At 38.3% G+C, this 115,343-nt stretch carries 94 protein-coding genes and 1 tRNA gene (2 of these 95 running past the window's edge); 39 read left to right on the top strand and 56 right to left on the bottom strand.

What is annotated here, in order from left to right:
• Window positions 1-315, top strand: the final stretch of a protein-coding gene (locus WAA15_RS01485) for a head GIN domain-containing protein (protein WP_337040595.1). Its footprint begins 402 nt before the window's first position; 315 of the gene's 717 nt are visible here — the last part of the coding sequence; its start codon lies beyond the left edge, outside the window; the stop codon is at window positions 313-315.
• Here the strand turns inward: WAA15_RS01485 and WAA15_RS01480 are convergent.
• Window positions 312-956: a hypothetical protein gene (locus tag WAA15_RS01480; RefSeq protein ID WP_337040594.1), complete on the bottom strand. Its 645-nt coding sequence runs from the start codon at window positions 954-956 to the stop codon at window positions 312-314. The genes WAA15_RS01485 and WAA15_RS01480 overlap by 4 nt on opposite strands.
• Before the next feature lie 95 nt (window positions 957-1,051).
• Here WAA15_RS01480 and WAA15_RS01475 point away from each other — a divergent pair, with 95 nt between their 5' ends.
• Window positions 1,052-3,406, top strand: coding sequence for a TonB-dependent receptor (locus WAA15_RS01475; protein ID WP_337040593.1), 2,355 nt, complete (start codon window positions 1,052-1,054; stop codon window positions 3,404-3,406).
• A gap of 109 nt (window positions 3,407-3,515) precedes the next feature.
• On the opposite strand, the gene WAA15_RS01470 is transcribed toward WAA15_RS01475, so the two are convergent.
• The 3 genes from WAA15_RS01470 to WAA15_RS01460 are packed head-to-tail and all read right to left on the bottom strand — an operon-like array spanning window position 3,516 to window position 6,463.
• Window positions 3,516-4,397, bottom strand: coding sequence for a phosphatase domain-containing protein (locus tag WAA15_RS01470; RefSeq protein WP_337040591.1), 882 nt, complete (start codon window positions 4,395-4,397; stop codon window positions 3,516-3,518).
• A gap of 9 nt (window positions 4,398-4,406) precedes the next feature.
• On the bottom strand, window positions 4,407-5,447 hold the full coding sequence (locus WAA15_RS01465; RefSeq protein ID WP_337040589.1) for a DNA polymerase beta superfamily protein: 1,041 nt from the start codon (window positions 5,445-5,447) through the stop codon (window positions 4,407-4,409).
• Window positions 5,444-6,463 (bottom strand): T4 RnlA family RNA ligase, encoded by a 1,020-nt coding sequence (locus tag WAA15_RS01460; protein WP_337040587.1) that lies wholly within the window; start codon window positions 6,461-6,463, stop codon window positions 5,444-5,446. Before WAA15_RS01460 ends, WAA15_RS01465 begins: the two co-directional genes overlap by 4 nt.
• Before the next feature lie 78 nt (window positions 6,464-6,541).
• On the opposite strand from WAA15_RS01460, the gene WAA15_RS01455 reads away from it, so the two are divergent.
• Complete coding sequence (locus tag WAA15_RS01455; protein ID WP_337040586.1) at window positions 6,542-7,633, top strand: helix-turn-helix transcriptional regulator; 1,092 nt, start codon at window positions 6,542-6,544, stop codon at window positions 7,631-7,633.
• Here the strand turns inward: WAA15_RS01455 and WAA15_RS01450 are convergent.
• Entirely contained in the window at window positions 7,565-8,692 is a 1,128-nt protein-coding gene (locus WAA15_RS01450; RefSeq protein WP_337040585.1) for a hypothetical protein, read from the bottom strand. The genes WAA15_RS01455 and WAA15_RS01450 overlap by 69 nt on opposite strands.
• Before the next feature lie 63 nt (window positions 8,693-8,755).
• Entirely contained in the window at window positions 8,756-10,135 is a 1,380-nt protein-coding gene (gene radA / locus WAA15_RS01445) for a DNA repair protein RadA (protein WP_337040584.1), read from the bottom strand.
• Window positions 10,136-10,375: 240 nt separating this feature from the next.
• Here radA and WAA15_RS01440 point away from each other — a divergent pair, with 240 nt between their 5' ends.
• Window positions 10,376-10,993, top strand: coding sequence for a porin family protein (locus WAA15_RS01440; protein WP_337040583.1), 618 nt, complete (start codon window positions 10,376-10,378; stop codon window positions 10,991-10,993).
• A 72-nt stretch (window positions 10,994-11,065) separates the two neighbouring features.
• Here the strand turns inward: WAA15_RS01440 and WAA15_RS01435 are convergent, their stop codons facing one another.
• On the bottom strand, window positions 11,066-11,746 hold the full coding sequence (locus tag WAA15_RS01435; protein ID WP_337040582.1) for an NAD-dependent epimerase/dehydratase family protein: 681 nt from the start codon (window positions 11,744-11,746) through the stop codon (window positions 11,066-11,068).
• Between the two features lie 218 nt (window positions 11,747-11,964).
• On the opposite strand from WAA15_RS01435, the gene WAA15_RS01430 reads away from it, so the two are divergent.
• Entirely contained in the window at window positions 11,965-12,435 is a 471-nt protein-coding gene (locus WAA15_RS01430; RefSeq protein ID WP_101728498.1) for an Lrp/AsnC family transcriptional regulator, read from the top strand.
• 73 nt (window positions 12,436-12,508) lie between these two features.
• Here WAA15_RS01430 and WAA15_RS01425 read toward each other — a convergent pair whose 3' ends face one another.
• Both WAA15_RS01425 and WAA15_RS01420 read right to left on the bottom strand, forming a co-directional pair.
• Complete coding sequence (locus WAA15_RS01425) at window positions 12,509-14,851, bottom strand: purple acid phosphatase family protein (protein ID WP_337040580.1); 2,343 nt, start codon at window positions 14,849-14,851, stop codon at window positions 12,509-12,511.
• Between the two features lie 61 nt (window positions 14,852-14,912).
• A complete protein-coding gene (locus WAA15_RS01420; protein ID WP_337040579.1) occupies window positions 14,913-16,127 on the bottom strand; it encodes a tetratricopeptide repeat protein in 1,215 nt (404 codons plus the stop codon).
• 140 nt (window positions 16,128-16,267) lie between these two features.
• Here WAA15_RS01420 and hpt point away from each other — a divergent pair, with 140 nt between their 5' ends.
• The gene (gene hpt, locus WAA15_RS01415; RefSeq protein WP_337040578.1) at window positions 16,268-16,804 is read left to right on the top strand and encodes a hypoxanthine phosphoribosyltransferase; all 537 of its coding nucleotides are present in this window, start codon (window positions 16,268-16,270) and stop codon (window positions 16,802-16,804) included.
• 34 nt (window positions 16,805-16,838) lie between these two features.
• Here the strand turns inward: hpt and WAA15_RS01410 are convergent, their stop codons facing one another.
• The 4 genes from WAA15_RS01410 to WAA15_RS01395 all read right to left on the bottom strand — a co-directional run bounded on the left by WAA15_RS01410 (window position 16,839) and on the right by WAA15_RS01395 (window position 22,748).
• Complete coding sequence (locus WAA15_RS01410) at window positions 16,839-17,231, bottom strand: c-type cytochrome (protein ID WP_337040576.1); 393 nt, start codon at window positions 17,229-17,231, stop codon at window positions 16,839-16,841.
• 69 nt (window positions 17,232-17,300) lie between these two features.
• Window positions 17,301-18,593, bottom strand: a complete 1,293-nt coding sequence (locus WAA15_RS01405; protein ID WP_337040575.1) for a PQQ-dependent sugar dehydrogenase — start codon at window positions 18,591-18,593, stop codon at window positions 17,301-17,303.
• Window positions 18,594-18,738: 145 nt separating this feature from the next.
• Window positions 18,739-20,634, bottom strand: a complete 1,896-nt coding sequence (locus tag WAA15_RS01400) for a DUF3857 domain-containing transglutaminase family protein (protein WP_337040574.1) — start codon at window positions 20,632-20,634, stop codon at window positions 18,739-18,741.
• Window positions 20,635-20,756: 122 nt separating this feature from the next.
• Window positions 20,757-22,748, bottom strand: coding sequence for a DUF3857 domain-containing protein (locus WAA15_RS01395; protein WP_337040573.1), 1,992 nt, complete (start codon window positions 22,746-22,748; stop codon window positions 20,757-20,759).
• A gap of 260 nt (window positions 22,749-23,008) precedes the next feature.
• Between WAA15_RS01395 and WAA15_RS01390 the strand changes: the two genes are divergently transcribed.
• The 5 genes from WAA15_RS01390 to WAA15_RS01370 all read left to right on the top strand — a co-directional run bounded on the left by WAA15_RS01390 (window position 23,009) and on the right by WAA15_RS01370 (window position 32,059).
• Window positions 23,009-24,379, top strand: coding sequence for a cytochrome ubiquinol oxidase subunit I (locus WAA15_RS01390; protein WP_337040572.1), 1,371 nt, complete (start codon window positions 23,009-23,011; stop codon window positions 24,377-24,379).
• On the top strand, window positions 24,379-25,413 hold the full coding sequence (cydB, locus tag WAA15_RS01385; RefSeq protein ID WP_337040571.1) for a cytochrome d ubiquinol oxidase subunit II: 1,035 nt from the start codon (window positions 24,379-24,381) through the stop codon (window positions 25,411-25,413). The genes WAA15_RS01390 and cydB overlap by 1 nt, the downstream gene beginning before the upstream one ends.
• 24 nt (window positions 25,414-25,437) lie before the next feature.
• Window positions 25,438-25,902 carry a hypothetical protein gene (locus WAA15_RS01380; RefSeq protein ID WP_337040570.1) on the top strand — a complete coding sequence of 155 codons (465 nt, stop codon included), beginning with the start codon at window positions 25,438-25,440 and terminating at the stop codon, window positions 25,900-25,902.
• 200 nt (window positions 25,903-26,102) lie between these two features.
• On the top strand, window positions 26,103-27,899 hold the full coding sequence (locus WAA15_RS01375) for an asparagine synthetase B family protein (RefSeq protein WP_337040569.1): 1,797 nt from the start codon (window positions 26,103-26,105) through the stop codon (window positions 27,897-27,899).
• 146 nt (window positions 27,900-28,045) lie between these two features.
• On the top strand, window positions 28,046-32,059 hold the full coding sequence (locus WAA15_RS01370) for a hybrid sensor histidine kinase/response regulator transcription factor (protein ID WP_337040568.1): 4,014 nt from the start codon (window positions 28,046-28,048) through the stop codon (window positions 32,057-32,059).
• A gap of 32 nt (window positions 32,060-32,091) precedes the next feature.
• On the opposite strand, the gene WAA15_RS01365 is transcribed toward WAA15_RS01370, so the two are convergent.
• Together WAA15_RS01365 and WAA15_RS01360 are read right to left on the bottom strand one after the other, a co-directional pair.
• A tRNA-Arg gene (locus tag WAA15_RS01365) sits at window positions 32,092-32,163 on the bottom strand.
• Window positions 32,164-32,264: 101 nt separating this feature from the next.
• Complete coding sequence (locus WAA15_RS01360) at window positions 32,265-34,619, bottom strand: glycoside hydrolase family 20 protein (RefSeq protein WP_337040567.1); 2,355 nt, start codon at window positions 34,617-34,619, stop codon at window positions 32,265-32,267.
• Between the two features lie 361 nt (window positions 34,620-34,980).
• On the opposite strand from WAA15_RS01360, the gene WAA15_RS01355 reads away from it, so the two are divergent.
• Window positions 34,981-37,269: an ATP-dependent helicase gene (locus WAA15_RS01355; RefSeq protein ID WP_337040566.1), complete on the top strand. Its 2,289-nt coding sequence runs from the start codon at window positions 34,981-34,983 to the stop codon at window positions 37,267-37,269.
• Window positions 37,270-37,541: 272 nt separating this feature from the next.
• Here WAA15_RS01355 and sufD read toward each other — a convergent pair whose 3' ends face one another.
• From sufD to WAA15_RS01320, 7 genes are all read right to left on the bottom strand, one after another.
• Window positions 37,542-38,870 carry a Fe-S cluster assembly protein SufD gene (gene sufD, locus WAA15_RS01350; RefSeq protein ID WP_337040565.1) on the bottom strand — a complete coding sequence of 443 codons (1,329 nt, stop codon included), beginning with the start codon at window positions 38,868-38,870 and terminating at the stop codon, window positions 37,542-37,544.
• 1 nt (window position 38,871) lies between these two features.
• A complete protein-coding gene (locus WAA15_RS01345) occupies window positions 38,872-39,252 on the bottom strand; it encodes a RidA family protein (protein WP_337040563.1) in 381 nt (126 codons plus the stop codon).
• Between the two features lie 15 nt (window positions 39,253-39,267).
• Window positions 39,268-40,032, bottom strand: a complete 765-nt coding sequence (gene sufC / locus WAA15_RS01340) for a Fe-S cluster assembly ATPase SufC (protein WP_337040562.1) — start codon at window positions 40,030-40,032, stop codon at window positions 39,268-39,270.
• A 209-nt stretch (window positions 40,033-40,241) separates the two neighbouring features.
• Window positions 40,242-41,288 carry an adenylate/guanylate cyclase domain-containing protein gene (locus WAA15_RS01335; RefSeq protein ID WP_337040560.1) on the bottom strand — a complete coding sequence of 349 codons (1,047 nt, stop codon included), beginning with the start codon at window positions 41,286-41,288 and terminating at the stop codon, window positions 40,242-40,244.
• Entirely contained in the window at window positions 41,285-41,659 is a 375-nt protein-coding gene (locus WAA15_RS01330) for a response regulator (RefSeq protein ID WP_337040559.1), read from the bottom strand. Before WAA15_RS01330 ends, WAA15_RS01335 begins: the two co-directional genes overlap by 4 nt.
• A 30-nt stretch (window positions 41,660-41,689) precedes the next feature.
• A complete protein-coding gene (locus WAA15_RS01325; protein ID WP_337040557.1) occupies window positions 41,690-43,840 on the bottom strand; it encodes an ATP-binding protein in 2,151 nt (716 codons plus the stop codon).
• A 31-nt stretch (window positions 43,841-43,871) separates the two neighbouring features.
• Complete coding sequence (locus WAA15_RS01320; protein WP_337040556.1) at window positions 43,872-45,338, bottom strand: ATP-binding protein; 1,467 nt, start codon at window positions 45,336-45,338, stop codon at window positions 43,872-43,874.
• A gap of 336 nt (window positions 45,339-45,674) precedes the next feature.
• Between WAA15_RS01320 and WAA15_RS01315 the strand changes: the two genes are divergently transcribed.
• On the top strand, window positions 45,675-46,259 hold the full coding sequence (locus WAA15_RS01315) for an HD domain-containing protein (RefSeq protein WP_337040555.1): 585 nt from the start codon (window positions 45,675-45,677) through the stop codon (window positions 46,257-46,259).
• On the opposite strand, the gene WAA15_RS01310 is transcribed toward WAA15_RS01315, so the two are convergent.
• Window positions 46,260-49,445 (bottom strand): cyclic nucleotide-binding domain-containing protein, encoded by a 3,186-nt coding sequence (locus WAA15_RS01310; RefSeq protein ID WP_337040554.1) that lies wholly within the window; start codon window positions 49,443-49,445, stop codon window positions 46,260-46,262.
• 414 nt (window positions 49,446-49,859) lie between these two features.
• Here WAA15_RS01310 and WAA15_RS01305 point away from each other — a divergent pair, with 414 nt between their 5' ends.
• Entirely contained in the window at window positions 49,860-51,296 is a 1,437-nt protein-coding gene (locus WAA15_RS01305) for an arginine deiminase family protein (RefSeq protein ID WP_337040553.1), read from the top strand.
• A gap of 68 nt (window positions 51,297-51,364) precedes the next feature.
• A complete protein-coding gene (locus WAA15_RS01300; RefSeq protein ID WP_337040552.1) occupies window positions 51,365-52,309 on the top strand; it encodes a glycoside hydrolase family 43 protein in 945 nt (314 codons plus the stop codon).
• Between the two features lie 8 nt (window positions 52,310-52,317).
• Here the strand turns inward: WAA15_RS01300 and WAA15_RS01295 are convergent, their stop codons facing one another.
• From WAA15_RS01295 to WAA15_RS01260, 8 genes are all read right to left on the bottom strand, one after another.
• The gene (locus tag WAA15_RS01295) at window positions 52,318-53,355 is read right to left on the bottom strand and encodes a cobalamin-independent methionine synthase II family protein (protein WP_337040551.1); all 1,038 of its coding nucleotides are present in this window, start codon (window positions 53,353-53,355) and stop codon (window positions 52,318-52,320) included.
• A 66-nt stretch (window positions 53,356-53,421) separates the two neighbouring features.
• Entirely contained in the window at window positions 53,422-53,865 is a 444-nt protein-coding gene (locus tag WAA15_RS01290; RefSeq protein ID WP_337040549.1) for a DinB family protein, read from the bottom strand.
• Window positions 53,866-53,893: 28 nt separating this feature from the next.
• On the bottom strand, window positions 53,894-54,304 hold the full coding sequence (locus WAA15_RS01285) for a GNAT family N-acetyltransferase (RefSeq protein WP_337040548.1): 411 nt from the start codon (window positions 54,302-54,304) through the stop codon (window positions 53,894-53,896).
• A 5-nt stretch (window positions 54,305-54,309) separates the two neighbouring features.
• On the bottom strand, window positions 54,310-55,059 hold the full coding sequence (locus tag WAA15_RS01280) for a 3-keto-disaccharide hydrolase (RefSeq protein WP_337040547.1): 750 nt from the start codon (window positions 55,057-55,059) through the stop codon (window positions 54,310-54,312).
• Between the two features lie 19 nt (window positions 55,060-55,078).
• A complete protein-coding gene (locus WAA15_RS01275) occupies window positions 55,079-55,897 on the bottom strand; it encodes an SIS domain-containing protein (protein WP_337040546.1) in 819 nt (272 codons plus the stop codon).
• Window positions 55,898-55,924: 27 nt separating this feature from the next.
• Window positions 55,925-56,812: an ROK family protein gene (locus tag WAA15_RS01270; RefSeq protein WP_337040545.1), complete on the bottom strand. Its 888-nt coding sequence runs from the start codon at window positions 56,810-56,812 to the stop codon at window positions 55,925-55,927.
• Between the two features lie 63 nt (window positions 56,813-56,875).
• Window positions 56,876-57,655: an SDR family NAD(P)-dependent oxidoreductase gene (locus WAA15_RS01265; protein WP_337040544.1), complete on the bottom strand. Its 780-nt coding sequence runs from the start codon at window positions 57,653-57,655 to the stop codon at window positions 56,876-56,878.
• Window positions 57,656-57,841: 186 nt separating this feature from the next.
• Window positions 57,842-58,675, bottom strand: coding sequence for a M48 family metallopeptidase (locus tag WAA15_RS01260; protein WP_337040543.1), 834 nt, complete (start codon window positions 58,673-58,675; stop codon window positions 57,842-57,844).
• Between the two features lie 226 nt (window positions 58,676-58,901).
• On the opposite strand from WAA15_RS01260, the gene WAA15_RS01255 reads away from it, so the two are divergent.
• The 11 genes from WAA15_RS01255 (at window position 58,902) to ctlX (ending at window position 69,484) form a co-directional block, all read left to right on the top strand.
• Window positions 58,902-59,528, top strand: coding sequence for a fumarylacetoacetate hydrolase family protein (locus tag WAA15_RS01255; RefSeq protein WP_337040542.1), 627 nt, complete (start codon window positions 58,902-58,904; stop codon window positions 59,526-59,528).
• Between the two features lie 240 nt (window positions 59,529-59,768).
• The gene (locus tag WAA15_RS01250) at window positions 59,769-61,835 is read left to right on the top strand and encodes a M23 family metallopeptidase (protein WP_337040541.1); all 2,067 of its coding nucleotides are present in this window, start codon (window positions 59,769-59,771) and stop codon (window positions 61,833-61,835) included.
• Window positions 61,774-62,223: a thioredoxin-dependent thiol peroxidase gene (bcp, locus tag WAA15_RS01245; protein WP_337040540.1), complete on the top strand. Its 450-nt coding sequence runs from the start codon at window positions 61,774-61,776 to the stop codon at window positions 62,221-62,223. Before WAA15_RS01250 ends, bcp begins: the two co-directional genes overlap by 62 nt.
• A gap of 11 nt (window positions 62,224-62,234) precedes the next feature.
• Entirely contained in the window at window positions 62,235-63,056 is an 822-nt protein-coding gene (locus WAA15_RS01240) for a DUF1295 domain-containing protein (protein ID WP_337040539.1), read from the top strand.
• A gap of 177 nt (window positions 63,057-63,233) precedes the next feature.
• Complete coding sequence (locus WAA15_RS01235) at window positions 63,234-64,106, top strand: transketolase (RefSeq protein ID WP_337040537.1); 873 nt, start codon at window positions 63,234-63,236, stop codon at window positions 64,104-64,106.
• 55 nt (window positions 64,107-64,161) lie between these two features.
• Complete coding sequence (locus tag WAA15_RS01230; RefSeq protein WP_337040536.1) at window positions 64,162-65,118, top strand: transketolase family protein; 957 nt, start codon at window positions 64,162-64,164, stop codon at window positions 65,116-65,118.
• A gap of 193 nt (window positions 65,119-65,311) precedes the next feature.
• Window positions 65,312-65,866: an RNA polymerase sigma factor gene (locus WAA15_RS01225; RefSeq protein ID WP_337041305.1), complete on the top strand. Its 555-nt coding sequence runs from the start codon at window positions 65,312-65,314 to the stop codon at window positions 65,864-65,866.
• 91 nt (window positions 65,867-65,957) lie between these two features.
• A complete protein-coding gene (locus WAA15_RS01220) occupies window positions 65,958-66,689 on the top strand; it encodes a hypothetical protein (RefSeq protein WP_337040534.1) in 732 nt (243 codons plus the stop codon).
• A 35-nt stretch (window positions 66,690-66,724) separates the two neighbouring features.
• Entirely contained in the window at window positions 66,725-67,141 is a 417-nt protein-coding gene (locus tag WAA15_RS01215) for a hypothetical protein (RefSeq protein WP_337040533.1), read from the top strand.
• A gap of 136 nt (window positions 67,142-67,277) precedes the next feature.
• The gene (locus WAA15_RS01210; protein ID WP_337040532.1) at window positions 67,278-68,516 is read left to right on the top strand and encodes a pyridoxal phosphate-dependent aminotransferase; all 1,239 of its coding nucleotides are present in this window, start codon (window positions 67,278-67,280) and stop codon (window positions 68,514-68,516) included.
• 35 nt (window positions 68,517-68,551) lie between these two features.
• Window positions 68,552-69,484: a citrulline utilization hydrolase CtlX gene (gene ctlX / locus WAA15_RS01205; protein WP_337040531.1), complete on the top strand. Its 933-nt coding sequence runs from the start codon at window positions 68,552-68,554 to the stop codon at window positions 69,482-69,484.
• Window positions 69,485-69,558: 74 nt separating this feature from the next.
• On the opposite strand, the gene WAA15_RS01200 is transcribed toward ctlX, so the two are convergent.
• The 5 genes from WAA15_RS01200 to WAA15_RS01180 form a co-directional block, all read right to left on the bottom strand.
• Window positions 69,559-70,401, bottom strand: coding sequence for an endonuclease/exonuclease/phosphatase family protein (locus tag WAA15_RS01200; protein WP_337040530.1), 843 nt, complete (start codon window positions 70,399-70,401; stop codon window positions 69,559-69,561).
• Window positions 70,402-70,589: 188 nt separating this feature from the next.
• Window positions 70,590-71,444 carry a DUF4249 family protein gene (locus tag WAA15_RS01195; protein ID WP_337040529.1) on the bottom strand — a complete coding sequence of 285 codons (855 nt, stop codon included), beginning with the start codon at window positions 71,442-71,444 and terminating at the stop codon, window positions 70,590-70,592.
• Window positions 71,445-71,458: 14 nt separating this feature from the next.
• The gene (locus WAA15_RS01190; protein WP_337040528.1) at window positions 71,459-74,212 is read right to left on the bottom strand and encodes a TonB-dependent receptor domain-containing protein; all 2,754 of its coding nucleotides are present in this window, start codon (window positions 74,210-74,212) and stop codon (window positions 71,459-71,461) included.
• A 117-nt stretch (window positions 74,213-74,329) separates the two neighbouring features.
• Entirely contained in the window at window positions 74,330-75,067 is a 738-nt protein-coding gene (locus tag WAA15_RS01185) for a LytR/AlgR family response regulator transcription factor (protein WP_337040527.1), read from the bottom strand.
• Entirely contained in the window at window positions 75,045-76,073 is a 1,029-nt protein-coding gene (locus WAA15_RS01180; RefSeq protein WP_337040526.1) for a sensor histidine kinase, read from the bottom strand. The genes WAA15_RS01185 and WAA15_RS01180 overlap by 23 nt, the downstream gene beginning before the upstream one ends.
• A gap of 330 nt (window positions 76,074-76,403) precedes the next feature.
• Between WAA15_RS01180 and WAA15_RS01175 the strand changes: the two genes are divergently transcribed.
• The 4 genes from WAA15_RS01175 to WAA15_RS01160 all read left to right on the top strand — a co-directional run bounded on the left by WAA15_RS01175 (window position 76,404) and on the right by WAA15_RS01160 (window position 80,374).
• The gene (locus WAA15_RS01175; RefSeq protein WP_337040525.1) at window positions 76,404-77,060 is read left to right on the top strand and encodes a DUF2490 domain-containing protein; all 657 of its coding nucleotides are present in this window, start codon (window positions 76,404-76,406) and stop codon (window positions 77,058-77,060) included.
• Between the two features lie 338 nt (window positions 77,061-77,398).
• A complete protein-coding gene (locus WAA15_RS01170; protein WP_337040524.1) occupies window positions 77,399-78,379 on the top strand; it encodes a GSCFA domain-containing protein in 981 nt (326 codons plus the stop codon).
• 94 nt (window positions 78,380-78,473) lie between these two features.
• Window positions 78,474-79,208, top strand: a complete 735-nt coding sequence (locus tag WAA15_RS01165; RefSeq protein ID WP_337040523.1) for a YqjF family protein — start codon at window positions 78,474-78,476, stop codon at window positions 79,206-79,208.
• A gap of 62 nt (window positions 79,209-79,270) precedes the next feature.
• Complete coding sequence (locus WAA15_RS01160) at window positions 79,271-80,374, top strand: Mrp/NBP35 family ATP-binding protein (protein WP_337040521.1); 1,104 nt, start codon at window positions 79,271-79,273, stop codon at window positions 80,372-80,374.
• A 38-nt stretch (window positions 80,375-80,412) separates the two neighbouring features.
• Here WAA15_RS01160 and WAA15_RS01155 read toward each other — a convergent pair whose 3' ends face one another.
• The 6 genes from WAA15_RS01155 to WAA15_RS01130 all read right to left on the bottom strand — a co-directional run bounded on the left by WAA15_RS01155 (window position 80,413) and on the right by WAA15_RS01130 (window position 86,518).
• Window positions 80,413-80,739, bottom strand: coding sequence for an FtsB family cell division protein (locus WAA15_RS01155; RefSeq protein WP_337040520.1), 327 nt, complete (start codon window positions 80,737-80,739; stop codon window positions 80,413-80,415).
• Between the two features lie 172 nt (window positions 80,740-80,911).
• The gene (gene eno, locus WAA15_RS01150; RefSeq protein ID WP_337040519.1) at window positions 80,912-82,189 is read right to left on the bottom strand and encodes a phosphopyruvate hydratase; all 1,278 of its coding nucleotides are present in this window, start codon (window positions 82,187-82,189) and stop codon (window positions 80,912-80,914) included.
• A 99-nt stretch (window positions 82,190-82,288) separates the two neighbouring features.
• A complete protein-coding gene (locus WAA15_RS01145) occupies window positions 82,289-83,173 on the bottom strand; it encodes a YicC/YloC family endoribonuclease (protein WP_337040518.1) in 885 nt (294 codons plus the stop codon).
• Window positions 83,174-83,389: 216 nt separating this feature from the next.
• On the bottom strand, window positions 83,390-84,757 hold the full coding sequence (locus WAA15_RS01140; RefSeq protein WP_337040517.1) for a TlpA family protein disulfide reductase: 1,368 nt from the start codon (window positions 84,755-84,757) through the stop codon (window positions 83,390-83,392).
• A 34-nt stretch (window positions 84,758-84,791) separates the two neighbouring features.
• Window positions 84,792-85,892 carry a hypothetical protein gene (locus WAA15_RS01135; protein WP_337040516.1) on the bottom strand — a complete coding sequence of 367 codons (1,101 nt, stop codon included), beginning with the start codon at window positions 85,890-85,892 and terminating at the stop codon, window positions 84,792-84,794.
• Window positions 85,889-86,518 (bottom strand): ABC transporter ATP-binding protein, encoded by a 630-nt coding sequence (locus WAA15_RS01130; protein WP_337040515.1) that lies wholly within the window; start codon window positions 86,516-86,518, stop codon window positions 85,889-85,891. Before WAA15_RS01130 ends, WAA15_RS01135 begins: the two co-directional genes overlap by 4 nt.
• A 405-nt stretch (window positions 86,519-86,923) precedes the next feature.
• On the opposite strand from WAA15_RS01130, the gene WAA15_RS01125 reads away from it, so the two are divergent.
• The 4 genes from WAA15_RS01125 (at window position 86,924) to WAA15_RS01110 (ending at window position 92,968) form a co-directional block, all read left to right on the top strand.
• The gene (locus WAA15_RS01125; RefSeq protein WP_337040514.1) at window positions 86,924-87,334 is read left to right on the top strand and encodes a hypothetical protein; all 411 of its coding nucleotides are present in this window, start codon (window positions 86,924-86,926) and stop codon (window positions 87,332-87,334) included.
• Between the two features lie 286 nt (window positions 87,335-87,620).
• Complete coding sequence (locus tag WAA15_RS01120; protein WP_337040513.1) at window positions 87,621-89,900, top strand: TonB-dependent receptor; 2,280 nt, start codon at window positions 87,621-87,623, stop codon at window positions 89,898-89,900.
• A gap of 45 nt (window positions 89,901-89,945) precedes the next feature.
• Complete coding sequence (locus WAA15_RS01115; protein ID WP_337040512.1) at window positions 89,946-91,319, top strand: HmuY family protein; 1,374 nt, start codon at window positions 89,946-89,948, stop codon at window positions 91,317-91,319.
• A gap of 281 nt (window positions 91,320-91,600) precedes the next feature.
• Window positions 91,601-92,968 carry a Gfo/Idh/MocA family protein gene (locus WAA15_RS01110; RefSeq protein WP_337040511.1) on the top strand — a complete coding sequence of 456 codons (1,368 nt, stop codon included), beginning with the start codon at window positions 91,601-91,603 and terminating at the stop codon, window positions 92,966-92,968.
• 52 nt (window positions 92,969-93,020) lie between these two features.
• Here the strand turns inward: WAA15_RS01110 and WAA15_RS01105 are convergent, their stop codons facing one another.
• The 3 genes from WAA15_RS01105 to WAA15_RS01095 form a co-directional block, all read right to left on the bottom strand.
• A complete protein-coding gene (locus WAA15_RS01105) occupies window positions 93,021-94,808 on the bottom strand; it encodes an ABC transporter ATP-binding protein (RefSeq protein ID WP_337040510.1) in 1,788 nt (595 codons plus the stop codon).
• Between the two features lie 65 nt (window positions 94,809-94,873).
• The gene (locus WAA15_RS01100) at window positions 94,874-96,025 is read right to left on the bottom strand and encodes a DoxX family protein (protein ID WP_337040508.1); all 1,152 of its coding nucleotides are present in this window, start codon (window positions 96,023-96,025) and stop codon (window positions 94,874-94,876) included.
• Window positions 96,026-96,028: 3 nt separating this feature from the next.
• Window positions 96,029-96,601, bottom strand: coding sequence for a thioredoxin family protein (locus WAA15_RS01095; RefSeq protein WP_337040506.1), 573 nt, complete (start codon window positions 96,599-96,601; stop codon window positions 96,029-96,031).
• A gap of 160 nt (window positions 96,602-96,761) precedes the next feature.
• Here WAA15_RS01095 and WAA15_RS01090 point away from each other — a divergent pair, with 160 nt between their 5' ends.
• Window positions 96,762-97,013 carry a hypothetical protein gene (locus tag WAA15_RS01090; RefSeq protein ID WP_337040505.1) on the top strand — a complete coding sequence of 84 codons (252 nt, stop codon included), beginning with the start codon at window positions 96,762-96,764 and terminating at the stop codon, window positions 97,011-97,013.
• Here WAA15_RS01090 and WAA15_RS01085 read toward each other — a convergent pair.
• The 7 genes from WAA15_RS01085 to miaB form a co-directional block, all read right to left on the bottom strand.
• Window positions 97,010-98,932, bottom strand: a complete 1,923-nt coding sequence (locus WAA15_RS01085) for an acetoacetate--CoA ligase (protein ID WP_337040504.1) — start codon at window positions 98,930-98,932, stop codon at window positions 97,010-97,012. The genes WAA15_RS01090 and WAA15_RS01085 overlap by 4 nt on opposite strands.
• Window positions 98,933-99,002: 70 nt before the next feature.
• Complete coding sequence (locus WAA15_RS01080) at window positions 99,003-99,791, bottom strand: DUF3108 domain-containing protein (protein ID WP_337040503.1); 789 nt, start codon at window positions 99,789-99,791, stop codon at window positions 99,003-99,005.
• A gap of 47 nt (window positions 99,792-99,838) precedes the next feature.
• Window positions 99,839-100,900, bottom strand: a complete 1,062-nt coding sequence (locus WAA15_RS01075) for an aminopeptidase (RefSeq protein ID WP_337040502.1) — start codon at window positions 100,898-100,900, stop codon at window positions 99,839-99,841.
• 89 nt (window positions 100,901-100,989) lie between these two features.
• A complete protein-coding gene (carB, locus tag WAA15_RS01070) occupies window positions 100,990-103,833 on the bottom strand; it encodes a carbamoyl-phosphate synthase large subunit (RefSeq protein WP_337040501.1) in 2,844 nt (947 codons plus the stop codon).
• 173 nt (window positions 103,834-104,006) lie between these two features.
• Window positions 104,007-104,576: an LptE family protein gene (locus tag WAA15_RS01065; protein ID WP_337040500.1), complete on the bottom strand. Its 570-nt coding sequence runs from the start codon at window positions 104,574-104,576 to the stop codon at window positions 104,007-104,009.
• Entirely contained in the window at window positions 104,569-105,879 is a 1,311-nt protein-coding gene (locus WAA15_RS01060; protein ID WP_337040499.1) for a sigma-54 interaction domain-containing protein, read from the bottom strand. The genes WAA15_RS01065 and WAA15_RS01060 overlap by 8 nt, the downstream gene beginning before the upstream one ends.
• 5 nt (window positions 105,880-105,884) lie before the next feature.
• Entirely contained in the window at window positions 105,885-107,327 is a 1,443-nt protein-coding gene (gene miaB, locus WAA15_RS01055; RefSeq protein ID WP_337040498.1) for a tRNA (N6-isopentenyl adenosine(37)-C2)-methylthiotransferase MiaB, read from the bottom strand.
• Window positions 107,328-107,553: 226 nt separating this feature from the next.
• Between miaB and WAA15_RS01050 the strand changes: the two genes are divergently transcribed.
• On the top strand, window positions 107,554-108,870 hold the full coding sequence (locus WAA15_RS01050; RefSeq protein WP_337040497.1) for a gluconate:H+ symporter: 1,317 nt from the start codon (window positions 107,554-107,556) through the stop codon (window positions 108,868-108,870).
• A 5-nt stretch (window positions 108,871-108,875) separates the two neighbouring features.
• On the opposite strand, the gene tamL is transcribed toward WAA15_RS01050, so the two are convergent.
• The gene (gene tamL / locus WAA15_RS01045) at window positions 108,876-111,386 is read right to left on the bottom strand and encodes a translocation and assembly module lipoprotein TamL (RefSeq protein WP_337040496.1); all 2,511 of its coding nucleotides are present in this window, start codon (window positions 111,384-111,386) and stop codon (window positions 108,876-108,878) included.
• Window positions 111,387-111,400: 14 nt separating this feature from the next.
• Here tamL and WAA15_RS01040 point away from each other — a divergent pair, with 14 nt between their 5' ends.
• Both WAA15_RS01040 and WAA15_RS01035 read left to right on the top strand, forming a co-directional pair.
• A complete protein-coding gene (locus WAA15_RS01040; RefSeq protein ID WP_337040495.1) occupies window positions 111,401-112,150 on the top strand; it encodes a TrmH family RNA methyltransferase in 750 nt (249 codons plus the stop codon).
• A 7-nt stretch (window positions 112,151-112,157) separates the two neighbouring features.
• Window positions 112,158-112,730 carry a pentapeptide repeat-containing protein gene (locus WAA15_RS01035; protein WP_337040494.1) on the top strand — a complete coding sequence of 191 codons (573 nt, stop codon included), beginning with the start codon at window positions 112,158-112,160 and terminating at the stop codon, window positions 112,728-112,730.
• 3 nt (window positions 112,731-112,733) lie between these two features.
• On the opposite strand, the gene WAA15_RS01030 is transcribed toward WAA15_RS01035, so the two are convergent.
• Window positions 112,734-113,246, bottom strand: a complete 513-nt coding sequence (locus WAA15_RS01030; RefSeq protein WP_337040493.1) for a GNAT family N-acetyltransferase — start codon at window positions 113,244-113,246, stop codon at window positions 112,734-112,736.
• Window positions 113,247-113,330: 84 nt separating this feature from the next.
• Between WAA15_RS01030 and WAA15_RS01025 the strand changes: the two genes are divergently transcribed.
• Window positions 113,331-114,308: a bifunctional helix-turn-helix transcriptional regulator/GNAT family N-acetyltransferase gene (locus WAA15_RS01025; RefSeq protein ID WP_337040492.1), complete on the top strand. Its 978-nt coding sequence runs from the start codon at window positions 113,331-113,333 to the stop codon at window positions 114,306-114,308.
• Window positions 114,309-114,353: 45 nt separating this feature from the next.
• On the opposite strand, the gene WAA15_RS01020 is transcribed toward WAA15_RS01025, so the two are convergent.
• Together WAA15_RS01020 and clpB are read right to left on the bottom strand one after the other, a co-directional pair.
• Window positions 114,354-114,737, bottom strand: coding sequence for a hypothetical protein (locus WAA15_RS01020; RefSeq protein WP_337040491.1), 384 nt, complete (start codon window positions 114,735-114,737; stop codon window positions 114,354-114,356).
• Between the two features lie 279 nt (window positions 114,738-115,016).
• Window positions 115,017-115,343: the final stretch of an ATP-dependent chaperone ClpB gene (gene clpB, locus WAA15_RS01015; RefSeq protein WP_337040490.1), read on the bottom strand. It continues 2,292 nt past the right edge of the window; 327 of the gene's 2,619 nt are visible here — the last part of the coding sequence; its start codon lies beyond the right edge, outside the window; the stop codon is at window positions 115,017-115,019.

Below are 115,343 nucleotides of genomic sequence, written 5' to 3'. Positions count from 1 at the left end.
CTTTCAGGGGCATCAAGAGCAACCTTGTTTACAAAAGCTCAGGTGTATAAAGTTGACCTTTCGGGAGCTTCGGAGCTAAGCATACAGGGCAGTGGGCAAGAAATAATAGCCGATTTATCAGGTGCTTCGGTACTGAACGCCTTTGATGCACCTGTTAAAAAAGCCACATTTGAGATTTCGGGAGCCAGCACAGGGCGTGTAAATGTTCTTGAAAAACTAAGTGTTAGAGCCAGTGGTGCAAGTAAAGTGGAATACCGCGGCAATCCAGAAGTAAAAGCTAGCACTTCTGGCAGTAGCAAAGTTGAAAAAGATTAATTAGGGTTATAAAAATGCAGAAAACTAATGAGCCTTTCAAAGTTTAGTAGTTCTTCGTCATTGGCATTTTTCAGCAAAAAATTTCGGTAGATGTTAGTAATTGTCGTAAAACTGTTATTATCAGTTAGTTTTGCGGCAATTACTCCTTTAAAACATCGGTGTATCTGATTATAAAGGTAACGACAAGGCTTAGCGGGCATATCGTTCAATAAGTCGTCTATTTTATGGAGCGATGCGGCCTCTTCCAAGAAATTAAATCCCCATTGTTTAAAAAACTGTCTGATTTCTTCTAATGTTATATGCAGGCTTTCATCATCTGTAATTCTGAAACGAAAATATTTAAGGTTCTGAAATTTACCAAAGCTAATTACTAATGTATTGGCAGAAGAACGATTACCCCGTACATTAAATGTATGCAGAAATTGCTGCGCCAGTTGCTCAATAAACTCGTCACGTATTCCGAAATTTACTTCAATCCAGTATTCTTTTTGTGCTTCTGTTATAGAAAAAATTACATTCTGAAATCCGTTTTGTGTAGCTTTGCGAAACTGTTTTTGTTCAATAAGCAAACCAAAGCTATATTCTTTGAAAAAAGCCTCTAGCTGCTGAAAGAACTTTACTTCAAAGTTGCTTAAAATCATGGTTGCAATTTTAATTTTTACTTATAAACTTTTGTTATTCAAAAATGTTTCACAATTGTGAAACAAACCTTAGGCCACTGAATTAAATCCTTTTCATGAAAGAAATGTACAAAAAATTTACCTTTTTAATACTAATATTTTTTTTCTGTGTAAGCCTTTATGCACAAAATACGCAGACTATTCGTGGCAGAGTAGTCGATAATGATAATGAAAAACCACTAACAGGCGTAAACCTCGTTTTAAAAAACACTAGCTTTGGCACCCAAACCGACGAAAGCGGTAATTTTCGTCTTGAAAAAATACCAGTGGGCCGCTACCAATTACAAGTTAGTTCGATAGGCTACGAAACACAAACTATTTCAGAAATTCTTGTTGAATCGGGTAAGGAGGTAGTTCTCGAACTACGGTTGCGCGAAACAACAAGGCAACTAGGTGAAGCTATTGTAAAAGCTCCGTCCAATAACCTGACGGGAGCTATCACTAGTATCCATTCAATAACTACCGAACAAATTTTCCGGTATCCGGGTACTTATCTCGACCCCGCCCGCTTAGCTTCGGCTTATGCTGGTATAGCTAATTCAAACGATCAGGCAAATGGCATGGTAATTCGTGGTAATTCTCCTAATAGTATGCAATGGCGCCTTGAAGGGGTTGAAATCGTTAATCCAAACCATTTGAGCAATGCAGGAACTTTCAGCGACCGCCCTACTCAAAACTCGGGTGGTGTTAATATTCTATCAGCACAGTTATTGGGCAACATGAACTTCCTGACGGGTGCTTTTCCGGCAGAATATGGCAATGCGCTGTCGGGTGTGATGGATATGCGTTTAAGAAAAGGCAATAACCAACAACACGAGTTTACGGCACAGGCTGGCTTAATTGGCTTAGACCTTGCTGCCGAAGGGCCATTGAATAACAGCAAAAAAAATGGTAGTTATCTGGTTAACTATCGTTATTCTTTTACAGGCCTATTAGGTCTTTTAGGTGTTACTTTTGGCGGTGAAGATATTACTTTTCAGGATTTTTCGTTCAATGTTTCTTTACCGACCAAGAAATCAGGCTCTTTTACAGTATTTGGTATGGCTGGCACAAGTAGCAATATTTTTGCTGGTGCGCGTGACACCACACAATGGGAAGTGCAGAAAGACGGATTCGATATTAATTATAAAAACAAAATGGGTGCCTTAGGAGCTACTCATACCATGAATATTGGAAGTAAAGTATTATGGAGAACTGTATTAGTAGGCTCAGGACTAGAAAGTGAACGTATGGGATATGTTTTAAGTAAAAGTAATTTTCAGCCTTATCTGGTGCAGTCTGATAGTCTTACAAAAAGCAGGATATCGCTTACCAGTTCTTTAAGCTATAAAATAAATGCCCGTAATCTGCTAAAAATAGGTGCTTTTATTACACACCAGTACGATAAAGTTTACTCTCTTTCAAACGATAAATCGGCTCGCGGTGAAGGGCGTGGCATAATTACCCAACCTTACATTAACTGGCAATTTAAACCAATCCCGAAATTAACAACCAATATTGGTCTTCATTATTTAAACTATACAGTTAATAAGTCGCAGTCACTCGAGCCACGGCTTTCAGTCGGATATCAGTTAACTGAAAACCAGACACTGGGTTTTGCTTACGGGCTACATAGCCAGATGCAATTGCCACAGGTTTATTTTGCTTACAGTAGCCTCACACAGAATACACCAAATGCTTTACTAAAATTTACCAAAGCACATCATTATGTTTTAAGCCATCAGTATTTTTTCAAAAAAGGCTCATATCTGAAAACGGAGCTTTATTATCAGAAAATATTCAATGTACCTGTTATTACGGCTTCGCCTTTAGTAACCCAACGGATTGACCCTGGTTTCTCGACATTAAATATGGTCGAAGATTTTATTGATGAGGCCCTTCAAAACAAAGGTACAGGCCAAAATTATGGTATTGAACTTACGTATCAGCAATACCTGACCAATGGTTTTTATGCGTTGGTAAATGGCACTTATTATAATTCTACTTATGTTGGTGGCGATGGCATTAAAAGAAATACCCGTTATAATGGCAAGCATATTTTTAACCTGACTATGGGTAAAGAATGGACACGGAGCAAAGGCCGAATGTTAGGAACAAGCATAAGATTAATATGGTTAGGAGGATTCTATGAAACCCCGATCGATGAAAAGGCATCCCAAGCGAGCGGACACGCAGTTTACAAAGTTACCGAGGCTTTTACTGTTAAACAACCTGATTATTTCAGACCGGATTTCCGTATTTATCTGAAAAAATCTAAACAAAAGTATTCTCGTACATTAGCTCTTGATATTCAGAACATAGCCAATTATCAAAATACAGCTTATAGCTATTATGATATTTTACAGAAAAAAATAGTAAAACAATATCAATTAGGCTTAATTCCTATTTTAAGTTATCGATGGGAGTTTTGATGAATTGATAGATAGTAGCCTTTTGGGCAAGTAGCTATTTAGTACAAATCTGTTTTGAAGGCTATTGTACGCCTAAAACATTAGAAGTAAGGTATTTATAACCTTACTTCTAAAAGTCTCCATAGTTTACTTGCAAACAAGGTAAGCCTAAATCGAGCCGCCATAAATCCACTACCTGATTTCGGTCGTCTAAAATAAACTTTACATAGTATTTATCTTTAATATGTGTTTCATAGATTTCTTTTTTCACGATTGAGTCTTTACGCATATCTCCCGTGGCTCGCATAAATAAGGCATCGTACGAAATGTTATTATATGAAAGCCAGTTCATGGTTTGCTTTCTAGCTTTTTCTTCCCTACCTGAAACAAAAATAATTTTTGTTCCTGCTTTTTGGTATAGCTGAACAATATCTGCCACGGGTTTATTGAGCAAATCTGTTTCGCATCGTTCGGAATCGTAGGGGTTTCTGGCATGTAAAATTGCCAGTGTACCGTCTAAATCGCATAATATTGCGGCAGGCAATTGTTCGTCCTGCGCCTGATAATTTGGTCCTCGACCATTTTTTAATATATGTTGTCTATACATTTTCATGATTACTTCTCTCCCTACCTTTTTCTCTCTTTTTTTATCTCGCTCCAACGACTCTTCAAGTGAGGTTTGCATTTCTTTTATCTCAATTTTCACCTCTTCACCAGTATCTTTTCTATACTGAGTCACTATTTGACTGATACGGTCTAGGGGGCGGTCTGACAAATTGGTATCATCAATCACTACGTGTTTACCTGCCTTTAAAGCCTCAATGAGCATTATATCGCGTACTTGCTCAACAAATTTTTCGTTACTTACCGAATGCTCCGAATTATCTAACATCGCACGGAGTTCATCTTTATTTAATCGCTTCCACATCCCCTTATTCTCATCTAATAATTTTCGGGCATAAGTCGACTTCCCACTTGCTGGAAGCCCTCTCAATATTAAAACTGTTTTCATTTTTATATTTTAATCAATATCTTTTAAATTTCTTCTTACTTTCAATAATAGGTCATTAATAAAATTGGTATCTACATCTTTGGGTAAATGGCTGTTCTCGAATAGCTGATTCAGGTTATCAATTTCGTTTTCTGCTTTGGCTATAAATTCATTCAAATCAATTTCGCCATGCCTGATTTTCAGTAATTCTTCAGCATTGGGTCTTCTGACATGAATGGTGTTTTGCGTAGCTATTTCAATTGCCATATCTAATAGCCGGCGGCAATGAAGCAGGTTTTTACCATCAATTTTTTGCTGATGGTTCTGAATATCTACATACCGTTGTACATTTCTATTGTTGAGCCATGTTTCGTATTGAATATAATCTTTACAATGTGATGAATACCCCTCTTTATTAAAACACATAATACTTAAAGGCTTCTCTCCTTTAGGAACCGAACTTAGTTTTACATCATTTCCTTTGTTTGATACAATACCCTTGTAATCTAATGTGTCGTTTGGGTCATAGTACAGAGCATAGCAATTTTTGAAATGATTCAGTGCTACTAAACCACACTTATCGGCGTCTAGCTTATTCATTACCAGAAAATGGTTTAAAGGGATGGTTTTACCTGCATCATACACATAACAAAAATCAAAAGGTGTTTTTCTTGAAATTTTATCTTGCTCCCAGTTCATTTTCTTATCCAGACCTTTGGCTTTTTGTATTTGCGCAATGGCATACCCACCAAATGAATCCAGGCATTTCTGGGTTAAAAATCTATCACGGTTTTCAAGTATAATATCAAAAGCCGGATGTTTTTCAATAATACATTCTTGTGGCATATACAGTAACTCTAACATAGTTGGATTAGCCGACTGCAAGAGTTGCAAAAACCTACGAACCTCATAATAACATTCGTCTTTCGACACCTCAATTTGTTCTTTGTAGTTAAAACCAACCAATTCTTCTACCGACTGCGCATAAACACCTTTGTAATCAATATCTGACTTAGCTGTATTGGTTCCGTATGCCCGACTACCTACAATTGCTTTATATAAAACTTTCATGATTCTATTCTGTTTGCAAATGGTTTTTCAAATTTGGGTTTAATCATTTTCCATATAATCTGCTGATAAGGCTTATTTTCCATCATTTTAAATAAAACTGCCGGATGAGTACAACTCTGGTAATATATAGCCGCTTCTTTTCTGGTCTCGAAAATTTTGAACTCGTTTCTTGCCTGATTTTCAACTTTTTCAAAGTTAAACAAGAGTTGTTGCTGAGTTTTTTTTACCCAATCATAAAACTCATCGGGTACTTTTTCTAATAGTGGTAGTAAGTCTTGCCCCTGTTGCATGGCATCCCAGATGTCAATATTAGATATTTTCGTAACAATCTGATGTATACGGTGATATTCATTGAACTTAACTTTCAGACGAAACCCATTTTTGAATTTAATAACAAAACCTTCTTTATTATGCTCTTCTTGTTGTTTTAGCAAAGCCAATTCATGAATACCATCATAATGCTTGGCGGTTTCAAAACCAATGTTACCGAGTGGCACGTCTTTTCCTGTTAGGGTATCTATTACAGCCAGCAAGATTAAGGCATTTTTATTTCCATAATCAACTACAATTCTGTTTTCAGGATAAATAATTTCAAATAAATAGGTTTTGGTTTTATCCAGCTTAGGTATCAGGCTAGCGTATTCTGTATGCAAAAGTCTGGTTCCTACTTTGGCTTGCTCGCTATTAAACGAGCCTCTGGTTGCCAGATAAGGTATATCATTAATCCAGTACAAAATACCCAACGAGCCATCCATTTTCTCGTACACTTCAAATGGCTCTTGTGGAATTAACTCTGGAGAGAGTTCTTCCCAATTAAAAAATTTCTTAAACGGACGGGCTACAATTTCGTTATGAGCATTCATGATTAAACCACGACAAGCAAGTGTCCAGTCGTTCCAGAGTTTTTCATACTGGGCTTTAGGCGTATAATTGTAAATATACAAGTCAACCTCATGATGTTTCTGTACATTGATATAATCATTTGCTATAAGTTCTTGTAATTCCTGCGTGTTCATAAAGTTTTTAATTATGATGCAAAATAAAACCCTTACTACGCAGTATATTTGCGTAGATAAAAATATTTAAAAAAAATTATGCCTGCTAATCGTAATGCACTCGTACGCTATAAAACCATAGATGCCTGCCTTAGAAACAGGTTCAGGAAATGGACTCTGGAAGACCTCATTGAAAAGGTTTCAGAAACTTTGTATGAGTATGAAGGAATTGACAAGGGAATAAGTGCCAGAACCATACAGGCTGATATTCAGATGATGAGAAGCGATAAACTCGGATACTTTGCTCCGATTATTGTAGTAGATAAAAAATATTATACCTACGAAGACCCCACATACAGCATTACGAAGCTACCCATTTCGAGAACCGACTTAAGCAAGCTCAACGAAGCGGTAGAGTTATTAAAACAATTCAAGGGGTTTTCTCATTTTAATCAACTTAACGAAGTAGTACAGAAACTGGAAGACCACGTTTATTCAACCGTGAGCAAAAAACAACCGGTTATTTATTTTGAAAAAAATGAAAATCTGCGAGGTTTAGCATATCTTGATATTCTTTATAACGCTATTATTCACCAGAAAACCGTTGAAATTACTTATCAGTCGTTCAAGGCAAAGCAGCCTAATAGTTTTTATTTTCATGTATGGTGGTTAAAAGAATTTAAAAACAGATGGTTTGCCGTAGGTATACGTGGTAATAAGCATATTCTTTACCATTTGGCTCTGGACAGGATTCAGGAATTAAAAGTAATTGATGAAATACCATACAACATTAATAAAGCATTTAATTCTGAAACCTATTACAACGATGTGATTGGTGTAACGGTAGCGCAAAATCAGGCTCCTGAAAAAATTATTTTATTTGCTATGAAAGACGCAGCCCCGTATGTCGAAACCAAGCCACTGCATCACTCACAAGAAATACTCGAACGAACCAATGGAGGTATCATAATTAGCCTTTGCGTACAGGTTAATTTTGAGTTAATTAAAGAAATATTGAGTTTTGGCAATAGAATGCTGGTGGTTTCGCCTCAGCATTTAAAGGAGAAAATAGCATATTCTGCCCAAAGAAGTGCGCATAACTACGAAAACCTTACGACTCTGCTACCGGAAAGCCAGCGCATTTTTTTGACGCAGGAACTGCCTGATTCTCCAAGAGAGAGCATTAGATAAATCGTTGGTGATACTATTAAACTGTGTCCAATATGAAGGGGGAATTAATTCACTTCCTGAACTAATAACACCCGTAGGTAAGGCCCTTGAATCGCCCGATACCGATGCCCATTCGTTTACCCATAGGTCATCATCGTAAAAACTATCTTTTATGCTGACTTCATCTCGCTGAAAATCTCTTATTTCGAACCATAGTCTACCCTCAGCTTTTAATGATTTTTTGCATCGGGTTACTTTGGCAGATACTTTTTCATAAACGGGTACTACTTTTACACTATCAACTTTTTTTTCACCTACTTTTATATCTACCGAAAAAGACTCGTCCGAATAATCCGATTGTAACATACCCGTAGAAAGGTAATCATAACCAAAAGTGATTACATAGTCGGGTTGTAAACGTGCCTCAACGGCCTCTTTAGGGTTATAGAACAGGTAAAAGGGTTTTGTTTCAGTGTACTTGGGCAAACGCCTGAACAAATCTCTTTCAATGTCTTTCACATAGTCTTTTTCACGTTTATAATTTCCTTCTATCACAATCCTGATGGTTCCCTGCTCTAAGGCTTCATTAATTAAAGTATCAATACCTGCTTGTGATGGAGAAAGTTTTTTTGCCTGCATAAAGTTATGATAAGCACGCTGTGCTTCTGGTTTGGTTTCATAAGCAAGTAAACCAAGCCCAGTTTCTATTCTTTCATCTGTTGCATATCTGACAGCCAGACTTTGCTCGGTTTCATAAAAAACAGGGGTGATTTTTCCTGAACACGCTACACAATCGTTGAGTCTGTAAGCCATTTCGTTCAGAATCTTGTATTTATCCTGTATTTTTTCCCATCGGAACGGTTGGTCAGATGCTTGAAGACTTTCAATTTCCAGTAAAATTTTATCTTTTTGCTCGCGATATGCCTGCTGTAACCTTTCTGAAAACTTTATATTTGATGGTTTACGGCTAACTTTTTTGGCATAAGTATAAACATCTTTATGACTATTAGAGTGCCAGTTCCGAGGAGAACAGGCACTAAAAATCAATAAACCTACGCAAATGGCAACTAGTAGTCTCATAAAAGTTTGTGTTTGCAAGAATGGTTGACACTCAGGGTTTTAGAAATCTGAAACCACAAAGCATTAACCGAATAATTCACTGAAAACTTCTTCTAACTTACTGGCAGCAAAAATCTGAATTTTATATTGGTCCAGATTCAACCCTTTAAGGTTATATTTAGAGATAAATATTTTTTTAAATCCTAGTTTCTCAGCCTCAGAAATACGGCTCTCAATTCTGTTTACAGCCCTCACTTCTCCACCAAGCCCTACCTCAGCCGCAAAACAATAAAGGTGCGGAATACTTATGTCTTCATAAGACGAAACAATCGATGTACAAACGGCCAAGTCAATGGCGGGGTCTTCTACTTTTAAACCTCCGGCAACATTCAGAAAAACATCTTGTGTGCCTAGTCTGAAACCACCGCGTTTTTCTAATACCGCTAGTAACATTTGTGTCCGACGGCTATCGAAGCCATTACTCGTACGTTGTGGAGTTCCGTAAGTAGCCGGACTTACCAACGATTGAATTTCAATTAATAAAGGACGGTTGCCTTCTAGCATACCTGCAATAGTGATGCCGCTCAAATCTTCTTCCCGCTGCGAAATCAGTATTTCAGAGGGGTTACTGACCTGTCTCAGCCCAGTACTTTGCATTTCATAAATACCTAATTCGGCCGTACTACCAAAGCGATTTTTAGTAGTACGCAAAATGCGGTATGTCATGTGGCGGTCACCTTCAAATTGCAATACAGTATCAACCATGTGTTCAAGCACCTTAGGCCCTGCTAATGAACCATCTTTCGTAATATGCCCAATCATGATAACCGGAATATCCGACTCTTTCGAGAATTTCATTAACTCGGCAGTACATTCTTTTACCTGCGATACGCTCCCCGCGCCTGACTCAATTAAAGGAGAAACCAATGTCTGAATAGAGTCAATGATAACAATGTCTGGCTCAATGAGTTCTATCTGCCTGAAAATATTATCTGTTGCTGTTTCATTTAGAATAAAACATCTTTCATTGATAAAGCTCATACGTTCGGCACGCATTTTAATCTGTTGCTCGCTTTCTTCTCCCGATACGTACAACACTGTATAGTCTTTCAGGCTAAGGGCAATTTGCAACATTAGTGTCGATTTCCCTATGCCTGGCTCACCACCTATTAGCACTAAAGAGCCCGGTACAATGCCACTGCCTAATACCCTGTTTAGTTCGTTATCGTCAGTAATGATGCGGTATCTCTCATGTTTTGAAATTTCGGTGAGGGTTTTAGGCTTATTGGCTGTCTTTGGTGTACCCGACGAGGTGAATTTCCAGTTTCCTTTTTCAGGTTCATCTTTACTGATAACCTCCTCAATTAAGGTATTCCATTCGCCACAAGACGGGCAACGACCCAACCATTTAGGTGAATTATAGCCACAATTCTGACAGAAATAGGCTGTTTTAACTTTTGCCATTTAACAGTTTTTTAGGTTTTATTAGTTGATGCAGATTTTAGCTCAGACTTTATTCTAACTCTAAAATTAAGAATAAATCTATAACATTCATTCATTGAAATCTGTTAATCTAATGTTAAAGAATACGAATTGGGGGATTTCTTACGTTAGTCTGAAAAACAGGCAGAAACATAACATTCTCTATGATTAAAGGTTTATTTTTCAAATCGTTACTAATCATTTTATTTAACAAAAATTATCATGAAAAAAATCACAATTCTTTCCCTTTTCACCTTGTTATGTTGTTTTTCTTCCTCTTTTGCACAGTCAGGACTTGGTATTAAAGGAGGGCTTAACTTCAATACCGTTTACACCGATGCCGGTACGCTAAGCAATAATATCAAGCAAAGTCTTGACACACAAACAGGCTATGTGTTTGGTGTTTTCGGGCGCATTGGAAACAAAGTTTATTTACAACCGGAAGTTCTCTTTGCTCAAAAAGGTGGCACTATTGAATTACAGAATGTGGGGAAAGTAAAGTATACATATAGCAACCTCGATATGCCAGTACTACTTGGCGTAAAGGTGCTTAAATTCATCAGGATAATGGGTGGCCCTGTGGCTACATTCAAATTGGATGAAGATAAAAAACTAGGTGAGTCAATAAAGGCGTATACCTCTGGTAGCTTTGACGATGCCATGAAAAAAGCCACTTTTGGTTACCAGTTTGGTATTGGTATTAAAATACTAGGATTTGACCTAGATTTAAGAAAAGAAGGAAGTTTATCTGATATTTCAGTACTTAATTTACAGAATAATGCCCAGTTCAGCCAAAAAGCTAGCGGCTGGCAAATTACTTTGGGTCTGAAAATCATCTAAGATATTACAGAAATGTAACTGTTGGTTAATTAAAGAAAGTCTCTTCGCTTGAAGAGGCTTTTCTTTTTCATATCATCTGTACGCCAACGTACGAATATCACTTACTTCAAGTATCTGTTTCTCATAGCCTTTTGTTACGCTGTTAATCATAGCCAAGCCTATTTCTTTGAGTTTGATAACCGCATTAGGGGCAAAAAACTTAACAATAGGAAAAAGCCATGAGAAATATTTGTAGTATGGTAATACATTTTTCAGTCCTTTGGTTGCCTCAATAGCACCCGGACGAAAATTATATACCTGTTTAAACGGCAATTTCATTAAATCGTTCTCTGTTTTTCCTTTTACCCTTGCCCACATCATTCTACCCGACTCTGTACTGTCAGTGCTAGCGCCTGATACATAACAAAAAGTCATGTCAGAATTATTTTTAGCTAATGTTTGCGCTACATGGAGCGTTAGCGTATATGTTTTTTCGTAGTACTCTTTTTCTTTCATTCCGACAGAAGATACTCCCAGACAAAAGAAACAGGCATTATACCCTTTTAACTGGTTTTCGATAGGCGAAAAATCCAGAAAATTTGCATGAATAATTTCCTTTAATTTAGGATGCCTCACACCGCACGGCTTTCTGTTAATAACCAGTACTTCCTGAACATCATCATGTAGCAGGCATTCATGTAGCACGCCCTCTCCTACCATTCCAGTTGCCCCAGTTACAATAACTTTCACCTTTGAAGATAATTGTTTGCTCATTTTATTTTATAATAATTGTATGGTAAACACATAAAGGCCGAATTACATTCCCTGAATATAAATCTTTTATCTGAAGTTAACCCATTTTCTGATTTTTTGTATTTTACTAAAAAAAAATTTTCTTTTTTAGTAAATTTCCGGTATTTTATTAGGGTTTTACAAGGAAAAACAATAACTTTGCACCAAATAAAATTTTGCACTTCAAATACCTATAAGCAATGAGTATTAATAAACTCGATCCAATCGACCACAAACTTCTGGAGATTCTCCAGAGTAATGGCAAGATTACCAACGCACAGCTTTCAAAAGAAATTGGCTTATCTCCAGCACCTACACTCGAACGAGTAAAAAAATTAGAATCCTCAGGTATTATTAAAAGTTATCATGCCCAGATTGACAGAGAAAAAGTCGGATTAGGTGTGATGACTTTCGTACAGGTTTCGTTATCAGGACATAGAAAGTCTATTACCGACGCTTTCGTAGAGAAGATTTTACGCGTTCCAGAAATTATTGAGTGCCATCATGTAACAGGTTCATGCGATTTCTTATTGAAAGTGATTGCTAAAGATATAAACTCGTATCAGAAATTAATCATGGAAACCATTAATGAAATTGAAGAGGTAGCCAATACACAAACTATGGTGATTCTTTCAAGTTTCAAAGACAGTCAGGTATTACCAGTTCCTTGATAGAGCGTATTATCCAAAACAAAAGAGGCCGTTTTCTGCGAAAGAATCGGCCTCTTTTGTTTGATAGCATCTGTTACAATTTGGTAATTTTCTTATTTACTTTAAATGAAGGGGTTTTCAGGGTTAAAATATAATTACCTGCCGGCAAGTTTTCTAATGAAACACCCTCCCTATACTCAATTATTACATTCTTACTGATGAGTTTTTTTCCACTCAAGTCTGACAGATGTATCTGCGTTTTTATGGGTTGGGTAGTCTTATTTTCAATTAATAGATCACCATAAGTCGGGTTCGGAAATATAGCAAATACCTGATTATTTTCGTTCTCAACCGAAAGCGGGGCCAGTACTGAAACCTGCGCTTTGTTTCCTATTGCCCCCACACCACAAATGTTGCTTACTTTCTCAAGTGTGTAAATGGCTGCTTCATTAGGGCGGATTTTTACGTTGATATTACTGGCTTGGGTCGTACTTTCAGGCAGTTGGCTTAATTTGTAGGTATATGGCGGAGTACCTGTAAATTGAATATTCAGATTGATAAGGGTATCGAAAGGTAAGGTTGTTTCGCCTATAAAAGTTGCGGTAGCAGGTTTACGCACACGAAAAATACCTGTCGGACGCTCATCAAAATAATCAGCGTTTGGCCTTACCCTGAAACGGTATTGGTTTCCCTCTGGCAAGTTATCAGGCAGTTTAATCTGCATAGGGCTTTGTGTATACTGCCCTAACAACAGTGGTTTTTCAAATGAGCCGTTAGCATCCGACATTTCTAATTGATAAACCCATTTATTGATACTTGTATGCTGTAATGCAAAGGATATTTTTAGCGAACCACCTGCACAAATGGCCGAGGTATCTTGCAAAATTGTTGTAATAATCGGCTGAGGAGAAACCGAAATATGAAATTCATCTTTAAGAAAACCTAAAGAATCCTTCACCGTAATTGTTTCGTTTTTTAAAGGGCGTATTTCAATAAAATCTTTCTGACTCCTAACACCATTTGACCATACATGGCTACCCCGCCACGATGACGTAAGTTTCAACGTTGAGCCATAGTCTGCCTGAACCTCTTCCTTTTTGTTTACATCCTTAAAAATCGTAAAATGGTCGCGTTCAATACCATCTGCACAAATCCATCTGGCATCCAGACGGTTACCGTTAACGGTCATGAGCAATGACCCACCAATAGATATATTAGAGTAAATAGAACTCGGATGCACATCATGAGTACCGTTCCAGTCAAGCCTACCTGCCGAACCTACTACACAATAGATAGTTCCTTCTTTTTTATTAATAAAGGGGCCGGCTCCTGGTTCGGCATCATAACGCCCGCTTACCTGTTGCACTACATGGATATTTTTGTCGAAAGACATCGAGTATCCTGTATGGTTTTTCATCAGGTATGACCGCTCGTAAATATGGCTATGCCCTGTTAATACGAGGTCAACTTTATATTGGTCAAAAAGTGGCACAAGCCCCTCTCTGATATATTGTAATTCAGGTTCAGCGTCTGAGTCGTGTGAGCGTTTAGTATATGGTGGATGATGAAACATAACTATGGTCCACATAGTCTTATTAGCTTCCAAATCCTTCTTGAGCCATTGGTATTGTTTACTCTGAGGCTCATAAACCCTGTATTTACCCTCATCAAACCCATCTGAGTCAAGTGCTATTACGTGCACATTACCGTAATCGAAAGAATAATAAGCCTTTTCGCCAGAGGGTACTCCTCCCATTTCACCTTTGGTGGGTACACTGATTATATCGTAATATGGAATTTTTTTATCAACCCTACCCGTAGGGCTGGCAAAGTATTCATGATTACCCGGAACAGGAAAAAATGTAGTATTCCCGAAGATATTCTGGCCGTAAAAGTCAAATACCTGTTTCTGATATTCTTTATCTGTTCCACAGCAATAGGCGTTATCTCCTAACCATAGCCATAAATCATTGAAAGTTGGCTTGTTTTTCAAGTAACTGTCACGGATTCCTTTTTGGGTTTGCATATAAACCGTGGTCGATTCGTCTCCGAAATCGCCCATGGCCCATATATTAATCGGGCGAGTGCTTCCTTTGGGCGGAGCCGTAACAAAATAGAAATCTTTACCCGAGGCCAGTGTTGTTGTAGTTGTACCGACTGAATAAAAATATCGCGTATCAGCTTGTAGATTACTTAGCTGAACAATATGGTCATTCACTTCATTAACATCAGCATGAATGATAGCCTGCGTAGAATCACTCTGATAATACTTTACAAGGCTCACAGTAGGGATATCAGTGCGCCACCTGATAATTACGCCGCTATTACTAAGTTGTTGTAAATATGGCCCCCTGATGATAGTCTGCGCCTGTAAACAATGATTACCAATTGTAATACAAAAGAAAACTAACAGAAAGAATTGTATGGCTTTTCTCAATGCAATTAATTTTTCATCAAAAATAAGCCATAACAATTAAATATCTTTTACTATTAAGTCATTATTTCTTTTTATTGGCCTTAATTAACTTTTTAATATCGTCGGTTTGTTTTTTAGCTTCTTTATAAACATCTGCCTTTTTTTCGGCGTTATCAATCACTTCAGCAAAGTATTGTAAAGCCTTTGTATAGTCTTTTTCAGAGGCAGCAATTTTACCTAATGCCATATTTGCCCCCAGAGAATAGCCAGAATCCTGTGCTTTATTTTGAGAAGCAAATTCAATGGTTTTTTGGTAATATTCTTTGGCTTTGGCATAGTCTCTCTTATAATTCATATTAATATAGCCCAGAATATAAGCGGCATACCGACCCGATGTACTCTCATAACCAACTTTACCCGAACTGATGTTATTTAGTAGTTCAATAGCTAGGGCTTCGGCTTCGTCAGCTCTGCCCAAAACAAAAGCCGTGCGCGCTGCATAGCGATGAAAGAACGAATTGTTAGGATACATACTGTGCATTTGCTGCGCCAGATAATAGGCTTTCTGATGCTGGTTTTCCATGGCATAAATCTGAACCAGAAAATACTTTGCTTCCATACGCGTGTAAAAGGCATTTTGCGAAACGTATTCCAATTGTTTAATACCTTCATCTTTAACTCCTTTCCTAAAGAAAACCAGCATTGGTTTTAAAGAAGGATAATTTTCTGGAATCCATTTTGAATAGTAGTTATATAACCCATCCCCGATGGCTAATTCAGGGCTAAAGTCACCAAAACCTCTGCATTTTTCCAGATATTTCATGGCCTGTTTGCTTGCCCACGCAGCTTTTAGCCAATTTTCCCGCTCTGAATGCAAACGTCCTTTTACTGCATAGGCCGCAGCCATGAAAAAGGCAGCTTCTTTATCCTCACTATCTTCGTCGAGCATATCATCGGCTAAGTCAATGGCTCTGTCCATATTACTGAAGCAAGCATCATCGTATTGCTTATTTTTGCTATCTGGTAATATTTTCCACCATTCGTTCAAACCAATCAGAAAATAACCAATCGGATGCTCAGGGTATTTAACAATCAACCATTTGAAGTCTCTTTCAGCGGCATCAAAGTTAAAATTATACATGTTATTAATGGCCTGCGTTGCTTCTATCTGTATAGCACGGTTAGCCAGTAATACCTCATGATGCTTCTTTTTGGTACTACCCCCAAACCACGAGAACTGCGCTTCACAAAGCTGAGTTATCAGCAATAAAAATATTACACTATATTTTGCTTTCATTTTTATCAATTTTACACATTAACGAAGTTGTAAAAAATAAAATTGCAAAACTTAAAATTTTCTTAAAATTATTTTTCTGAGGCAAAATTACTAAATTGCAGGCAATACTAATAATTCCTTATCACGGACTCATAATCAAAATGAAACAAATCAAAGATAAGCATTTTATCCCTTTTATTGAAGCTGATAAACTCCAAGCACGTATCAGAAACCTCGCCCAAGAGATAAACAAAGATTATGCAGGAAAAAATCCCTTATTGATTGGTGTCTTGAATGGTTCTTTTATGTTTATTGGTGATTTGTTTAAATCAATCGAAATTGATTGTGAGGTTACGTTTATCAGGGTTTCTTCTTATCAGCATACAGAATCGACAGGAGAAGTTAAACAGATAATAGGATTAAAAGAAGATATAAAAAACAGACATGTAATAATTGTAGAGGATATTGTGGACACAGGCATGACCATGCAGGAAGTACTTGGCCAACTGGCTTCAAATAAGCCTGCTTCTATTAAAATACTAACGCTTCTTTATAAACCGGAAGCACTGAAAGTTCCGTTAAAAGTAGATTACATAGGATTTTCAATAGAAACTAAATTTGTGGTTGGTTATGGCCTCGATTATGATGGAATGGGGCGGAATCTGGACGCTATTTATGTACTTGATGAAAAAAGTTGATTTCGGAATACTTCCCGAAATCAACTAGAAAACCCTAAGGTTTCTTTTTTCTCAATACTTTTACTTCTTCTTCTTTTACAGGTTCGGCACTATTACCAAAGTTTGTTCGGATATAGGTTAGCACATCAGCCACCTGTTTGTCGGAAAGAAAATCATGTGAAGCCATTACCCTATTATAACTTTCGCCATTTACTTCTATTTCTTCGTTTAATCCTTCAAGAATTACTCTTATCAGGCGGGTTTTCTCACCTCCTACCCAATCGGATTTCCTCAAAGGTGGATTCAGATTTGGCACTCCTGTTCCATCTTCCTGATGGCAAGCCAGACAGTATTGATTATAAATAGCTTTTCCGTCGGCTTCTTTTTTTACCTGAGCCGAGGCAAAATAACTGATAGAAATAAACAAAATCAGGATTCCTTTTTTCATTGTTTTATTGCAAAAAACAAAACCTTACAAGCCTACACCAGACCTGCAAGGTTTTGCCAGATAAAAATATTATTTATTATATATTACACGCCATACCTTACCTTTTACAGAATCGGTAATATACAACGACCCGTCAGGACCTTCTGCTAGGCCCATTGGCCGAGCTTTAGCATCACCAGGGCTTTTAATTTCAGGTCCACCTGCAAAGCCTTCTGCAAAAACTTCATAAGGCCCAGAAGGCAAACCGTTTTTAAATGGCACAAAAGCCACAAAATAACCTGCCTGATTTAATGGCGCACGGTTCCAAGAGCCATGGAAACAAATAAATGCCCCGTTTTTATATTTAGCCGGAAACTGGTTTCCATGATAAAACAGTAAGTCGTTAGGAGCCCAATGCCCCGGAAATGCCATTATTGGCTTTTTAGCTTTTGTGTAAAGTTTTTTGCCGTCGCCACCATACTCTGGGCATAACAATTTTTGTTTTTTCTCTGGGTCATAGTAACTATATGGCCATCCGAAATCATCGTTTTTCTTTATCTGGAAAAACTCCTCGGCTGGTAATTCTGCGCCTTTTTCGGCCGAGTAAATCTCAGGATAATGTTGGTACAACATATCTCGGCCATGCTGCAAAGCATAAAGATTTTTTGAGGCAGGGTCATAATCAAGGGCTACTGCATTGCGGATACCTGTGGCAAAACGTACGCCATCTTCTTGCTTCTGATTAAGTTTATCGGCGTTAAACTGCCATATTCCACCATTTTTTTCTAATAAAGGGCAAGGGGTCATACCCGGTGAGCCTTTCTGACGGTCTTTTTCCTGACATACGTTAGAAGGCGCACCAATAGTGACATAAATATGGCCGCTTTCATCAAATGTAAATGGTTTTGCTTCATGCTGGCGCAAATCGGGCAATCCGGTTATTACTGTTTCGGGCTTGGTTTTGTCAATTACATCTCCGTTCGCATCTAGTTTGTAACGAAAAACTTCTGAATTTGATGAAGCATATAAATACCCGTTATGAATATCTATGCCGGTGCCACCGTATGCACCAAAAGCCTCAACAACGTCGGCTTTCCCGTCTCCGTTTGTATCTTTTAAAACAGTAATACCTTTGTCATTTTTAGCATTACTATTTTTAATATAGATTGTTCCGTTAGGTAATACTTTAATATGGCGGGCTTTCCCTGTTTCTTCTGCCACAACCACAGCACCAAAGCCTTTGGCTAGCTGTATGCCTCCGTTGTCGGCATCAGGGGTTATATTATCGGCTTTAGGGGCATCAATAGAAGGTTTGTTGTAAAAGGCACTCGACAATGCAATTATGCCGAATGATAGGCTCAGTGGTAAAAGTATTTTTTTCATTTTTATACAACTTCCTGCGTTTCATGCGGCCTCAGGCATTTCAGGAAGGCTATTTAGGGGTTAGTCATGTCGTGAGGCAAGCAATAGACATGATGATGGTATATAATTGAACGGCTAATTTATAACAAGCAAAAATGAAAATTTGTTACGGTTTTGCGATTAAAACCATCTGATTTTTATCGGCCTTTGCAATTTTTTTTCTGAAGTCTACCCATTCATTATATACACTAGCCGGATATTGCCCCTTAAACATGGTCAGGTCTCGTGTATAAGTAACTATGTCTCCTTTTGCCTGCATACTTGCTTTGTATTTACCGAATCTGGTTTCTATTGTAACAGGTTCGGGCAGAAACTCGGCAACATACCCCGAAGGAATTTTAAATGAAATACTGTCAATATCCTGATACCAGAACTCGAGCCATAAATCGTTTTTCCGTTTGGCAGATGGCTTGGATACGTTTCGCTGTTGGCTCAGAATATTAGGTGCAACAAATAACCTCGAGCCACTTCTGTTAGCTAGGTTTCTTAGTAATAAGTTCAGGTTTTCTTCCACCACAGGTATTTGCTGCTTTTTCTCGTTTAAAGAAAAGCTAATAATCTCGGCACCCGACAAAGCCAGATTTTTGTAAAGCCATTTTTTCTGGTCTTCGGCTCCCAGTGTATTTATTACGTCTGCATAAACATCTTGCTGCAAACCCGAATACTGGGTATTAATCAGTGCGGTTGCATCACCATTTGCCTGAATATTTATGGTTCCTTTACGCAAAAGCAAGTTATCATCAATTTTATAAGCAGGAGTTCTAGCTAATTTACCGCCATTCTCTGTTACTACTACAACGTTTCTATCATCAGTAAAACCACCTAAGTATCCAAAAGGAATATTTTGATTGGTACATTCGAGCCAGATAGTATCTTTAGGTGTAGGCACGCACAAAATTACGTGGTTAAACTGAAAAGAGGGAAAGTCTTCAAACAAGGCAGGATTATTATTACCGGCCCTTACCAGCGTAGCATAAGATGTAATGCCTATTTCTTTGAGCATACTCTTTGTAAAGTTAGTTAATGCCTTACAATCTCCATACCCTTTGGTGGCTACTTCGCTGGCTTTCATTGATTGCCAGCCGCCTATACCTAACTGTATACTTACATAACGGGTATTTGCCTGCATGTATTCATATACTTTTCTTACTTTTGCCCGAATATCTTTTTCGTCTTTTACCAGTTCTCTGACTTTTGCCGCAAATTCAGTTGGCAATTTATCTCTGTTTGTATTTAGTTCCGCATAGAACTTGCCAATATCGCTCCATTGTTCCAGATGCCCCGAATAGCCTTCCACTTTGAAATCTTTAGGTCCGGTGTATACCATTGGCATAAAGTTATCTTCATGGGGGCTATCTGATTCTTTCTCTATTGCTTCAATATTATTAACATTCCAGCTATATACGGAGCGGTCGTCTTCCTGATTTATGACAACTTTTACAGGCATATTCTGTTCTTTGTATCTGAAGGTCATCCCCTTAGGTAAAGATACCCTGAACGAGGCTTTTTCGACCGAAACATTGTCGGAGTTATCCAGAATTGCTCTCCAATTCGGGTAAAACATCATATTAGTATTGGTATACTGATACGAATAACTGATAGTATACGGATATTTATTATGGCTTAGTTCGGCAACTTTCACAAAACTACCATCGATTTCGTTTTGCCCTGTTGAGGTACTAAAACTTTCAATGTCTGCTTTCTTAAGTTTTCTTATCTGTTTCCCCGATTCGTCGTATATATAGGCTTCAATATTATTTACTTTTGAAAACTTGCTATACCATAGCATCAGTTGCGCATGAGAGCTTCCTTTTTCGTCCAGAATTGTAATGGTTCCTTTAGTTTTAGTGACAGCCTCATCAATTCCTTTTACATAAAACTCTGTTTCATGATTCCGAACAACTGCGTAGGCATTTTCTTTTAATCTGGCAGGAATCGTATTTGCGCTAAAGTCTTGAGCTACTGCCTGAATGCTTATTAATAAGGCAAATAAATATTTCATTTTAAAACCGTTTTCCTTTAATACACAATTACATCCATATATATCTGCTAGCAAAAGCGGTTCGTTAAACGACTACAAGCCCCTTCTACCTCTACGATACTATGAGTTTGAAGCAATAAAAATCAATTTTTCTTCAGCACAATCTGCTCATTTTGTTTGGATATCATCTTAACAAAAAGCTCGCGTAAATAAGAGTAGTCTTCAGCAGAAAATATAGTGCGTGCAAACGATAACTGACTCATTACCTCAATGACACCATTTTCAGATTTAATCATGTACTGATACTTCCCTTTACTATCAGGCATAAATACATTGATGAATAATGGCATACTTTCGACTGAATAACCTTTCGGAATAGTTATTTTACTTATAACAGTTTCCTGAATGGTATACCCGAAATCGACTGGGTATTTACGTTCATCTTGTTTAAAGGGATTTGTCTGTTGGGTTTTCCAAAAAAGCGGTTTAATAAAAATTCTATCACCAATCACTGAATAAGCTTCATTAACAGTTGTCTCACATTCAATATTTACATCTTTATTTTCAGTTACTTTGTATTTAAACTCAGGATTCTCGAAAAGTGTGTACTTCTCTTTTAGCTTATTCAGGTATTTTTCCTCACCTTCTTTGCTTATTTCTAGTTTTTTTTCTGTGCCTGCATATCCGTAATATAATTCACTAAAGTTTCCTTTTAATTTCTGGTCTTCTTCTATCGAAAACGTTAATAAACTCATAGACATACTCTTTTGTGAGGGTATCAGCGAAACCCATCGTGGATTTTTGCCTATGAGCCATCCCATCTGGTTCAGACACCTTTTAGGCAGCATATTCATTTTCACGAACTTATCGGTTGCATCTAACAAAAAATCTTTGCCGTTAACCTTTAGTTGCGCTATTGTATAATTAAATCTGTCAATAAGAGCTATATCAGGCAATACTTTTCCATGAGCTCTTGTACTTAACACAACAGGATTGGCATCAAAGCCTAACTCCTGTAAAACAGCTACCAGCATTAAATTGATTTCGGCCGAATTTCCTGATTTTTTTTCATACACCTGATCTAGTTTCTGGGTGGCATACAGCCTGTTTTCACCATTCCATTGAATATTATTCCTAATATGTTCATACGCATCACTAATAAGTGTGAGGGTATCTTTATTAGTTGCATTGGTTTTAATTTCAGCACTAATTTTTCTGGCTGTTTTGCCGAATTTTTTCAAAGCTCCTCCAAAATCGTTGTAATCAAGAAGTGTTTTTGTTAAATCATTGTAGGTAATTGAATAGTTACGCTCACCTCCTGTGGGAAAAAAAGTTCTTGCCAATTCAAAATCTATCGAACTGCGGTAATCGTTTACAGTGGTCATAAATTCATCTTCTTTGATAGATGGCAGGTCTTTCATTGCAAAATGGTATGAAAGGTATGGGTCTTTTACGGTTTCACCTCTTTCATTTACCCGTGGAAAAAAAACAGCAGTTCCTTGTTTAATATCTTTAATAGCAAAAGCATTGTAACCAAAATAAGTAATCTTAAAATCGAAATACCCCGGAATAAGCGTCTTTATGCCACTCCATACGACCGGAATATCCTGTTGGAAGTTCCAAGTGCGCAAAGAATACCATAGGGGTGATATAATTTTATAAGTCAGGTCAATAACTGAACCTTCCTTTACCTGTGGAAATATAATTTTGGTTTCTCTGTAATTAGTTGATGATTTTTCATTGAAAATAGAGGCTTTTGTAAGTTCCGTCATGGTCACAGTATTCCCGTCCATATTATACGTATACCCCTGAATATCCCTTACAAACTCCTGACGTTCTGGCGAACTATCCGAGTAATATGGAATAATAACTGTGGCTCTTTCAAGTGCCGATTTTTTCAGAATTTTGATACGTTTATGAAAAGTATAAACCAGATGCAGGTCGTTTTCAAAAGAAAAAGAGTAATCACCAGAATCATACAAGACAACAGCTTCAGCGGTTGAGTCTTTATCATAAACTTTCATCTGAACGTCTGCCAAATTGTATGTACCAAATTTAACTTCAGGCTCTTTAATCTGAGAAAAAACAAGACGCGAAGAGATAATCAACAGGAATAAAATTGCAGTTTTTTTCATAAATTTTTGTGAATGTTTAGTCATTAGCAATGCACAAATATCATAGAAATTATTTATCGACGCAAAATAAATACGTAATCATTTTTACATTAAAGCCTATAAGCAAGATAATTTTGGTATAAAAACCCGCTACAACTACCATTTATATTTTTAGTCTATGTGCAGGCATTTAACAGGCTTTAATCTTTTAAAAATAAAATAGATTTTTCTTGGTTGGTATTCATCTGGCATAGAACTTCGTTGCAGCTAACACATGATTTATGAATACTGAATTACTCTCGCGCATACAGTTTGCATTCACTGTGGCTTTTCATTATATATATCCTCCTTTGAGTATTGGGCTTGGCGTAGTAATGGTTATTATGGAAGGGCTTTATTTGCGTACAGGCAAGCCTGTTTATGAGCAAATGACAAGATTCTGGATAAAAATATTTGCCCTGATTTTTGGTATTGGAGTAGCAACCGGTATTGTAATGGAATTTGAATTTGGCACTAACTGGGCTGTTTATTCACGTTATGTAGGCGATATTTTTGGGAGTGCTCTGGCAGCCGAGGGCATCTTTGCCTTTGCACTGGAGTCTGGCTTTTTAGGAATTCTTATTTTTGGCTGGAATCGCGTAAGTCCACGGGTGCATTTTCTGGCTACGCTTATGGTAGCTTTAGGGTCTATGTTTTCGGCTATCTGGATAGTAGTAGCCAACTCTTGGCAACAAACCCCAGCAGGTTTCAGAATTGAGGGTGAAGGTATGAAAGCACGTGCAGTTATTACCGACTTCTGGGAAATGGTGTTTAATCCTTCAAGTATCGACAGGCTTTCTCATGTAATTATAGGGGCTTTTCTGGCTGGTTCTTTTCTGGTAATGAGTGTGCACGCGTATTATATTTTAAAAGGTCGACACCTCGATATTGCCCGTTCTGGTTTTAAAATAGCATTGGTAGTAGCTACAATAGCTTCATTAACTCAATTATTCACAGGGCATCGGTCGGCCGATGGGGTGGCTAAAAACCAGCCAGCCAAATTAGCTGCTTTTGAAGGCCATTACGACTCACTGGCAGTAGCTGATATGTACTTGCTCGGATGGGTTGATACCCAAAAACAGAAGGTTACAGGCATTAGCATTCCGGCCGGGCTTACCTTCCTGATTCATCAGGATTTTACAACCCCCGTAACAGGGCTAAATGCTTTCAAGAAGGAAGACCGCCCCTCGGCAGTTAACTTTGTATTTCAGACCTACCACCTTATGGTAGCTATTGGTATGACTTTGATTGGTCTTACGCTATTAGCTTCTTTTCTGTGGTGGCGGGGAAAACTATTCGAGCAACGTTGGTTGCTGCATATATTTATGTGGGCGGTGCTATTACCACAAATAGCCAACCAGTTAGGCTGGTATTCGGCCGAAGTAGGCCGACAGCCGTGGGTAGTATACAATTTACTCAGAACCTCAGAGGGGCTTTCGCAGTCACTCAAAGCCGAACAAGTATTATTCTCACTCATTCTGTTCACATTGGTGTATGCACTGTTGTTTGTGTTATTTCTTTACCTGCTTAACAAAAAAATAAAACATGGCCCTGACATACCTGACGACCTTATTCCTGAATATTCAAAACGTGATAACCCAATCTTGAAATAATGGAAACAATACTCGGACTTAACTTGGCAACATGGTGGTTTCTGGTCATTGGTGGCGTTTTTAGTGGCTACGCTATTCTGGATGGCTTCGATTTGGGGGCCGGAGCCTTACACTTGTTTTTAAATAAAGAAGAAAGCCGCCGTAAAGCCCTAAACGCCATTGGACCCGTATGGGATGGCAACGAAGTATGGCTGGTTATTGGCGGAGGAGCCTTATTTGCTGGCTTCCCGGTGGTATATGCTACTATATTTTCGGCCTTTTATGAGCCATTTATGATATTTCTGGTAATGCTCATTTTCAGAGCGATTTCCATTGAGTTCCGCTCAAAAGAACCCATGCAATGGTGGCGAAAAACTTGGGATTTTAGTTATAGCTTCTCTAGTATTATTCTGGCATTATCGCTTGGCCTTATTTTAGGAAACATCATTCAAGGTTTACCGCTCGACAAAGACTATGTATATAAAGGAACGCTCACCGATTTTTTTAATCCTTATGCCTTACTGGTTGCTTTTACAACACTAGCTTTATTTATGATGCACGGAGCCATCTATCTGGTAATGAAAACCGAAAACAGGTTATATGCTAAGCTGACTATCCTTGTTAAAAACACAACTATTTTTTTTGTACTAATGTTTGCTATTACTTCGATAGTGACTTTACTGTATATACCCCACATGGTTAAACGTTATCAGGAAGTACCCTATATGTTTGCTTTCCCGATAATGGCTATACTAGCAGTTGCTAATATTACCCGTCAGATTTCAAAAAGAAAATACCGTTATGCTTTTATTTCATCGGCTACTGTTACAGCCATATTAATGGTGCTGGTAGCTGTGGGGCTGTTCCCGAATATTATCTTATCGAGCATTGACCCTTCATACAGTATCACTGTACACAATGGTTCATCAACTGATAAATCGTTGAAAATAATGCTTCTTTTTGCTGCCATTGGTGTACCCATCGTAGCTGTTTATACTTCTTTTGTGTTCTGGACTTTCAGGGGGAAAGTAAAACTGGACGAAACAAGCTATTAGTTGAACTTATTAATAAATTAGCCTATGCAGAATATGCTTACAACATTAGTTGGTACTTGGTTTATTTGTTACACCAACTTTCCGATGTGGTTAAAGGGAGATAAAAGTAATCCGACATTTAATTATACTGAGGTTATTCTTAAAGGCGAAAAAGTTTTACTCGATGAAGTAAAGTATTATAAAAATAATAAGCAAAGAACCATTACAGGCTATGATTACCAGCACAAACAGGATATTCTTAAGTTCACGTGGCGGGGCAAAGGAATTTTAAGCCTACTTAAAAGCCAATGGAAGGTGGCCTTACTGGCTCCTGACAGACAATGGGCTGTAATAAGTTTTTCAAAAACACTTTTTACACCTGAAGGGGTTGATATTATCAGCCGTACACCAGAACTTTCTGAGAAAGATATGGCAGAAATCAGGAAACAAATGGAAAAAGACTCCGAGTTGAGAAAATTTCTCCCTAGCCTTACTCCAATAAAACAATGAGTATTTTTAGCCAACTTCTATACTGCTTACTGGTGGCAAAAATGGCAACATATTCTTTATATTTTGTTCTTTTCTCTTCTTAAGCTTGAAATCAAGGTATAGATTGTTTAATTTTCGGAACCTTATCTGAGAGTTAATAAAAGATAGCTTGCTTTTCGATTCTGGGATAAACTGTAATATTTTTTTACCTCTATGTTTCAATGAAAGGATTTGTAGGTGCATTTCAGTTAAATAATAACGGATTTTCGATTAATAATTTGAATTTCTCTGGTTTACTCAACAAAGGTGCTTTCTTTACTAATGATTGTTTTGCTTTGTTCAACGTTGATAAACAAGCTTCTGTTTATACTTCAATATCGGCAACAATTAAATATGCAGGCTGGGTAAGGCTGGATAATATTACCGAAATTACTACAAAACTAGCTTTAAACCCTGAAACTCCTACGGATGAAATTGTTATTGAGGCTTATCTCAAGTGGGGAAAAAACTGTGTTACACATTTTATTGGTGACTTTAGCTTTGTAATTTTTGATGAAACTGCAAAGAAACTTTTTTTAGCAAAAGACCAGATTGGTATCAGGCCCCTGTTTTATATAGAATATAAAGGAATCCTTATTTTTTCTACTCATATTCCTTTAATTAAAGATATTCTTCCCGAACAGCCTGTTATAAGTGAATTGTATGTTTCTTATGAATTAAGAAATTTAATTCCACCCATTGAAAGTACTTTTTTTAGTGATATTTATCGGCTGGAACCTGCACATTATATTATTGTATCGGCAGATGGACACCTAGAAAAGGAATGCTATTGGACTTTAGCACCTATTGAGCTTCCCGAATTCACTGATGATGAAGACTACTATGAGCTTATCAGGCAAACACTGAAAGAAGCTATTAGCTGCCGTGCGAAACATAAACAACAAATTGGCTGCCAGTTAAGCGGAGGGCTTGATTCTTCAGCTATTACTGTTCTTTTATCAAGATTACTCCCGAAACAGCAGCTACATACTTACTCTTTTATTCTGGATGATGAAACCAGACCATATTCTAATAATGGCTTAGATGAAAGAAGAACTCAGGAAGAAATTATCCGTTATGCAGGCCTGATTCCTGAAAACCATCATTTTATTACCAAGTTCCATTACAAGGATGCTTTTGAAGAACTTGATACCAGAAATGCCGTAATGGGCGGTGTAGCTAGTAACGACTCTTATTGGCAGGATACCCTCTTTAAACAGGCAGGCGAGTCCGAAAAGGTTGAAGTAATGTTCAGTGGTTTTCCGGGAGACGAAGGAATTTCGGCTTCGGCATATAACTATTTTCATGAATACCTATACACGAAAGATTGGCGGGGTATATTTACTTATTTGTCAAAGTTTCGGATAAAAGGTTTATACAGGATTTTCAATTACCTGCGCTATTCTATGATTGGAACTACTTCTCCAAGCTTTAATGCCATACAAAAAGAAAGAAACCTCCTACAATCTGGGTCATCATTCAGTAAAGTTCAGCCCTATATCCCTTTTGAGTTTTATACCAGTTTTAAAGAATGGTTAAAGAACCGAATGTTAGCTACTCACATACCATTAAGAGTGGAGTCTGAATTACTGTATGCCAATCAATACAATATTGAAATGGTATATCCACTAGCAGACATAAGGTTACTTCAGTTAGTTTATAGCTTACCTGTCAGGTTATTTGCTCCTATCCCACTTACCAGAGCCTTATTCAGAAATACCTGTCGTGGTATTCTTCCTGAAAATGTAAGACAACAATCCAAAAGAAATGGCGCAAAAACACTGGCATTTATCGATTATATTCTTGCAATCAGAAAAAAAGAGCTTGAAAACTATCAGATAAAAAACACCTTAAATCTTCTTGTTTCAGAGAAAGACTACCTTAAACGAAAGTTCAGTAATACTATGGTAAAAATTAAAAGATTAAATATGATTAAAGAAATCGATTACCTGATAGAGCAAAACCTGAAACATAAATAATTTTTGAAAGTTAATATGCCCATAGAAAGTTTTTTTTGATTGAATACTTACTGTTTGCTTATCTATTCTTGTTCAACAACTTACAAACTCTTTTTCAATTCACTCTTTCTGTTCTTATATTTGGTCAATAAAGAGTGTTACGCCTCATGGTGAAGAGAATCTTACTTTTACAATTACTTTGTATTACCTGTCTGGCCCAGCAAAACTTATGGCACACCATTGGTATTGCTGATGGGCTTTCGCAAAGTATGGTCTACGATTTAATGCTAGACCACGAGGGATTTATGTGGGTAGCTACAAAAGATGGTCTTAACAGATATGATGGCTATAACTTTAAAGTTTTTACCAATAACCCCTATCAGGAATATAGTATATCGGGCAATACCTGCACCTCAATACTCGAAGACTCTAAGGGACGCATTTGGGTTAGTACCGAAAAAGATGGTTTAAATTTGTTTGATTCTCGTAGTCAAAGGTTTTATCATGCCAATCCACCTCTTAGTTCTCAGGAAAGTAGTTTTATTATCACTTATATTAAAGAAGACATTAAAGGGAATATATGGGTAATTACTGACAACCCAGATAAAACATTCATGATTACCCATGAAGGGTATCCTGAACGCTCTGATTTTAGCGAGTGGCTTCTGAAAGCTGATATTTCAACAAAAAACAACACTTATTTCAAATTCGATTACCGTTCGGCAAATGTACCTAGCATGAAAGAATTTGCCGGAGTAAACAATTTTCCTGATACCTTTAGCAAGGATTATTTCTTTCTGGAAGACCGCCAACATCGTTACTGGGTAGTTGACAGGCAAACCGTTCGTTGCTACGTGGGTAAAAAAGAAATTAAGTCAATTTCTTTCCCTTTCTGGGGAATAGGCATGATAAATCAGTTTGACGATGGAAGCCTTGCAATCTCAAATCAGAAGTATATCTGGATATTCAAGCCTGATGAACTACTAAAGCAAGATAAACTAACTCCAGAAAACGCCTTTGCCTCAACGCCTGACTTAGTAAAAAGTATCAAACAGCTAGTAAAAGACAAATACGGCAATATATGGGCTGGCACTTATGGCTATGGGCTTCTGATGCTCAACAAAAACGTTAAACAGTTCCATTCAATTTTACAATCTTACTCTCCGAGCCATATTTACGAAGACCATAACGGGAAACTTTTTATACATGGCAATTATAGGCCAACATATCACTTTTATGAAATAGACCCATTAAAAAATACGGCATCACAAATACCCGTAAAGCTCGAAGGAGAAAGCTATATTCAAGACGCGCTGATTCAAGATAATAAAAAGGGTTATTATCTGGTTCATCACACCAATAAAAACCACTTTTTCAGTCATTACTCTCATGACTGGAAACTTCAGAAACACTTTGATATTACCGCTTATTCGGCTCCGGCTAGTATTAGTCATAAAATGATAGCAGATAAAAACGGGTTCGTTTGGCTAGGCGTGCAGCATGGTAATTTGTTAAGATTTAATCCTGAAACAGAGCAGTTCCAACTTTTTAGTTATCAATCTGTTTTTCCAAAAAATAATGCACTGACAGAAACCTTTGCTTTGTACGAGGATTCAAACAGTGTTTTCTGGATTGGTACCCAGAAAGGGCTGGTAAAAGCTGAGAACTTATCTTCCCAACCACGTTACACACTCTACAAAAATAGCAAAACAGATGAAAAAAGTCTGAGTAATGATTTTGTTTCAGCAGTTGTTAATGACCCTTATAACCCGCAACGTTATTTGTGGGTAAGCACAAAAGGCGGGGGTTTAGAAAGACTAGATAAAAATACTGGCACATTTGAGCATTTTACAGAAAAACAAGGGCTACCTAATAAAGTTGTGTATGGTATTCTGACCGACAACAATCGTAATCTTTGGCTATCAACTAATCGTGGCTTATCTCGTTTTAATCCAAAAACTATGATATTTGCTAATTTTGATAAGTCAGATGGCATACAGGATGATGAGTTTAATACAAACGCTTACTTTAGGGGGCCGTCAGGCCACTTGTTCTTTGGAGGTATTAACGGTGTGACTATCGTTAATACAACACCTACAAACACTACCAAACAACTGCCGGCTATGAAAATGATAGGTTTGAAAATCAATAACCTTTCTGTTAACGTAACAGATAATCAAAATATCATTGAGAAGCCAATCGAATACCTCGATAAACTGGAAGTAGCCCATGACCAGAATCAACTATCGCTTGAGTTTGGTTTGATGGACTTCACTAACCCTGCAAAAAACAGATACCGCTACCAACTGGAAGGAATTGATAATGACTGGGTAGAAGCCGGAACTAATCATTTTGCTAATTATGCACAATTACCGAGTGGTAAGTATAAATTTAAAGTAGTTGGCACTGTTGATGGAGAAGTTTGGAGCAAACCTATCGGCATAAACATAAAAATTAATCCGCCTTTTTACCGAAGCTGGTGGGCTTATCTGATTTACCTGAGCGTATTTATGTACATTGCTTATCGCTTATATATAAGCCAGTTAAATCGGGTTCGGCTGCAAGAACAATTATTTTATCAAAATAAAGAAACTGAAAGACTAGCAGAGCTAGACTCTCTCAAAACCCGCTTTTTTGCCAATATCTCTCATGAGTTCCGTACTCCACTTACACTCCTTGCTGGCCCCTTAGCCGATTTCAGTAAAAAATATCCAAATGAGCGAATGTTTGATGTAATGCAACGGAATATGAACAGGTTGCAGACACTCATCAATCAGATACTTGATTTATCGAAACTGGAAGCTGGCAAAATGAAACCTCAGATACAAGAAGGTAATATTGCCGCTTTTGTTAAAAACTTAAAGGCATCTTTTGAATCGCTTGCCCTAAATAAAAATATCCAATTTGAATACAACAAAGACCAAGCATCGCATACAGCCTTTTTTGATGCCGATAAACTCGAAAAAATCATAAGTAACCTTCTGTCTAACGCCTTTAAGTTTACGCCAGAAGCAGGTAAAATAGAAGTAAAAGCCCAATACTCCGACCACGACTTTACTATTGTAGTCAAAGATTCAGGAATTGGGATAGACGCCGCTCGACTACCTTTTATATTTGAACGTTTCTATCAGGTTGAAGATAGCAGCTCGCTTAAAAGTTATGTCCGCAATTATCAGGGCACAGGCATAGGACTAGCGTTGGTAAAAGAATTAGTTGAGGTTTTGAAAGGTCAAATACAAGTAGAAAGTCAGATTGGCATTGGCACCACTTTTACAGTAACTTTACCAACCGACAAAGAAACGTGGGAAGGTTTTATCAGCCAAAAGCATACACACAACCACAATTTTGAAACATTACAACCAACCCCTGTTATAACTAATTATACTCAAACAGCTACCAATACAATTGAAAATAACACTGACGCAGAACTACCGATTTTATTGATTATTGAAGACAATGATGATTTAAGGGCTTATATCAGAAGTCATTTTGAGCAGACCTACCAGATAATAGAAGCTATTGATGGGCAGGATGGCTATAAAAAAACCATCATGCTGATACCTGATTTAGTGATTTGTGATTTAATGATGCCCCGCCTTGATGGATTTGGTTTTTGTAAAATGGTAAAGTCTGATATGCGCACCAATCATATCCCTGTCATAATGCTTACCGCCCGTGCAACGCTAGAAGACCGGCTTGAGGGGCTTGAGCTAGGGGCTGATGATTATCTGGCAAAACCTTTTAACACCAATGAATTACAGCTAAGGGTACGTAACCTTATTAATACTCAGCAGGCTTTACAGGCAAAATACAATCGGTCAATTATAAAATCATTGCCTAATAACGGGCTTAAAGGTACAAGTCTGGATGAACAGTTTTTACAGAAATTATCTGACATTATTGAAAGAAATCTGCAAAATACCGATTTTAACACCAATTTGTTAGCCGATGAAATGAACATGAGTGCTGGCCAGTTGCGTCGCAAGCTAAAGGCTATTACTAACCAGACTATCATCGAATTTATACGCCACTACAAATTACAAAAAGCAGCTATACTTTTACAGAATAAACTGGTGAATGTTTCGGAAGTAGCCTATCAGTTGGGCTTTGAGAGCTTATCTTACTTTTCAAGAATATTCTTTGAAGAATTCGGCAAGAACCCATCAGAGTGGAGTAACTAGATAAAACTGTGAGAAGAAATAACTAAATTAAGTGACCTCGCCGGGAATCGAACCCGGATCTAAAGTTTAGGAAACTTCTATTCTATCCGTTGAACTACGTGGTCTTGAAACGAGGTTGATTCAATACTTGAATCAACCTCGTTTTTATGAATACAAATTTCGATATTTTTTTGTTCTAATTCATGCTTTTTTCTTTAAAAAACATCTACTCCACCGAAATTTCATCAACAAATAGCCATGCCGGATTCCCGTGGCCCGGGTGGTTATCGGGGAGTTTACCGTAATTTTTCGCAAAAACCCTTACATAACGGGCTTTTTTTCCGTTAACCGCAACGCCTAATTGTTGTACTGCTCTGCCCGGTTCATCTACTCCGCCAATAGGTATTTTTTGCACACTTTTAAAGGTTTTACCATCATCCGAAATAAATACTTCTACCTCACGCGGAAGCATAATCCACATGGCACTTGCCCGAAGAAATGCAAACGAAACCTTACTGATTTCCATGGTTTGCCCTAAATCAATAGTTATATCGAGGTCTTTGCCTTCGAAGCCAACCCATGTAGCACTATTGGCTTCTTCGCCTTTTACGCCATTGGTTAAGCCATAAGTTTCGCCTCCGGTATAGTTTTTTGGCTGGTTAACCAAAGTATATTTTCTGCCTGTGGCTTTATTAATAAAAAAATATTTTGTTAAAACTTTTCCTAACTGCTCTCCTTTCGGGGAAAAAGCAGCGGCTCTTATACTACCATCCTGCGTAATAACTATGCCAGTAGCTGGCTGATACAGTGTTGATTGAGCCGTAGGCTCTGAACCATCAACAGTATACCTGATATTGGCTTGTTTATCAGCCGTTTGCAGTTTTACAATGGCCTGACTTTTAGCATTCATCGAAGACGACGCACTAATATCATAATAGCTCTTGGCGTAATTTACTGCCAGATACTTTAATCTTTTAAAATGTGTTTGAAGGCGTGTAGTGAAATCGTCGTAATCTTTTTGTTTAAGAGAAGTCCAACCTATTTCTGCAATAGCTGATGCCCTCGGATACACCATGTATTCAACCTGACTTGGGGTTTGAATGTATTCGGTCCAGACATTAGCCTGCACACCCAGAATATGCTTTGTTTGCTCAGGAGTCAAGGCTTTAGGTGTTGGGTCATAAGAATATACTTTTTCTAATGGAAGGTACCCACCTATTGCCAAAGGCTCAGTAGTAGGGTCTGACTGGTAATAATCAAGGTAACAAAAGCCCGTAGGAGTCATAATAGCATCATGATTTTGCTGGGCAGCTGCTATTCCTCCCTCTACCCCACGCCATGACATAATAGTGGCATTAGGTGAAATTCCACCTTCCAGTATTTCATCCCAACCAATAATTTTTTTCCCTTTCGATGTCAGGAAATTATCAAAATGCTTGATAAAATAACTTTGCAATTCATGTTCGTCTTTCAGACCTTCCTTTTTCATTAAATCCTGACAGAATTTACTCTGTTTCCAAGCTGTTTTAGGGCATTCATCTCCACCGATGTGTATATATTGGCTTGGGAATAAAGCAATTACTTCTGTAAGCACATCTTCTAAAAACCTGAAGGTTGTCTCGCTTGGGCAAAACACATCATCATGTACGCCCCATATTCCGGTAACTTCATAAGGAGTTCCTTTCAACGATTTTTCTGTACATCCTAATTCTGGATACGAAGCCAAAGCAGCCAACGCATGGCCTGGCATTTCAATTTCAGGAATAACGGTAATAAACTTTTTCTGCGCGTAACTTACCACATCCTTGATTTCCTCCTGTGTATAAAAACCACCATGAGGCGTGCCATCAAATTTCCAGTCATTATAATGCCCTTTCATACTTTCTTTTCGAACTGAACCTATTTCTGTCAGTTTAGGATACTTCTTAATTTCAATTCTCCAACCTTGGTCGTCGGTTAGGTGCCAATGAAATTTATTCATTTTATGCAAAGCAAGCAGGTCTATGTAACGTTTAATAAACGAAACAGGAAAGAAATGGCGGCTTACATCAAGCATACTCCCACGATGCACATAGCGTGGGCGGTCGAAAATAGTACAAGCCGGCACTGCCCAGTCCACTCCTTTTTCGAGCGAGCTACTGAAAATCTGTGGAGGCAATAATTGTAATAAACTTTGCAAAGCATAAAACTCTCCTTTACTTGTAGCTCCGGCCAATACAATACCTTTGGCATTAACTTTAAGAATGTAGTCTTCCTCACCAAGCATTTTGTTCATTACCTGCTCTTTGAGTGGCGCAAATACGATTGTATTGTTAGCGGGAATCAGGTTATCATTTAATTCTGTTTCCTGAATAGAAAGTACTTCACCTGAAGTAACCTGTATACGCTCTGCCAGCATTTCGGCTAAGGGCCTAATTTCGGTTGCATTTTTAGGGATAAGAATTTTAGTTTGAGCAGTAATTACATACGCTCCATTTAAAGGGGTAAGTTCCAGTGGTTTAGGAATAATTGCATATTTGTTTTGGGCAAGAGCCGAAAAACTCAGCATTATCAGGCTTAGGTAGCCAATCCATTTTTTCATACTAACAAAGGTTTTATTGATTGCTTGGCAAAATTAGTTTTTTATCAAGGAAAAAAACAAGGTAGTTCGGTTTTTTGCATATATGCTGCAAAACCGAGCATTTCTAGTTAAGGTTTTTGCCTAAAACGTTTATGAAATAAAAATATGTTATTATTCCACTAATTTTAACTAATAGCCCGCCTATTGCGTGCATTATTCAATGAAATCTTTTCTTTTTAGCACTATTATCAGGCAGTTGTTGTTATTAATTTTATGGCTGTTTTACCAATTGAAAGCATTAGCTGAATTTTAGAAAAAACTTGATAAAGATTTATAGCTGTGATATATTTATATTTGCATTAAAATTAAAGAATGTGATTCCGTGCAGAACCAGAACAATTACTTAGACAAACTTAACCCGCCACAACGTGAAGCTGTAACTCACCCTGAAGGCCCTTTAATGATTATTGCCGGAGCAGGTTCGGGTAAAACCCGCGTGCTCACTTACCGCATTGCCTGGCTTATTGAGCAAGGGGTTGACCCTTTTAATATTCTGGCTTTAACCTTTACCAATAAGGCTGCCGGCGAAATGCGTAATCGTATCGGGCAAATTATAGGAAGTGATGCTAAAAACCTCTGGATGGGGACTTTCCACTCGATTTTTGCCAAAATACTTCGTTTTGAAGGTAAAAGGCTTGGCTATACTTCTGACTTTACTATTTATGATACCGACGATTCAAAATCGTTGATAAGAACTATTATCAAGGAATTAGGGCTTGATGATAAAGTATACCGCCCTAACTATGTGTTGAACCGGATTTCAAATGCTAAAAATGCGCTGGTTTCGTGGGAGGCTTATATCAATAATCCGATTTATATAGAAGACGATAAAGCTGCTCGTATGCCTGAAATCGGTCGTTTATATAAAACGTATCAATTACGCTGTTTTCAGGCTAATGCCATGGATTTTGACGATTTGTTATTTAATACTAACGTTCTTTTCCGTGACCACCTTGATGTGCTGAATAAATACCAGCATAAATTCAAGCATGTGTTGGTTGATGAGTTTCAGGATACAAACGTATCTCAATACCTGATTACCCGTAAATTATCGTCAGTACATCAGAATATTTGTGTGGTGGGCGACGACGCACAAAGTATTTATGCTTTCCGTGGAGCAAATATCCAGAATATCCTGAATTTCAAAACTGATTACCCTGAACTTCACGTTGTAAAACTAGAACAAAATTACCGTTCTACTAAAACAATCGTAAATGCGGCCAACTCGGTTATTGCACGCAATAAAGAACAACTCGAAAAAAACGTTTTTACAGACAACGAAGAAGGAGCTAAAATAGAAGTTATAAAAGCTGCTTCCGACAATGAGGAGGCGCGCCTGATTGCTACCAGCATATTTGAAGCTAAAAACAATGGGAGCCTAAAAAACAACGATTTCTCGATTCTTTACAGAACCAACGCTCAATCGAGAGCATTTGAGGAAGCTCTCAGAAAAATAAATATTAAGTATAGAATAGTCGGGGGGTTATCATTCTACCAACGGAAAGAAATTAAAGACCTGCTTGCATACCTGCGCTTTACTGTAAATCAGAACGACGAAGAAGCCTTTAAACGTATTATTAATCTCCCCAAAAGAGGCATCGGCGATACAACTGTTGCCAAAATAGTAGTAACAGCCGCCGAAAACAACAAGGCAGTGTGGGAGGTAGTAAGTAATATTAACCAATTTGTAGCCGGACGTGCCGGACAAGCCATTGATGAGTTTGCTACTTTAATTAAAAGTTTCAAAATCATGGTAGAAGAAGGCAAAGATGCCCATACCGTTGCTGCGTACATTGCTAAAACTTCGGGTATTCTGCGTGAATTATATGAAGATAAAACCGTTGAAGGTTTATCACGCTATGAAAACGTTCAGGAGTTGTTGAACTCTATCAAACAGTTTGTTGATAACCCTGAAAACGAAGAGAAATCGCTTAGTGCATTTTTGCAGACAGTTACCTTGATGACATCGGCCGACCAAGAAGATGAAGATGGCGACAGTGACCGCGTTACTCTTATGACTATACACGGCGCAAAAGGGCTGGAATTTAAATATGTGTACATTGTAGGGCTGGAAGAAAACCTGTTTCCCTCACAAATGATGCTGCAAAACCGTAGCGACCTTGAAGAGGAACGTCGATTGTTTTATGTAGCCATTACAAGAGCCGAACAAAAATTAACTTTAAGTTATGCCGAAACCCGCTACAATTACGGACGGCTTAACTATTGTGAACCAAGCCGTTTTCTGGAAGAAATTGACAAGAAATTCCTTCAGATGTCGAAAAGTCGTGTGGTTTCATACGGAGACACCGAAATGAGAAGCGACCGACCTGCTACATCGACGCTATCGTTTGCAAAAAAGGAGAGCATTATTTCTAACCTTAAACCCGTACAAAAAGCTGTTGCAGCACCTCATACGCCTTCTTCTGATTTTGTACCAAGCGATACCAGTAACCTTAAGGAAGGTAATAAGGTGGAACATCCTAAATTTGGTTTTGGAACGGTCAAAAGAATGGATATAAATGGTACTGACCGTAAAGCTACCATCTTTTTTGAAGGTCAAGGGGAAAAAACCTTATTACTAAGTTTTGCTAAATTAAGAATTGTAGAATAAACAAAGTAGGCTAGTCAAATTATCCAATGCCAGTTTCTTGGAATATGTTTTTAGAGAGCGAGCAAGATGATGGGTGTGTTTAGGCTTTTGTGGATGAGTTTGTTAAATAGCTTGGATACTTAGTTTTTGATAATATTGTATACATAAAAAAACCTTCTGGTAAAAATTTGTGCTTGTAGTGATTCGCAAATTTAACCAGAAGGTTCTTTTTTTATTTATCATCCTTAAATTCGGGATGACTCATATTTGTTGTATATGCTTTTTTGTATATATTACTTGCCGAGGCTTCCTAGTTTATCAATAATAAGCCCTTCAAGATATTCTTTAATTGAATCAATCTTGATTTGTGAAACCACATCTTCGGCAAAAGCTAATAATTGCAGGCGAATGGCTTCTTTTTTAGGAATCCCACGTGACTGCATATAGAAAATAGCCTCATCGTTTAGTTTACCTGTTGTGGTGCCGTGCGAACATTTTACATCATCGGCCCAGATTTCCAACTGTGGCTTGGTATTCATGGTTGCCTCGTCAGATGTTACTACGTTGCGGCAGTTCTGATAAGCATTTGTTTTTTGGGCATCTTCACGAACAAAAATCTTTCCGTTGAATACTCCCGTAGACTTATCCATCAGAATCCCCTTGTACAGTTCATTACTTACACAATTAGGTTTTCTGTGGTCAACCAATGTATGATTATCGACGTGCTGTTTTTTACTTGGCACATACAGCCCGTACATGTGGCTCTCGATATGTTCACCATCAAGGACAATGTTCAGGTTGTTTCTGACAAAACCTCCATTTACTGTTACGGTTGCCCCATAGAAATAACTCTTGTCTTTCTGATACACCTGCGTTGTACCAATATGATAAGCGTTATCGCTTTCGTTTTGCACTTTGTAGTAGTCGGCACGAGCATCTTCAAAAAGTACAAATTCGGTAACTGTATTAATAAAATACTTGTTATCACCAATTGTACGATATGCTTCTGCTATTTTCACCTCTGCATTTTTGCCTACAACAATCAGGTTACGCACTTGTGAGCCAACATCTTCTTTACGGGTATCACCAATAAAACGTAAAATAACAGGCTCTTCAAGGGTCATGTTGTCGGCAATATGCACTACTACGCCATCTTTAGCCAAAGCCGTATTAAGAGCGGTAAAGGCATCATTTTTATAGTCGGCATAGTGTGCAAAGTAACGCTCAATTACATCGGGCATTTGTTGCTGTGCTTCTGCAAAAGGCATTACCTTTAGCTTCTCGCCCGGGCTTTCAATGTGCGATAACTCTGCATGAAACACTCCATTAATAAAGTAAAGTACATTACCTTTTAAATGCGGCAGATGTATTTCTTTCAGGTCATTATTGTTGAAATCGGAGCTAGCTTCAAAGTTAAAGTTTTGCTTGATAAGGCTTGAGACATTGCTATATTTCCACTCTTCGTGCTTGATTGTAGGAAAGCCCAGCTTATCAAAATTTTTCATGGCTTCGCCACGCAATTGATGAACAGGCAAAACACTTTTACCGTTCAGTGCCGTTTGCAAAGTCTGAAAATCAGTAAGTAACTGATTTTTTAAATCTATATTTTCTAGAGAACTCATTTTATAATTCTGCTACTACTTCTAGTTCTATTTTATAACCAAAGTGTAATTCTTTTACCGGAATAATTGACCGTGCGGGTCGGTGATTAGAAAAAAAATCAGTATATAATTGATTAACAACTCCCCAATATTCGCCGTCTGTAATGTAAACAGTAGCTTTTACTACTTTATCAACTGCACTACCTGCTTCGGCAAGTATTTGTTTGAGGTTATCAAACACCACTATTACCTGTTCTTCGATTGTCGAATCCATGGGTAGTTTTTCTGAAGTATTGATTTTAATAGGTAATATACCTGAGGTAAAAACCAAGCCATTGCTCACAATGGCCTGCGAGTAATGACCTGCTGGCTTGGGGCTATTGGCTACCTGAATTGTTGTCATTTGGATTTATACCGATTAAGCTACTTCTAAAGCATCTACTTCTGCTTTAATCCAGTCATAGCCTTTTTCTTCTAGTTCAAGTGCTAGTTCTTTTGTACCCGATTTCACGATTCTGCCTTTATATAGTACGTGTACAAAATCAGGCACGATGTAGTCTAACAAACGTTGGTAGTGAGTAACTACAATAAATGAGCGATTTTCGTCTCTTAACTTGTTTACACCTTCGGCTACTATTCTTAGGGCATCGATATCCAGACCTGAATCGGTTTCATCAAGAATACACAATTTAGGTTCAAGCATTGCCATCTGGAAAATTTCATTACGTTTTTTTTCACCACCCGAAAATCCTTCATTCAATGAGCGTCTCAACAAGGTATCATCGATTTTCACCAATTTAGCCTTTTCTTTCATTCTTTTCAGAAACTGAGCGGCATCTAGTGGCTCTTCTCCGTTATACTTACGGATTTCGTTTAACGCCGTTTTAAGAAAATTAACTGTGGTTACGCCTGGTATTTCTACCGGATACTGAAAGGCCAGAAATATTCCTTCGGCGGCTCTCTCTTCAGGAGCCATATCCAATAAATCTTTACCCTTGAATTCTATCGAGCCTGCTGTTACTTCGTAATATTCTCTTCCTGCCAAAACCGAGGCAAGTGTACTTTTTCCCGAACCGTTAGGCCCCATAATGGCATGAACTTCACCGGGTTTTACTTCAAAATTTATTCCACGTAATATTTCCTTCTCCTCTATTCTTGCGTGTAAATTACTGATAGTGAGCATTTTTTAATCTTTATTTTAAATGATTCTTTATCCTTGATTGAACTATTTAATACGATTACTCTGACAAATATCCAGAAATCAGGTTGCAAAGATACAACCAAAATACCCAAGATGCTATTCTTAGTTCAATTATAATAACCCTAAAAGGGTTCTGCTCGTTCCTTTTTTCTGATAAAATTAATAATATACGTAGAATAATAGTACAAAACCTAAGCAACTACTTCAAAAAGTTTAATTGCTTGTGCTTTATTTTTTAAAGTTGCTTCGCCAACTTCCTTACAATTAAAAGATTCCTTTACTTGCAGGTAAGCATTCTCACTGATGATAATCTGACTAGGACGGGCCGCAGCCTGTAATCGTTGCGCTGTGTTTACGGTATCTCCAATAACTGTGTAGTCGAGTCTTTTTAATGAAGCAGAGCCGATATTTCCTGAAATCATTTCGCCTGTATTAATACCGATTGATACTTTAGGTAAATAGGTTGAATGATTAGGCAATACTTCTTTTATTGTATCAATTGCAGCCCGCACCGCTAAAGAGGCTTCAATGGCGCGGTCGAGGTGGTAGTCTCCTTTAAAAACAGCCATCACGGCATCACCCATAAACTTATCTACATACCCCCCCTGCTCAATAATTCCCTTGACCATAACGTCAAAATATTTATTGATCAGATTAACTACTGTATCGGGCGATTCTTTTTCAGAGATGGAGGTAAAACCACAAATATCAATAAAAACCACTGTGGCCACAATGGTTTCATTGGCTGTAAGTGACGACTCGAACTCTTGGCTATTCATGAATTTAAGAACGGTTTCATCAACATACATTTTCAGGATATTATTTTCTTTAATGGCCTGTAAGGTCTGACGAAGCTGTGTTACGTGCTTAATTGTTTTTTCAACGGTTAGTTCAAGGTCTTCAAAATTGATAGGTTTGGTCAGGAAATCGAAGGCTCCACGGTTCATGGCTGTTCTGATATTTTCCATGTCGCCGTAAGCCGAAACTATTACTGCTTTTAAAAGAGGGTTAAGGTCTGATAATTTACCCAAAAGTGTGAGGCCATCCATCTCAGGCATATTGATATCACTAAGAATCATATCAATATCTGGCGACTGTTGTAATAATTTCAGGGCTTCTACACCATTTTGGGCAAAGCTGAATTCGTACGTTTTTTCTCGAATCTGTCGGCGGAATTTCTGTTTGATGAGGGTTTCTAAATCGGCCTCATCATCTACAACCATTATTTTGGCGTTCATATCGAACTTTTGAGTTTTTGTTTGAGTTCTGAAAAATCTAAAGGTTTTGTAAGAAAATCATTCGCTCCGAGGTTCATGGCTTGTGTATGGTTTTCTTCATCTCCATAGGCAGTAATCATCATCACAATTGGTGGTGCAATGGGCGATTTCAGCCTGATTTGTTTTAGCAGTTCTAATCCACTCATACCGGGCATATTAATGTCTGACAGTATCAAAACAGCTTCCAGATTCTGGCCTTCCAGATACGCCAAGGCCTCTTCTCCCGAACCACTAAATGCAAAGTCAAAATCTCCTGCCCTGATTTCTCTTCTGAAGCGTTGTTCAAATAATGTTCTTACATCTTCTTCGTCATCAACTACTAATATTTTCATAAATACCTGTTTAAACTATTTAAATCTCATTCAAAGATAAGGCAATTTAATAATAAACGTTGTTCCTTCACCTTCTTTTGTTTCTACTTCAAGGCTGCCCCCATGTGCTTTGGTTACAATGTCATAAGCCAGCGACAACCCCAGCCCTGTGCCTTGCCCAGTAGGTTTGGTGGTGAAAAAAGGCTGAAAAATCTTTGCTTTTATGTGTTCAGGAATACCCACACCATTGTCTTGTACGCGTATTTCAATTTCGTTATTCAGCTTTTGTGTACTTACAGTTACCTTGCCTTTGCCTTCTTTGTCTTTTACTGCATAAAAGGCATTGTTAATCAGATTCAGTAAAACCCGCCCAAAGTCTTGAGTTATTAAAGGTATTTTTGGCAGGCTTGGGTCCAGTTCAGTTTTAAATTCTGCATTAAAACTTTTATCTTTTGCTCTGATACCATGATACGCCAGACGCAGATATTCATCGGCCAGTACATTTACATCGGTAGGTTCTTTTTTGCCTGTGCTAGCCCTTGAGTGTTCGAGCATTCCTTTTACAATACTGGCAGCACGCTTGCCATGATGATTTATTTTTTCGAGGTTCTGAGAAATATCTGACAGAATTTCCTCTTCAAGCCCTTCATCTCTTTTATCTTGCTCTTTATTTCTTTCTTCCTGCAACTCCTCAATGAGTTCGCGGCTTACTTCTGAAAAATTATTAACAAAATTGAGCGGATTCTGAATCTCGTGCGCAATACCAGCCGTAAGTTCACCTAACGAAGCAAGTTTTTCACTCTGAATGAGTTGTGTTTGTGTAGCTTTCAGGTCTTCGAGCGACTTTTCGAGTTCGGCTGTCCGTTCGGCTACCTGATGTTCGAGTATCTCATTTTGTGCTGCCAGTATTTGTTGTTTTTCCTGTTCTTGTGCCAGATTCTGCGCCGATAACCTCTCTATCTCTTCCAATTTTGCCCGCAAAGCCTTATGTGTTCGGGTATACTCACGCACTAAAGAGAGTGATAAACCAACAGGAATACTAAAAAACATAATAATGACTACCAGTATTGCTACGTTTATAATAAGGCTTTCGGATCCGTTACCGACTGTGCCTTCGACAAATAAAATAATAACTGCAAGCATAGCACAGCCAGCTACTACTACCAAAGAATAAATAGGTACTTTGGCGTTGGCATCTTTTCTACGGTCGGCGAGGATACTTACACGTATAAAATCGATAAATAATAAAAAGAATGGCAGCCAAGTCTCAATTGCCCAAGGCAAGCTCCAGTTAAAAATATATGATAACATACTACCCGCTACCATAAAAGCGAGTGTATAAAATACTATACCAAATTTTTGATTTAAGTATTGATACAAGGAAACATTTATTAAAAAAACACCTACATAGGTAAAAATGATAGCAAGTAACCCATAAAACTCTTTCGATGAGATACCGGTCTGATAACTTTCAAGGCTACGGAGAAAAAAAGCCAACATCAGTACAAGCATATTTATTCCCAGACTTAAACTTACTTTTTGCGCCCTGTTAGCGATATAAAACGAAAAATGAAGAATAGCAAAAATCAGAAAGATGCCAGTAAAAAAGTATAGGAAGCCCGCTGTACGATTTATCTGATTTTCGATGAATCCGCCAATATATTTAGTATCGTGGATTCTTAAATAGAAAGTTTCCGAATTTGTACCGGGATAATAGAAATTCCCTTTTGTAAATGAATAACGAACAGCCAGTATATGTTTATTGGTGTCCGACAGCGTAAGGGGCAATGCAGTAACATTAACCAGCGTTTGCTCTTTATCAGGATTTTTGCTAACTACACCGAGCTTGTGCAAAAGTTTGCCATCAAGGTATATTTCTGAGGCTCCCATCTGCTTGATACTTATCGAAAGCGGATGGTTTACTAACTCTTTTGTTACTTGTATGGGTCGTCTGAACCATGCAATCTGAGATGCCCTTAACTGTGGAAATTCTTCTATTGATTCAGAAATTGCTATTTTTTCCCATTTACTATCATCGAAGTTAAGGTCTGCCCAAAGGGGATTGTCTCCTACATGCCATTTCCAATGGTTATTCAGGGCATAACCATAATTAGGAATACTGTCAAGGGCGCGAAATGGTTTATTCTGACTCTGAGCTTTGAATACAACAAAAAGAATTAAAAATAAATAAAAATACTTCATTCAATATCTTTGTTAATAAATATCTATATAATTAAACGGGCAAAGTAATCACAAACTCGGTTCCTTCTCCTTCTTTTGAGTGCACTTCGAGTTTCCCGCCATGCCCTTTAGTTACGATGTCATAAGCTAACGATAAGCCCAACCCAGTACCTTGTCCAGTGGGTTTAGTTGTAAAAAATGGCTGAAAAATCTTATTCTTTACACTTTCAGGAATACCAGTACCATTATCAATTACACTAATTAGAATTTCTTCCTGTGCAAGTGTAGTTTTTACTATTACCAGTGGCTTGTAGCCTTCAATGTTCATTCTGGATTTTTGTTGTACTGCATAGAAAGCATTATTGATAAGATTAAGTAGCACACGACCAAAATCCTGCGGTACTAAGTCAACTTTAGGAACCTGAGCATCAAATTCTGTTTTAAAGTCGGCATTGAAGGTTTTGTCTTTTGCCCTTAATCCATGATAAGACAACCGCAGGTACTCATCGGCTAGGTCGTTCAGGTCAACTTTTTCTTTTTGTCCGGTACTTGTTCTCGAATGCTGTAACATTCCTCTCACAATACTGGCAGCCCTTTTACCATGATGATTTATTTTCTCCTGATTCTGCACCAAATCACCTATCAGTTCAACAATGAGGTCTTTGTCTAAATTTTCACGTTCAAATTCTTCTTCAAGCTCTTTTGCCAGTTCAACACTTAACTCTGAAAAATTATTTACGAAATTCAGCGGATTCTGAATTTCGTGGGCAATGCCTGCTGTCAGTTCGCCCAACGAAGCCATTTTTTCGGCCTGAATCAATTGGTTCTGTGTCGATTTCAGTTCACTAATAGTTTCTTCCAGTTTTTCTTTTTGTTTGGTAAGTGCCACCGCACGGGTTGAAGCCGTTTTTTCGGACTGGATTAACTGCTCCTGCGTAAGTTTCAGTTTGGAAATAATCTCTTCTAATTCATGCTTTTGTTTAGTGAGTTCAGCGGTTCTTTCGGCAACCTGATATTCCAGTTCCTGCTTTTTGGCCTCACTTCTGATACGTTCCTGCTCCGTTTTTTTCCTTTGCTCAATTTCAACTTTATTTTGCTTTTGTAAATAAATACCAAAGCCTATCATCCAGAAAAAAGCGAATCCATACGCTGAACCAAAGTAAGAGTTATTTTCTTCATAAAAATTAGGTACTAGCAACTGCGCCAACCCGTCGACCACAATCATAAAAAGGACGGGCAAAACGGCATTAAACAACATTCGCGACGAACGCATGTACCTTGTTTTGTAAATAAATACCGAAATCAGTAAAATAAAAATCTGATAGTACCACTCCTCAATAAAATTAAACCCCGGCAAACTGGCCAATATATATACAGGCACAACTATCAACCAGCCATTTTTTAATATTTTATCCTCTTGCGGGTATCTGATTTGGGTTTCGTAATAAGTACGTAAAAATCTGATTACAAAAAACGTAAACGCCCCTTTTGAAACCATATCACTGTAGTCGACTTTCATAAACTATCTCTAGGAAAAACAGTTAATAGTAAACAACGAAATCTTGCAGGGGTTGTGGGTTTTATCCTGCATTTACTTTTATTAATACTTATTCAACAAGTATCAGGTTTACTAATTGGGCGGGTTGTGTCATTATGCTTAACCAGCCATTAGTTACCAAAAATAGAGAAGAATTCAGCAAAATACAATTTTGAAGCGCTATGAAAACATTTATTGCCTTTTTAATTGCAAAAAAGCACCATATCAGAATTATTTGAATAAAATTTGTAACAATATTTGTAATCTGAAAACACAAGCATAAAGCAAGGAGTACCACATTATAAAAATTGCATACGAATGAATATAGAAAAGGCAGAAGAATATGTTTTTGAAAAATTAGAAGAAAGTCTGTCGGATACCTTATTTTATCATGGCTTGCACCATACGGTTGATGTGGTTAACGCTGCGTTACGGCTGAGCATTGCAGAAGGTATTCATGACAGAGACGCTCTGCTATTACTACAAACAGCTGCCTTGTATCATGACTTAGGCTTTATAAGTACATACCGTGGCCACGAAACCGAAAGTTGCCGGATTGCACGTGTTTCGTTGCCAGATTTTGGGTATAATGATGCCGATATAAACAAAATCTGTGGAATGATTATGGCTACAAAAATCCCACAAAGCCCTACAAACCATCTGGAAAGAATACTGGCAGATGCTGACCTTGATTATCTGGGGCGTGAAGATTTCTGGCCTATTTCTACGTCCTTGTATGAAGAATTACGCGAGCGCGAAATGGTTACAGACCTGCACTCATGGAACCAGTTACAGATTGTTTTTCTGGAAAAACATGAATACTGGACCGAAACAGCCAAACAATGGCGGAATGAAGCCAAACTTAAACGCATTGAAGAACTAAAAGCTATGGTTAAGCCCTAACTATTGCATTGATAGTTTTTTCAGCTTATCATTTTGCCTGCGAATACGCTGGCATAAGATTCTGAGTACACTGCGCAGCAGTTCGTCACGTTCTTCCATGAGGTCATAGAAATCATCTTGGTCTATTCTGAACAGTAAAACGTCGGTTCTGGCCAATGCAGTTGCCGAGCGGGGTTCGGCATCGAGCAAAGCTAGTTCACCAAAAATATCACCCTTGCCCATAGTAGCAAATATTACTTCATGGTCGGCAATATCAATTTCACCCGAATAAATTACATACATACAGTTTCCTATCTCTCCTTTCTCAAAAATCACTTCTCCTTCATGGTAAGTAACTTCATTCATAATAGGCACTATTGAAGTTAGTACATTTTCGGGCGTTTCAGAGAAGAGCGGTGTATTTTTCAACACAATTACACGTTCCAGTTCAGATATTTCGTTTTCATGGTTTCCGTGGTGCATAGCTAAAATATCTTTATATTTTTCTGATAAACTTGGATGTTTGCTTATTATTTCGTGTGTTGCCTCAGAGAAAAGTCTTTTCTGATGCCTTAGGTATTGTTCAAAAAGCTGATTTTTATTGTTTGCAAATTCCCATTTACGCAGGGCTGTCACGATAGTCCAGTCTCCAAAAGCCATGCTTCCTTTTTCTAACACATAATGCACAATGGGTTTAATAGCAATATCTTTATCGAGATAGGCTTCAAAAACTACTATTTTCTTTTCTGATTCGGTTTCGTCCAGAATGGCGTGCAAACATTTGTAGATAGCCCTCGGAATGATGTTATCCAGAATTTCAAGGGCATTTGCTCGTTTTTCTTTCGATGAATGTTCAACCCCTAGCATGGCATCCTGTACCATATCTTTATCATATAAGAGCATTAAAAGATAAAAAATTCGGTTCGACGACTGCCCCAGTTCATATTGTAGCAAAGTATCTTCTAGTATTCCAAAACCATATAGTAACTGATAGGCATGAGCAAGTTCTTCGTTCAGCAGTTTCTCAAACAATGCTTCGTAGTCTTCCGTAACCGAACGTTTACTTAGCACTTTCAATGCCATTTGCCTTACAAGCAGCGAGTCATTCTGAGCCAGCCTGATAAGTAATCTTTCACTGGCAAGGCTCTGGTATTTTTCGCTGAATAAAACTACTTTCTGAAGCAAGCCAGTATCACCACCTCTCGATAAATCTTCTACTTCTGCAAAACCACGCCCACCCGATTTTATAAGGCTGTTAATGGCTTTTTTTCCCCAGATACGGTCTTCGAGCAAATGCACAAGACCTTTAATCAAGACTGACGAGTCAATAGCTCCAGCAACTTCAATTGCTTTTTCTTTTATTTCGCTAGTTCCTTTTTCCAGACATATTCTCACAAAGGTTTCGTATTCTTTCAACTGCAATAACTCTATAATTTCGAGTGCTACAATTATTCGGGCTGGCTCCTGACTTTCGCAAAGTTGGTCAAGTCTGGCCTTTGCTTCTTCATGCTGAACTTTCCAACAGGCAATAATAGCCCCTTGAAGCGTATAAATATTTTTAGCGTTCAGAAAAACCAACCGCTGCTCGGCTGTTGTAGCCGAAGCACAAGCCAACTCGGCAGAGATACGTCTTGAAAGCGGATTAGTCTCATTCTCATTAAAAGTCTGTACAAACTGTGTATCTAATGGTATATGTAGGGTTCTGATAACGTTCAGTATATGTAACCTGACTTTATCTGATTTATTTCTCAATAATATTTCTACCTGATTTTTAATCACCTTTGGTTCAAATTTCATAATCCAGTCGATGGCACTAATTACTTCTTCGGGCTTATCACTAGTCAGGTTTTTTAGTATAATGCTGAGGGCATCGCCCTGCACTACTAGTTCATTACTTTTCAGGAAGCGTTTACTAAGGGCATTTTTCAGTTCTATGATATAACGTTTGTAGGCTTTATTAAGAAAAAACAACGCTAGCAATGATAACACAACCGTAAAAGCAAAGGCTATCCAGATTACAGTTGAGTGTATAAAATAGGCAATCAATAATAATATACCTGCCAGCCCCATTCCTAATGGCTCATAAAACCCTTTAGCTAGCGTATGCCCTTTAAGCCTTTGTTGTGTTGATAACGGCTGGAACATTACCAGAAACACGGGGTCGAAAGCTGTGCGTCTTAAAACCTCGAAACAAAGGTACGCCGCACTAAAATCGAACAAAAGGGAGCTTTCGTCATGCTTGTAAGACGACATCCCCACCAACAGAACAGACATCAGCAAGGTACCGATAGGTAGCAGTAGAAGTGCGTTTTTCAAGCCGAATTTATCAATTACTTTACTTGAGAAAACCAACTTAACAATAGTAGAAATAACATAAGTAATAGCAAGGAGGTAACCCACAAACTGAATTACATCGTGCTGGCTATGAAATTTATACTTCACATTTACAAAGAAGTTATATTCGACCCAAGTGGCAGAAGCCGCTATGGCAACCAAGCCTACGCACATTTCAAATACAAGATGACTGCCTCCGAAAAGTGTTTCTACAATCTTGGATTCAGTATGCCGACGAATCTTGTTCTGATGGTGGCTCGGAATATCAGTAAGGTCAAAGGTACGTTTCTGCGTAAAAAAGGCTAGCAGAAATGTAACAAATGCCACCATTACCAGAATGGCCAAAACCGATGTAGAATGAATAATAGCCGCCAATACGGCACCTATTGCTTTGGCTGGTACATCGCCAGAGCCAATTACGCTAAATAAGCGTTTACTTTGGCGTACATCAAAAACCAGTGCAGAAACACCCCAGAATTCGAGGTTTACAAGCAGATATATCACCCTGAAACCCACCATGATACCAATAGCCACGGCGGTAGAATGATTAAAAAATAAAATAGTACCAATAATAATAGAAAGCACCAATACCGCCAATAAAACTCGGATACTCAGTTTTTTTAATACCAGATGATGTTCATAATATTCATAGATTTTACCAACGCCCATCATAGCAAAAGTAGATACTATGTAAGCAATGGGTAACGAAACTTCAGGATGATGCTCGAGTAAGATTAAGTTGGCTGACACATACACCAAAACTGTTCCTATACTAATAAAAAAATTGTGCAGGAAAAATAATAAAAGCAGTCTTGATTCTCTCGGACGTTCTTCTGTTTGGGCAGTCAGATAAGTACTTTTAGTTTCAACCATTTGAAAATTATGAATGGACACTGCAATTTAGGAATGTTTTTTTAAAGATTTAACAAGTTTTGGCAACTTGTGCCTGATTAAATAGATAGAAGAAGAATGTATTTTGAAATGAGGCTTATATCTTGTATTATTGCAAAGTAAAATGGCATTTTTCAACGAAAATATCTTTACTTCAAAAAGCAGAAATCATCTTTTATCTGATGATAGCGGCTTTGTTATAAATAACCTCTACCGCCATTTTTATCAACCACATTGCATTCTGCTTGCCTTTTTTCAGCTATTATTTTTCATGGCTCAGTTTGGTTTTTATTAAGTTTTTAATACAAATTTTCTTCTGTTTATGTACGCTAAAGCAGCTATTTTTCTGTTTTGCGCTATTTTTCAATGAGTTATGGTATTAAAACACGTGCAATCATGCAAAATATATTTGTTTCGTCAGAAGTAGGCACATTACGCCGCCTTATTATTCATAGCCCTGATAGTGGTCTGGGCAAAGTTGTTCCGTCTAAAGCACAAGACTGGCTTTTTGAAGATATCGTTCATCTGCAAACCATGCGCCGCGATGAATACGATTATTATGTAAAGATTTTGTTATATTTTCTGGACACTGAAAAAGTTAAAGGTAAACTTAAAGCAATTGATGCTGATACCAGCCGGGACTTCTACAAGCCAGAAAAAGAAAAGTATTTTAATTCGGATAAAGTAATTGAGTTTGAAAAACTACTGGCAGATATACTGCACATACCCGAAGTTCGTACACAACTAACGGCTGCGGTGTGCGCCGTTGAAGAATGTTCGTTCCAGTTTCAGCATGAGCTAGCAGGTATGTCGGTAATTGATTTAGCCAAGGTGCTTATTACAGGCACAATGCCTAATAACCGTATGCTCTTCCCTCCTATTCCGAATCTGATATTTACTCGTGACATTGGAATTGTGGTAAACGACCACCTTTTACTGAATAAACCAGCCAAATATGCCCGCACGCGTGAGTCATTACTGGCAAGATATATATTTTTTAATCATGAGCTTTTTACCGATTTAAGAAGTAAAATTATTGAAATTACAGAAGATGAAAACCACTTTCTGTTACCGGAAGATGAACAGGAAGACCGCCTCAATACGCTTGAAGGAGGTGATGTAATGATGGTAGCTCCTAATCATTTGCTGATTGGTGTGAGCGAACGTACTTCGGTAGAAGCAGCCAAACAGGCTATTGACCTTCTTTTTGCAAAAAAAGTAGTCAAAAAAGTAACAATTATCAAGATTCCGCAAAAAAGAGACTATATGCACATCGATACCATTTTTACACAAATCAAGTGTAATGTATGGGTATTGCTGGGCTCTTTGGGTCGAGTGCAAGAGGAAGCTGAAAAACAGCAAACATGGGAACAACTAGGACAAAAACCTAGTTACGAAACATTGATTATCAAGCAATTTATTGATAAACCGGATGGTGTAAAAATCAGAGATTTTGCCAACCTTGAAGACTTGCTCAGTTCAATTACAAAAGATGATTTAAATTGTTACGATGAAATCAAGTTTATTTATTCAGGCAATAACCAGTTTCCGTATGGAGCCAGAGAACAATGGACTGACTCATGTAATTTGCTGGCCCTGAAAGCAGGCGTTGCCATTGGGTATGACCGTAATGACCATACAGCCGAGGCATTCAGAAACGCAGGCTTTAAGACCATTAGTGCCATTGATTTATTAAATAAGTTTGAAAATAATGAGTTGTCACCAGAAACACTCAATGATACCATTATTCTGTTGCCATCGGCCGAGCTTTCAAGAGCCAGAGGGGGGTCTCATTGTATGAGCCTACCCATTCTTCGTGACAACGTGTTCTGACATAATTTTTCTTTTGTGCACAGGCGTAGCTGCTACACCTGTACACAACTATTATTAAAACTCCTTTTATGAAAACCAGATTACTGTTCCTGCTGCTGCTATGTTCATTGGCTACCTTTGCTCAGAAAAAATCATATTACCTCTTTACTTCTTTTAGGGGTAACGGCCAAGATGGCTTACATCTGGCATTGAGTGAAGACGGTTATCAGTGGAAAGCACTCAAAAATGATGAGTCTTTTCTGAAACCTCAGATTAACCACCCTGATAACCTCATGCGTGACCCTGCCATCAAGCAAGGCCCTGACGGGGTGTTTCACATGGTCTGGACAGTATCATGGAATGGAAATAATGGAAAAATAATTGGGTATTCAAGTTCAAAAGACCTCATTAACTGGACACTCCAGAAGGCCATTCCAGTTATGGAAAAAGATACAGGTGTGCGCAATGTCTGGGCTCCTGAATTGTTTTATGATAAAAAACAAAAAGACTGGATTATTTATTGGTCGTCGACGGTGAAAGGTAAATTTGAGGAAGATACTACCAACCTGAGCGAACAAAAATATACTCATCGTTTCTATTATGTACGCACCAAAGATTTTGAGCATTTCAGCGAAACCAAGCTGTTTTACGACCCGGGTTTTAACTGTATTGATGCAACCCTACTGGAAGAAAAAGGCAAATTTTATCTGTTTCTGAAAGATGAACGGCTGAAACCAGTAAAAAAGAACTTGCGGTTTGCTATTGGAGAAACACCCACAGGCCCCTTTAAAAACTTATCAGAAGCCTTTACAATTAGTTGGGTTGAAGGGCCGTCGGTTATTAAAATTGATGATTATTACTATGTTTATTTTGACCACTACACCAAGCCTCATTACTACGGTGCGTATCGTTCAAAAGACCTGAACGATTGGCAGGAAGTTTCTGCTCAAATGAGCTTCCCGAAAGGCATGAGGCATGGCAGCGTGATAAAAATCTCAAAAGAAGTAGCCCGTAAGCTAACTGATGCTCAATAAGTTATCCATTAAAGACCCATTTTCTGGCGCATAGCCTTAGCCCCCTCACACATGGCTTTCAGTTTTTGCCTTGATGCCCAGCGAGCGGTCTGGCTAAGGCCACAATCAGGGGCAACAGCCAGTTTTTCGGCCGGAACGTATTTTAGGCAAAGCTCTATTCGTTCCATTACGTCTTTGAGGGTTTCGCAATAGTAGTTTTTTACATCTATAATACCCACGGCCACATCCATTTTCTGGGCAAATTCGGCGAGTAACTCAACCTCGTCAAATTCACGGTTAGCCATTTCAATATGAATTTCATCAACATTCATATCCAGAAAATCAGGTAGCATTGGGCTAAGTTTACGATAACCCACTGGCCGCCCCTTAAAATTACCAAAGCATAGGTGTGTAGAAACACGGGCTTTGCCTACTACTCCCTCAATTGTACGATTAAATATGTCGACAAAACGTTTGGTGTCTTCCTTATAGGCATAGCACGACATTGATGGTTCGTCGACCGTAATTTCGGTACAACCTGCGGCCACCAGATCTTCGAGTTCTTTTTTTACAAATGGTAAAAGGCCTTCGGTTACATCGTAGCGGTCTTTATATATTTTTCCATCGGGTAGCATACGCCCCGAAAGTGTATAAGGCCCGGGTACTGAGGCTTTCAGGGTATACCCTTTCGGAGCCAACTTTGCCAGACGCTGATATTCTTTTACGGCTCCTAATCCTTTAGGTGCAGTTAAAGGCTCAATAATAGAGTGTTTTCCGCGCTGGTCATGCGCTGGTGGCCCAAATTTACGGGTTTCGGAATGATTAGGCTCAAGACCTTTTATAAAGCCATAGAAAGATAAGTTAAAGTCAAGGCGGGTTTGTTCGCCATCGGTAATGACATCTAAACCTGCGGAGGTCTGGTCATGAATAGCCGCAATAACTGCATCTTCAATCATTTCTTCTATATCGGCGGCTCCAAATTTATCAAGATTCATAGAAGAAAACTCAAGCCATCCCGGAAAAGGATAACTTCCTACAACGGTTGTTCTGATAGGTATAGGTTGCATATAAATAGATGTTAATTAGGTTAAATACTTGTGCGATTTAGATACTGGAACTAAATAAGAACATAGTTATTGAATGAGTCGTCTGTGATAATTAATCTGCCCTAAATGATAATTGAAATGACCATACAGGTGTATCAGGAAAAACTCATTGGTATCTTGCCCTTTATTATATTCTTCGGTATGATTGGCAAGCAAATCTGTTTCTGTAATTGCTGGCAGTATTTCTTTCAACATCTGGCGGGTAGCTTCAATTTTATTAACCAGTTCAGTTCTTGAAACATTTTTATCACTGAATTCTAAAGGCCGGTCACGGACATATCCGTTATTACCAAGTTGCGCACCGATATAATGATTGAGATTACCTATTAAATGCAAACATAGATTTCCGGCCGAATTGCTGATTTCGTTACGTATTACCCACAGGAGGGCTTCATCTTTGTAGGCTTCTATTTCTGTTTTGAGCCTTGACAAATCTCTGTCGAAAAGTTTAATTAATGATTGAACAATCATACATTTAAAATTTTAGGTGATATTAATATTAGTCAATCTTTACTATCATTTTCACATAATCCTTCCCGCTTTTCTGAAATATTTCAGAACAGGTTTTCATGCCAAATCTTTCATAGAAAGTAACTGCCGAAACACGGGCATCGCAAGTGAGTTCCTGTAAGCCAATACTTTTTGCTTCTTCAATCAGGAACGTTAGCAGTTGAGTACCATAGCCATTTCCTTGTTGTGTTTTATCAGTGGCAAACTTTCTGAACTGCCCGCTATTGTTGTTAACAAACATTGAAATTACTGACACCAGTTGTTGGTTTTTGAACAATCCGTAATGAAACCCATCTGAGTCATTAGGCAGCATCACAAAGTCAAGAGGTTTATTTGCCCACATAACTTTGTGCCTCAAATTCCATGTATCTTCTGCGCGTATTTTTCTTATCTCTATCAAGGTGTTTATAATTCTCTTATCCAGATATTTCTAAAAGATACCTCTGACCCATGTTCCTGCAAAGCAATAGGGCCTTTACCCGAATAGTATTCATACGACGGGATACCTATATACTGAATAGTACCCTGAATTTCAAAATGATTAAGCACCATAACGCCATTCATTAAAACAGTTACGTAAGCTGGTGTTTCAACAGAGCCGTTGTAACGAAACTTTGGTGCCGTAAAAATTATATCGTAGGTATTCCATTCGCCTGGTTTTAACATGGCATTTGCTGCCGGAATAACCTGTTTATAAATGCTTCCGGCCATACCATTGGCATAAATAGGTACTTCGTTATTATAAGAATCAAAAATCTGAACTTCGTATCGGCCATGCAGGAAAACCCCACTATTACCACCGTTAGGGTATCCGGCCTTTTTAGCATCTAAAGGCATATTAAATTCGACATGAATCTGAAAACTCCCGAACTCCTGTTTAGTTCTTATTTCTCCAGTACCATTTTTAGCCGTCATTACTCCGTCTTTCAATGTCCATTTTGCTGGAGCATTATCTTTGGTGTGTTGCCAGCCGTCCAGACTTTTGCCATCAAAGAGCATAACGGCATCAGAAGGTGCGCTGCCAGCAGTTTTGCCCGGTACTACTAGTTTGGGTTTAGGCTCCCATACTTCAGTAGTTTCGGGTATTTTAAAATTCTGGCTAAAGCCACTCAGGCTGATAACAGCCAGCGCAATCTGTAAAATAATCTTTTTCATAGGTTAAAATAAATTGGGTTTATACATCATTGGTATTCTTTTCTTCCGATACATAACTTGGAACACCCACTTTGGCATACATTCTGGCAATGCGGTGTGCGTGTTCGTCGTAGGCGGCTTCGAATAGTTCGGTGGCTCTTTGTGTTCCTACCAATGCACCTGCTGTTAACACTTTAGGTGGATGCCCACCTTGTGTCAGGTAGTCGGCCACCTGTGCTTTAATACTGTTGATAATCATGGCACCGCCAACGGTTGACCCGGGTGCAACAGGGGTATCAAGGTCAGGCACTTTTACCATGGCATCACCCACAGGTGCGCCGGTATCAAGTACAAGGTCGGCAAAGTCAGATAATTTTTTATGGTCAGAACGCTTCGTTATACTAGCTTCAGAATGTTCTTTTGTAATTAAGGCTACCACTTTTATGCCTTTCTGCTGAAAGATTTCAGCCATTTCAACGGGTACTACATTAGTTCCTGACGATGAAATGATTAACGCGGTATCAAGCGTTGCAAGGTCGAAATTTCTGAGTATTCTGTCGGCTAATCCACTAACATTTTCCAGAAACATTGCTTGCCGTTGTCCATTAGCCCCAACCACCAGATTATGGAATGTGAGCGATAACTCAACAATAGGATTAAACCCAGCAAATGACCCGTAGCGGGGCCACATTTCTTCAACCATTATGCGGCTATGCCCCGACCCAAAAACATGAACCATTCGGCCAGCCAGAATCGAATCGGCAAACCATCTGGCAGCGGTAGCAATTTGGCTTTCCTGTTTTTTTACAGTTTCAATAATTCCTTCGCACTTGGTCAGGTAGTCTTGTATTACACTCATATTTTTATAATGAAAAATGATATTCTGTTAAAATTTTGACAGCACAAAACTTGCTGCTCCAATGGCTCCGGCCATATCGCCAAAGAAAGCCTGAGCAATAGGCGTTTTTTTCCCTCCGGGCTTCCATTCGTATAAATCCATAAACGATTCGAGCGGCTCAAATAAAGAGTTTTCAGCTAGAGTAATTCCACCAGCCAAAACTATCATTTCAGGCGACAACAGATTAATAACAGAGCTTAAAGCAACAGCCAGTTTTCTGACAGAAGATAGCCATAAATAAGTAGCGAAGTGGTCACCTTTCCGATAGGCTTCTACCAACTCCCAAGTTGAAGTGAACCGCCCGTGGCTTCTTTTTTCGATAGAGTAATTACCAATGGCGTATTCGAGACTGCCTACCATGCCCACTATGCTTTGGCTCTCTCCGGTATCGTTGATAGAAATATGCCCCAAATGCCCTGCCATTTGTGATAGCCCCTGATAAAGCTGCCCATTAATAAGTATGCCCCCCCCTACACCTGTGCCTAAAGTTAGTAACACTACATTGCGGTTATCTTTAGCTACACCAAATTTTGCTTCAGCCATGAGTGCGGCATGGGCATCGTTCAGAACGTAGGTTGCATCACCCAGAAATTCGCCCCACATGAAATTCTCCAGACCTTTAAGCCTATTAGGCAAATAAGCAATACATTGATTTTGTTCATTAGGCAAACCGGGTGCCGAAAGCCCAATACCAAGTATCGGCTGCTGAAGGTAGCTTTTCAGGTATTCTACCATTTCTTTTACATTTTCGCGCCATGAGCCATCGTCAGTGTCTTTAGTAGGAATATAATGTTGCTTTAATACTTCACCTTTCTGGTTAATAATTAAGCCTTTAATATTTGTTCCTCCTAGGTCTATGCCTATAACATAAGCCATTGTTTAGTATCAGTTTAGGATTACAGATGATTTAGCTGATTAATTATCAGGCAATTGCCTGCTTTAGTACTGCCCTTCGCTTATACTCCACCCGCCATCAACAAAAAGAGCTTGCCCTGTGGTGAATTTCGAACTATCTGACATAAAATAAAGAGCGGCCCCGTCAAGGTCTGAGGCTTGTCCGTTTCTGCCACCATCGAGCGGTTGTTTGGTTCTTACAAAATTCATGATTGCGTCATCTTTCGAAGCACGTTGCGACATAGGTGTTTCTACCAACGCAGGGGCAAGTACATTAATTCTGATATTATAAGAAGCGTAGTAAGCAGCAATAGATTTCGAGAAGCCAATAATAGCCGCTTTGGTAGCAGCATAGGCATGTGTTGAGAAATACTTCGGCGAGGGTGACACTCCCAGAACCGACCCCATGTTAAGAATTGTACCACCTTTGCCCAGTTCTATTAATTTACGAATAGCCGCCTGATTAGAGAGCATCAGGCTTGTGAGATTCAATTCAAAGGTTTTATTCCATCCATCAAGTGTTATTTCATGCAGAGGGCCATCGCCATACTTTCGTCCGCTTCCACCCGCTATATGATATAAGCCATCAAACCCACCAAAATCATTTATTATAAGCTCAATAGCTTTTACAGCGGTGTCGGGGAGAGAAGCATCTCCACTCATAGCATGGGCATTGTGGCCTAGTTCAATTTCGGCAGCCACACAACTTTCAGGATTCCGCCCTACTACCACTACCTTGGCTCCATTGTTAACAAAGGCTTTTGCAGCCGATAAGCCTAAGCCGGTAGTTCCTCCGATAATAACTATTTTTTTATTTTTGAGCATAGCATTGCACTACTTTTCTTGATAAACCCCTCTCAACTTGTCTATACAAGCAAAAGTAATGAAAGAAAAAATCTTTGCAAAATTTTTATCTTGTAGTTCATTTAACAAGCCAATTCTATAAACAAACAGAGGTATGGAGTAATCCATACCTCTGTTGTATTAAAATTATAATGATACTACAATCTGCTATTTTTTGGCATAAGAAGTATAATATTTTTGTGCCTGAGGTAATTGTTTTTTCAAATCGGCAATTCTATCCTCATCGGCTGGGTGAGTCGATAACAATTTTGGAGGTTTTTGAGCATTTTTACCGGCTTCAGCCATTCTTTCCCAGAAAGCCACGGCATTTTGTGGGTCATATCCTGCCATTGACATAAATATTAAACCCAGTTTATCTGCTTCAGATTCCTGCTTACGGCTATTAGGCAGCACATACCCCAAGTTAGTGCCTACACCAAGCACCTGCCCTACAATTTCCATTGTTTGCTGATTGCCTGTATAAAGCCCTGCGCCTACTGCCCCTAAAGTAGTAATTCCTTGTGCAGCCATAGCCTGACTCATGCGTTCGCGGCCGTGGCTTGCAATAGCGTGTGCAATTTCGTGACCCATCACTACTGCCACGCCTGCTTCATCTTTACAAACGGGTAAAATACCAGTATAGAAACATACTTTTCCGCCCGGCATACACCATGCGTTCATTTCTTTACTTTGTACCAGTTTAAACTCCCATTGGTAACCATTAATAATTTCGCTGTAATTATTCTGAATCAGGTAATTTTCTACTGCTGTTTTAATTCTACCACCTACACGTGCTATCATTTCTGCATCACGGTTATTGGTTGACACAACCTTAGAAGTATCCATAAAGCCTTTGTACTCGGCAAAGCTCATTTGAATCATTTGCTCGTTCGAAACCAACCCAACAAACTGGTTACGACCGGTCAGAGGTACTTTCTGACAAGCCCAGATAACTGAAATCAGTAAACAAGCAGTAATTGAAGATTTTAAAAAGGTTCTCATTGTTATTGTTTTATGTTCTTAACTTTATTAGACGCAAATCATCAAAAAAATAACGAAATGTTAATGATTTATTTTTAAGTAATGAGTAAAAAATCAGACCAGTGGCAACAAACAAACTATGAAAATGCCTACTTTTGTAAAGTTTTCTGACTTTTATTGGTCTCAAAAGTACAGAAAAAATTCAATTACAAACGCCATATCCAAACTCTGAGGTCTGTTTTTACTTATGAAAATTATTGCAATTGGCAGAAATTATGCCGAACATATCAAAGAATTAAACAACGAACGCCCCGACGAGCCAGTTATCTTTACCAAGCCTGAAACTGCCATTCTGAAAAACGGTGAGGCGTTCTACCACCCTGATTTTTCGCAAGACATTCATCATGAAGTCGAAATATTGCTAAAAATCAACAAAATGGGAAAAAATATTGAGGAAAAATTTGCCCACAAGTATTATGACGAAATAGGAATCGGCATAGATTTTACTGCGCGTGACCTGCAATCGAAGCTGAAAGCCAAAGGTTTACCGTGGGATTTAGCCAAAGGTTTTAATGGTTCGGCTCCTGTTTCGGAGTTTGTGCCTAAATCAAAGTTCCCTGATTTAAAGAATCTAAATTTTCATCTGGATGTTACAGATGCCCACGGAGAAACACAAACCCGTCAGCAAGGTAATACCTCGATGATGCTTTTTTCGTTTGATTATATTATATCTTTTGTATCCAGATATTTTACCCTTAAATCGGGTGACATTATTTTCACGGGGACTCCTTCTGGTGTAGGTCCTGTTAAAATAGGCGATAAATTAACTGCCTTTATTGAAAACGAAAAAATGCTTGAGTTTGAAGTAAAATAAACTATTACTTATACTTACAGCCAAGTAGCAACGTTCGTATTATAAAAGAGGTAGTATACCTACATTTATTGCAGGCACACTACCTCAATATTTTTAATTTGCTGGGATTAGATAAAAGTGGACGAACATCTACCCACTACTATTTATCTATATATCTCTAACAATTTTCGGGCATTTACGTTTTATTTCAAATAAAACACCGTATGCCATATCCACCTCTCATTTATAAGTTTTACGTGTATGAATAATAACAAATCCATGATTATTACAAGAATTTTAAGCGCAATTCTTTTAATTATCTATCTGGTTTCTGACACTTCCTGTAATTGTCTGTACGCCCAACGTGACCTCGGCCAAACCAGAGACCAATATCCCCGTGGTTATTTTATGTTTCCGATACAACCGGGTAAACAGGCTTCGTTGTCGGGTGGTTTCGGCGACCTCAGAACAAACCATTTCCATGCAGGCCTTGATATTCGTACAGGAGGAGCAGAAGGTTACAATATTTATGCTGCTGCCGACGGCTATGTGTCGCGCATACGGGTAATGCGTGGAGGCTACGGCAATGTATTGTACATTACACATCCAAATGGTTATACTACTGTTTATGGGCATCTAAAAAACTATAATCCTGTTATTGAAGAATACTTACGTAAAAGAGAATATAATCAGAAAGTCTGGGAAATAGAATTAACCCCGTCTCCTAACGAAATAAAAGTAAAAAAAGGCGAAATAGTAGCTATTTCGGGTAATACTGGTGCGTCTGGAGGCCCACACTTGCATTTTGAAATACGCGATGCTCTCGAAAACGCCATTAATCCTATGAAATTTGGTTTTCCAGAAATTGTTGATTCTCAGGCACCTGTCATTGAAAGAGTCATTCTGAAAACATTAAATGCTTATTCACGCGTTAACGGCGAATTCGGGCGGGTATCTATGGCCCCAAAACGCACAGCGTCGGGCGATTACACGCTGGCTAATATTGTAAAAGCACAAGGTATTATAGGTATTGAACTAAATACTTATGACCGAAGCCAGACTTCACCTTTCAGGATGGGTATTACTGAGTTGGAAGTAGATGTTGATGGCCGAAGCACTTACAAACTGAATCTGGAAAAAATGCCCTTTGATGTTTCAAAAGACATTAATGTTCATATTGACTACGATATAGCCGAAAGCAATGGGGTACGCATACAAAAATGTTATGTAGCCGACGGAAACCGTATTTCGGTTTATAATACAGATAAAAATAAAGGGAAAATATATATCAACGACAATCAGTTACACAGTGTATTAATTAAGGTAAAAGATTCTTATGGCAATACTTCTACCCTGACTTTTTCAATTCAGGGAGAAAGCTCTGTTTTACAGGAAAGCAACACTGAGGCATCGCTTGCTGAAGAAAGTAAATATGTGGGTAATATTTCAACATCAATTACTGAAAACACGTTAGCTATAAGAGCCAAAAATACACAAGCACCTTATGCCATTTTACAAAATAAAGGAGTGCCTGCCAAAATTCCGTTATCGTATATTGCCAATAAAGAAGCCGTTTATTTATATGACCTCAACCGTGGGATTGTAGACTTCGTTCAGGTAGATAACCGTTCCGAATCAATAGGTATCAAAAAAGAAATATTGCCCCAATCTGGCCAGTTATATAACGAGCCTAATTTGCAAATTGATTTTAACAATGCTTTATACGATACGCTGTATCTGACTACCTCGTTTAGTGGTAACAGACTGAGTATTAATAATGACCGAACTCCTTTAAAAGATTTTATAAATGTACTCTGGACACCCTCTGGCATATCGATGTCACCTAAAACGGGAGTTTATGACATCAGCAATGGCCGCCAGTATCTGGGTGGAACATGGATAGGTAGTTCTATTCAGTTTAAAACCAAAAGGCTGGGCAGTTTCCAAATCATGAACGATATTGAAGCTCCGAGCGCACGCCCTGTCAGAATAGACTCAACTTATCTGAGTTTTGCCATTTCTGATAATCTTTCGGGTATCAAAAATTTTAATTGCTATGTAAATGGCGAATGGGTGTTGATGGACTACGAGTATAAAAACGGAAGAATATGGTCTGTTAAACTGGATGAAGATAAAACATTTACCGGAAATTTACGGTTAGAAGTAACAGATAATGTTGGCAATGTTGGTGTTTATGAAACCAATATTGAAGAATACCAACGAACACACCAGAAAAAACCACAAGTACAAAAAACCAAAAAGAAACATGCACCTGCACATAGGAAGCCAAGCGCCAGAAATAAAAGCAAAAAACCAAGACGGAAATAGCGTTCAATTAAGTGATTTCAAAGGCAAGAAGGTAATATTATATTTTTACCCTAAAGATAATACACCAGCTTGTACGGCAGAAGCCTGCAGTTTAAGAGACAATTACGAATCGTTTCTGGCTAAAGGATATATTGTGTTGGGTGTAAGTACCGATAGTGAAAAATCACACAAGAAATTTATTCAGAAATATGCACTGCCATTTGATTTATTAAGCGATACAGACCACAAAATAGTGAACGATTATGGTGTATGGGCCGAAAAACAAATGTGGGGGCGCACGTACATGGGAATTGTGCGTACTACTTTCGTGATTGATGAAAAAGGCATTATTGAAGAAATCATCAGTAAAGTAGATACAAAGAATCATGCCGAACAAATTTTAAAATAACTCTACTTGTTATGGCACGCGTTATTTTGCTACTAGTTATTATTTTAATAAGCATATTTCTGTTTTATCAGCCTTTTCCGTTTGGAGAAGGGTTCCTGATAATAATGTCGTGCCTGACTGTACTCTGGTTGGTTAGTTTATTTTTAAAAGATGCCAGCATTATTGATATTTTCTGGGGAAGTGGTTTTGTAATTACGGTCTGGTATTACAAAATATCCTTGAGCCTTACCGACACCCGTTCATTACTGTTTTGTGTACTGGTCAGCATCTGGGGGTTACGGCTAAGCCTGCATCTGGCTTTCCGAAATATTGGTAAAGGCGAAGACTATCGCTATCAGGAATGGCGACAACAGCACGCAAACAACTGGTGGTGGGTATCTTTTTTCAGGGTATTTGTATTACAAGGTGTTCTTTTATGGCTCATTTCTGCCATATACGCCCCTGCAATGCAATCAAGTAATGATACCTTAGCACTTACAGATTATATCGGGATTGTAATATGGAGTATCGGTTTTATTTTTGAAGCCGTTGGCGACTGGCAATTACAGCAATTCAGGAAAAACCCTGCCAATAAAGGTCAGGTAATGCAAACGGGTTTGTGGTCGCTTACACGGCACCCAAATTATTTTGGCGATGCTATGCAATGGTGGGGATACGGTATGTTCAGCATCACAACCGGAAACTTCATTTATCTGTTCAGCCCATTACTCATGACCTTTCTGCTCATGCAGGTATCAGGAGTTGCCCTACTCGAAAAAAAGCTTACCGAAACCAAACCCCAGTACGCCCACTACATCAGGCGTGTTCCTGCCTTTTTTCCAAAAATATTCTAAGCTAAGTTTTACTACTATTGAATAAAAACATAAAAAACATCTTTATCAACAGGGTTTTATGTTTAAAAACCAAGATGTATTATGTACTTTTGCAAAAATTAATACAAAACCACATTTTTATCATTTTCTCACTACATTTGTATTAATTGTTTTTTTGACACTTAATAATACTTTTAAATGCAAAACCAAGAATTACGAGAAATTGCGGTACAAGTTCGCCGAGATATTGTTAGAATGGTACATGCCTGCCAGTCCGGCCACCCGGGAGGCTCTCTGGGTTGTACCGATTTATTTGTTGCGCTGTATTTTCAACAAATGAAACTCAACAACCGAAAAGGCAAGGATGGGTATATTTCGTTTAATATGGATGGAAAAGGCGAAGATTTGTTTTTCCTTTCTAACGGGCATATCTCACCTGTTTTTTATTCAACTCTGGCCCGCAGGGGTTATTTCGACGTAAAAGAGCTTGCAACTTTCCGTAAAATAGATTCACGCTTGCAAGGCCACCCCACAACACATGAACACCTTCCGGGTATTCGTGTAGCATCGGGTTCATTAGGCCAGGGGCTTTCAGTAGCTATTGGGGCTGCCCTTGCCAAACGCCTGAATGGAGATAAAAATCTGGTATATTGCTTAATGGGTGATGGCGAACAACAGGAAGGACAAGTATGGGAAGCAGCACAGGCAGCTCCACACCACCAAGTTGATAACCTGATTGCTATTATTGACCTGAACGGGCAGCAAATTGATGGCCCTACAGCAAAAGTAATGAACAACCGCGATTTAAAAGCTAAATATAAAGCCTTTGGATGGAATGTGATGGAAATAAAAGATGGCAATAATATGGATGAAGTGGTTGCGGGGCTTCGTAAAGCCAAACGCCTGACAGGCAAAGGCCAGCCAATAATGATTTTGTTAAAAACTGAAATGGGTGCAGGTGTTGACTTCATGATGGGCAGCCACAAATGGCATGGTGTAGCACCAAACGACGAACAACTGGAAGCAGCCCTTAAACAATTGGTTACCTCGGGTACTATCGGAGATTATTGATAAGATACTTTGAAGTACACAAATCAAATCTTAAAAATCAGAATTATCATCGTTTATGACAAAATACACATTCACCGAGAAAAAAGATACACGTTCAGGCTTTGGTGCTGGTATGACCGAATTAGGCAGAACTAACCCTAATGTAGTAACTCTTTGCGCCGACCTTGTTGGCTCTCTGAAAATTGATACTTTTATTAAAGAAAACCCCGAGCGCTTCATTCAATGTGGTATTGCTGAAGCAAACATGATTGGCGTAGCAGCGGGTTTAACTATTGGAGGTAAAATTCCGTTTGCTACAACTTTTGCCAACTTTGGCTCAAGTAGAGTTTATGACCAGATTCGCCAGTCAGTAGCTTACTCAGATAAAAATGTTAAAATTGCCGTTTCGCACGCCGGCCTAACGCTAGGAGAAGATGGTGCTACTCACCAGATTCTGGAAGATTTAGCCATGATGCGCGCCATGCCAAACATGACGGTTATTAATCCTTGTGACTTTAACCAGACCAAAGCTGCTACTATTGCTGCTGCCAACTGGAAAGGCCCTATTTATCTACGCTTTGGACGCCCGGTAGTACCTGTTTTTACTGCTCCTGACCAAAAATTCGAAATTGGCAAAGCATGGATGGTTAATGAAGGTAAAGATGTAAGTATTATTGCAACAGGCCATCTGGTTTGGGAAGCTATTCAGGCTGCTGAAATCCTCGAAGCTCAGGGTATCAGCGCAGAAATAGTGAATATTCATACCATTAAACCTTTAGATGAAAAAGCCATCTTAATGAGTGTTCGTAAAACCAAATGTGTAGTTACCTGCGAAGAACATCAGGCAAACGGTGGCTTGGGCGACGCAGTAGCGCAAACATTGGTTAAGAATTTTCTGGCACCGCAAGAATACGTGGCCGTAAACGATTCGTTTGGCGAATCAGGCACACCAGCACAGTTAATGGAAAAATACGGACTTTCAGCAAAAAATATTGTCGACAAAGCCTTAAAAGCTATTCAAAGAAAACAATAGCAGCCTGAGGTTGTTTAATATTAGTTGAAAGAACACCCATTTATTATATTAAAGCCCAATCCAACCTTTCGTAAGTGTAAGGAAGGTTTTCAGACCTCTCTCGAATTTTTTCAAAAAACGGGAGAGGTTTTGGGAATGGGAAGTTTAGTCATTTTTCAAACTCCCATATAAAATCTCTTACCTGAAAATGCAAATCTCAGACCAAGAGTTAGTTAACTTACTACTAGATCCGGCGAAACGACAAAACGCGTTCGAATTGCTGATAAAAAAATATCAGCAAAAAATTTATTGGCACATCCGTAAAATGGTTATTGACCATGATGATGCCGACGACGTGATACAAGAGACCTTCATTAAAGTATGGCAAGGTTTAAATAATTTCAGAGGCGACGCGCAACTCTATACTTGGATATACCGCATTGCTACCAATGAATCATTAAATTTTCTACAAAAGAAACGCCGTCAGAATCATGTTCCTATCGAAAATGAAGATAGCACAGACCTGCTCAATACCCTCGAAAGCTCTATTTCGCACGGCTATATTTCAGGAGATGAAATACAGGTAAAACTTCAGAAAGCACTTTTACAACTGCCCGATAAGCAACGTCTGGTATTTAATATGAAGTACTATGAAGATATGAAATATGAAGACATTGCCGAAATAACTGGCACTTCGGTAGGTGCTTTGAAAGCATCATACCACTTGGCAGTAAAAAAAATTGAAGAATTTTTAAATAATGAATCATAATTATTTAAACCTTTTAAAAATTCGCTTGTCAAAAAGCAAATAAAGAATTAAACCTATAAAGTCGAAGAAAACAAAAGTACTCGATACAATAATGAAAGAGTCAATAAAAATAACCGAGCTACCTAAAGTGAATATATTCAAAGTGCCAGAAGGGTATTTCGACACCCTAGCTGTGGTCATTCACGAAAAAATCGGTATAACACAGGACCCAGCTATTAACTTTGGCAAAAAACAAAGTTTTCAGGTACCTGAAAATTATTTTGATACTCTTTCTGCCAAAATATTAAATCGAATTGCAGTTACTGAACAAGCACGCATTACACTTGACACACTAGAAAAAGCAAATATTTTTACAGTTCCAGAAGGATATTTTGAGGTTTTAGAAGAACAAATTCAAACCAATATATGGATTGAAAGTTTTGAACGAAAAAATATATTTGAAGTACCTGAAAATTATTTTGAGAAGTTACCCGAAACTATTCTTGAGAAAACGCACGAAAGTAAGGTAATTAAGGTAAACTGGTGGCAAAAAAGCCGCACGTTATGGTCCGCTGCTGCTAGTGTTGTATTATTGGTAGGCTTAGGCTTTGCTATTCCGCAGATGTCTCAGCCATCCGCTGATGCAGCTTTTAATGAAATCAGTCAGGAAGAACTCAATAGCTATTTAGCCACACAAGACTTGAGTTATCTGGAGTATGAGGTATCAGCATCACCCGAAAAACCTCTACCGAAAGAAATTGAAACAAAGATTTTAGATGATTTAAAAATCGATAATAAAGATATTTTAGAGCATTTAGAAAACGAGAATCTGGAAGACATATAAGCTATTTCCAGATACTCACGCTTAAACCAACAGTTATGAAATACATTATAATCCTTTTATTTTTACCTTTTCTTACACTGGCTCAGAATAGCCGCGAAGAAAGGTATGAGAAGATTCAGACAGCTAAAATTGGGTTAATTACCGAAAAACTGGACCTTTCTACTGAGCAGGCCCCTCAGTTCTGGTCTGTCTATAACGAGTATCAAAGTAAAAAATTTGATCTCAGACGAAACATTAAAAGAGCCCTGGACGATGCCAACGCTGCCAGTGCTAATGATGAAAAAATAATTGCAGCACACCGCCAAGTGCTTGGCTATCGAAAAAAAGAAATTGAACTGGAAGAAGAATATATGGCTAAAATTCTGAAAACCATTACTCCTCGCCAATTTGCAGAGCTAAAACGCACCGAACAAAGCTTTAATAAGAAATTACTTGAAAGGTTGCAAAAATAGCCTTAAAGCCATAAAAACAGCCTGTTTTTGTAAAAAGGTCGGGGAAGATAACTTCTCCGACCTTTTTTATAGGCATATTCCTCCAACACGCACAAATTTTAATTAATTTTGTACATATCTTATTCATATCTGAAATATGCAACAAATCAATAAAAGTAACCGTCTCAATAATTTAAGTTATGCTATTCGTGGCCCTGTATTCGACAAAGCACAGCAACTAGAGGCTATGGGCCAGAAAATTCTCAATCTGAATATTGGGAATCCGGCCCCTTTTGGGTTTGATGTTCCTGATGAAATCATCCACGACATGATTATGAATATTCGTAATGCACAAGGGTATTCTCATCATTTAGGCATATTTCCAGCCCGTAAGGCCATTATGCACTATACACAGCAGATTGGTATTCATGGCGTAACTATTGACGATATTTTTATTGGTAACGGAGTAAGCGAGCTTATTGTAATGACTATGCAGGCATTACTCAATGAAGGTGACGAAATACTCCTCCCCTCGCCCGATTATCCTCTCTGGACAACCTCCGTAGCTCTTTCAGGAGGTAAACCTGTGCATTACCTTTGCGATGAGGAATCGGACTGGAATCCTGACCTAGACGATATTCGCCGCAAAATTACACGTAAAACCAAAGGAATAGTTGTTATTAATCCGAATAACCCCACAGGAGCTGTTTATAACAAAGAGGTATTGGAAGGCATCATGAAAATGGCCGCTGAACATAACCTGATTGTGTTTTCAGATGAAATTTATGATAAAATTCTGTATGACGGAAACAAACATATACCAATTGCCAGTTTAAGTGATGATGTGTTTGTGATGACTTATGGCGGTCTATCAAAAAATTATCGGGCAGCTGGTTTCCGTGGCGGCTGGGTGATTTTGAGTGGTGCAGTACAAAAAGCCAAATCTTTTGTTGAAGGCTTCAATTTGTTAGCAAGTATGAGGCTATGCGCCAATGTACCTACCCAATACGCTATTCAGACAGCTTTAGGAGGATACCAAAGCATCGATGATTTAGTAGCATCTGAGGGTCGCTTATGTAAACAACGTGACTTAATCCATTACCGCATAACCGATATTCCGGGTGTTACCTGCGTTAAACCTAAAGGGGCGTTGTATCTGTTCCCAAAAATTGATTTACGTAAGTTCTCATTCAAAGATGATGAACAATTCGTTTTTGATTTATTATCAGAACAAAAAGTTCTGGTTGTATCAGGAACAGGATTTAATTATGTAAAAAATGACCATTTTCGTATTGTTTTTCTGCCATCGATGGAAGAACTCGAAACGGCGTCTAGTCGAATCAGGGCTTTTCTGGAAGGGCATCGTATAAAAGTTGATGAAATGGAACTGGTATAAAATAGTAATTATTTGAAACTTTAAATTTACACTTCATGCAAGCCCAAGTTACTTCAAATATCCTGATGATTCGCCCTGTGAACTTTGCTTTCAACTTACAAACGGCTGAAAGTAATGCTTTTCAGGATACTAATTCGCAGACATTAGACCTTGAGATTACCCAAGAAAATGCCTTGAGGGAGTTCGATACAATGGTAAGCCAGCTAAGGGCCATAGGTGTTAATGTAATAGTTTACGAAGATACACCAAAGCCTTATACCCCTGACAGTATTTTTCCGAACAACTGGGTTTCATTCCATCATAGTGGCAAGGTTTGCCTCTATCCGATGCAAGCCGAAAACCGCCGTTTGGAACGTAGGTCAGATATAATTGAAGAGTTAGGCAAGGATTTTCATGTAGAAACCATCATTGACCTGACGGCTTTTGAAGAAGAAAACAAATTTCTGGAAGGCACCGGAAGCCTTGTGCTTGACCGTATGCACCGGATAGCCTATGCAAGCCTGTCGCCAAGAACTAACGAAGATGTATTGAAGGCTTGGGAAGAAAAAATGAACGGCTACAAAATTGTGAAGTTTACCTCTGTTGATGCTGAAGACAAAGAGATTTACCACACCAATGTGATGATGTGCATTGGAGATACCTTTGCAGTTATTTGTCTGAAAGCTATCAAAGACCTCGATGAGAGATTAATGGTGAAAGAGTCACTGGAAAGTACCGGAAAGAATATAATCGAAATCAGCCTTGAGCAAATGAATAATTTTGCCGGAAATATGCTACTGGTAGAAAATCAGAAAGGTCACCGGATTCTGGTAATGTCAACACGGGCGTACGAATCTCTTACACCAGCCCAACGCAAAGAATTAGAAGAGTTTGCCAATGTTTTACATTTCGACCTGAATATTATTGAAACTTGCGGAGGTGGCTCTGCCAGATGTATGATGGCAGAAGTGCATTTGCCTAACAAGTAATAGTCCAAGCCTAAAAAAAGTACCTTCTGAGCTTTTGAAACGTATCAGAAGGTATTTTTTATTTTCAATTAAAACTAGTTGATAAGTGCTTTAATTACAACCGGCTGGTGGTCAGACGGGTAGCGTTGGTCTTTAGCGTCGGTCAGCACTCCATATTTTAAAACGCTTATTTTTTTATCTACGAAAATATAATCTATTCTGTCTTTCATGGGCGCATCAAATTTAAAAGCATTAAATGTACCTTCAGGGCCGTAAGGGGGCATTATGCTTACCTTTTGGGCATCGTTCAGAAGCGTTTGCATTTCTTTGATTTGCTCGGTGTCTGGGGTTGAGTTAAAGTCGCCAACACATATTGCTGGGGCATCTTTAGCTATTTCCTGTATCTTTTTTACCATTAATTTACCTGATTGACGGCGCGCTTCAACACCCTGATGGTCAAAATGTACGCTAAAGAAATAGAAATCTTTTTTGGTGTTTAGGTCTTTAAACTTAGCCCATGAGCATATACGGTTACAACAGGTAGCATCCCAGCCTTTGCCCGGTTTATCGGGGGTTTCACTCAACCAGAAATCACCTGATTTCAAGACTTTAAACCTATCTTTTCTATAAAAAATAGCCGAATGCTCGCCAGCCTGTTTGCCGTCGTCGCGTCCGCTACCCAAAAAAGCAAATTCTTTAAGTTCGGCTATATCGTTCAGTTGCCCGCGTAGCCCCTCCTGAGTACCGAAGATATCGAACTCATGGTATTGAATCAGGCTTTTTACAAATTCTTTTCTGTTAGGCCAAGCATTGACACCATCGTTAGCGGTATTGTAACGCAGGTTGTAAGTAGCAATGTTAAGGCTTTTGTTTTTCTGCGATAAACCATCAAATGCCATTAGTAAGCACAATAGCAGGCAGATACTAGTTAATTTCATAGATAGAAGGTTTTGTTGTTTAAATAAAACAGGTTGAAGGAGTAATTTCAGTTTGCAAAGTAAAACATTGCTTACCATTTCTTACACAAAACTCTCATTAATTTCCTGCTATTTTTTAAGATAAAAGGGCCGGTAACGCTATTTACCAACCCCCTATCCGATTAACTAACTTATGATATGAACTGTATTTAATTTTTCTTGACAACCAGTTTCAGGGTATCGGCATTTATTCCTGTAAAAATACCTAAACCGTTGGTTATACTTGAAGGTGGCGTACTGAGATTCTGCGTGGTAGTTCCGCTCGACTGGTACAATGCCGAATAATCGGGGTTGATACGGTATAGTATCACGTCGTAGTTACCGAAATATTCAAGGCTCTGCGGCTGAATATTATTATGAGTTCCTAGCAGTGGTTCATTAGTAAACCTGAAACGCATAGTTGGGAAACTCGACCCTGTTGGTGGGATAATAATTTGTTCAGGGCTTGTTTCTGTGTTTTCTACGGCTATAAAATGATAGAGGTTTTCAGGATTACTCCACGATAATTCAATAGGTGTGTTATTGATTCCTCCAAAGCCGCCACCACCCCCTCCTGGAAAACCTCCACTCGACAAATTAACCTGCGTACGTGATATTTCGTGGGTACTTATGGTGAATCCGATAGGTTTTTCAGGTATTTCAGTTTCTGCGCTGATGGTTCTCCCCATGTAATCGAACTCCATTTTATACCTCGACCCTGCCGCTTCAATTAGTTCAGTAGCTTTTGATTCGTAAATACCTTCACCTTTTGCCTGTAACAAAAAAGTTTTTCCGCTACTGCCTGTAATTTTAATGCTAAGGCCATTAATGGGTTCTGAAACACCCTCTGAAGTTTCGGCATAAGGAATCTCCGTAAATACTTTTAAACTGACCGGATGCCCCGGAGCCAGATAAGCTTCTACAATAGGTTTTTCGCCCGGATTCACTACCGTGTTTGTTTCAGTACAACTGAGCAATCCACCCTGAATTAATAATATGAACAAGATATTTCTTATATTTTTCATTGTTTGTGTCTGTTTTATTTAAGTTTCCAGCTCATTGTAACATTAGGCGTAAAACCTAGATAATTGACGTTGGTTGTTTGAAGAATAGTTAAATCGTCGTCTGTAATTACCTGAAATCTCTTATACCATGTGTTGGTACGGTTGTAGAGATTAAACACCGAAAAACCTACGTTAAAGTGCGTACTGAAATTATAAGTAGCTGAAACATCCATCCGATGATAAGCAGGGAAACGATTAGCATTTTTATCAGAAGGATTGGTGAAGTTTCTTACAGTTCCATCGAGCAAAGTAACCTGATAAGCTCCCAGAATAGAAGTATAAGGGCGGCCGCTGGAATAAATCCAAGTGGCGGCAAAATCCCATCTTTTATATTTGTAAGAAGCAACAAGTTTGAACTGATGCCTCACGTCTTGGTCTGAATAATAAGGTTTATCAGAAAATGCGGCAATGTAACGTTTAGCTTCTGCCAATGTATAGCCAATCCAACCGTTAAAGTCTCCGAATTTACGTTGCACAAGAATATCTACTCCCCTGATAGTTTCATCTCCATTAAAGAAAGTTTCACTAGCCGCCAGCATACGGCCTAATTGCGGCACAAAACGGAGCGTATATTCAGTAATATCGGTGCTTTTTTTCTGATAAAACTCTACATCAAACAAATAATCAGGCGTTTCGTAGCTTCCACCCAGAATCAAGTGGTTTGACCTTGTTACAGGCAATGACGAAGAGTTTGACAATACCCAGAAGTTCCTGTTTCCTTGCGTTATATCTTCGCGGTTAATTTGTTTTACAAACTGATAATAAACACCAGCAGCTCCTTTGAGTTTCAGGCGCGGAGTAAGATTGAAATTAGCTGAAAATCTTGGTTCAAAATAGGTCTTGTGGGTAACATCAAAATAGGTCATCCGAATACCCGGATTAATATGCAGTCTGGTATCGAATAGCTTTATCTGGTCCTGAACATACGCAGTATAAGTGCTTCCGGTATCGTTTCTATCCAATACAGTAATGGTGTCGTTCTGGCTGTAAGTATATTTAATATTATTACGTGTTGCCTGCAAACCAAAATCTACCTGATTATTGGTAACGGGTTTCCATTCAAAGTCTACTTTTGCTGTAATATCTGACAGGTTATTGTCTTCCAGTTGCCCTACTTTTACATCTCTTCCTACGCTGTCACGCGTGATTGTCATTAGACGGCTGTTATCTCTATTGCTATAATAATTTGAATAACTTATGAGCGCATTACTATAAAATTTTTCACTCCATTGCCTTGACCATTTCAGACTTCCGCCCAGATTTCCCCAAACAGAAACATCATTGTTTGATGTATTAAAGCCCCTGCCCCCTCCGAAACCGCCGCCCGGAGGGCCAAAGCCGCTCAGGCTGGAGCTACTCGAGTTATCCATGTTATCAGTACCATTGTAAAGGCTCAGCGACAAAATATCTGTTTTAGTAGGTCGGTAAGTGAGTTTCGAGTTTAAATCATAAAAATAAGAACTAGCCACCTGCGCCTGCCCGAACGAGCCGAACGGATTACGGCCATTACCACCGGGTAAAGCACTTGCCTGTTGGTTCTGACTGGTGTTTTCGGTCGTAAAACGCTCAAATAATTTTTTGTAAAGGGGGCCTTTCCATGAACGGCGCGCTGCCGCCAGAAAAGTGAATTTTTCGCCAATTGGGGTTTCTATATACGCATTTGTACTTAACAGACTTACATCGGCTCCTGCATTAAATTCTTTTTTATTACCTTCTTTACCAGTTATTTCGGCAACGGCCGAAATTCGCCCTCCAAACTTGGCATCAAAACCGCCTTTATAAAGCTGAATATCTTTAATAGCATTATAATTGAAGGCCGAAAAGAACCCAAAAAGATGGTCGACATGATAAACCGTAAAGCCATCATACAAAACCAATGTCTGGTCTGGAGTACCGCCTCGTACATATAAACCTGACGACGACTCGTTTGAGGCACTTACACCGGGCATTAGCTGAAAAGCCCTGAAAGGGTCTCTCTCTCCTACATTGGGTAGTCTGGCTATGTTACGAGGGGTCATTTTAATCATACCAACTACTTCGTTTGCTTTCAACACCTCTGTTTTTTTCTCAGTAACGCTTACTTCTTCTAAAACGCCTGTGGCGGGGTCTATCTCAATTTTAAGGTCATCCAGATTTAGCTTTGGATTCAAATGAAACGTGCGGGTGACGAAACCAACATAGCTCACTTCGAGTGTTGTGGTATCAGATGGCACCTTTAATAAAGTAAAGTATCCGTCAACGTTAGTTTGGCTACCTTGTTTAGTATTTTTAATCATAACCGTAGCAAAAGGCAGGTTTTCGCCACTGGTTGCATCAACCACTTTTCCGGTTAGTGTAAAATCAGTTTTTGTAGGCTGCCCCTGAAATTTCACATCGGCTAGGGTTTCAATTTTCTTATTCTTGCCAATGATATGAATAATATCATTTTCATCTAAATAAAATTTCAGAGGTATTTTCTTGAAAATAGCCTTTAACCCGTCCTGAAAAGTTTCATTTGTAAACCAGTAGGTAATGTTGTAGGGCTTTAGCTCGTCTTTGTCATAAATTAATTTGACAGGATATTTTTTTTCGATTTCTGCCAATACATTAACAAGCGGAATATTATTAAAGAATTCATCTTTAATGAGTGGATTGTTAACCGTAGATTTTTTAGAAGTCTGGGCATAGGTTTCTCCCATGAGTGTAATCCAGGAGAGAATAAATGAAAAGTAAAGGATTTTTTTTCTCATACGAGCATCATGATTAGTTTACCGTCAATGACGCATCGGCTCAGTTTTGAGATGTCTGCCTATCTGAGAGTGTAGAAGATAGATTGTTTTGTGTAGATATGTATTATGAATGCTGGTTTATTTTTGCTGATATTTCTCTTGAAAAACCTCAAGGAAACGCTTTCCTATCGGAATTTCGAGTTTATCGACCAGAAGTTTGGTTTTCTGAAAAGCACTGATTTTATCTAATGCCACTATATATGACTGATGCACCCGACAAAATTGCTGTGCAGGCAGTTTGCTTTCAATCGTTTTAAGATTTAAGCGTGTCAGAATTGGCTTATGGCTACCCGTTACAAATATTTTCACGTAATCTTTTAGCCCTTCTATATAAATAACTTCATCAAAAAATATTTTTATCTGCTTGTATTCTGCATGAACAAAAAAGAAGGGCCGTTCTTTCGGCAATTCTTTAAGTGCATCTTTCATTTTGAGCAAATGTAACTCAAAGGCTTTATTGGCTGCTCTTAAAAATCGTTCAAAGGGTACAGGTTTTAACAGATAATCAATCACGCTTAAATCGTAGCCTTCAAGGGCGTATTGCTCATAAGCTGTTGTAAAAATAACCATTGGTGGTACAGCCAGATTCCGCAGAAACTGTATACCCGTAAGTGTAGGCATCTGAATATCCAGAAAAATTAAATCAACCTCCGTTTCATTCAAAAATATTGTGGCATCCAGTGCATTTGAAAAAACACCAATCAGTTCTAAAAAAGGAATTTTCCGAATGTCGTCGGCAATAATTTCCAGTGCAAAAGGCTCGTCATCAATAGCAATACAACTTATTTTTGCTCTATTTTTTGGTCTCTGCATCATTCAGAATAATAGTTAAATCGATACTAAAATATCCGCCTATATTAGAAATATTTAACTCATGTGTATCAGGGTAATGTAATAACAAACGTTTTTCAACATTCTGAATACCGATACCTGAGTTTTCGGACTGGTCAGGAAAATTATTGTCAAAAACAGGATTCTTCACAAAGAAATTCAGTTTTTTACCTTCTACCTTCAAGCTGATTTCAATCTTGCTTTCTTGCTGGCTATGCAAACCATATTTAAAGGCATTCTCAACAAACGGAATAAACAACAACGGCTCTATACTTAACTGCTCTATGGCTCCGGTATAAGTAAAGTTAACAGTATTTTTTTCGGTCAGTCGCATTTTTTGCAATTCGATATAATTCTGCAAATAATTAATTTCCTGCTCAAGCAGTACTTTATCGTGTTTGGCCTGATAAATCATATATCGAAGCAGTTGCGAAAGTTTAACGACCGAATCTTCGGTCATATCGGACTTTTGTCGGGCTAACCATCTTATGTTATTGAGCGTATTAAATAAAAAATGGGGGCTAATCTGTAATTTCAGCACGGCAAGCTCGGCGGCAGTTTTTTCTAATGCTATTTGTTGTCTTTCTTCTTTATGCACGCTTCGTTCTTTGATAAGTGCCAGTAGCGAGCTAGCAAGTATCACTAATGAAAAAGAAATGATAGTTCGGAAAAAGAAAGGAAATGGCATGAACGTGGGCCTATTCCTGAAGTTTGATAAATCAGGGGGCGGGAACCGCTGCAAAATCGGTTTCCTGAAAGTTTCAAAAGTAAACTTGTTTAGAAATAGCATAACCAGAAATATCGCCAGCAGGTATAACACAAACGCCGCAGTATTTTTCTTTATAAAGAGGTTGGGAGTCAGAAATGCCAGATTAAAATAAAAAACGGCAATCAACATGATGTCGTTGATAAGCTGAGACAACAGAAATGATGGGAAATTGGGTTGACGGAAAAAGTTCAGATGCCCATTCGGAGATGTTAGAAAAGGCATGATAATGAAAATTATCCAGCCAATAATATGTAACCAAACAGAATAACGTTTTAGAAAATTCATTGATTAATATCCATAGTTATGTTGTAAAGAAACTACAAACCCACATAGTTTGGCACTTATTAAAGCATAAAAGTTAATGTCTGTATATAATTTTGCTATTTGTGTAGATAAAGAACAGAAGTGTGTTATATTAATTTTTCTTTTCGGTTATGTTACCCTTTCGGCAAGTTTTGCGTCTTTGCTGTTATAAAACAATTCTGTAATGGTTTAGCCCTGCTATATTTTTACAAATACGGATTGCTGATTGAATTACACAAACATTAAAACATGAAAAAACACCTTTTAATTCTGCTCATTTTTATACCTGTTACAGTGTTTTCGCAAGAGCAAAACATTAATCTCTGGACCAGAGTGAATGTAACTAAAAAAATCACCAAAAAGATTTCCTTAGAATTGGACGGCCAATGGAGGCTCAATAATAACCTCACTACAACAGGTGCTTATGTTGCCGAACTAGGAGCTGGCTACAAATTAAATAAGCATTGGGAAGTAAGTGCTTTCTATCGTTTCATTAGCCGCCGAAAATATGATAAAAGCGAAGGTGAGTATGTATACAAACCTTATCACCGTTTTTATGCCAATGTTTCTTATAACCGCAAAATAGGTTTTCTGAAATTTGATTATCGTTTACGTTATCAGAATCAGTTTAAGGACGATAACGGCTTACTTGAAAATGATAAGAGCTATTTGAGAAACAAACTGGAAATAGCCTACCCAAATAAAAGCCGCTTTACACCTGCGGTATCGGCCGACCTTTTTTACAGAATTGGTGAAGCCTTTGATGAACTGAGATACAGAGCAGAAGTTGACTACAAAATTAATAAACGAAATATTATTACCATTGGGGGGTTCGTTTCTCATGAGTTTAACAATACCAAGCTTGACGATTTCACATTGCTGGTTTCTTATAAATTGAAATTATAAAGTTATCTACAAACAATAGCTTTTATAATTGCAAACAAAGTAAGGAGTTTACACAATAAAAGTTAGAGAAAATTCGCTATTATAGAATAGTGTTTATCGAAATAGCTTAGGGATTGAAGCAAATATTTTATACTGCTTTCTTGCAACATTTATAGTTATATTATCCAAAAAAATCTGGGTATTTACCTATAAAATTAAGTAATTGTCTCCTGAATATTAATTTTAATGTTTTTTTTCAAAAAAGTTTGCGAGTCTGAGCCGTATAATTTATTTTCGCAAATAGTTGACTATCAACAACTTATCTGTCCCTAAAACTAACCCCTAAAAAGATACAAATAATGGAATTCCGTACTGAAATTGAAATGAGTCCTGCTCATTTCCGCATCGGCACTGACTCCAGAATAATGACTGTCGGCTCTTGTTTTTCCGAAGTCATTGGAAGTCAGTTAGCTGAAAATAAGATACAATGCTTATGCAATCCTTACGGGACTGTGTTTAACCCCTCCTCAATTTTCAAATTGATTAGTAACAGTTTGCAAAGCCAACCGGTTTATAAACACCTGATGGTCGAAAACTCAGGTATATGGCAACATTATGATTATCATTCAAAATTCTATGCTGATTCGAGAGAGGAACTGGAGGCATTGTTGAATCCTGTTAATAAAAAAGCACAGCAATTTCTACGAAAAGCAAATTTCCTGATTATCACTTTTGGTACTGCTATTGTACACCAACTGAAAGAAAACAGCCAGATTGTTGCCAACTGCCACAAAGCCCCATCGACTAATTTTAAAAAAGAGATTCTTAGCGTAAAAGATATTATTCTGCGTTTTCGTTCGATGTACGAACAGCTAAAAATGCACAATAACAAAATAAAGATTTTATTGACTGTAAGTCCGGTAAGGCACACGCGTGAAACCCTACAACTTAACTCAGTCAGTAAAAGTATCCTCCGAACCGCCTGTTATCATATTGAGCAGGATTTTAGCGACGTACATTATTTTCCTAGTTTTGAAATCATGATGGATGATTTACGTGATTATCGTTTTTATAAGTCCGATATGATTCATCCGAATGAGCAGGCTGAAAAATATATTTTTGAGAAATTCTCAGAAACCTATTTTACCGACGACCTGAATAATTTTCTGAGAGAATGGCATAAAGTAAAAATGTCGTTAAATCATAAACCAATACAAACAAACACGCCGTCACATCAGAAATTTCTGGCAGATTTATTAGAAAAACTCAATGGCTTTAGCGATAGAATTGATGTGTCGAGCGAAAAAGCAAAAGTACTATCACAATTAGAGGCTGCTTAATTTTACCTAAAAAAATATCAGAACTGGCACAACCTTGCTTACCTTTGCAAATAGTTGTGTCAGTTTTGGTATTAATCTATTCTAAGTACTGGTTATGCAAGAGAATCTTTCCAGAAAATCTACTTTTTTGGACGCTCAATGGCGTAAACTTCTCATGGCTAATTATGAGGTTTCACCCGAAATTTTAAAAAAGTATTTGCCTTACAAAACAGAATTAGACTTCTGGAATAATCGCTGCTATGTGAGTCTGGTTGGCTTTTTGTTTATAGAAACCAAAGTATTGGGTATCAAATTTCCATTCCATACCAATTTTGAAGAAGTAAACCTTCGTTTTTATGTGCGTTATCATGATAATGGTATCTGGAAGCGAGGTGTGGTATTTATCAAGGAAATTGTTCCGAAATATATGATTACACTAGTAGCCAACACTGTTTATAACGAAAACTATGCTACACACCCCTGCAAGCATGAAATTTCTGAAAGTGAATCAGAAATTGCTGTAAAGTATTACTGGAAATCTGGAAGTGGCTGGAATTACTTACAAGCTAAAGCCAATAACCAGTGCCAAGCGATGGTGTCAGGTAGTGAAGAGGAGTTTATTACTGAACATTATTGGGGTTATGCCAAATATGCTGACACAAAAACAAACGAATATGAAGTAAAGCACCCTCGGTGGGATGTTTACCCCGTTAAAGATTATCAGATACAGTGTAATTTTGGTGAACTTTATGGGCAGGATTTCGCTTTTTTAAAAGAGGCTGCGCCTACATCTGTTCTATTGGCCGAAGGCTCCGAAATATCTGTTCTGAGAGGCAAAACAATAAACTAAAAATATACATTCCTTGTTGTTTTTAAAGTACGACAAAGTATTTACGAAATCATTACCATTGCATGGGAGAATTTACTATCACCAAAGAAAAAATATTACAAGCCTTAAGTACAGTTGAAGAACCTGACTTGAAGAAAGACCTCGTTACGCTTAATATGATTCGTGACATTGAAGTTGGGGTTAATCAGGTTTCATTTACCGTAGTTTTAACTACGCCTGCTTGTCCTTTAAAGGAGCTTATCCGTAAAAACTGTACAGATGCCATTCATAATCTGCTGAGTAAGGACATAAAAGTGACTGTAAACATGACAGCCGACGTTACCTCTATCAGAAATAATGCTCCGGTGTTGGATGGCGTGAAAAACATTATTGCTATTTCGTCAGGTAAAGGTGGGGTCGGGAAATCAACAGTTACTGTTAATCTGGCTATGGCCCTGAAAAAATCAGGGGCCAAAGTAGGAATTATTGATGCTGATATTTCGGGGCCATCTATTCCGTTAATGTTCGGAGCGGAGCACATGCAGCCTTTAATTTCGCAGAAAAATGGCAAAAATATGATTGCCCCTATTATGCAATTCGGCATAAAGATGATTTCTATTGGTTTCCTGACACCACCCGACAATGCAATTGTCTGGCGCGGACCAATGGCTAGTCAGGCTCTACGCCAGTTTTTTGGTGATGTTGACTGGGGCGAACTGGATTATATTCTGATTGATTTACCTCCGGGAACGAGTGATATACATTTAACGCTGGTTCAGACGGTTCCGTTAACAGGCGCAGTAGTGGTAACTACACCTCAGAAAGTTGCTATGGCCGATGCCAGCAAAGGGCTGTCGATGTTCCGTCAACCACAAATTAATGTCCCGATTCTGGGTATTGTAGAAAATATGGCCTATTTTACACCAGCCGAGTTGCCTGATAACAAGTACTTTCTGTTTGGCAAAGATGGCGGAAAACAAATGGCAGAAAAATATGATGTTCCGCTACTAGGGCAGATTCCGATTGTACAGAGTATCCGTGAAGGTGGCGACGAAGGCCGCCCCGTAATGATGGACGATAACCCTATTACGAGCGAGGCATTTAAAGCTACTGCCGAAGCACTAGCCCAACAGGTAGCTATCCGAAACGCGTCGGGCCAACGCACAGCGCGGGTAGAGGTAAGATAATAATCAGGAAGGTTTCAGGTTTTTATCTGAAACCTTTTTTACTCTTCTTCTTTTTCGATAGATTTATTGTTCTCATCTACAATTACAAAAACTGTTTCACCAGTTTTTTTCATGAGGTATTTTTCGCGGGCAAATTTCTCCATTGCATCTGTATTTCCCATTACCTCTTTCTCTTCTTGCTTTACTTTTTTCAGGGCATCAACATAATATTCTTTTTGCTCTTCCAGCTCTCTGTATTTTTGCCAGAGTCTGAACTGGGCAATCAGGCTACTGCCATCAAAAAAAGTTATCCAGACTAGCAAGCCAAGCGTTGTAAGCAGATAAAAACGATACTTGTGCAGAAAAGCAGGAACATAGATTTTCATAGGAGTATAAAGCTTATATTTTCAGCAAAACGTTTTCACGGCTCTGAAAATTTGAATCAGGAAATAATTTAAAGCACGATTTATACGTCAAAAATAAAGATTGAAACCATAAAAACAAAAAGCACCAGAACATTTTTATTGTCTGGTGCTTTTTTCAGATTAATGCTATTCATTAAAACTTCAAGCCAGGGAAATAGGCCATTTCTCCTAGTTCTTCTTCGATACGAAGCAACTGGTTGTATTTAGCCATACGGTCAGAACGAGACGCCGAACCTGTTTTAATTTGCCCTGTATTTAAAGCTACTGCTAAATCGGCAATTGTTGAGTCTTCTGTTTCACCAGAACGGTGCGACATAATGCTCTTATATTTGTTTCTATGCGCAAGGTTAACCGCATTGATAGTTTCTGTTAATGAGCCAATCTGGTTAACTTTTACAAGAATGGCATTGGCAATACCTTTATCGATACCTTCTTGCAAGCGGCTTACGTTTGTAACGAACAAGTCATCACCTACTAATTGGCATTTGCTACCAATTAATCTTGTTTGTTCAGCCCAACCTGCCCAATCGTCTTCAGCCATACCATCTTCAATTGAGATAATCGGATATTTGTTTACCCATGTTTCCCAATAAGCGGCCATTTCGGCAGAGTTTAATTGTTTACCGTCTGATTTTTTGAATGTATAAAGACCAGTTTCTGCATTGTAGAATTCAGAAGCGGCTGCATCCATTGCAATAAATACATCTTCGCCCGGTTTGAAACCTGCTTTTTCGATAGATTGTAGTACTATCTCGATAGCTTCTTCGTTCGATTTGATATTTGGTGCAAAACCACCTTCATCGCCTACGTTTGTTGAATAACCTTTCGATTTCAATACTTTTTTCAGGTTATGGAAGATTTCAGTACCCATGCGTAGTGCCTGAGAGAAAGAATCAGCCTTTGCAGGCATTACCATAAACTCCTGAAAATCGATAGAGTTATCAGCGTGAGAACCTCCGTTAAGGATGTTCATCATAGGTACAGGTAATGTGTTAGCATTAACCCCACCCAAATAACGGAACAACGATAAACCCGCTTCAAAAGCAGCTGCTTTTGCTACTGCTAATGACACGCCTAAAATAGCATTGGCTCCTAAGTTTCCTTTGTTTGGGGTACCGTCAAGGTCAATCATGATTTTATCAATCAAACCTTGCTCAAAAACATTTGCACCTAGTATTTCTGGAGCTATGATATTATTTACATTGGCTACGGCTTTTAATACACCTTTACCTACGTAAGTTTTAGGGTCATCGTCTCTTAGTTCAACTGCTTCGTGCGCTCCTGTTGAAGCACCAGAAGGTACAGCGGCACGTCCCAAATAACCATTATCAGTCAGGATGTCTACCTCAACAGTAGGGTTTCCTCTTGAATCAAGAATTTGTCTGGCGTGTACTCTAACAATTTGGCTCATAATTCAACTATAAAAATTTAGAGTTATTGGTAATAAATTATAAAATCAATAATAATTCAGGTACTTTATTAATAATTTAATGCAAAAGTACAGATATTTTTAAACAATATTCATTGTTTGTTCCTTTATCTTTTCGAGTTCGTCTTTCATCTGAACTACCAGCCGCTGAATGAGCGAATCGTTAGCCTTTGAACCGATAGTATTTACTTCGCGACCAATTTCCTGAGCAATAAAGTTTAAACGTTTACCATTAGACGCCGTTTTTAACTCCTTTACAAAATACTCAAGGTGGTTTTTCAGACGAACTTTCTCTTCTGAAATATCAAATTTTTCTACATAATAGATGAGCTCCTGCTCAAATCGGTTTTTGTCGAAGTTTTCGTTTTGTAACCAGTCAGACACCGATTTTTCAATACGTTCCCGTACTAACGGAATACGCTTGGGGTCTTGCTCTTCTATTTGGGCCAGTAGGTTTTTAATATTTTCGATATATTCTCTGAACTTTATCTCTGTATTTTTACCTTCCTGCAAACGGAAATCTTTACATTTAGCAATAGCCTGACCAATCGCATTTTTCATTAAGTCCCATTCTGCCTGTGCATCGGCTTCACTTAAGGCATCAGTATTAAAGGCATTAGGCATCATAGTTGCCATTCTCAGAATCTCGGTCGGGTTTGGTTCAAAACCCAATTCGAGCGATGTAGCTTTTAAATCTTTAAAATAGGCTTTTACCAAAGCTCTGTTTACTGCTGTTGATGCCCCTGCATCTTCTTTAGGGGTAACAGTCATTACAAATTCTACTTTGCCTCTTTCCAGTTCCTGAGTCAGTATGTTTCTGATTTCCACTTCACGTTCAGAATAGCCTCTTGGAATCCGACAATAAATATCAAAAAATTTAGAGTTGAGAGATTTAATTTCGATAGTTACAGAAATTTTGGCATTTTCGAGGGTTGTCGAGCCAAAACCAGTCATTGATTGTAGCATACAGAAAATTTTACAGTAATATATACTGCAAAGAACGTTAAAAAAAGGGAGTAATTGATGGTTTAAAACCAAAATTCTTATTAAAAATACTTAAACTATTTTAATAAGATTCGTAGAGTAACAGAAAATTCTTTCCAGATGAATATTTTACTGGCTCTTTTACTAAATGAGCTAACCATTGGCAAAAAGTACTACCAATAGCCAGCCCGTTATTTATTATTCTTCTTTGTTAAGCACTTCTTCAATTTGCTGAATCAGGGTTTTACCTTCATTGTCGCTTGGGTCAATGGTTTTGGAAAGCGCAAAGTTTCCGTTTTTATCTATCAGAAAATACGAAGGAACACTTGTTACAGCATAATTTTTAATAAGTGTGCCGTTATCGTCAACACGTAGATTGATACCTTTCAAATCATACAGTTTTATGGCTTCTCTCCACTCGCTCTCTGTGTCCATCGAAATCTGTATAAAAACCACATCTTTATCTTTAAAATAGGTTTTTGCTTTTTCGGTAAATTTCATGTCATAAATACAAGGGCCGCACCAGCTTGCCCAGAAATCAAGAAATACTACTTTTCCGTTAAAATCTTTCAGCGATACTTCTTTTCCATCAATATCCTTCAAAGTAAAGGCTTTAGCCGGAGAGCCTTTCACGAAATTTCTTTGTAAATTAACTAACTGATTAATATAGTTTTTATAATCTCGGTTTTGTACTAAGCCCAGATAATCATAAGAGGCATTCAAAACTTTTGTCGGAATCCCGTTGGCATCAATCATATTTTTTAGTTTGAAACCCAACAGGCGTTCGGCAAGCTCCAGAGAAATCTGTTTTTTTGTATAAAGGCCCTTAATAAAATAATACTCTTCTGTTTCGGTCAGTTCTTTCTTTTTACGTTCAGCTTCTCGGGCTATAAGCATATCTACAAGATTCAGGTAGGTGTTTCCGTATTCGAGTGATGCCGCTTGTGCCGCAGCCGGAATATCTTCCAGTTTCAACATATTTCTGATGCTATCGAGTGGTAAATTACTATATTGGTTGTTCGATAACAGTTCCACTTTATAGTTCTGAATTGCCCCAACAATATCGGCTTTACGTACGTCTCTGAAAGTCTGAGATAGATTCTGATAATTTTCCAGAAAAGCTAACTGGCGCGCTTGTTCTTGGTCTAGCTTTTCAAAATATTTTTTCAAAGGTTCTTTTCTCCATTTCTCAACCTGTTTTTCCCAATCCTGCGCTATTTCAAATTTTTGTTGATGCTCGGTGTAGTAGTTCCCTTTTTCAGACCCTTGCCCTGCTACCTGTAATGTTTTCCAGAAATTTTTAGTATCAAATCTGATACTAATTTCATCATTAGGCTCTACAATCCAGAAGTGGAAACTTTGGTCGGCGTAATAAAAGTCAATGTAGGCAATATCGGTAATTTTAGTAATGAAACTAAACCGATTATCATTATTAAGCGTTAACTCATATTCTTCTTCGTTTCCTATCCAGTCACGATGCAACACAAGAATTGCTTTACGTTCGGTAGGATTTTGCACTTCGGCTGATATTCTGAATGGCCCTTGTGCAAAAGTGGTGGATGCCATGAAAAGAAAAAAGGTAAAAAAACGTATCATATAGTTACTGATTGGAATCTGACAGAAAATAGTGTTTCCTGAAAACGAAAATAGCGATTAAAAAATTGACTGAGGCCATCAGAATTACAGGAATCTTAAACATAATAAGTATAAGTAATAAAACACCTGTAAAAAATAAGCGTTGCATGAAGGCATCGTGCGAGATATTGTTAATATACTGTACATGATGATTAAGAAAAATAAGCGATGCTATAAAAACCACCAGACAAACCATGAAAAGATAACTTACTTCGGCAGGTAAATTTCTTGTCAGGACCAGTATTTCGGGTAATAAAAGTATGAAATAGGCCAGTGCATACTGTGCTAGTCTTTCCTGATAGCTTAAGGGTAGATTTCTGGTAATTGACAAATATTTATTTTCAAAGATAAAATATTGCTGACAAAAAACAGTATGCCCAGCTGCTACCAGTAAGCCTCCTAACGAAAGTAATCGTTCGTCGTAATCATCAGTAACGTATAAATTACATACGCCCATCAGTATCAGGCAGCCAAATAATTTTGTTAATAACAATAATACAGGTTGTTTGGCAAACAGATACCTCACAAAGAACAGATATGCAGGGGTCTGAAATCTGGCCAGTAATTGTTGTATTGGCTTTCGGGTAGTATTACTGGCATTGGGTCGCTGAATCCGGTATTCGAATAATACTGCGCCAGCTATTGTCAATAACAAGTTAAAAATGATAATATAGCCTATTTCGGCCCATTGTTTTTCATCAATGCCAATTTTAATCATGGCTAATGAGTAAAGAAAAGTTAGCTGAATCAGACTTAGCTGCAATACACAAAAAGCTATGAACCTTTTTAAGGGGTTAAACAAGCGCGCATGGTAAAGAAATTCGTTCTGTCTGGTTTCAAGCATACGCAAAGTAAATAAAATAACCTTAACGCCATGTAAAGCCCATGTCAGAAAAATAAAAGCTAATATGGAAGGGTGTTTTAAAGCACTTTTGATGAAGGTGATATGCTCGATGGCTCTTAAAAAACCAAAGCAGAACATCATGATGGCAAATATAAATACGGCATTCTGGCGATAATACTCCCTTACAATAGTTAAATTAAATATTTTTAGCAGGCTCTTCATAGTTGTGTTACTGCTTGGTTTTGCACTAGGTAAATATTTTTAATAGCCAGGCGTTCAAACCGGAAATCCTGATGTGATGATAATAGAAAACTTACTCCCTGTGTTTCATGGTAGTCTTTTACAAGTTCATACATGGTCTGCACACTTTTATCGTCAATAGTAATGAGGGGTTCGTCGAGCATAATTAATGCGGGCTTCCCTAAAAAGGCAGATAGCAACGAAATCTTTTTTTGCATTCCACTTGAATAAGTACCAATCGGTGATTTCCAGTACTGGTCAATACCTAGTTTTTCGGCTAGTTGATTAAGTTGCCCATCAGGCGATTTTTTAGCATCGGCTATGAATTTTAACAGGTCATAGCCACTCAGGTAGTCGGGGTAAAGTGGCTCTGCTTCACTCAGATTAACTGCTAACCGATAAGCCACAATATCTTTTTTACTATTCAGGTTGTTAAATAAAATTTCGCCTTCAAAGGGCAAAATTCCAGCAATTGACCGGAACAAAGTTGACTTGCCAGAGCCATTAATACCTTTAATCCAGTGGATACCTTCGGGTATCTGGAGTGTTTCAATCTCTAAAATTTTATGATTATTATAACTTTTCAGAAAGTTTTTGATACTAAGCATATTATTTATTACCTGAATTTTTATGCGAAGGAAATAAAATTTTATGAATTATCTCTGATAAAATATTTATTTACTTAGGTATGTCAAAAAAGCATTTTTTTATGATTTTAGGGCTTTTTGTACTATTTATAGCCACATTGTAATGTTTCTTACCCAAAGAAAATTCTGACCTCAAAAATAGTCTACTTTTTTGATAGGATTATTTAAACTTTCTCTTGCAATTTTCCTTAAATCGTTGCACTATTCTAATATTGAGGTATATTATTAAAACAACTTTTCGATTTTTACAATTTCTTAATTGACTTGTATTCAATAAGTTATCTAAATTTGCATCAACAAAGGTTTTCGAAGGAGGCAATAACTGGTATAACTTTTTTTAGTTTATTCTTTTAAATAATTACTCCAATGAAAACAAACACAAAGAAACTTATGAAAGCAATCGTAGTAGTAATCGCAATCATTGCATCATCAACAATTAATGGTTTTGCACAATCTAATGCTTCAGCCGGAAAGGTAAGCACTTTAGAGAAAGTTAGCAATCTTAACATCCAGAATCTGGGTGGTCTTCGCTTCAAATTAACATTTGAAAACCCGTCGAAACAAAAAGCACAGGTATACTTACTTGACAAAGACCGTACTGTGTTCTACAACGAATATACTTCTGGTAATGCCGTTTACTTAAAAGCATTCAACCTTTCAAATCTGGTTGATGGCGAGTATACTTTTGTTGTTGAAACAGCGGGCGAAAAAATTACTCAGAACTTCGTAATCCGTACAGAAATCAACCGTGATGTAACGTTAGCTAGAAATCGTTAATCATCATGAAAAGTAGTCAGATATTCATTACATTATAGTCCTCACAAAACCTTTGTAACTGCACCATCTAAGTATTAGGTGGTGCAGTTTTTTGTATGTATTCCTTAATCCATTTTATTAGGGTCTTTCGCATCATCTGAAAATGCTTCTTGTAATTAACTAATAATCAACAACTTACTAAAAATACTTACAGATTAATCGATTTAAATTTATTCATTATTTGTAATTAGTCTAAATAAATATAATATTTGCATCATTATTTATATTAAGTCTAAATAAAAATAAAATGCGAATTTTATATCTACTCATATTAATATATACGGCTACAATTACAGTAGCACAGCAACCAAAAGGCAGCGTTAATGGCAGAGTTATTGATAAAAACGGTGCTTTATCTGGTGCCACTGTTATGTTTAAAAATACCCGTACAGGCCAACTAACGCAGGCAGACGGAAGTTTTAACTTGAATGCACCTGCTGGCAGGCATCGCTTAATAATCCAGTTTATAGGGTACCAGAACTATGAAAAAGAGGTATACATAGAACCCAATAGGATTACGAATGCCGGAGATATACTACTCAATGAAAAAACAAACGAGTTACAGGATGTAGTAATAACCGGACAGTTCGGGCCGCAATCTATCAGGAACTCGGTGTATCAGATACGTACCATTACCAATGAACAAATCAGACTTCGGGGGGCTACCAGTATACAGAATGTATTGAATACTGAATTGGGGATGCGATTTTCAAACGACCTTACTCTAGGAACCACTGATGTTCAACTAATGGGTATGTCGGGCCAAAACGTAAAGGTACTATTGGATGGAGTACCACTAGTTGACAGAGGCTCAACCCGTGAAAGCATCGGCCAGATTGATATTAATATTATCGACAGAATAGAAATAGTAGAGGGGCCTATGTCGGTTACTTATGGGACCGATGCACTTGCCGGAGTAATTAATATCATTACCAAAAAAAACGAATCAGAAGCTACTTGGACACTTACAGCCCGTGCGCAGGAAGAAACATCGGCACAAGAATATAAGCCCTTTCAGGGGGCAGGTACACACAATGAATTTCTGGGTTTGGGCTGGCAAAAAAAAGGCTGGCAGGTATCTGGTAATTTTTCTCGCAACTTTTTTGGTGGGTGGCAGGGAAGCTCAATAGGGCGCGCCAAAGAGTGGATGCCCAAAGAACAATATTTATCAACCGCTGGTGTTTCGTATCGTACCGAAAAACTTAATGCATGGTATCGTTTTAATGGCACTAACGAAACCTTAAAAAGTTTAGGAAATACGTATGTGAGTACCCAGACAAATAATTTATCGGCAACTGACCAGTATTATATCACTAACAGATGGTTTCATCAATTACAGGCCGAATATCAGTTTAATACTAAAAACAACCTTATAGCAGCGTTATCTTACACAGATTATAGTCGTAAAACACAAACCACAGATATTGACCTCGTAAGAAACAGGCGGACACTATCGTTAGTTGATGGGGCACAGGATAAGTCATTATTTCAGACAAGTTTTGTAAGAGTAACCGCCCAGCATAAGCCCACTGAACATATATCGGTGCAGCACGGGGTAGAAATTAATATCAATTCCAGTTCAGGTGCTCGAATTGAAGGCACGCCCACCATCAACGAGTTTGCTTATTTTATCTCTTCCGAATTTAAATTAAATCCGAATATTAATATCAGGCCGGGTTTAAGATTCCTCAAAAACTCTGTTTACGATGCGCCACCTGTTATTCCTTCTGTTAATACAAAGTTTAAGCTAGCTAAAGGGCTTGATTTAAGAATAGCTTATGCCCGTGGGTTTCGTTCGCCGGCTTTAAGAGAACTATACTTTACTTTTTTCGATAGTAATCATGCTATCCGTGGTAATACGAACCTCAAAGCCGAAAATTCCAATAGCTTTAATGCTTTTCTTTCGTACCAGCTAATCAATAAAGCCGAACTAAGGGTAAATACCACGCTTGGGGGCTTTTATAACTTTTTCAATAACTTAATTTCAATTGGCATAGACCCGAATGATACCAGAGTATCGACTTATATCAATATTGACACTTACAAAACAACGGGGATAACATGGAATAATACAATTTTCTGGAATAATTTACAGGCTACACTGGGTTATTCATATATTGGCAGATTTAATCGTTTTTCAGCAACCGAAAGTCTGCCAGAATTTGTTTGGTCGAACGAAATTAATAGTAACATCCGTTATTCTTTCCCAAAGTTAGGGGCTAGTATTAATTTCTTTTACAAATATACAGGCAAACAACCGAGTTATCAGGCTGTTTCTACTGAGGCTGCCTTACAGACTAGGCTGGCCGAAACATCTGGCTTCCATACTTCTGACCTGACCTTCAACAAAATTTTTTATAAACACTTTTCCCTGTTAGCAGGAGTCCGCAATCTATTCAATGTGACACGCATAAACAATACGGCAGTTGATACTGGTGGCGCTCATAGCGCAGGTAGTGGAAGTGTGCCTATGTCGTATGGGCGTTCGTACTTTCTTGGGCTTACGGCACAATTATCTAAGCATTAATAATTCTCTTTTATACAAACCAAAGTTTAAACATTTATTAATAAAATGAACCGATTATTCAGCAGATTTCTGATTGTAGGTGGCATTATATTGCTAGGAGCCTGTAAAGAAGAAGTAGCTCTACCCGACAATCTGGCCGGCTTTACTACTACACAACAAGGAATAGAAGGCGACGAGGCCACTATTCAGCTATCATTAACCCGCGCAACTGATGTGGTTATTCCGATAAGTATTCAACTGACACCATCATTAGTTACTTATGATAAAGAATTTGTAACCGAACCCGCAGCCGTTAACAATGTTTTAACCGTAACAGTGCCTGCAGGCCAATCGGGCGTATCATTCAAAATAAAAAAGAAAGCCAACGTGTTTCTGAATGGAGACGAAACATTGACACTCAAAATGACTTCAGTAGGAACACCCGTACTTACAGGTTTAAATACTGAGCTAAAACTGAGTTTTGCAGCCATTACCTCTACCGGTAGCACACTCACGCTAGCTGGCAAAACCGACGAATCGAACTATGCCAATACAGTATATGCTGATTTAAGTGCCAATGCTACTACTCTTGCCAACAGAAAAAGCTGGAATCTGGGATTTTATCAAGGTGGGCAGTTCAAGGTTATTCTGAACCCGGGGTATCAATCTTCTGCCACTGCTACCAATAAAACAGATATTACAGCCGTTACCCTTGCCGATGCCGACCTTGTACCAGACCTTAATTTTGCATTCGGCGGAGATGGTACGCTCGCGTTGACCGATTATTGGGATGGCGACCTGACAAAAACTGTCTTTGCAGAGGTATCTGCCACTGAATCGGCCAATAAAGTTTATCTGGTAAGTTTTGAGGGAAACAAAACCAAAGATAAATGGTATAAAGTAAAAGTAAACCGCAATGGTGAAGGTTATAAGGTTCAGTTTGCCCGAATTGGTGAAACTACCATTAAAACTGTTGATATTCCTAAGAATAGTGATTTTAACTTTACTTTCCTTTCATTAGAAACCGGAAATACGGTGAGTGTAGAACCAAGAAAAGTAAACTGGGATATTGCGTGGGGATATAGCACCTCAAATGCTGGTACAGTACCGCCTACACCCTACTGGTTTCAGGATTTTGTCTTGCTCAACTACGCAGCTGGTGCAGAAGCCGCAGAAGTACTTGAAAGCACCGTTTCTTATGATGCTTATGCCGAAGCAAATATAGCTACTACTGCTTTCAATAAAACCCGCGATGCCATCGGTAGCAAGTGGCGCGTAACCAGCGGAACACCTCTAGGAATAAGACGCGACCGCTTTTATGTAATAAAAGACCCACTTGGCAATATATATAAACTTAAATTTGTAAGCATGGGTTTGGCAGCCGACGGAGGCGAACGCGGTAGACCTGTAATTGAATACAAATTGGTTAAAAAGAAATAAGACTGTTATAACAACTTGTAAAAGGTCATAGTGTTTTCTATGGCCTTTTTGTTATGTTTGGGCTATAAGTTAGGTTGGTATGAAATTATATTTTGGTCGAACAATCTAGTGATATAGTCGATTCTAGGTTCTTGAGAAAGATTCCTACATTGAATCCTGCTACATTCTGCTTTATATTTGAATATTATTTTACAAGTATCTGCTAAAATCAATGTAAGTCTTAGAATTATTTCTTAAACTTGATTGATTTTAAAAAATACAGAAATCAACCCTCAATCTAAATGAATAACTTTAATATTAACCGCCGACGCTTCCTGCAAGGAGCCTCGGCTTCTCTTGCATTATCTACTTTCGGTGCAAGAGGCATGGACATCATTCATCCACCACAAACATTTCGGGTTGCACTTATTGGCACAGGCTGGTATGGCAAAAGTGATTTATTCCGTCTCATACAGGTAGCTCCGGTTGAAGTAGTAGCCCTTTGCGATGTTGACAAAAATATGCTTAATGCTGCCGGAAAACTGGTAAGTCAACGTCAGAAGTCGGGCAAGGTACCTAAACTTTATACGGATTATAGAAAACTACTGGCCGATAATCAACTTGATATAGTTTTGATTGGTACGCCTGACCACTGGCATGCACTTCAAATGATTGATGCCGTAAAAGCAGGCGCACATGTATACGTACAAAAACCTATCAGCGTTGATGTAATGGAAGGAGAAGCCATGGTAGCTGCCGCACGTAAATATAACAAGGTTGTACAGGTAGGAACACAGCGCAAAAGCACCCCTCATTTAATTGATGCCAAGAAGAATATTGTGGATGCGGGTTTACTGGGCAAGGTTTCTCATGTTGAAATGTGCTGTTATTTTCACATGAGAAATAATGGTAACCCTCCGGTAGAGCCTGTTCCTGATTTCTTTGATTATGAAATGTGGACAGGACCAGCCCCAATGCGCCCTTATGATGGTTTGCCGCATATTCGCTGGTGGCGTACATTCAATGAGTATGGTAACGGCATTATGGGCGATATGTGTATTCACATGTTTGATACTGTACGCTGGATGCTTAAATTAGGATGGCCTAAGAAAATATCGTCAACCGGAGGCATATATGTGCAGAAAGAAGGCAAATCGAATATTGCTGACACTCAATCAGCCATTTTTGAATATGATGATTTAAATTGTGTATGGCAACACCGCACATGGGGTACACCTAATAACCCTGACTATCCGTGGTCGTTTACGCTTTACGGAGAAAAAGGAACTTTGTGGGCAAGTACAATGTCGTACGATTTTATTCCGCAAGGCAAAGGAGACAAAATTCATAAAGATGTGGTTTATGAAAGAGAAAAATATCCTGAAGACCTAACTGAAGAAAGAATAGAACTCAATGCAGCTCCGGCAACACGCCTTCACATGCTCGATTTTCTGGCAGCTATTGAAAACAAAAGCAAACCAGTAGCTGATATTCACGAGGGGCATATATCAACATCCAGTTGTATATTAGCAAATATATCTATGAAAACAGGCCGCCCTGTTGTTTATGACCCTACTAAGCGTGAAATAGTAGGTGACCGCGAAGCTAATGGATTACTGGCCCGCCCATATCGCCAACCGTGGATACACCCAGACCCGAAAAAAGTTTAAGGCTACATATAATAACGATAAATAGGGAGTTTTAAGCTCCCTATTTATCGTTTTATGGCTCATTATCTAATGTTCTGGCGATTTTATCCAGATTCAGGCTTCTGGCTGAGGCATCGAAAATTTCACGATATACCCCATTTTGCTCATATAAATCCTGATGCACACCTTGTTCTACTACCCTCCCCTTTTTCATGACAATAATTTTATCCGAGTCAATTATCTGAGACAAACTATGTGAAATAATAACAACAGTACGACCTTTTTTAATGGCATCGAGGCTATTTTTAATTTGCTCGGTTGCAATGGCATCAAGGCTTGCGGTAGGTTCATCCAGAAAGATAATCGGTGGATTTTTCAGGAATAAGCGAGCAATAGCAATCCGTTGTTGTTGCCCGCCAGATAGCAGTTGCGCATCTGCCTCATATTTTTCAGGCAAGTCCATAATCTGTTCGTGCAATGAGGCTTGTTTAGCTGCTTCAACAATATCCTCAAAAGAAGCATTCATCTGCCCATAACGGATATTTTCTTCAATGTTACCTTTAAATATATGGTTCTTTTGCAAAACCATACCTACATCATCACGCAGAGCCTGCGTATCATACTCAGCAATATCAATTCCATCAAGTAATATTTTTCCTGACTCTGGGGCATAAAATTTAACCAGCAAGTTAATTAATGTACTTTTTCCAGCACCTGAAAGCCCCACTAAAGCTGTTGTTTTACCATTTTCAATTTCTATCGATATATTACTCAGGGCTTTTGTTCCGTTCGGATATGAGAAGTCTACGTTTTTCAATACATAATCTCCTTTAATAGAAGTTGGTTGGCAAGAACCGCTTTTCTCAATAGCTTTTTTATTATCCAGAATATCGAAAAAACCCTCTGAATACGTCAGGGCATCGTTCATTTCATCATAAATACGGTGTAGCTGACGAATCGGAGCCGAAACATTATTAAAAAGCATGATATGAAACATAATTGCACCGATAGATATTTGTCGGTCAAGTACCAGATAGGCCGTCAGGATGATAATCAGTACTACACCTATTTGCTCCACAAAGCTTTTAATTGCATCGAAAAGGAAGTTCGTACGGCGGGTTGTAAGTTGCAAATCCATTAGTTTCATTTGCAGACCATATTGCTTTATTTCTTCGTACTTTTCCCTTACGAACGACTTAATGACTACAATTGACTCTATCAGATTTATGATGCCATTACTTTTGTTTTCCCGCTGATACTTTAATTTCCGGCGTACTCCCTGCAATTTACCTGCTTGTATGTAGCTTATCCAGAAATATATTGGTAAAATTAACAAAGCTACCAGGCCAACATATACATTGGCCGTGAACATCACAATTAGAGCCATGATTGAGTTGGCAAAAAGCGGAAGAATATCAATAAAAAAGTTTTGTACGAGCTTAGTCAGGCTCTCTACTCCCCTATCAATCCGTGTTTGTAGTTTCCCTTTCTGGTTTTCACTGTCGCTGTAAAAAGCCATCTGATAACTCAGAATTTTATTTACTACCCCCTGCGACAAATCGCTCGAGATGCTTATCCGTATTTTTTCACCATAAAACTTCTGTCCGAAAGTAATGAAAGAGTTAATAATTTCTTTAATACACAGTACAATTGTAATTTCTAACAGAAGCGGATAGCCTTGCTTTATAGTAAAATGCTTATCGAGCATTGCCTGAATGGTGTCAACGGTATAACGAAGCACCCATGGATTCACCTGTGCAGTAATTGACCCCAAAAGCGTTAACAACAAAGCCAGATAGATTAAACCCCTGTAAGGTTTAACAAATGGCTGTAAACGCTTGAAAATGTCCCAGATATTCATTGATTGTTATGCCGGATATAGCAGTTTCAGGTAATTAAACATATACCTGAGTTTTGTTTAAAATATTATTGAGGGAGCAGTTTATCATGCCGCAACGAGCAAACCATTCTTAATGAATCTTTGCCGATTCTGCCTTGTAATGTAAGTTCATTTTGCTTGTTTTTGTCATATTTCCATACTTGTTTTTCATAGCGGGTATTTCTTTGATTTATAAAATTTAATGTAGCCTCTTTCTGGGTTGAATCAACTGAATAGCCAAATCTTTGCCTTTTCAGGGTACTTTGCAACACACCTGTAAAGCCTTCAAAGAAACATCTGTTAAAATCAGCAGAATCGGTTTTGGCAACTGGAACCCAATTTCCTGTGTCAAATTTTTCTATTTTTTCAACTTTCCATGCGCCAAAAATCTGGTCTTTAGGCTGGCTCTGTTCTGGCTCACTTACATATTCATACAAACCCATAGCGGGGTCATACAGAATATACCCCACTAACAGTATATTTATTGCCAGACCTATCCGCTTAAAGATTTTACGGTCGGCAAGGTTAGGGTAATAAGCTGGTTGTACCACCTGATTAGTAAAGAAAAACTTCCATAGCCTGTTACTATATTGTAGTAGGATGTAAACTGCGACACTGAGATAAATAAAGGAATTTAGCTTAACGCAAACATCAAAGAATATATTAATTAACCATACATTCAGCATTACTACTACCATTAATAAAGAGCCAATAAGGGTAGTGCGCCGGAAAAGCAACAAAATTGCCGGAATTAACTCTCCCCAGCCTAAGTATATCTGATAGGCCTTTGAGTAACCAAAAAAAGCCCATGCCACACGCATTGGGCTTAACTCTATCAGGCGGGCATCCATATTAGCCATCAGGGTCGGAAATTGTGACGCAAACACTTTCACCAAGCCATAGCTCATAATAATCCAAGCAAGATACATCCGCAAAAGGAATACGAGCATGGGTTGCACCCGATAGGCATTCGGGATTTTGCCATGTAAGAGATTAAAAACTATTCCTGTAATGGCTCCTATTATGACCCCACTACGAACTACCTGAAAATGCTGTGGGAAGTCTCCACAACCACTATTATGACTTGCTTCAAAAAATACAGCTATTGCTGCACCAGCTACAACAAAACCCAGAATATTATTCCAGAAACTAGCTTCGTTCAAGCTGATTTTTTCATAATGACGGTAAAGTTTGCTCATCTTTTAAAAAGTTGATTCTTTCCATTTAATATTACATCCCATACTTGGATATTGTATTTCTGATACAAGCTGGTTGGCCAGTATAGCATTTAAAGCACCACGGAGGTCGCTTCCGGTAACTGGCTTGGGGTTTTCAACTTTTGGGCGCGACTCATCCAACCGACCTCTGTATCTCAGTTTCAGCTCTCCATCAAAAACATAGAAGTCGGGCGTACAGGCTGCTTCATAGGCTTTGGCTACTTCCTGATTTTCATTATACAAATACGGAAAAGTGAATCCTGTCTCCTGAGCAAATATTTTCATTGCTTCGGGTCCATCTTGCGGGTACTGCTCTACATCATTTGAGCTGATAGCAATGAATGCAACTCCCTTAGGCTGATAATCATGAGCCAACCTAACCAGTTCGTCTTTTACGTGCAATACATAAGGGCAATGGTTACAGATAAACATAATAACAGTGGCTTTTTCGGAGCGCAGGTCAGCAAGGGAAAGAGTTTTATCAGAAACGGTATCAGGCAAGGTAAAAGCAGGAGCCAATGTGCCAATAGGCAACATATTTGATTCGGTACGAGCCATATTTTAATTTCTTCGGTTAGTCAGGTTACGATTTTTTTTGAGCAATTTAATTATTTTTTTCAATATATGTGGGGGGGTAATTCGTTTTAGTTGTCAAAAGGGAGTATTAATTAAACCATTTCAGATTTAATTAATCAAAGTAATAAAATATGATAAAATTATGAAAAATCAATCGAAACTTCGTACGCTAACCTTGATAGGGATTTTTGCATTTTTAGCCCTATCTCTTTCGAGTTGTGTGTATAGTAGCCGTCCGTACGGTTATGACAGGCCCGTGTATGTGCATCGTCATTATTCAAGACCTTACGTACGAGTTCAACCAAGGGTATATGTAGTGCCTAAACATGACAGATATCGTCATCATGACAGACGCCACTATGACAACTCTCGTCGTAGCCGCGGCAGATATTAATAAGTTTTTTGGCTTTTAAACCAATCAATTGAGTGAGGGTTTCGCATAGCGTCCAGAGAAACTGCTTTCTCAACCGGAGTGCCCATTAAGATTTTCTTGATGGGCATTTCCATTTTTTTTCCACTAATTGTATACGGAATTTCAGGCACTTCAAAAATGGTATCTGGTACGTGTCGCGGGCTATATTGTTTCCGTAACTGGCTCTTTATTTTATTTTTCAGTGTTTCATCTAAACTCTGATTTTCGTGTAATACTACATACAGCGGCATAAAGAAGCTACCGTCTGGCCTCTCGATACAAATAATCAGGCTATCTTTTATTTCCGGTAGCGATTCAACAGCATTATATACTTCGGCCGTACCTATCCTGACACCATCACGGTTAAGGGTAGCATCAGACCTTCCATAGATAATAATTCCAAGATGCTCAGTAATTTTTATCCAGTCACCGTGGCACCATACAGCAGGGTATTTTTCAAAATAACTGGCTTTATATTTCTGATGTGCTTCATCTTTCCAGAAATACAAAGGCATCGATGGCATGGGTTCTTTAATAATGAGTTCTCCTACTTCGCCAAATACGGGCTTACCTTCATCGCTCCATGATTCTATATTTGCTCCAAGCATCCGGCACTGAATTTCACCGGCATATACGGGTAAATACGGGCATCCGCCCATAAAAGCACTACACACGTCGGTTCCGCCACTCAGAGAAATCAGGTGTACTGCCGGAGAAATACTTTCATAAATCCACTCAAAGGCTTGCGGCGGTAATGGTGACCCCGTAGAGCCTATGGTTTTTAACGACAACTGATTTTTTTGAAAAAATGCTGTATCCTGCTTCATGTAATTGATATAAAATGCAGCCCCACCACCAAAGTGGTCGACTTTTGCATCTCTGGCAAATGTCCATAAAACATCAATATTAGGATAACCCGGCGAACCGTCATATAAACATAATGTTGCTCCGCATAGCATAGACGACAGTGCAAAATTCCACATCATCCAGCCAGTTGTTGAATACCACAAGTAGCGTTCTCCTGCCTGAACATCCTGATGTAATGCCAACGCTTTCAGGTGCTCAATTAAATTTCCTCCTGTGCTGTGTGTGATGGCTTTAGGTTTCCCTGTGGTACCCGACGAGTAGAGAATCCAGATAGGGTCGTTGAATTCAACTGTCGTAAAAACTAGTTCGTTTTGTATCTGCTTTGCCAGCATAGTGTCCCAATCACTACTATTAATAACTATTGTATCGATAAGCGAGGGCAAATGTTTTGATAATTCGTTAACTACTTCTGATTTATCGAATACTTTGCCTCCATAATGATACTCTTTGCACGCAAAAAGGATTTTTGGTTCTATTTGTTGAAAACGGTCGATAAGGCTTTCCAGACCGAAATCAGGCGAACAGCATGACCAAATGGCTCCTAAGCTATTTACTGCCAGAAAAATTGCAATAGTTTCGGGTGTGTTGGGTAAGAAGCCAACTACTCTATCTCCTTTCTGAACGCCTTTCTTCTGTAAGTATGCTTGGATAGCTTTTACTTCTTCTTCAAGCTCTGACCATGTTATTTCTGTTATTGGCTGTGTTTCTGACTGGAATATTATGGCAGGCCGTGTAGTGGTTTTATTACTGAAAATATGTTCGGCATAACTGATTTGCGCGCCTTCAAACCATCGGGTGCCTATCATTTCATGGGCGGGTTGGCGTAACACGGATTGGTAATCCGTGTGGCTCTTGATACCAAAAAAATGATAAAGGCTCTCCCAGAAATCGGCAATATTATCAACAGACCATTGCCACATTGCCTGATAATCTTCAAAAACGAGTTTTTTTTGAGCTTGTAACCAAGACTCATATTTTTTTAAATTTGATTGATTAATGTAAGTAGCTGGTGGTACCCAAAGTGGATTATTCATGCCTAAACTGTTTTTTAGGCAATATTATGAAGATATTCTTATACTTTAATTGTCAGAACAAGTATTTATCTTATTTCCAATCAAAATTATACCTGTTATTTTTATAGGCTTTAATTTCCATACTGGCACTACCAATCGGAAAATCAAGTTCTATCCTGATAGGCACACGGTTTTTATCGTCCGATACCCATATTTTGATGGCATCTTCACCCTTAAACATTTCGTTCGGAGGCAAGATAGGGCTTAGCTTAATAACATCAATTTTGCCAAATCTTGTTTTTACACTTCCTTTCCCGTTATACTTAACTTTCATATTATAGATTTGGTCATCAAAGAACATAGGTGCTGCAACTGTTTCACCTAAACGCATTTTGGTGAAATCGAGTGTACGCAGGAAATAATATCCTGATACTACATCATGAATATTATTTGGCAAATTAAATGTTTTCTTCTCGTTATTCTGTTCACGCAGTGCAGAATTACCGAGGTGGTCAAAAAGAATAACCTGGTCTTTTTTATAATTGTTTTCCTGCAAGCTCATCAAGAATTTTTGTGGCAAAATAGCCGCTGTATCCAGATACGAACGATAGGTGTTTCTGATATGAAAAATATCTGTCAGGCCTGTGGTTCTGCCAAAAACATTGATTCTGAAACACGCACGGTTATTAACCAGATATATTTGCGGGCTTACCTCTACGGTGGCCTCTCCTACTGGCAAAATGCCATATTTTACTTTATATTCGATATATTCCCCAGCTTTAAAACTCGTATTGGGTATAAAACGATAAGCATCGCCTACAATAAAAGCAGACGAAAGGAATAAAAAACAAACTATTAATATTTTATGCAGATATTTCATTACTATGTTTCTAAACAGAATGTATTACTAAAAAAATATGCCACTTATCAGAAAACAATACTACTCGGATACGCTTGTTTAAGATAAGCCAGATACTTTTTAAAATCTTCATTAAACTTTAGCCGAAATTCTTCTTCAAACTGATTTTGTTTGCTCTGGTAGGTAAGATACCCAATAAAATAAGCATTATTAATTTCGTTGGCACGTTTGGGTTTTCTTCTGAGCAATTTCATTTCTCCCTTCATCAACGTATCAGCCGAAGTTATTATTTTGCTTATCAAATCAATTTTATATGTAGTTTTTTGTGCATTTGTTAAGGTTTTATCGAAACTTTTATAAAGGCTGTCTAACTGCTTTGCTCCGCTGATTAAATGCCTGCTATAAGCATCGCTGTATTGTTTCGAGAGTTCATATTTCTTAAGCTGCTCCGAATTTCTGCCGTATTTATAAGCCAAAAACCTGATGGCTCCGTAGTCTCCAATAAAATCTGCCAGATTTTCATTAAATTCAAGGTTATTTTTCACAAATAATGTACCATGCGTTAATTCATGAATAATTAAGGCTGCGAGCCTGCCATCAGAATAACCAAGCATCGAACTAAGAATAGGGTCTTTTAAGTATCCTAAGGTACTCCAAGCCGAAACTTCGTTTAATTGTGTATCAAAACCTGCTTTTTTTAATTCATTTATTTCTTTATCGGCTAGTTCTTTTTCAAAATAGCCTTTATAGCTAAATGTTCCTACAATCGGGAAATGCCACTTTTTTGCTTTTAGCTCAAAGGGTTCACAGGCAGTCATTACCCATAAAATAGGCTTGCCATGCTGGTCATAAAAAGTACTATAATTGTCAGAAGGATTTAAACCAAGAGAATCAACAGCATATTGCTTAATTTCCTGAATTAATTCTATACGTTTTTTTAATGAATCTGGAAAGGTCTTGTCGGCCATTACGTCGGTAACGGCACGTGTACTGAAAATAATTTTCAACTGACCTTTTGCCTGACGAAATCCATACAAAGCGGCATCAAAATTAAAAGCAATAAAACCTACAATTAATACCAGCAGTAAAATCAGGAAGTATTTAATGAATCTTTTAATACTTAGCCACATAACGAATTATAAAGAAAATTCTTACTCTTAGTTAAACAAAAATAAAAGCCACTCTGTTCAGAATGGCTTTATAATAATTAATTTTTATATTATCTGCTCAAGTATAAATTACGCTCACCGTAAACTTGCAGGAAGAAATCGTCTGTTAAATCTTTAATGAAATAGATACCCTCACCCGTTGATTTCATTTCAGGGCCAAGTTCTTTATTTACATTCGGGAATTTATTGAACGAGAAAACAGGAATCTTGATTGCGTATCCTTTTTTGTAAGGCTTAAACTTAAAGTCTTTTACCTTTTTCTCACCCAACATCACTTTCGTAGCATAATTTACATAAGGCTCGCGATAGGCTTTACAAATGAAAGGTACAGTACGTGATGCTCTTGGATTGGCCTCAATTACATATACTTTTTCATCTTTAATGGCAAACTGTATGTTAATTAACCCTACTGTATTTAAACCTACGGCTATTTTTCTGGTATATTCTTCAATTTGAGCAATTACGTTTTCGCCTAAATCGAAAGGTGGTAATAAAGCGTAAGAGTCGCCAGAGTGAATACCCGCTGGCTCTATATGCTCCATGATACCAATGATATACACATCTTTGCCATCGCAGATAGCATCTGCTTCAGCTTCGATAGCATTTTCAAGAAAATGGTCGATTAGAATATTATTATCAGGAATTTCATTCAGAATTTTCACTACGTGTTGTTCTAACTCTTGCTCATTAATAACAATTTTCATGCTTTGTCCACCTAGTACATAACTAGGGCGAACCAATAGCGGGAAGCCAAGCTCTTTTGCTACCTCTGTGGCGCGGTCGGCCGAACGTACAGTATCAAAAAGTGGGTAAGGAATATCTAATTCTCTTAATCTTTCTGAGAATCTTCCTCTATCTTCTGCAAGGTCAAGCGCATCATAAGATGTACCAATAATTTTTATGCCGTATTTGGTAAGTTTTTCGGCCATCTTAAGGGCTGTTTGCCCACCTAGCTGCACAATTACACCTTCTGGTTTTTCATGTTGAATAAGGTCATATACATGCTCCCAGAATACTGGCTCAAAGTACAGTTTATCTGAAATATCGGGGTCTGTCGATACCGTTTCAGGATTACAGTTCAACATGATTGTCTCGTAGCCACATTCTTTAGCTGCCAATACACCATGCACGCATGAGTAGTCGAACTCAATACCCTGACCAATACGGTTAGGTCCTGAACCTAAGACTAAAACTTTTTTACGATCAGACGTCACCGATTCATTATCAGGGTTTTCCTGATTAGCATTAAACGTCGAATAGTAATAAGGAGTTTTAGCTTCAAATTCGGCCGAACAGGTATCTACGCATTTGTACACACGTCTGATTCCAAGCTCGTTTCTTTTATTAAATACTTGGCTTTCTTTACAGTTCAGTAAATGAGCAATCTGGCGGTCGGCGTATCCTTTTTGCTTGGCACTTAGCAGAAGGTCTTTTGGTAGCTCATCAATCGTGAATTTTTCGATTTCTCTTTCTAACAAAATCAATTCTTCTATCTGGCGTAAGAACCATTTATCAATCTTCGTAAGATTCTGAATGGTTTTAAACGAAAGTCCGGCTTTGAAAGCATCATAGATATGGAATAGTCGGTTCCATGATGGGTTTGCTAACGATTTCTTGATAGCTTCCTGGTCTTTTAACTCTTTTCCGTCTGCCCCAAGACCATTTCTACGGATTTCGAGTGACTGACACGCTTTTTGTAGTGCTTCCTGAAAGTTACGACCAATACCCATTGTTTCTCCTACCGATTTCATCTGCAGGCCTAAAGAGCGGTCAGCACCATGAAATTTATCAAAATTCCAGCGAGGAACTTTTACAATTACGTAGTCAATGGCTGGTTCAAAAAAGGCTGAAGTACTGCCTGTAATCGGGTTAATTAACTCGTCCAGATTGTAGCCTATCGCCATTTTGGCAGCAATCTTGGCAATCGGATATCCGGTTGCTTTTGAAGCCAGAGCCGACGAACGGCTCACACGTGGATTAATTTCGATGGCGATGATTTCGTCGGTATCAGGGTGTAACGAGAACTGCACGTTACAACCACCCGCAAACTGCCCTATTCCGTTCATCATCTTGATTGCCATGTCACGCATTCTTTGATAAATGGTGTCTGGCAGAGTCATGGCAGGTGCTACGGTAATAGAGTCGCCGGTATGAATACCCATAGGGTCAAAATTCTCTATGGTACAAATAATCACAATATTGCCTTTGTTATCGCGTAATAACTCTAGCTCAAACTCTTTCCAGCCCAAAATTGACTGCTCAACTAATACTTCATGCACAGGAGACGCGTGCAAGCCATGATTCAGGGCTTTGTCAAAATCTTCAGGGTTATGTACAAATCCACCTCCGGTTCCTCCTAAAGTAAACGAAGGACGAATTACCAGCGGAAAACCTATTTCCTGAGCAATTTCTTTTCCTTCCAAGAATGAACGGGCTGTGCGTCCTTTACAAACGCCAATGCCTAATTCCAACATTTTTAAACGGAATTTCTCGCGGTCTTCGGTGGTTTCAATTGCTTTAATATCAACACCTATGATTTGTACGCCGAATTTTTTCCAGACACCGGCTTTATCGCAGTCAATAGCCAGATTCAGGGCTGTTTGTCCACCCATGGTTGGTAAAACCGCATCAATAGGGCGACCCATCGCTTTGTGTTTTTCCAGAATCTCTACAATTGATTTTTTCTCAAGAGGTTTCAGATAAACAAAGTCTGCATTGAGAGGGTCGGTCATGATAGTAGCAGGGTTTGAGTTAATCAAACTTACTTCAATACCTTCTTCTTTAAGTGACCTTGCTGCCTGAGAGCCTGAGTAATCAAATTCGCATGCTTGACCTATGATAATCGGGCCTGAGCCTATGATAAGAACTGACTTAAGATTGGGATTTTTTGGCATTTTTTTTTGTGAAGGGGTTTCGATTCTCTAATCGAAGAACAAAGGTAGTACAGAATTTTGATTTTATCATTGAAATATTTCAAATAACTTGGAAATGTACAAAAAAAAACAGAAATATCTTAAATTACACATCAAAAATCCAGATTATGTGGTATACATGAAAAAACCTTTTTCTACCATTGTGCTGCTGTGTTGTTGAATATATCTAATACAAGTTGGTCGAGTATCTGAGGTACTAAAGAGCCTTCAACCTGCGTTAAGGTCTGGTCTTGTGGGAAGTCTTTGTAAAACGAAAATTCTTTTTCAAAACTTTCATCTTCGTTTTGGCTGTTAACAAACCTTACCTCAACCCGAATAGTGAGCCTGTTCAAAGCAGCTTTGTCGCTAGCGGTAGCCGCTACGGGCGTAAGTTCGTAGCCAGTAATAGCACCTTCCAGATACAAGTCACCGTTAGTAGGCTTTAATTTAAGGCTGGTGTTACGCTGGTAGTATTCCTTTAGTTTCTCGGTGAATGTCAGCGTAAGGTTGGCTGGCCCTCCGGCCGTATTCATTACAAAAGTCTGAATCGTAATTGTTTTCAAGTCGCTAGAGAGCGTAGTTCCCGTAAATGAGTATATTTTACAGGCATTAGAAAGAAAGCCAACCGATAACAATAACAACACCCTGAAACTAATTTTTAAAACCGAAGAGGTTACGTATCGTTTGCCTGTGTTTTTGTATGCTTCGTTTTTTATATTATTCATCTTCAATGTCGTATTGTTTGATTTTCCTGTATAGGGTTCTTTCCGAAATACCGAGGTCTGAAGCGGCATATTTTCGTTTGAATCCGTTTTTCTTCAAAGCCCTGATTATCATTTCCTTTTCCTGCTTTTCTAGAGAAAACGAATCTTCATGGGTTTCATGCGAAATATCTTCAATGTTTGTTCGGTTATCCTGAATGTCATCAATTTTAATAAATCCATGAGTATCAACAGGCTGGAAATTCTGGTATGGGCTTGCTGACGGTGTGTACACACTCGGAGGCACAAGGGCTACGCTATCTTCCTGATGAAGACCATTAAAAAGTTCGCTGTGCTGCTTGATAGTATCGGGGGTTATTTGCCCGCCCTGCATTAACGACAATACCAGTTTCTTAAGGTCGGTCATGTCTTTACGCATATCAAATAGCACTTTATATAGTAAATCGCGTTCCGAAAACCCATTGTCATTGCCTCCGTTCATGCCTTTTAATAGCGCTGGCAAGCCGCTACTTTGTTCACGAGGGAGGTACTTAGCCAATGTTTCGGCAGAAATTAACCTGTCTGTTTCCAGAATCGTGATTTGTTCTGCAATATTCTTGAGCTGACGAATATTACCGGGGAAACGAAAACTCATCAACAACTGTACGGCTCCATCGGTTAGCTCAACGGGCTGTATGTGGTTTTTATCTGCAAAGTCAGTTGAAAATTTTCTAAATAGTAAATCAATATCATACCCTCTCTCACGCAAAGGTGGCACCGAGATAGGCACAGTATTTAAACGATAATATAAATCTTCTCTGAAACGACCGCGTTCTACGGCTTCCAGCAGATTAACATTGGTAGCGGCTACTACTCTTACATCGGTCTTTTTTACTTTTGATGAACCCACCGGAATAAACTCGCCATTTTCAAGTACACGAAGCAAACGTGCCTGCGTGCCAATAGGGAGTTCAGCAATTTCATCCAGAAAAATAGTACCAGTGCTAGTAGTTTCAAAATAGCCTTTGCGGTCGTCGATAGCCCCTGTGAATGAGCCTTTCACGTGCCCGAAAAGCTCTGAGTCGATGGTTCCTTCAGGAATTGCACCGCAGTTAATGGCTATAAAAGGGCCATGTTTGCGGGCACTCAGTGCATGGATTATCTTTGAAAAAGATTCTTTCCCACTCCCACTTTCACCTGTTATCAGCACAGTCAGGTCTGTTGGGGCAACTTGTATGGCTATACTCAACGCATAATTTAATGCAGGAGCATTGCCAATGATTCCAAAACGATTCTTGACTGCTTGTATTTCTGCGTTGTTGGTCATTTTATTTAAACTAAAACTTCATTAACAGCTTTACCAATCAGGGTTGCGGCTGTACATTCTGTTACCAAAACATTTACGTAGTCGCCTTTCTGGAAGTTTTCTTTCGGGAAAACAACCATTTTGTTCTGGTCGTTCCGTCCGCATAAATGCTCTGCTGAACGCTTTGAGAAGCCCTCTACCAAAATTTTATGCACTTTACCTATGGCCATCTGATTACGTTCGAGCGAGTGTTGTTGCTGTTTGGCAATTACCTCTGTTAAGCGTCGGTTTTTGATTTCGGCCGGAATATCATCAGCAAGTTTTTTGGCTGCCGGAGTATTAGGTCTTTCCGAATAGGCAAACATATATCCATAATCATACTTCACGTAGTCCATCAAAGAGAGCGTATCCTGATGGTCTTCTTCGGTTTCGGTACAGAACCCCGTAATCATGTCTTGCGAAATACCACATTCTTCTCCCAGAATCTCACGTATTCTATCTATTTTGTTCATATACCATTCGCGGTCATAAGTACGATTCATTAACTCAAGAATCCGGCTACTACCGCTTTGGGCAGGTAAGTGAATATATTTACAGATATTTTCGTACTTCTTCATGGTATATAACACCTCATCTGTGATGTCTTTGGGATGCGATGTTGAGAAGCGAACCCTCAGGTCAGGATTAATGAGTGCTACCCTCTCAAGCAAGTTTGCAAAGGTAATAGTGTTCTCTTCTTCGTTAGCAGGTTTCCATTTATAAGAATCAACGTTTTGCCCTAGAAGTGTTACTTCACGATACCCCTGTTCAAAAAGTTCTGTGGCTTCTTTCACAATTGAGTGAGGGTCACGGCTTCTTTCACGGCCTCTAGTAAAAGGTACTACACAAAAACTACACATATTGTCACAACCGCGCATAATACTGATAAAAGCCGTAACGCCGTTTGAATCTAAACGAATAGGGGTAATATCTGCGTAGGTTTCTTCTCTTGACAAGAACACGTTTACGGCTTTCTGGCCGTCTTCTACTTCGTTAATGAGGTTTGGCAAGTCACGATAGGCATCGGGGCCTACCACCATATCAACAATTTTTTCTTCCTCCAGAAACTTGGTTTTCAGGCGTTCGGCCATACAACCAAGTACACCAATTTTAACATTCTGGCGTTTTTTCTTCATCGGAACCAAATGTTGCAGACGGTTTCTCACCTTTTGCTCTGCATTTTCACGAATGGCACAGGTATTAAGCAGAATCAGCTCTGCCTCATCTATTTTTGAGGTAGTGGCAAAGCCATTTTCCCGAAGAATTGACGCCACAATTTCACTATCAGCAAAATTCATCTGGCACCCGTAGCTTTCAATATATAGCTTACGTTTGCTCTCGCTCTCCTCATCAACACTGATACGTGCTACATCTAAATCTTTTTTATCTTCTTCTTTCAGAATTTCTAATCTGCCTGTAACTAAACTCATGATTATTGACCTTGATTTATCAAAAATAACCCTATTGCCAAAAATAAAGTTCTTATTTTCGGCGAGGTGTCTTTAATTAAGTTACAAAATTACGATAATACTGACAGATTGGCAGAAAGATACTCAATAAATTATTTTAACCGATGTTCTTATCTGCATGAGTTACTATTGATTTACAACAATCCTTCGTAATTTGCGTGTATTCAACCTTAACACTTACTTGTTTATGCCTTTACTTGTTACCATTATTGGGCTAGTTGTGCTAATTATATTCATTTCTTATTTTAAACTTCACACTTTTCTTTCGTTTTTAGCGGTTAGCTTCGGAGTTGGTCTTGTTTTAAAAATGCCTCCGGTAAAAATACTTGGTGCTATTCAGAAAGGCATAGGCGACACGCTTGGCTCTATTGTAGCTATTATTGCTTTAGGGGCTATGCTCGGCAAATTGGTAGCACAAAGTGGAGCAGCCCAGCGGATTTCGACTAAAATGATGTCCATTATTGGTACTGGCTATGTAAGATGGGCATTCATGATAACCGGTTTTATTGTTGGACTTCCACTTTTTTACTCGGTTGGGTTTATGCTTCTGGCTCCTATTGTGATAACGGTCTCGTATCGTTACAAGCTGCCTGCGGTTTATATTGGTTTACCAATGCTGGCCTCGTTGTCTGTTACGCAAGGGTACTTGCCCCCACACCCTGCGCCATTGTTTATTATGAATCAATTTAAAGTCGATATGGGTACTACCCTATTTTATGGGCTGCTGGTAGCTATTCCGGCTATTCTTGTTTCAGGAGCTTTATTCGGTGCAACACTCAAGAAATATTTAACTTTACCTAACAAAAATTTTATTGCAACTGAGTTAGAAGACTCTCAGATGCCTTCAGCATTTATCAGTTTTCTGACAGTGCTTTTACCCATATTATTAATTAGTATCTCTACGCTTATTGCTCCCTATTTCCCGAAAGATTCTTTTATACGGCAGGCACTTGTTTTTATTGGTGACTCAACCGTAAGTATGTTTATTTCGGTACTGGTAGCTATTTATACGCTTGGTATTAAACAAAAGCGTAAAATGAACGAAATAACAGATATGCTGGGTATCTCTATTAAAGAAGTGGCTATGTTATTTTTAATTTTTGGCGGTGCAGGGGCATTAAAACAGGTATTAACCGACGCAGGTATTAATAAAGCTATTGCTGATATGATGCAGGCATCGGCGTTGCATCCGTTGGTTTTAGGCTGGGTAATGGCTGCTATTATCAGGGTAGCGGTAGGGTCGTCGACGGTTTCGGGCATTACAACTGCCGGATTTATGGCTCCTATGCTGGCTTCTACCCATACCGAACCCCACCTGATGGTATTGAGTATTGGGGCAGGTAGTATGATGTTCTCGCACGTTAACGATGCGGGTTTCTGGCTTTTTAGAGAATATTTTCAGCTATCGATGACCGATACCCTCAAAACATGGTCAGTGATGGAAACGCTTGTGTCGGTATCTGGCCTAGCGGGAGTAATGGCATTAAACAGCATTGTCGGATAGGTTCTCTAGAACGGATAACCAATTGCGAAATGAAAAACCGGATAATAGTCATTGTTCCGGCCGAGTTTAGTTTTATTCAAAACAAAGCGGTCACCTTCTGCTCTGGAAGGGTCTATTACTTTCACACCCCAATCAAAACGTGCAATAAAGTAATCTAAGTCCAGACGAATCCCTGCGCCAGTACCTACGGCAAATTCTTTATAGAAACGCCCCCAATCAAAATTGGCCTCATCAAACTTAGAGGTAATCTGGTACCATTTCCAAACGTTGCCTGCATCTACAAATAAACCTGCATTCCAGTTGCCAATAAATCTGAAAAGATATTTCCGGTACTCCACACTTCCTTCAAGCAGAATGTCTCCTGGTTGTTGAAAAAAACGGTTACCCACAGTTACACCCTGAGCCGAACCAGGCCCTAATGACCGAGGCCGCCAAGCCCTTATGCTATTAGGCCCACCTATAAAAAAGTTCTTTTCAAAAGGCAATGCCTGATTATCGCCATACGGATGAGCCACTCCGACATTAACCCGATACGCCCAAGAGTCACGGCTATTAATAGGGTAATATTTTCTGAAATCAACATTTACCTTTATAAACCTGAAATAAGCGCGTTGAGTAGTGGTATCTAACGGAAAAAGGCGGTCTATAAACTTTATTTTATTTCTGTCAGGGAAAAAATTAAGGGTTGTTCCGCCCGACTCAACAAAAATCCGAAGGTATCTGGCACGTACATTCTTACCCTGTTGCTGATTATTGAATATATATGTGGCGTTAATACTTGACACAAACTGAGGGTCGAATAACACTTTCAGGTTATTACCCCTAGCGGCTTCGGAAGTCAGGATGGAATCAAAAGCAAAACTTTTATAGGGCGTATTTATCAGGTTTATGTCAAAAGGAGAAATCTGGATAGTTTCGTATTTTGACCGTTGCCATGAGTAATTGGCCGTTAGCCTGACAACCTGACGGCGATACAACTGCTGTGACGAATTGTTATAACTAACAGCTACCTGTGTGCGCGGGCTTTTAAGGCTTAATATATTTGATATTTTATTGAAGAAGATAATCTTCGGAAAATTAAACGCCAGATTCGCCCCTAATTCGCGGCTTCGCTGTACGGTAGTATCAAGCCCGGGTTGCCCTTCCAGATTAGCTCTTAGCCCAAGTTCAGTAGTTTCAAGTACACTAAGCAAATTTCTTGCTCTTAATGATACGTTGGCTCCACCTCCCAGAATTCCGTTAATGTTATTAACATCGAAATTATAAGCAGCCGTATATTTCGGATTCGTTGGGGCTATGATATCGGTGCGTAACTTATTATCAGCCAATTGGGTAAAACGAATGTTAGCAAAAGCAAACTGGTCGAGCCCATAGAGTTGCCGATTGGTTTCATTTACGGAAGATACTTTGAATAATTGCCCCGGACGAATAAGTATTTTTTTATCGAGCAAGCGTGCAGGAAACCTTTTGCCTATAAATGTATAATTAACACCATTATAGGTAGTTTGTGTGGTATCGCCACGTACAGTGTTGTCGTTGGAGGGGTCGGCAGATATAAAGTTAACGGAGTCAAAACGAAACTGCTCGTGCTGGTTTTTCAGCGATGGATTCCGAACAATCATTCTGATATTTACTCTATAATTTTTTTTGATATAATCAGTTGTATCTATTTCGGTACTGATGTAGTTTTTGGCTACAAAATTGTAGTATCCTTCATCTTTCAGGACGAGTTCCATTCTGCTTTTTTCCAGATTGATATTATTCATATCAACTCTTTGTGATGTGTTAATCAGACTGGCCGTAAGAGATTTTTTTATAATACTATCGACTTTTATATCTTTAATATCATAGGTAATGCTATCTATTAGGTATGCGTTTTTTTCATCTACCAGATACGTTACTTTTATTCCTTTATTTGAATTGGCAGTATCAATCTGATACGTAACTACATTATCAAAAAAGCCCTTGTTATATAAGTATTTCTGAATGTTATCAGAAGTACGTTTAATAGCAAATTCAGTAATTTTTGCGGGTGGTTCGCCTACATTTTTCATCCACCAGTTTTCTTTTGTTTCCAGACGTTCCTTATAAATATTTGCCTTACGTTGGTACTTTTTTCTTTTCTTTTCAATTTCGGCATCATACACTAAAGGAACAGGCAGCGCATCAAGGCGTGAAGTCCATTTTTTCCATCGGCTTTCGATTTTCTCTTTATTATAGAAAGTTTTTCCTAAATTATAGAAAGCAACATACGGAGTTATGGGCAAATTGAGCGGTCGGCGATTTGGTTTTTGTGTAGGCGGAATCAGGTATTCTAATTCCTCAGTTGAAATTTGTTTATTACCTTTGAAAGCCAGATTATGTAAACGGTATTCGCCCGGCTTTAATTCTATCTTCCGAACACAAGAAAAGAATAGTAAAAAAAGTAAAGGCAGATATTTAATTTTATCACACAAAACATTGCTTGGTGTTTTAGAAGGGCCTGTATGTTTTGGTGATAAATAAGAAAAACGCATAAATATAAATCAATATGTTTTCAAAGCAGCAACAAAAATACGTTCAATCCTTACAAATAAAAAAATATCGTCAAGAACACAAAGCTTTTTTAGTAGAAGGAGCTAAAAGTGTTCTGGAATTAATTGATTCCGATTTTCAGATTGAGTTGTTGCTGTGTACTTCTAAATTCTTTGAAGAAAACGAAAAAAAATTAAAAAAAATATCGGTTGAACAAATTTCTCAAACTGAACTCGAAAAAACAAGTACCCTTCAAAGTAACGATTCTGCCGTAGCCGTAGTTAAAATGAACCCTAATGTTCCTTTGCAAGCAGCCAGTGCAGAATTTGTATTAGTACTTGACGATATCCGAGACCCGGGTAACTTGGGCACGATTCTCCGCATTGCAGATTGGTATGGCATAAAGAAAGTTGTATGTTCTGATACAACTGTTGATTTTTATAACCCGAAAGTAATTGCTGCCTCAATGGGTTCGTTTACCAGAATACAGACCTATTATGTGAATCTGAAAGAATATTTTGAAACAGTTACCAAAGAATCAGGCGGAACAATTATAGGTACTTTTCTGAATAGCGATAACCTTCATGAGTTCCGGTTTCCGGCTGGCGGCTACATTGTGATGGGGAACGAATCGAATGGCATTGGTGAGGTTGTTGAGCAATTTATTACCAATAAAGTAACTATTCCAAGATTTGGAGGAGCCGAATCGTTAAATGTAGGTATAGCCACTGCCATCGTTTTAGACAATTTAATGAGGAAAAAATAATACGATTATGAATAGCTCTTATTTTGAGGATAAATCTTTTGAAAAAATAGATTTTACTGTTGTACAACTAGCCAAAGGAGAATACGAAAACTGTACTTTCAGTAATTGCAACTTTGCTGAAATCCATTTATCGGGCTATATATTTTCGGAATGTATTTTTAATGACTGTAACCTGAGTATGGCTCATACCAAAAATACTTCTTTCAAAAATATACACTTTAAATCATGCAAATTATTAGGTGTTCATTTCAATGAATGTAATCCGTTTCTGTTTGAAGTAAATTTCGACAATTGTCTGTTAAGTCTTTCTGTTTTCCAGAAATTAAACCTCAAAAAGACCCGATTCAAAGATTGTATTATTCATGAAGCAGATTTCTCGGAGGCTGATTTAAGCAATGCCATATTTGATAATACCGATTTGGCACGAGCTAATTTTAATAACACTAACCTTGAAAAAGCCGACTTCAGAACTGCCTATAATTATTCGATTGACCCTGAAAGGAACCGTCTAAAAAAAGCCAGATTTTCTTTACAGGGCGTGGCTGGATTGTTGGATAAATACGATATTGCAATAAGCTGAAATTTATTCTACAACCCTTATTTCAAATAAGCCTAGCGTTGTTCCCCAATAATGAACAGGCAGGTCTGCTGCCGGAAGCATAGTTTTTCTGCCAATATAGGTATATCCTGCGTTTAAATAAAGCTGGTGCAATTTGGGGTTGTCTTGCCAAGTATCGAGCCTTACAAAATCTATTCTGTTAGCTTTCGCGTAATCAATTGCCCAATTAGTAATGCGTTTTACAAAGCCTCTACCCCTGAAATCAGGATTAGTCGAAATCCGATGAATATAAATAGCTGCGTCTTTATTACGTTCGTCCCAAATAGCGGGGTCATTAAAAGCTGTCATAAACACGCAGGCTACATTACCTTCAATAATTATTTTCCATTGGCGGTTTTCTTCAATTTCTTTTAAAACCATTGCTTTATCAAAACCTTTCCATACTAAATCACTTACAGCTTTCTGATGAGCAATAGCACTATCATAAAGTGCCATAAGGGTATTTATGTCTTCAATTGTTGCGTTTATTATTTCCATTAATTTTATTTTTTCACAAAAATTTGCATTATAAAATTATTCTCCAAATATTTACGTAACTAATTACGTAATCAATTACATATTATGGATTTAATGTCAGATTTAGGTGCTTTGGCACTAGGTAGCCGTTTGAAAAGGCTAAGCGACCGGATGATGAAATCAGTTTCGGAGATATACAAAAACTCAGGTGTTGATTTTGAATCAAAGTGGTTCCCCATGTTTTATTTGTTGAGCAAAGAAGGTGAAAAAGGAATTATGGAAATTGCTGAAATCTTGCATATAAGCCATCCGGGTGTAATTCAGCTAGCAAAAGAAATGGAAAAAGCTGGGTGGATAGTTTCGGAGAAGTCGGGGCTGGATGCCAGAAAAAGGCATTTAAAACTAACTGAAAAAGGATGGAAGAATTTACCACAATTAGAAGAAATGTGGGTAAGTTTTAAAGAAAACAACGAGAAGGTTATTCGTGCATCAAAACAGAATATCCTGCTAGCACTAGAAGAAATTGAGCATTTTCTGGATAATAATGATTTCAAAAAGCAATATTACGATACTTTTGAAGAGCAGAGAAACCTCTCAATTGAAATTCGGCTTTTTGAAGAGAAATACCAGCAACAGGTGGAAGACATGGTGCTTGGGATTCAGAATGGTGAATTTGGCTTAGGCCTAACAGCACAAAGACAACCCGATTTACACAACCTGAAAGCATTTTATAACGACAAAGGGAATTGGCTTTGGGTGGCTCTCAATAAAAAAGATGAGGTAATTGGAACGATAGGATTAGAACGGCTAAACGATACTCAAGCCGTTTTAAGAAAGATGTTTATCAAGAAAGCATATAGGGGCAAAACGCTCGGTTTGGCTCAACGATTATTTGAAATATTATTACAGGAAGCCAGAAAGCAGAATTTTAAAGAAATTTTACTGGATACCCCGCTGGTTACTCATGCCGCTCATCGTTTTTATGAACGCAATGGTTTTGAGTTAATCAGCAATGATGCAGTACCTGATAATTACATTTTACCCAAAGGTATTGAACTTAAAATATACAGATTGCCCCTTTAGCAATCTGTGTATTTTAATCATGCCAGTAAAGAAGCAGTATAATAGTTATAACTGCACTACTGTTCTGAGGGTTTCAAAATATTTATCGCATAAATTTATTTCCACTCGTTGTCCGTTAAACACATTTTCGGAAAGGCTATCGCAAAAGCCACGCATTAAGTCAATCAGTTTTTCATCATTTTCAAGACCTTTTTTTATAACCATCCGAAAAACCATGGTATTGCCATTTTTTACAAGCTGAACGGTTTTATTACCGCCATCTTCTGTAAACCCTTCCGATATAAGCCAATCACCTAGTTTTTGGGCTTGAACGCGCGTAGCACCATCTTTATAAAAAACATCCAGATTGGTAAATGAAACCTTTTCGCCATAGTTGGCACAACCACAAAGTATGGCAAATACTAAAATCAGAAATTTGTGTTTTTTCATTGGAGTGTTGTCTTTATTTACTGAATTTTATTTATGAATTTGCTCGGAGCTGTGCCAATTCCCTGATAAAATTGACCGATTATCTTGCACCACATAACCCAACGGTTTCACAACAGGAGTGGCTTTTGTAAAAATCCTGAAAAAAATATTTAATTCCAAAATTTTTGATTATCCGGTAGTTTTGGGCAAAAAATAAGGTTCAATAACCTGAAAGGCCCTATAAATAAAAAAAATGCCGTTGAAATATTCCAACGGCAATTATCATCAATCCATCTATTACTATTCTATTTCAAAAGCTCCACTTCCTACATTTTCAAAAATAATTTCGCCGTCGTGGTCTAGCTCCATCATAATTACGGAGTCTTTATGAACCTTACCAGCCAATATCTCTTTTGAAAGCTCATTCAAGATTTTACGTTGTAAAACTCTTTTCAAAGGTCTGGCACCAAAACTTGGGTCATAGCCTTCGTCGCCCAGTTTTTCGAGTACGCTTTCAGAAGCCTCAAGCGTGATACCTTGTTCGGCTACACGTGCCTGAATCTGCTTGAACTGGATATTGATAATTTTGCGTAAATTTTGTTTGGTTAAAGGCTCAAACAAGACAAT

The sequence above is a fragment of the Emticicia sp. 17c genome (genome assembly GCF_037153985.1).
Lineage (GTDB): Bacteria > Bacteroidota > Bacteroidia > Cytophagales > Spirosomataceae > Emticicia.
Note: the sequence above shows the minus strand (reverse complement) of the source record. Positions and strands in the feature narration are given on the sequence as shown.

Excerpts from the sequence above, each read along its gene's own strand:
- WAA15_RS01435 (WP_337040582.1), bottom strand. The coding sequence starts at position 11,746 with ATGAGCAAACAATTATCTTCAAAGGTGAAAGTTATTGTAACTGGGGCA.
- miaB (WP_337040498.1), bottom strand. The coding sequence starts at position 107,327 with ATGAGTTTAGTTACAGGCAGATTAGAAATTCTGAAAGAAGAAGATAAA.
- WAA15_RS01080 (WP_337040503.1), bottom strand. The coding sequence starts at position 99,791 with ATGAAATATCTGCATAAAATATTAATAGTTTGTTTTTTATTCCTTTCG.
- WAA15_RS01330 (WP_337040559.1), bottom strand. The coding sequence starts at position 41,659 with ATGAAAATATTAGTAGTTGATGACGAAGAAGATGTAAGAACATTATTT.
- WAA15_RS01040 (WP_337040495.1), top strand. The coding sequence starts at position 111,401 with ATGTTTTCAAAGCAGCAACAAAAATACGTTCAATCCTTACAAATAAAA.
- WAA15_RS01400 (WP_337040574.1), bottom strand. The coding sequence starts at position 20,634 with ATGAAATATTTATTTGCCTTATTAATAAGCATTCAGGCAGTAGCTCAA.
- ctlX (WP_337040531.1), top strand. The coding sequence starts at position 68,552 with ATGCAAGCCCAAGTTACTTCAAATATCCTGATGATTCGCCCTGTGAAC.
- eno (WP_337040519.1), bottom strand. The coding sequence starts at position 82,189 with ATGAGCCAAATTGTTAGAGTACACGCCAGACAAATTCTTGATTCAAGA.
- WAA15_RS01295 (WP_337040551.1), bottom strand. The coding sequence starts at position 53,355 with ATGCAACCTATACCTATCAGAACAACCGTTGTAGGAAGTTATCCTTTT.
- WAA15_RS01325 (WP_337040557.1), bottom strand. The coding sequence starts at position 43,840 with ATGAAGTATTTTTATTTATTTTTAATTCTTTTTGTTGTATTCAAAGCT.
- WAA15_RS01220 (WP_337040534.1), top strand. The coding sequence starts at position 65,958 with ATGAAAGAGTCAATAAAAATAACCGAGCTACCTAAAGTGAATATATTC.
- WAA15_RS01065 (WP_337040500.1), bottom strand. The coding sequence starts at position 104,576 with ATGAATAATATAAAAAACGAAGCATACAAAAACACAGGCAAACGATAC.
- WAA15_RS01145 (WP_337040518.1), bottom strand. The coding sequence starts at position 83,173 with ATGCTACAATCAATGACTGGTTTTGGCTCGACAACCCTCGAAAATGCC.
- WAA15_RS01215 (WP_337040533.1), top strand. The coding sequence starts at position 66,725 with ATGAAATACATTATAATCCTTTTATTTTTACCTTTTCTTACACTGGCT.
- WAA15_RS01255 (WP_337040542.1), top strand. The coding sequence starts at position 58,902 with ATGAAAATTATTGCAATTGGCAGAAATTATGCCGAACATATCAAAGAA.
- WAA15_RS01465 (WP_337040589.1), bottom strand. The coding sequence starts at position 5,447 with ATGAAAGTTTTATATAAAGCAATTGTAGGTAGTCGGGCATACGGAACC.
- WAA15_RS01380 (WP_337040570.1), top strand. The coding sequence starts at position 25,438 with ATGCAGAATATGCTTACAACATTAGTTGGTACTTGGTTTATTTGTTAC.
- WAA15_RS01250 (WP_337040541.1), top strand. The coding sequence starts at position 59,769 with ATGAATAATAACAAATCCATGATTATTACAAGAATTTTAAGCGCAATT.
- hpt (WP_337040578.1), top strand. The coding sequence starts at position 16,268 with ATGAAACAAATCAAAGATAAGCATTTTATCCCTTTTATTGAAGCTGAT.
- WAA15_RS01450 (WP_337040585.1), bottom strand. The coding sequence starts at position 8,692 with ATGAGACTACTAGTTGCCATTTGCGTAGGTTTATTGATTTTTAGTGCC.
- WAA15_RS01235 (WP_337040537.1), top strand. The coding sequence starts at position 63,234 with ATGCAAAACCAAGAATTACGAGAAATTGCGGTACAAGTTCGCCGAGAT.
- sufD (WP_337040565.1), bottom strand. The coding sequence starts at position 38,870 with ATGAGTTCTCTAGAAAATATAGATTTAAAAAATCAGTTACTTACTGAT.
- WAA15_RS01140 (WP_337040517.1), bottom strand. The coding sequence starts at position 84,757 with ATGGCATCCACCACTTTTGCACAAGGGCCATTCAGAATATCAGCCGAA.
- WAA15_RS01440 (WP_337040583.1), top strand. The coding sequence starts at position 10,376 with ATGAAAAAAATCACAATTCTTTCCCTTTTCACCTTGTTATGTTGTTTT.
- sufC (WP_337040562.1), bottom strand. The coding sequence starts at position 40,032 with ATGCTCACTATCAGTAATTTACACGCAAGAATAGAGGAGAAGGAAATA.
- WAA15_RS01185 (WP_337040527.1), bottom strand. The coding sequence starts at position 75,067 with ATGATGCAGAGACCAAAAAATAGAGCAAAAATAAGTTGTATTGCTATT.
- WAA15_RS01410 (WP_337040576.1), bottom strand. The coding sequence starts at position 17,231 with ATGAAAAAAGGAATCCTGATTTTGTTTATTTCTATCAGTTATTTTGCC.
- WAA15_RS01420 (WP_337040579.1), bottom strand. The coding sequence starts at position 16,127 with ATGAAAGCAAAATATAGTGTAATATTTTTATTGCTGATAACTCAGCTT.
- WAA15_RS01025 (WP_337040492.1), top strand. The coding sequence starts at position 113,331 with ATGGATTTAATGTCAGATTTAGGTGCTTTGGCACTAGGTAGCCGTTTG.
- WAA15_RS01265 (WP_337040544.1), bottom strand. The coding sequence starts at position 57,655 with ATGCTCAAAAATAAAAAAATAGTTATTATCGGAGGAACTACCGGCTTA.
- WAA15_RS01280 (WP_337040547.1), bottom strand. The coding sequence starts at position 55,059 with ATGAAAAAGATTATTTTACAGATTGCGCTGGCTGTTATCAGCCTGAGT.
- WAA15_RS01110 (WP_337040511.1), top strand. The coding sequence starts at position 91,601 with ATGAATAACTTTAATATTAACCGCCGACGCTTCCTGCAAGGAGCCTCG.
- WAA15_RS01290 (WP_337040549.1), bottom strand. The coding sequence starts at position 53,865 with ATGATTGTTCAATCATTAATTAAACTTTTCGACAGAGATTTGTCAAGG.
- radA (WP_337040584.1), bottom strand. The coding sequence starts at position 10,135 with ATGGCAAAAGTTAAAACAGCCTATTTCTGTCAGAATTGTGGCTATAAT.
- WAA15_RS01315 (WP_337040555.1), top strand. The coding sequence starts at position 45,675 with ATGAATATAGAAAAGGCAGAAGAATATGTTTTTGAAAAATTAGAAGAA.
- WAA15_RS01270 (WP_337040545.1), bottom strand. The coding sequence starts at position 56,812 with ATGGCTTATGTTATAGGCATAGACCTAGGAGGAACAAATATTAAAGGC.
- WAA15_RS01075 (WP_337040502.1), bottom strand. The coding sequence starts at position 100,900 with ATGTGGCTAAGTATTAAAAGATTCATTAAATACTTCCTGATTTTACTG.
- bcp (WP_337040540.1), top strand. The coding sequence starts at position 61,774 with ATGCACCTGCACATAGGAAGCCAAGCGCCAGAAATAAAAGCAAAAAAC.
- WAA15_RS01240 (WP_337040539.1), top strand. The coding sequence starts at position 62,235 with ATGGCACGCGTTATTTTGCTACTAGTTATTATTTTAATAAGCATATTT.
- WAA15_RS01085 (WP_337040504.1), bottom strand. The coding sequence starts at position 98,932 with ATGAATAATCCACTTTGGGTACCACCAGCTACTTACATTAATCAATCA.
- WAA15_RS01090 (WP_337040505.1), top strand. The coding sequence starts at position 96,762 with ATGAAAAATCAATCGAAACTTCGTACGCTAACCTTGATAGGGATTTTT.
- WAA15_RS01360 (WP_337040567.1), bottom strand. The coding sequence starts at position 34,619 with ATGAAAAAATGGATTGGCTACCTAAGCCTGATAATGCTGAGTTTTTCG.
- WAA15_RS01095 (WP_337040506.1), bottom strand. The coding sequence starts at position 96,601 with ATGGCTCGTACCGAATCAAATATGTTGCCTATTGGCACATTGGCTCCT.
- WAA15_RS01020 (WP_337040491.1), bottom strand. The coding sequence starts at position 114,737 with ATGAAAAAACACAAATTTCTGATTTTAGTATTTGCCATACTTTGTGGT.
- WAA15_RS01050 (WP_337040497.1), top strand. The coding sequence starts at position 107,554 with ATGCCTTTACTTGTTACCATTATTGGGCTAGTTGTGCTAATTATATTC.
- WAA15_RS01475 (WP_337040593.1), top strand. The coding sequence starts at position 1,052 with ATGAAAGAAATGTACAAAAAATTTACCTTTTTAATACTAATATTTTTT.
- WAA15_RS01305 (WP_337040553.1), top strand. The coding sequence starts at position 49,860 with ATGCAAAATATATTTGTTTCGTCAGAAGTAGGCACATTACGCCGCCTT.
- WAA15_RS01405 (WP_337040575.1), bottom strand. The coding sequence starts at position 18,593 with ATGAAAAAAATACTTTTACCACTGAGCCTATCATTCGGCATAATTGCA.
- WAA15_RS01375 (WP_337040569.1), top strand. The coding sequence starts at position 26,103 with ATGAAAGGATTTGTAGGTGCATTTCAGTTAAATAATAACGGATTTTCG.
- WAA15_RS01200 (WP_337040530.1), bottom strand. The coding sequence starts at position 70,401 with ATGAAATTAACTAGTATCTGCCTGCTATTGTGCTTACTAATGGCATTT.
- WAA15_RS01130 (WP_337040515.1), bottom strand. The coding sequence starts at position 86,518 with ATGCTTAGTATCAAAAACTTTCTGAAAAGTTATAATAATCATAAAATT.
- WAA15_RS01165 (WP_337040523.1), top strand. The coding sequence starts at position 78,474 with ATGCAAGAGAATCTTTCCAGAAAATCTACTTTTTTGGACGCTCAATGG.
- WAA15_RS01060 (WP_337040499.1), bottom strand. The coding sequence starts at position 105,879 with ATGACCAACAACGCAGAAATACAAGCAGTCAAGAATCGTTTTGGAATC.
- WAA15_RS01460 (WP_337040587.1), bottom strand. The coding sequence starts at position 6,463 with ATGAACACGCAGGAATTACAAGAACTTATAGCAAATGATTATATCAAT.
- WAA15_RS01190 (WP_337040528.1), bottom strand. The coding sequence starts at position 74,212 with ATGAGAAAAAAAATCCTTTACTTTTCATTTATTCTCTCCTGGATTACA.
- WAA15_RS01155 (WP_337040520.1), bottom strand. The coding sequence starts at position 80,739 with ATGAAAATCTATGTTCCTGCTTTTCTGCACAAGTATCGTTTTTATCTG.
- WAA15_RS01135 (WP_337040516.1), bottom strand. The coding sequence starts at position 85,892 with ATGAAGAGCCTGCTAAAAATATTTAATTTAACTATTGTAAGGGAGTAT.
- WAA15_RS01390 (WP_337040572.1), top strand. The coding sequence starts at position 23,009 with ATGAATACTGAATTACTCTCGCGCATACAGTTTGCATTCACTGTGGCT.
- WAA15_RS01430 (WP_101728498.1), top strand. The coding sequence starts at position 11,965 with ATGAGTATTAATAAACTCGATCCAATCGACCACAAACTTCTGGAGATT.
- WAA15_RS01115 (WP_337040512.1), top strand. The coding sequence starts at position 89,946 with ATGAACCGATTATTCAGCAGATTTCTGATTGTAGGTGGCATTATATTG.
- WAA15_RS01030 (WP_337040493.1), bottom strand. The coding sequence starts at position 113,246 with ATGGAAATAATAAACGCAACAATTGAAGACATAAATACCCTTATGGCA.
- tamL (WP_337040496.1), bottom strand. The coding sequence starts at position 111,386 with ATGCGTTTTTCTTATTTATCACCAAAACATACAGGCCCTTCTAAAACA.
- WAA15_RS01275 (WP_337040546.1), bottom strand. The coding sequence starts at position 55,897 with ATGAGTGTAATACAAGACTACCTGACCAAGTGCGAAGGAATTATTGAA.
- WAA15_RS01260 (WP_337040543.1), bottom strand. The coding sequence starts at position 58,675 with ATGAGAACCTTTTTAAAATCTTCAATTACTGCTTGTTTACTGATTTCA.
- WAA15_RS01300 (WP_337040552.1), top strand. The coding sequence starts at position 51,365 with ATGAAAACCAGATTACTGTTCCTGCTGCTGCTATGTTCATTGGCTACC.
- WAA15_RS01105 (WP_337040510.1), bottom strand. The coding sequence starts at position 94,808 with ATGAATATCTGGGACATTTTCAAGCGTTTACAGCCATTTGTTAAACCT.
- WAA15_RS01160 (WP_337040521.1), top strand. The coding sequence starts at position 79,271 with ATGGGAGAATTTACTATCACCAAAGAAAAAATATTACAAGCCTTAAGT.
- WAA15_RS01370 (WP_337040568.1), top strand. The coding sequence starts at position 28,046 with ATGGTGAAGAGAATCTTACTTTTACAATTACTTTGTATTACCTGTCTG.
- cydB (WP_337040571.1), top strand. The coding sequence starts at position 24,379 with ATGGAAACAATACTCGGACTTAACTTGGCAACATGGTGGTTTCTGGTC.
- WAA15_RS01455 (WP_337040586.1), top strand. The coding sequence starts at position 6,542 with ATGCCTGCTAATCGTAATGCACTCGTACGCTATAAAACCATAGATGCC.
- WAA15_RS01310 (WP_337040554.1), bottom strand. The coding sequence starts at position 49,445 with ATGGTTGAAACTAAAAGTACTTATCTGACTGCCCAAACAGAAGAACGT.
- WAA15_RS01395 (WP_337040573.1), bottom strand. The coding sequence starts at position 22,748 with ATGAAAAAAACTGCAATTTTATTCCTGTTGATTATCTCTTCGCGTCTT.
- WAA15_RS01195 (WP_337040529.1), bottom strand. The coding sequence starts at position 71,444 with ATGAAAAATATAAGAAATATCTTGTTCATATTATTAATTCAGGGTGGA.
- WAA15_RS01100 (WP_337040508.1), bottom strand. The coding sequence starts at position 96,025 with ATGAGCAAACTTTACCGTCATTATGAAAAAATCAGCTTGAACGAAGCT.
- WAA15_RS01120 (WP_337040513.1), top strand. The coding sequence starts at position 87,621 with ATGCGAATTTTATATCTACTCATATTAATATATACGGCTACAATTACA.
- WAA15_RS01035 (WP_337040494.1), top strand. The coding sequence starts at position 112,158 with ATGAATAGCTCTTATTTTGAGGATAAATCTTTTGAAAAAATAGATTTT.
- WAA15_RS01335 (WP_337040560.1), bottom strand. The coding sequence starts at position 41,288 with ATGAACGCCAAAATAATGGTTGTAGATGATGAGGCCGATTTAGAAACC.
- WAA15_RS01210 (WP_337040532.1), top strand. The coding sequence starts at position 67,278 with ATGCAACAAATCAATAAAAGTAACCGTCTCAATAATTTAAGTTATGCT.
- WAA15_RS01170 (WP_337040524.1), top strand. The coding sequence starts at position 77,399 with ATGGAATTCCGTACTGAAATTGAAATGAGTCCTGCTCATTTCCGCATC.
- WAA15_RS01230 (WP_337040536.1), top strand. The coding sequence starts at position 64,162 with ATGACAAAATACACATTCACCGAGAAAAAAGATACACGTTCAGGCTTT.
- WAA15_RS01125 (WP_337040514.1), top strand. The coding sequence starts at position 86,924 with ATGAAAACAAACACAAAGAAACTTATGAAAGCAATCGTAGTAGTAATC.
- carB (WP_337040501.1), bottom strand. The coding sequence starts at position 103,833 with ATGCCAAAAAATCCCAATCTTAAGTCAGTTCTTATCATAGGCTCAGGC.
- WAA15_RS01480 (WP_337040594.1), bottom strand. The coding sequence starts at position 956 with ATGATTTTAAGCAACTTTGAAGTAAAGTTCTTTCAGCAGCTAGAGGCT.
- WAA15_RS01320 (WP_337040556.1), bottom strand. The coding sequence starts at position 45,338 with ATGAAAGTCGACTACAGTGATATGGTTTCAAAAGGGGCGTTTACGTTT.
- WAA15_RS01470 (WP_337040591.1), bottom strand. The coding sequence starts at position 4,397 with ATGAAAACAGTTTTAATATTGAGAGGGCTTCCAGCAAGTGGGAAGTCG.
- WAA15_RS01345 (WP_337040563.1), bottom strand. The coding sequence starts at position 39,252 with ATGACAACAATTCAGGTAGCCAATAGCCCCAAGCCAGCAGGTCATTAC.
- WAA15_RS01175 (WP_337040525.1), top strand. The coding sequence starts at position 76,404 with ATGAAAAAACACCTTTTAATTCTGCTCATTTTTATACCTGTTACAGTG.
- WAA15_RS01180 (WP_337040526.1), bottom strand. The coding sequence starts at position 76,073 with ATGCCTTTTCTAACATCTCCGAATGGGCATCTGAACTTTTTCCGTCAA.